At 66.2% G+C, this 112,706-nt stretch carries 108 protein-coding genes, 1 pseudogene and 1 riboswitch (2 of these 110 running past the window's edge); of the genes and pseudogenes, 70 read left to right on the top strand and 39 right to left on the bottom strand.

Annotated features, from left to right (window positions below):
- Nucleotides 1-661: the 5' portion of a hypothetical protein gene (locus ACFU4Z_RS01415; RefSeq protein ID WP_379058682.1), read on the bottom strand. 542 nt of this gene lie to the left of the window's left edge; the window shows 661 of its 1,203 coding nt (coding positions 1-661); it begins with the start codon at nucleotides 659-661; its stop codon lies off the left edge, out of view.
- Nucleotides 662-806: 145 nt separating this feature from the next.
- On the opposite strand from ACFU4Z_RS01415, the gene ACFU4Z_RS01410 reads away from it, so the two are divergent.
- Entirely contained in the window at nucleotides 807-2,126 is a 1,320-nt protein-coding gene (locus ACFU4Z_RS01410; protein ID WP_379058680.1) for an FHA domain-containing protein, read from the top strand.
- Nucleotides 2,127-2,177: 51 nt separating this feature from the next.
- On the opposite strand, the gene ACFU4Z_RS01405 is transcribed toward ACFU4Z_RS01410, so the two are convergent.
- Complete coding sequence (locus ACFU4Z_RS01405; protein ID WP_379058678.1) at nucleotides 2,178-3,575, bottom strand: metallopeptidase; 1,398 nt, start codon at nucleotides 3,573-3,575, stop codon at nucleotides 2,178-2,180.
- 154 nt (nucleotides 3,576-3,729) lie between these two features.
- Here ACFU4Z_RS01405 and ACFU4Z_RS01400 point away from each other — a divergent pair, with 154 nt between their 5' ends.
- The 5 genes from ACFU4Z_RS01400 to glmM all read left to right on the top strand — a co-directional run bounded on the left by ACFU4Z_RS01400 (nucleotide 3,730) and on the right by glmM (nucleotide 10,714).
- Nucleotides 3,730-6,201 carry an FHA domain-containing protein gene (locus ACFU4Z_RS01400; RefSeq protein ID WP_379058675.1) on the top strand — a complete coding sequence of 824 codons (2,472 nt, stop codon included), beginning with the start codon at nucleotides 3,730-3,732 and terminating at the stop codon, nucleotides 6,199-6,201.
- A gap of 64 nt (nucleotides 6,202-6,265) precedes the next feature.
- Nucleotides 6,266-8,017, top strand: coding sequence for a hypothetical protein (locus ACFU4Z_RS01395; protein WP_379058672.1), 1,752 nt, complete (start codon nucleotides 6,266-6,268; stop codon nucleotides 8,015-8,017).
- Between the two features lie 144 nt (nucleotides 8,018-8,161).
- The gene (gene rplM, locus ACFU4Z_RS01390; RefSeq protein WP_366529262.1) at nucleotides 8,162-8,605 is read left to right on the top strand and encodes a 50S ribosomal protein L13; all 444 of its coding nucleotides are present in this window, start codon (nucleotides 8,162-8,164) and stop codon (nucleotides 8,603-8,605) included.
- Complete coding sequence (gene rpsI, locus ACFU4Z_RS01385; protein ID WP_379058668.1) at nucleotides 8,602-9,117, top strand: 30S ribosomal protein S9; 516 nt, start codon at nucleotides 8,602-8,604, stop codon at nucleotides 9,115-9,117. The genes rplM and rpsI overlap by 4 nt, the downstream gene beginning before the upstream one ends.
- A gap of 220 nt (nucleotides 9,118-9,337) precedes the next feature.
- Nucleotides 9,338-10,714: a phosphoglucosamine mutase gene (gene glmM, locus ACFU4Z_RS01380; RefSeq protein ID WP_379058665.1), complete on the top strand. Its 1,377-nt coding sequence runs from the start codon at nucleotides 9,338-9,340 to the stop codon at nucleotides 10,712-10,714.
- 90 nt (nucleotides 10,715-10,804) lie between these two features.
- On the opposite strand, the gene ACFU4Z_RS01375 is transcribed toward glmM, so the two are convergent.
- Nucleotides 10,805-12,463, bottom strand: coding sequence for an ABC-F family ATP-binding cassette domain-containing protein (locus ACFU4Z_RS01375; protein WP_379059291.1), 1,659 nt, complete (start codon nucleotides 12,461-12,463; stop codon nucleotides 10,805-10,807).
- Between the two features lie 156 nt (nucleotides 12,464-12,619).
- Here ACFU4Z_RS01375 and ACFU4Z_RS01370 point away from each other — a divergent pair, with 156 nt between their 5' ends.
- The 5 genes from ACFU4Z_RS01370 to ACFU4Z_RS01350 all read left to right on the top strand — a co-directional run bounded on the left by ACFU4Z_RS01370 (nucleotide 12,620) and on the right by ACFU4Z_RS01350 (nucleotide 16,014).
- Nucleotides 12,620-12,811, top strand: coding sequence for a PspC domain-containing protein (locus ACFU4Z_RS01370; protein ID WP_379058662.1), 192 nt, complete (start codon nucleotides 12,620-12,622; stop codon nucleotides 12,809-12,811).
- Between the two features lie 120 nt (nucleotides 12,812-12,931).
- Nucleotides 12,932-13,240 carry a DUF6802 family protein gene (locus ACFU4Z_RS01365; protein WP_379058659.1) on the top strand — a complete coding sequence of 103 codons (309 nt, stop codon included), beginning with the start codon at nucleotides 12,932-12,934 and terminating at the stop codon, nucleotides 13,238-13,240.
- A 227-nt stretch (nucleotides 13,241-13,467) separates the two neighbouring features.
- Nucleotides 13,468-13,806: a hypothetical protein gene (locus tag ACFU4Z_RS01360; RefSeq protein WP_379058657.1), complete on the top strand. Its 339-nt coding sequence runs from the start codon at nucleotides 13,468-13,470 to the stop codon at nucleotides 13,804-13,806.
- Nucleotides 13,807-13,843: 37 nt separating this feature from the next.
- Nucleotides 13,844-15,613: a hypothetical protein gene (locus ACFU4Z_RS01355; protein WP_379058655.1), complete on the top strand. Its 1,770-nt coding sequence runs from the start codon at nucleotides 13,844-13,846 to the stop codon at nucleotides 15,611-15,613.
- A 47-nt stretch (nucleotides 15,614-15,660) separates the two neighbouring features.
- Nucleotides 15,661-16,014 carry a hypothetical protein gene (locus ACFU4Z_RS01350; RefSeq protein WP_379058652.1) on the top strand — a complete coding sequence of 118 codons (354 nt, stop codon included), beginning with the start codon at nucleotides 15,661-15,663 and terminating at the stop codon, nucleotides 16,012-16,014.
- Here the strand turns inward: ACFU4Z_RS01350 and ACFU4Z_RS01345 are convergent.
- Nucleotides 15,987-16,847 (bottom strand): dienelactone hydrolase family protein, encoded by an 861-nt coding sequence (locus tag ACFU4Z_RS01345; RefSeq protein ID WP_379058649.1) that lies wholly within the window; start codon nucleotides 16,845-16,847, stop codon nucleotides 15,987-15,989. The two genes, ACFU4Z_RS01350 and ACFU4Z_RS01345, sit on opposite strands and share 28 nt — an antisense overlap.
- A gap of 36 nt (nucleotides 16,848-16,883) precedes the next feature.
- Here ACFU4Z_RS01345 and glmS point away from each other — a divergent pair, with 36 nt between their 5' ends.
- Nucleotides 16,884-18,767, top strand: coding sequence for a glutamine--fructose-6-phosphate transaminase (isomerizing) (glmS, locus tag ACFU4Z_RS01340; protein WP_379058647.1), 1,884 nt, complete (start codon nucleotides 16,884-16,886; stop codon nucleotides 18,765-18,767).
- 74 nt (nucleotides 18,768-18,841) lie between these two features.
- On the opposite strand, the gene ACFU4Z_RS01335 is transcribed toward glmS, so the two are convergent.
- Complete coding sequence (locus ACFU4Z_RS01335; protein ID WP_379058644.1) at nucleotides 18,842-20,041, bottom strand: MFS transporter; 1,200 nt, start codon at nucleotides 20,039-20,041, stop codon at nucleotides 18,842-18,844.
- A gap of 137 nt (nucleotides 20,042-20,178) precedes the next feature.
- Here ACFU4Z_RS01335 and ACFU4Z_RS01330 point away from each other — a divergent pair, with 137 nt between their 5' ends.
- Nucleotides 20,179-20,670: a MarR family winged helix-turn-helix transcriptional regulator gene (locus ACFU4Z_RS01330; protein ID WP_379058641.1), complete on the top strand. Its 492-nt coding sequence runs from the start codon at nucleotides 20,179-20,181 to the stop codon at nucleotides 20,668-20,670.
- Nucleotides 20,671-20,837: 167 nt separating this feature from the next.
- Here ACFU4Z_RS01330 and ACFU4Z_RS01325 read toward each other — a convergent pair whose 3' ends face one another.
- Nucleotides 20,838-21,368: a cupredoxin family copper-binding protein gene (locus ACFU4Z_RS01325; protein ID WP_379058638.1), complete on the bottom strand. Its 531-nt coding sequence runs from the start codon at nucleotides 21,366-21,368 to the stop codon at nucleotides 20,838-20,840.
- Here ACFU4Z_RS01325 and ACFU4Z_RS01320 point away from each other — a divergent pair.
- From ACFU4Z_RS01320 to tsaD, 7 genes are all read left to right on the top strand, one after another.
- A complete protein-coding gene (locus tag ACFU4Z_RS01320) occupies nucleotides 21,367-22,854 on the top strand; it encodes an NAD(P)H-hydrate dehydratase (RefSeq protein WP_379058635.1) in 1,488 nt (495 codons plus the stop codon). The two genes, ACFU4Z_RS01325 and ACFU4Z_RS01320, sit on opposite strands and share 2 nt — an antisense overlap.
- Before the next feature lie 333 nt (nucleotides 22,855-23,187).
- Nucleotides 23,188-24,357, top strand: coding sequence for an alanine racemase (alr, locus tag ACFU4Z_RS01315; RefSeq protein ID WP_379059290.1), 1,170 nt, complete (start codon nucleotides 23,188-23,190; stop codon nucleotides 24,355-24,357).
- On the top strand, nucleotides 24,354-25,454 hold the full coding sequence (locus ACFU4Z_RS01310) for an alpha/beta fold hydrolase (RefSeq protein WP_379058633.1): 1,101 nt from the start codon (nucleotides 24,354-24,356) through the stop codon (nucleotides 25,452-25,454). Before alr ends, ACFU4Z_RS01310 begins: the two co-directional genes overlap by 4 nt.
- Nucleotides 25,447-25,899 (top strand): tRNA (adenosine(37)-N6)-threonylcarbamoyltransferase complex ATPase subunit type 1 TsaE, encoded by a 453-nt coding sequence (tsaE, locus tag ACFU4Z_RS01305; protein WP_379058631.1) that lies wholly within the window; start codon nucleotides 25,447-25,449, stop codon nucleotides 25,897-25,899. Before ACFU4Z_RS01310 ends, tsaE begins: the two co-directional genes overlap by 8 nt.
- A 77-nt stretch (nucleotides 25,900-25,976) precedes the next feature.
- Nucleotides 25,977-26,693 (top strand): tRNA (adenosine(37)-N6)-threonylcarbamoyltransferase complex dimerization subunit type 1 TsaB, encoded by a 717-nt coding sequence (gene tsaB / locus ACFU4Z_RS01300; RefSeq protein ID WP_379058628.1) that lies wholly within the window; start codon nucleotides 25,977-25,979, stop codon nucleotides 26,691-26,693.
- A gap of 5 nt (nucleotides 26,694-26,698) precedes the next feature.
- Nucleotides 26,699-27,208 (top strand): ribosomal protein S18-alanine N-acetyltransferase, encoded by a 510-nt coding sequence (gene rimI, locus ACFU4Z_RS01295; protein WP_379059289.1) that lies wholly within the window; start codon nucleotides 26,699-26,701, stop codon nucleotides 27,206-27,208.
- Nucleotides 27,205-28,248, top strand: a complete 1,044-nt coding sequence (tsaD, locus tag ACFU4Z_RS01290) for a tRNA (adenosine(37)-N6)-threonylcarbamoyltransferase complex transferase subunit TsaD (protein WP_379058625.1) — start codon at nucleotides 27,205-27,207, stop codon at nucleotides 28,246-28,248. The genes rimI and tsaD overlap by 4 nt, the downstream gene beginning before the upstream one ends.
- 18 nt (nucleotides 28,249-28,266) lie before the next feature.
- Here tsaD and ACFU4Z_RS01285 read toward each other — a convergent pair whose 3' ends face one another.
- Nucleotides 28,267-29,835: an Hsp70 family protein gene (locus ACFU4Z_RS01285; RefSeq protein WP_379058622.1), complete on the bottom strand. Its 1,569-nt coding sequence runs from the start codon at nucleotides 29,833-29,835 to the stop codon at nucleotides 28,267-28,269.
- Between the two features lie 671 nt (nucleotides 29,836-30,506).
- Between ACFU4Z_RS01285 and groES the strand changes: the two genes are divergently transcribed.
- Complete coding sequence (gene groES, locus ACFU4Z_RS01280) at nucleotides 30,507-30,806, top strand: co-chaperone GroES (protein WP_014981824.1); 300 nt, start codon at nucleotides 30,507-30,509, stop codon at nucleotides 30,804-30,806.
- A gap of 134 nt (nucleotides 30,807-30,940) precedes the next feature.
- A complete protein-coding gene (gene groL / locus ACFU4Z_RS01275) occupies nucleotides 30,941-32,554 on the top strand; it encodes a chaperonin GroEL (protein WP_379058619.1) in 1,614 nt (537 codons plus the stop codon).
- 190 nt (nucleotides 32,555-32,744) lie between these two features.
- Here the strand turns inward: groL and ACFU4Z_RS01270 are convergent, their stop codons facing one another.
- The 3 genes from ACFU4Z_RS01270 to ACFU4Z_RS01260 form a co-directional block, all read right to left on the bottom strand.
- Entirely contained in the window at nucleotides 32,745-32,996 is a 252-nt protein-coding gene (locus tag ACFU4Z_RS01270; RefSeq protein WP_379058616.1) for a hypothetical protein, read from the bottom strand.
- A 1-nt stretch (nucleotide 32,997) separates the two neighbouring features.
- Nucleotides 32,998-33,573 carry a sigma-70 family RNA polymerase sigma factor gene (locus ACFU4Z_RS01265; protein WP_379058613.1) on the bottom strand — a complete coding sequence of 192 codons (576 nt, stop codon included), beginning with the start codon at nucleotides 33,571-33,573 and terminating at the stop codon, nucleotides 32,998-33,000.
- Nucleotides 33,574-33,965: 392 nt separating this feature from the next.
- Nucleotides 33,966-34,259 carry a WhiB family transcriptional regulator gene (locus ACFU4Z_RS01260; RefSeq protein WP_040704593.1) on the bottom strand — a complete coding sequence of 98 codons (294 nt, stop codon included), beginning with the start codon at nucleotides 34,257-34,259 and terminating at the stop codon, nucleotides 33,966-33,968.
- Here ACFU4Z_RS01260 and ACFU4Z_RS01255 point away from each other — a divergent pair.
- The 4 genes from ACFU4Z_RS01255 to ACFU4Z_RS01240 all read left to right on the top strand — a co-directional run bounded on the left by ACFU4Z_RS01255 (nucleotide 34,252) and on the right by ACFU4Z_RS01240 (nucleotide 37,660).
- Nucleotides 34,252-34,416: a hypothetical protein gene (locus ACFU4Z_RS01255; RefSeq protein WP_379058610.1), complete on the top strand. Its 165-nt coding sequence runs from the start codon at nucleotides 34,252-34,254 to the stop codon at nucleotides 34,414-34,416. The two genes, ACFU4Z_RS01260 and ACFU4Z_RS01255, sit on opposite strands and share 8 nt — an antisense overlap.
- Before the next feature lie 468 nt (nucleotides 34,417-34,884).
- Nucleotides 34,885-35,748 carry a hypothetical protein gene (locus ACFU4Z_RS01250; protein WP_379058607.1) on the top strand — a complete coding sequence of 288 codons (864 nt, stop codon included), beginning with the start codon at nucleotides 34,885-34,887 and terminating at the stop codon, nucleotides 35,746-35,748.
- Nucleotides 35,749-35,883: 135 nt separating this feature from the next.
- Entirely contained in the window at nucleotides 35,884-36,462 is a 579-nt protein-coding gene (locus ACFU4Z_RS01245) for a sigma-70 family RNA polymerase sigma factor (RefSeq protein ID WP_328409422.1), read from the top strand.
- Nucleotides 36,455-37,660, top strand: a complete 1,206-nt coding sequence (locus tag ACFU4Z_RS01240; protein ID WP_379058603.1) for an anti-sigma-D factor RsdA — start codon at nucleotides 36,455-36,457, stop codon at nucleotides 37,658-37,660. Before ACFU4Z_RS01245 ends, ACFU4Z_RS01240 begins: the two co-directional genes overlap by 8 nt.
- Before the next feature lie 139 nt (nucleotides 37,661-37,799).
- Here ACFU4Z_RS01240 and ACFU4Z_RS01235 read toward each other — a convergent pair whose 3' ends face one another.
- Complete coding sequence (locus ACFU4Z_RS01235; protein WP_011207424.1) at nucleotides 37,800-38,213, bottom strand: DUF5319 domain-containing protein; 414 nt, start codon at nucleotides 38,211-38,213, stop codon at nucleotides 37,800-37,802.
- Between the two features lie 281 nt (nucleotides 38,214-38,494).
- Here ACFU4Z_RS01235 and guaB point away from each other — a divergent pair, with 281 nt between their 5' ends.
- Nucleotides 38,495-40,039: an IMP dehydrogenase gene (guaB, locus tag ACFU4Z_RS01230; protein ID WP_328409426.1), complete on the top strand. Its 1,545-nt coding sequence runs from the start codon at nucleotides 38,495-38,497 to the stop codon at nucleotides 40,037-40,039.
- Nucleotides 40,040-40,391: 352 nt separating this feature from the next.
- Entirely contained in the window at nucleotides 40,392-41,549 is a 1,158-nt protein-coding gene (locus ACFU4Z_RS01225) for a GuaB3 family IMP dehydrogenase-related protein (RefSeq protein WP_379058598.1), read from the top strand.
- Between the two features lie 119 nt (nucleotides 41,550-41,668).
- Here the strand turns inward: ACFU4Z_RS01225 and ACFU4Z_RS01220 are convergent, their stop codons facing one another.
- Complete coding sequence (locus ACFU4Z_RS01220) at nucleotides 41,669-42,469, bottom strand: alpha/beta fold hydrolase (protein WP_379058595.1); 801 nt, start codon at nucleotides 42,467-42,469, stop codon at nucleotides 41,669-41,671.
- Between the two features lie 66 nt (nucleotides 42,470-42,535).
- On the opposite strand from ACFU4Z_RS01220, the gene guaA reads away from it, so the two are divergent.
- Nucleotides 42,536-44,116, top strand: a complete 1,581-nt coding sequence (gene guaA, locus ACFU4Z_RS01215; RefSeq protein ID WP_379058592.1) for a glutamine-hydrolyzing GMP synthase — start codon at nucleotides 42,536-42,538, stop codon at nucleotides 44,114-44,116.
- A 134-nt stretch (nucleotides 44,117-44,250) separates the two neighbouring features.
- Here guaA and ACFU4Z_RS01210 read toward each other — a convergent pair whose 3' ends face one another.
- From ACFU4Z_RS01210 to ACFU4Z_RS01190, 5 genes are all read right to left on the bottom strand, one after another.
- Nucleotides 44,251-44,421, bottom strand: a complete 171-nt coding sequence (locus tag ACFU4Z_RS01210) for a hypothetical protein (protein WP_379058589.1) — start codon at nucleotides 44,419-44,421, stop codon at nucleotides 44,251-44,253.
- A 77-nt stretch (nucleotides 44,422-44,498) separates the two neighbouring features.
- Complete coding sequence (locus tag ACFU4Z_RS01205) at nucleotides 44,499-44,717, bottom strand: hypothetical protein (protein WP_379058587.1); 219 nt, start codon at nucleotides 44,715-44,717, stop codon at nucleotides 44,499-44,501.
- Complete coding sequence (locus ACFU4Z_RS01200) at nucleotides 44,710-46,353, bottom strand: PspC domain-containing protein (RefSeq protein WP_379058585.1); 1,644 nt, start codon at nucleotides 46,351-46,353, stop codon at nucleotides 44,710-44,712. The genes ACFU4Z_RS01205 and ACFU4Z_RS01200 overlap by 8 nt, the downstream gene beginning before the upstream one ends.
- Nucleotides 46,354-46,565: 212 nt before the next feature.
- Entirely contained in the window at nucleotides 46,566-50,591 is a 4,026-nt protein-coding gene (locus tag ACFU4Z_RS01195; protein ID WP_379058583.1) for a hypothetical protein, read from the bottom strand.
- Between the two features lie 125 nt (nucleotides 50,592-50,716).
- On the bottom strand, nucleotides 50,717-51,361 hold the full coding sequence (locus ACFU4Z_RS01190; protein ID WP_379058581.1) for an MspA family porin: 645 nt from the start codon (nucleotides 51,359-51,361) through the stop codon (nucleotides 50,717-50,719).
- Nucleotides 51,362-52,257: 896 nt separating this feature from the next.
- Here ACFU4Z_RS01190 and ACFU4Z_RS01185 point away from each other — a divergent pair.
- Nucleotides 52,258-53,562, top strand: coding sequence for a PspC domain-containing protein (locus ACFU4Z_RS01185; protein ID WP_379058578.1), 1,305 nt, complete (start codon nucleotides 52,258-52,260; stop codon nucleotides 53,560-53,562).
- Between the two features lie 156 nt (nucleotides 53,563-53,718).
- Nucleotides 53,719-54,354, top strand: a complete 636-nt coding sequence (locus ACFU4Z_RS01180) for a response regulator (RefSeq protein ID WP_379059288.1) — start codon at nucleotides 53,719-53,721, stop codon at nucleotides 54,352-54,354.
- Between the two features lie 6 nt (nucleotides 54,355-54,360).
- Here the strand turns inward: ACFU4Z_RS01180 and ACFU4Z_RS01175 are convergent, their stop codons facing one another.
- Nucleotides 54,361-55,482: a serine/threonine-protein kinase gene (locus tag ACFU4Z_RS01175; protein ID WP_379058575.1), complete on the bottom strand. Its 1,122-nt coding sequence runs from the start codon at nucleotides 55,480-55,482 to the stop codon at nucleotides 54,361-54,363.
- Nucleotides 55,483-55,770: 288 nt separating this feature from the next.
- On the opposite strand from ACFU4Z_RS01175, the gene ACFU4Z_RS01170 reads away from it, so the two are divergent.
- Together ACFU4Z_RS01170 and ACFU4Z_RS01165 are read left to right on the top strand one after the other, a co-directional pair.
- Nucleotides 55,771-56,559 carry a hypothetical protein gene (locus ACFU4Z_RS01170; RefSeq protein WP_379058572.1) on the top strand — a complete coding sequence of 263 codons (789 nt, stop codon included), beginning with the start codon at nucleotides 55,771-55,773 and terminating at the stop codon, nucleotides 56,557-56,559.
- Nucleotides 56,560-56,825: 266 nt separating this feature from the next.
- Nucleotides 56,826-58,415: a DNA polymerase Y family protein gene (locus ACFU4Z_RS01165; RefSeq protein ID WP_379059286.1), complete on the top strand. Its 1,590-nt coding sequence runs from the start codon at nucleotides 56,826-56,828 to the stop codon at nucleotides 58,413-58,415.
- On the opposite strand, the gene ACFU4Z_RS01160 is transcribed toward ACFU4Z_RS01165, so the two are convergent.
- Nucleotides 58,406-59,113, bottom strand: coding sequence for a class I SAM-dependent DNA methyltransferase (locus ACFU4Z_RS01160; protein WP_379058569.1), 708 nt, complete (start codon nucleotides 59,111-59,113; stop codon nucleotides 58,406-58,408). The two genes, ACFU4Z_RS01165 and ACFU4Z_RS01160, sit on opposite strands and share 10 nt — an antisense overlap.
- Nucleotides 59,114-59,324: 211 nt before the next feature.
- On the opposite strand from ACFU4Z_RS01160, the gene ACFU4Z_RS01155 reads away from it, so the two are divergent.
- From ACFU4Z_RS01155 to ACFU4Z_RS01140, 4 genes are read left to right on the top strand one after another with little or no spacing between them, the layout of a single operon-like run.
- On the top strand, nucleotides 59,325-60,083 hold the full coding sequence (locus ACFU4Z_RS01155) for an alpha/beta fold hydrolase (protein WP_379058567.1): 759 nt from the start codon (nucleotides 59,325-59,327) through the stop codon (nucleotides 60,081-60,083).
- 19 nt (nucleotides 60,084-60,102) lie between these two features.
- Entirely contained in the window at nucleotides 60,103-60,372 is a 270-nt protein-coding gene (locus ACFU4Z_RS01150) for a hypothetical protein (protein WP_379058564.1), read from the top strand.
- A gap of 24 nt (nucleotides 60,373-60,396) precedes the next feature.
- Complete coding sequence (locus tag ACFU4Z_RS01145) at nucleotides 60,397-61,515, top strand: sucrase ferredoxin (RefSeq protein ID WP_379058562.1); 1,119 nt, start codon at nucleotides 60,397-60,399, stop codon at nucleotides 61,513-61,515.
- Between the two features lie 36 nt (nucleotides 61,516-61,551).
- Nucleotides 61,552-61,710 carry a hypothetical protein gene (locus tag ACFU4Z_RS01140; protein WP_379058560.1) on the top strand — a complete coding sequence of 53 codons (159 nt, stop codon included), beginning with the start codon at nucleotides 61,552-61,554 and terminating at the stop codon, nucleotides 61,708-61,710.
- Between the two features lie 40 nt (nucleotides 61,711-61,750).
- Here ACFU4Z_RS01140 and ACFU4Z_RS01135 read toward each other — a convergent pair whose 3' ends face one another.
- Entirely contained in the window at nucleotides 61,751-62,734 is a 984-nt protein-coding gene (locus ACFU4Z_RS01135) for an SDR family NAD(P)-dependent oxidoreductase (protein ID WP_379058557.1), read from the bottom strand.
- A 135-nt stretch (nucleotides 62,735-62,869) separates the two neighbouring features.
- On the opposite strand from ACFU4Z_RS01135, the gene ACFU4Z_RS01130 reads away from it, so the two are divergent.
- Together ACFU4Z_RS01130 and ACFU4Z_RS01125 are read left to right on the top strand one after the other, a co-directional pair.
- Nucleotides 62,870-63,325, top strand: coding sequence for a hypothetical protein (locus ACFU4Z_RS01130; protein WP_379058555.1), 456 nt, complete (start codon nucleotides 62,870-62,872; stop codon nucleotides 63,323-63,325).
- 93 nt (nucleotides 63,326-63,418) lie between these two features.
- Nucleotides 63,419-66,772, top strand: a complete 3,354-nt coding sequence (locus tag ACFU4Z_RS01125; protein ID WP_379058552.1) for an error-prone DNA polymerase — start codon at nucleotides 63,419-63,421, stop codon at nucleotides 66,770-66,772.
- Nucleotides 66,773-66,775: 3 nt separating this feature from the next.
- Here ACFU4Z_RS01125 and ACFU4Z_RS01120 read toward each other — a convergent pair whose 3' ends face one another.
- Nucleotides 66,776-67,177, bottom strand: coding sequence for an ester cyclase (locus tag ACFU4Z_RS01120; RefSeq protein WP_379058549.1), 402 nt, complete (start codon nucleotides 67,175-67,177; stop codon nucleotides 66,776-66,778).
- A gap of 75 nt (nucleotides 67,178-67,252) precedes the next feature.
- On the opposite strand from ACFU4Z_RS01120, the gene ACFU4Z_RS01115 reads away from it, so the two are divergent.
- From ACFU4Z_RS01115 to ACFU4Z_RS01105, 3 genes are read left to right on the top strand one after another with little or no spacing between them, the layout of a single operon-like run.
- Nucleotides 67,253-67,867: a TetR/AcrR family transcriptional regulator gene (locus tag ACFU4Z_RS01115; protein ID WP_379058546.1), complete on the top strand. Its 615-nt coding sequence runs from the start codon at nucleotides 67,253-67,255 to the stop codon at nucleotides 67,865-67,867.
- 52 nt (nucleotides 67,868-67,919) lie between these two features.
- Complete coding sequence (locus ACFU4Z_RS01110; RefSeq protein ID WP_379058543.1) at nucleotides 67,920-68,969, top strand: DUF4349 domain-containing protein; 1,050 nt, start codon at nucleotides 67,920-67,922, stop codon at nucleotides 68,967-68,969.
- Complete coding sequence (locus tag ACFU4Z_RS01105) at nucleotides 68,926-69,156, top strand: DUF167 domain-containing protein (protein ID WP_379058541.1); 231 nt, start codon at nucleotides 68,926-68,928, stop codon at nucleotides 69,154-69,156. Before ACFU4Z_RS01110 ends, ACFU4Z_RS01105 begins: the two co-directional genes overlap by 44 nt.
- 32 nt (nucleotides 69,157-69,188) lie before the next feature.
- On the opposite strand, the gene ACFU4Z_RS01100 is transcribed toward ACFU4Z_RS01105, so the two are convergent.
- Both ACFU4Z_RS01100 and ACFU4Z_RS01095 read right to left on the bottom strand, forming a co-directional pair.
- Nucleotides 69,189-69,653, bottom strand: coding sequence for a tRNA (cytidine(34)-2'-O)-methyltransferase (locus ACFU4Z_RS01100; protein WP_379058539.1), 465 nt, complete (start codon nucleotides 69,651-69,653; stop codon nucleotides 69,189-69,191).
- 85 nt (nucleotides 69,654-69,738) lie between these two features.
- A complete protein-coding gene (locus ACFU4Z_RS01095) occupies nucleotides 69,739-70,284 on the bottom strand; it encodes a carboxymuconolactone decarboxylase family protein (RefSeq protein ID WP_379058537.1) in 546 nt (181 codons plus the stop codon).
- 299 nt (nucleotides 70,285-70,583) lie between these two features.
- Here ACFU4Z_RS01095 and ACFU4Z_RS01090 point away from each other — a divergent pair, with 299 nt between their 5' ends.
- Nucleotides 70,584-70,829: a DUF3017 domain-containing protein gene (locus tag ACFU4Z_RS01090; RefSeq protein ID WP_379059285.1), complete on the top strand. Its 246-nt coding sequence runs from the start codon at nucleotides 70,584-70,586 to the stop codon at nucleotides 70,827-70,829.
- 120 nt (nucleotides 70,830-70,949) lie between these two features.
- On the opposite strand, the gene ACFU4Z_RS01085 is transcribed toward ACFU4Z_RS01090, so the two are convergent.
- Entirely contained in the window at nucleotides 70,950-71,597 is a 648-nt protein-coding gene (locus tag ACFU4Z_RS01085) for a nitroreductase family protein (protein ID WP_379058534.1), read from the bottom strand.
- A gap of 69 nt (nucleotides 71,598-71,666) precedes the next feature.
- Between ACFU4Z_RS01085 and ACFU4Z_RS01080 the strand changes: the two genes are divergently transcribed.
- Both ACFU4Z_RS01080 and ACFU4Z_RS01075 read left to right on the top strand, forming a co-directional pair.
- Nucleotides 71,667-72,044, top strand: a complete 378-nt coding sequence (locus ACFU4Z_RS01080; protein WP_379058532.1) for a winged helix-turn-helix transcriptional regulator — start codon at nucleotides 71,667-71,669, stop codon at nucleotides 72,042-72,044.
- Nucleotides 72,045-72,220: 176 nt separating this feature from the next.
- A complete protein-coding gene (locus tag ACFU4Z_RS01075; protein ID WP_379058529.1) occupies nucleotides 72,221-72,553 on the top strand; it encodes a hypothetical protein in 333 nt (110 codons plus the stop codon).
- Nucleotides 72,554-72,557: 4 nt separating this feature from the next.
- On the opposite strand, the gene ACFU4Z_RS01070 is transcribed toward ACFU4Z_RS01075, so the two are convergent.
- Complete coding sequence (locus tag ACFU4Z_RS01070; RefSeq protein ID WP_379058525.1) at nucleotides 72,558-73,508, bottom strand: oxygenase MpaB family protein; 951 nt, start codon at nucleotides 73,506-73,508, stop codon at nucleotides 72,558-72,560.
- 157 nt (nucleotides 73,509-73,665) lie between these two features.
- Between ACFU4Z_RS01070 and ACFU4Z_RS01065 the strand changes: the two genes are divergently transcribed.
- A complete protein-coding gene (locus ACFU4Z_RS01065; protein ID WP_379058522.1) occupies nucleotides 73,666-74,319 on the top strand; it encodes a TetR/AcrR family transcriptional regulator in 654 nt (217 codons plus the stop codon).
- 45 nt (nucleotides 74,320-74,364) lie between these two features.
- Here the strand turns inward: ACFU4Z_RS01065 and ACFU4Z_RS01060 are convergent, their stop codons facing one another.
- The 3 genes from ACFU4Z_RS01060 to ACFU4Z_RS01050 all read right to left on the bottom strand — a co-directional run bounded on the left by ACFU4Z_RS01060 (nucleotide 74,365) and on the right by ACFU4Z_RS01050 (nucleotide 77,862).
- Nucleotides 74,365-75,450 carry a homoserine O-acetyltransferase gene (locus ACFU4Z_RS01060; protein ID WP_379059283.1) on the bottom strand — a complete coding sequence of 362 codons (1,086 nt, stop codon included), beginning with the start codon at nucleotides 75,448-75,450 and terminating at the stop codon, nucleotides 74,365-74,367.
- 74 nt (nucleotides 75,451-75,524) lie between these two features.
- Nucleotides 75,525-76,874 (bottom strand): bifunctional o-acetylhomoserine/o-acetylserine sulfhydrylase, encoded by a 1,350-nt coding sequence (locus ACFU4Z_RS01055; protein ID WP_379058520.1) that lies wholly within the window; start codon nucleotides 76,872-76,874, stop codon nucleotides 75,525-75,527.
- 86 nt (nucleotides 76,875-76,960) lie between these two features.
- Nucleotides 76,961-77,071, bottom strand: a riboswitch (SAM riboswitch).
- 53 nt (nucleotides 77,072-77,124) lie between these two features.
- Nucleotides 77,125-77,862: a TetR family transcriptional regulator gene (locus tag ACFU4Z_RS01050; RefSeq protein ID WP_379058518.1), complete on the bottom strand. Its 738-nt coding sequence runs from the start codon at nucleotides 77,860-77,862 to the stop codon at nucleotides 77,125-77,127.
- Between the two features lie 134 nt (nucleotides 77,863-77,996).
- Here ACFU4Z_RS01050 and ACFU4Z_RS01045 point away from each other — a divergent pair, with 134 nt between their 5' ends.
- A complete protein-coding gene (locus tag ACFU4Z_RS01045) occupies nucleotides 77,997-79,490 on the top strand; it encodes an MFS transporter (RefSeq protein WP_379058516.1) in 1,494 nt (497 codons plus the stop codon).
- 362 nt (nucleotides 79,491-79,852) lie between these two features.
- Nucleotides 79,853-81,070 (top strand): NADP-dependent isocitrate dehydrogenase, encoded by a 1,218-nt coding sequence (locus ACFU4Z_RS01040; RefSeq protein ID WP_379058513.1) that lies wholly within the window; start codon nucleotides 79,853-79,855, stop codon nucleotides 81,068-81,070.
- Nucleotides 81,071-81,215: 145 nt separating this feature from the next.
- Here the strand turns inward: ACFU4Z_RS01040 and ACFU4Z_RS01035 are convergent, their stop codons facing one another.
- Entirely contained in the window at nucleotides 81,216-82,109 is an 894-nt protein-coding gene (locus ACFU4Z_RS01035) for an NAD(P)-dependent oxidoreductase (RefSeq protein ID WP_379058510.1), read from the bottom strand.
- Nucleotides 82,110-82,232: 123 nt separating this feature from the next.
- On the opposite strand from ACFU4Z_RS01035, the gene ACFU4Z_RS01030 reads away from it, so the two are divergent.
- From ACFU4Z_RS01030 to ACFU4Z_RS01020, 3 genes are all read left to right on the top strand, one after another.
- Nucleotides 82,233-83,234 carry a helix-turn-helix domain-containing protein gene (locus ACFU4Z_RS01030; protein ID WP_379058507.1) on the top strand — a complete coding sequence of 334 codons (1,002 nt, stop codon included), beginning with the start codon at nucleotides 82,233-82,235 and terminating at the stop codon, nucleotides 83,232-83,234.
- A 203-nt stretch (nucleotides 83,235-83,437) separates the two neighbouring features.
- Nucleotides 83,438-84,580, top strand: coding sequence for an MFS transporter (locus ACFU4Z_RS01025; protein WP_379059281.1), 1,143 nt, complete (start codon nucleotides 83,438-83,440; stop codon nucleotides 84,578-84,580).
- A 216-nt stretch (nucleotides 84,581-84,796) separates the two neighbouring features.
- Nucleotides 84,797-86,728: a primary-amine oxidase gene (locus ACFU4Z_RS01020; protein ID WP_379059279.1), complete on the top strand. Its 1,932-nt coding sequence runs from the start codon at nucleotides 84,797-84,799 to the stop codon at nucleotides 86,726-86,728.
- Between the two features lie 16 nt (nucleotides 86,729-86,744).
- Here ACFU4Z_RS01020 and ACFU4Z_RS01015 read toward each other — a convergent pair whose 3' ends face one another.
- From ACFU4Z_RS01015 to ACFU4Z_RS01005, 3 genes are all read right to left on the bottom strand, one after another.
- Entirely contained in the window at nucleotides 86,745-87,536 is a 792-nt protein-coding gene (locus tag ACFU4Z_RS01015; RefSeq protein WP_379058504.1) for a LysR family transcriptional regulator, read from the bottom strand.
- A 138-nt stretch (nucleotides 87,537-87,674) separates the two neighbouring features.
- Nucleotides 87,675-88,829 (bottom strand): epoxide hydrolase family protein, encoded by a 1,155-nt coding sequence (locus ACFU4Z_RS01010; protein WP_379058502.1) that lies wholly within the window; start codon nucleotides 88,827-88,829, stop codon nucleotides 87,675-87,677.
- Nucleotides 88,830-88,928: 99 nt separating this feature from the next.
- A complete protein-coding gene (locus ACFU4Z_RS01005; RefSeq protein WP_379058500.1) occupies nucleotides 88,929-89,516 on the bottom strand; it encodes a TetR/AcrR family transcriptional regulator in 588 nt (195 codons plus the stop codon).
- Between the two features lie 171 nt (nucleotides 89,517-89,687).
- On the opposite strand from ACFU4Z_RS01005, the gene ACFU4Z_RS01000 reads away from it, so the two are divergent.
- The 7 genes from ACFU4Z_RS01000 (at nucleotide 89,688) to ACFU4Z_RS00970 (ending at nucleotide 96,457) form a co-directional block, all read left to right on the top strand.
- Nucleotides 89,688-90,248 carry a TIGR03086 family metal-binding protein gene (locus tag ACFU4Z_RS01000; RefSeq protein WP_379058498.1) on the top strand — a complete coding sequence of 187 codons (561 nt, stop codon included), beginning with the start codon at nucleotides 89,688-89,690 and terminating at the stop codon, nucleotides 90,246-90,248.
- Between the two features lie 84 nt (nucleotides 90,249-90,332).
- Nucleotides 90,333-90,986, top strand: a complete 654-nt coding sequence (locus tag ACFU4Z_RS00995; RefSeq protein WP_379058496.1) for a TetR/AcrR family transcriptional regulator — start codon at nucleotides 90,333-90,335, stop codon at nucleotides 90,984-90,986.
- A gap of 494 nt (nucleotides 90,987-91,480) precedes the next feature.
- A complete protein-coding gene (locus tag ACFU4Z_RS00990; RefSeq protein ID WP_379058493.1) occupies nucleotides 91,481-92,686 on the top strand; it encodes a lipid-transfer protein in 1,206 nt (401 codons plus the stop codon).
- A gap of 68 nt (nucleotides 92,687-92,754) precedes the next feature.
- Nucleotides 92,755-93,192, top strand: a complete 438-nt coding sequence (locus ACFU4Z_RS00985) for an SRPBCC family protein (RefSeq protein ID WP_379058490.1) — start codon at nucleotides 92,755-92,757, stop codon at nucleotides 93,190-93,192.
- A gap of 31 nt (nucleotides 93,193-93,223) precedes the next feature.
- Nucleotides 93,224-94,102, top strand: coding sequence for a MaoC/PaaZ C-terminal domain-containing protein (locus ACFU4Z_RS00980; protein WP_379058488.1), 879 nt, complete (start codon nucleotides 93,224-93,226; stop codon nucleotides 94,100-94,102).
- A gap of 132 nt (nucleotides 94,103-94,234) precedes the next feature.
- Nucleotides 94,235-95,104, top strand: coding sequence for an SDR family oxidoreductase (locus tag ACFU4Z_RS00975; protein WP_379058485.1), 870 nt, complete (start codon nucleotides 94,235-94,237; stop codon nucleotides 95,102-95,104).
- Nucleotides 95,105-95,194: 90 nt separating this feature from the next.
- A complete protein-coding gene (locus ACFU4Z_RS00970; RefSeq protein WP_379058483.1) occupies nucleotides 95,195-96,457 on the top strand; it encodes an acyl-CoA dehydrogenase family protein in 1,263 nt (420 codons plus the stop codon).
- Between the two features lie 245 nt (nucleotides 96,458-96,702).
- On the opposite strand, the gene ACFU4Z_RS00965 is transcribed toward ACFU4Z_RS00970, so the two are convergent.
- On the bottom strand, nucleotides 96,703-97,572 hold the full coding sequence (locus ACFU4Z_RS00965; RefSeq protein ID WP_379058480.1) for an alpha/beta fold hydrolase: 870 nt from the start codon (nucleotides 97,570-97,572) through the stop codon (nucleotides 96,703-96,705).
- A gap of 68 nt (nucleotides 97,573-97,640) precedes the next feature.
- On the opposite strand from ACFU4Z_RS00965, the gene ACFU4Z_RS00960 reads away from it, so the two are divergent.
- Nucleotides 97,641-98,495, top strand: a complete 855-nt coding sequence (locus ACFU4Z_RS00960) for an exodeoxyribonuclease III (protein ID WP_379058477.1) — start codon at nucleotides 97,641-97,643, stop codon at nucleotides 98,493-98,495.
- Here the strand turns inward: ACFU4Z_RS00960 and ACFU4Z_RS00955 are convergent.
- Genes ACFU4Z_RS00955 through ACFU4Z_RS00945 form a run of 3 tightly spaced genes read right to left on the bottom strand, consistent with a single transcriptional unit; the run spans nucleotide 98,440 to nucleotide 100,035 of the window.
- On the bottom strand, nucleotides 98,440-99,273 hold the full coding sequence (locus ACFU4Z_RS00955; RefSeq protein ID WP_379058474.1) for a helix-turn-helix domain-containing protein: 834 nt from the start codon (nucleotides 99,271-99,273) through the stop codon (nucleotides 98,440-98,442). The genes ACFU4Z_RS00960 and ACFU4Z_RS00955 overlap by 56 nt on opposite strands.
- Nucleotides 99,270-99,779, bottom strand: coding sequence for a DUF6879 family protein (locus tag ACFU4Z_RS00950; RefSeq protein ID WP_379058471.1), 510 nt, complete (start codon nucleotides 99,777-99,779; stop codon nucleotides 99,270-99,272). Before ACFU4Z_RS00950 ends, ACFU4Z_RS00955 begins: the two co-directional genes overlap by 4 nt.
- Nucleotides 99,760-100,035 carry a hypothetical protein gene (locus ACFU4Z_RS00945; RefSeq protein WP_379058468.1) on the bottom strand — a complete coding sequence of 92 codons (276 nt, stop codon included), beginning with the start codon at nucleotides 100,033-100,035 and terminating at the stop codon, nucleotides 99,760-99,762. Before ACFU4Z_RS00945 ends, ACFU4Z_RS00950 begins: the two co-directional genes overlap by 20 nt.
- 1,286 nt (nucleotides 100,036-101,321) lie before the next feature.
- Between ACFU4Z_RS00945 and ACFU4Z_RS00940 the strand changes: the two genes are divergently transcribed.
- From ACFU4Z_RS00940 to ACFU4Z_RS00905, 8 genes are all read left to right on the top strand, one after another.
- Entirely contained in the window at nucleotides 101,322-101,636 is a 315-nt protein-coding gene (locus ACFU4Z_RS00940) for a hypothetical protein (protein WP_379058466.1), read from the top strand.
- Nucleotides 101,633-101,854, top strand: coding sequence for a hypothetical protein (locus ACFU4Z_RS00935; protein WP_379058464.1), 222 nt, complete (start codon nucleotides 101,633-101,635; stop codon nucleotides 101,852-101,854). Before ACFU4Z_RS00940 ends, ACFU4Z_RS00935 begins: the two co-directional genes overlap by 4 nt.
- Nucleotides 101,855-101,947: 93 nt before the next feature.
- Nucleotides 101,948-102,472 (top strand): hypothetical protein, encoded by a 525-nt coding sequence (locus tag ACFU4Z_RS00930; protein WP_379058462.1) that lies wholly within the window; start codon nucleotides 101,948-101,950, stop codon nucleotides 102,470-102,472.
- Between the two features lie 72 nt (nucleotides 102,473-102,544).
- Nucleotides 102,545-103,735, top strand: coding sequence for a hypothetical protein (locus tag ACFU4Z_RS00925; RefSeq protein WP_379058460.1), 1,191 nt, complete (start codon nucleotides 102,545-102,547; stop codon nucleotides 103,733-103,735).
- 2,315 nt (nucleotides 103,736-106,050) lie between these two features.
- Nucleotides 106,051-106,329, top strand: coding sequence for a hypothetical protein (locus tag ACFU4Z_RS00920; protein WP_379058457.1), 279 nt, complete (start codon nucleotides 106,051-106,053; stop codon nucleotides 106,327-106,329).
- Between the two features lie 23 nt (nucleotides 106,330-106,352).
- A complete protein-coding gene (locus ACFU4Z_RS00915; protein ID WP_379058454.1) occupies nucleotides 106,353-107,162 on the top strand; it encodes a hypothetical protein in 810 nt (269 codons plus the stop codon).
- A gap of 375 nt (nucleotides 107,163-107,537) precedes the next feature.
- Nucleotides 107,538-107,777, top strand: coding sequence for a hypothetical protein (locus tag ACFU4Z_RS00910; RefSeq protein ID WP_379058452.1), 240 nt, complete (start codon nucleotides 107,538-107,540; stop codon nucleotides 107,775-107,777).
- 117 nt (nucleotides 107,778-107,894) lie between these two features.
- Nucleotides 107,895-108,694, top strand: a protein-coding gene (locus tag ACFU4Z_RS00905; RefSeq protein WP_379058449.1) for an IS5 family transposase whose coding sequence is annotated in 2 segments (ribosomal slippage) — nucleotides 107,895-108,225 and nucleotides 108,225-108,694 — 801 coding nt in all. Because the reading frame shifts where the segments join, the coding sequence is not laid out codon by codon here.
- A gap of 223 nt (nucleotides 108,695-108,917) precedes the next feature.
- Here the strand turns inward: ACFU4Z_RS00905 and ACFU4Z_RS00900 are convergent.
- Together ACFU4Z_RS00900 and ACFU4Z_RS00895 are read right to left on the bottom strand one after the other, a co-directional pair.
- On the bottom strand, nucleotides 108,918-109,121 hold the full coding sequence (locus ACFU4Z_RS00900) for a hypothetical protein (RefSeq protein WP_379058446.1): 204 nt from the start codon (nucleotides 109,119-109,121) through the stop codon (nucleotides 108,918-108,920).
- Nucleotides 109,122-109,140: 19 nt separating this feature from the next.
- Nucleotides 109,141-110,730 carry a recombinase family protein gene (locus tag ACFU4Z_RS00895; RefSeq protein WP_379058443.1) on the bottom strand — a complete coding sequence of 530 codons (1,590 nt, stop codon included), beginning with the start codon at nucleotides 110,728-110,730 and terminating at the stop codon, nucleotides 109,141-109,143.
- Between the two features lie 100 nt (nucleotides 110,731-110,830).
- Here ACFU4Z_RS00895 and ACFU4Z_RS00890 point away from each other — a divergent pair.
- The 3 genes and pseudogenes from ACFU4Z_RS00890 to ACFU4Z_RS00880 all read left to right on the top strand — a co-directional run.
- Nucleotides 110,831-110,959 (top strand): annotated as a pseudogene (locus ACFU4Z_RS00890) (exodeoxyribonuclease III); the annotation flags it as partial.
- Nucleotides 110,960-111,017: 58 nt separating this feature from the next.
- Nucleotides 111,018-111,530, top strand: coding sequence for a ribonuclease domain-containing protein (locus ACFU4Z_RS00885; protein WP_379058440.1), 513 nt, complete (start codon nucleotides 111,018-111,020; stop codon nucleotides 111,528-111,530).
- The gene (locus ACFU4Z_RS00880) at nucleotides 111,530-112,036 is read left to right on the top strand and encodes a barstar family protein (protein WP_379058438.1); all 507 of its coding nucleotides are present in this window, start codon (nucleotides 111,530-111,532) and stop codon (nucleotides 112,034-112,036) included. Before ACFU4Z_RS00885 ends, ACFU4Z_RS00880 begins: the two co-directional genes overlap by 1 nt.
- Nucleotides 112,037-112,100: 64 nt before the next feature.
- Here ACFU4Z_RS00880 and ACFU4Z_RS00875 read toward each other — a convergent pair whose 3' ends face one another.
- Nucleotides 112,101-112,706, bottom strand: the 3' portion of a protein-coding gene (locus tag ACFU4Z_RS00875; RefSeq protein ID WP_379058435.1) for a TetR/AcrR family transcriptional regulator. Its footprint extends 24 nt past the window's final position; 606 of the gene's 630 nt are visible here — the last part of the coding sequence; the start codon falls outside the window, past its right edge; it ends in the stop codon at nucleotides 112,101-112,103.

The raw sequence follows: 112,706 nt of genomic DNA, 5'->3' as shown, positions 1-112,706 counted from the left end.
AGCTCAACAGGTCGGGGCCGTCGGCCTTCGGGCGCTGGACGAAAAGCGAGATGACGAATTCCTTGTAGGCCATGAAGGTGCCGATGGTGGGAATTCCCGGGCGCCAATGGTTATAGGAGTCGGGGAATTTCGTCGACTCGAGCCGTCGGTTGTCGGGGGAGACCGCGAGATCGGTGTCCTCCAGCTCCCTGGCGGCGAGCTTCGCGGCGGCCTCGTCGGGGAAGCGGAGCACGACATTGGTGACGGCGGTGGCCTCCCGCGACGGCCGCTTCTCACCGGGCGGATCCGGCCGGTCCGCGCCGATGGCGGCGTAGCCGACGATCATCTTGCGGTTCTCCAGGATCGGTTTGGACACGTTGGCCAGGAAGTCGATGGCATCCTCGGCGGTGGCGATGAGAGTGCTGCCGCGCCCGTAGTTGAGCACCGGGTCGACCCGCACGGTCGGGACTACGAACTCCGACATCCGCATGCCCTCGAGCACCGCCCCGTTGCTGCCCGCGTCCTGCGGGTACTTGTGGCGGTCGACCTGGTAGGTGCCGACCTCCAGCTTGCGGACGTCCGGTTCGCCGGCGGTCGGTGTCCCCGGCACGCTGCATCCGGTCACGACACCCGCCAGCCCGATGCAGGCCGCGGCAAGCGCAATGCGCGAAATCCGAACCATGACAGGCCCCTCATTCCTCCCGTTTGTACCTGTGAAGTTACCGGAGTCGCGCGCAGAAGGTTCAATAGATCCTGCGGCTCGTATTGCCATACTCTGGTGTCGTGACGACGAACCCGCACTCCACAGCTGTCGGGGGCCGATACCGTTGAAGGATCGGCAGGTTGAGGTCGTCGCCGGAGTTCACGCGGTCGCCAGGGTCGAGGGCGCGGTGGTGGTCGTCGCCCATCGCGGGCCGGGCAAGCCGACTCCGCAATCGCCTGCCGTGCTTGCCATGGAGTCCCTTGCCGAGCTCATTCGTGCGGCCGCCGAGCAACAGCCCGCCGGGCCGGGCGCGCTGGTGGCGCGGCAGGCCACCCGCTGGTTGATGAAGCACGCCGAACAGATCAGCCCGGGAGAGCCGATCGATTTCGGTGTGCTCTGCGCGGCCGAGACCGGAGGGGTGGCGATTTTCCTGCACGGTTCGGTCACCGCGGTGCTCGCCGGGGACGGCACAGTCGAGCGATATCGAGGCAGCGACGCGGCCTTCACCGTCGATCGCGTCGCGAGCGTCCCGGCACGGGCGGTCGCGCTGTTCGTCGACGATGCCAAGGGGCGCGTCCCCGAGTTGCCCGCCGAGCGAGGGATCGGCTGGCTGGTGGAGGGCATCGCACAGGCGGGCGGAGCCATCGTCTGGTCGGATCCGGTGCGCGGCAGGTCCGGTGGGGTCGGACCGGCCGCAGGCCATCGGCGCATCCCGCCGCCGACCGCGCGCATCGATGCGGAGCCCGCGCCTGCCTCCGAACCGGATGCGGACCCATATCCGACCGGAACGCAGGCGTCGACGGCGATGCTCGATGCCGCCCAGGATCAGCGCGGCGACGCCTTCCCGGATCAGCACGACATCGACCCGCACTACGCGCCGACTCAGGCAGGCGGCACCAACCCGGCGCCGCTACCCGATCCGGACCTGCAGCGCAGGCTGGAGGCCACCGCCAAGGCCACCGTCCTCACCGTGAAAGTGCTCGGATTCAAGTGTGCGCGTGCTCATCCCAGCGATCCGCGCTCGGCGTTCTGCACCGTGTGCGGGATGCCGGTCGACCAGACCCAGCAATTGATCGAGGTGGTTCGTCCGCCGCTCGGCATGCTGATCCTCGACGACGGCATGACCTACATGCTGGCCGCGGACGCCGTGCTCGGGCGTGACCCCGAGCATTCCGAACAGGCACAGCGCGGCCTGATTCCGCTCGAGGTAAAGGACTTCTCCGGCGGCATGTCCCGCGCGCACGCCGAGATCATGCTGGTGAATTGGGATGTGTCCGTGGTGGATCGGGGTTCCACCAACGGCACCCGCACCCGCCTGCCCGGCTACCGCGACTGGGTGCGGCTGCCGCCGAATCAGCCATTGGTGCTGGTGCCGGGCACCGAGATCCTGATCGGCAACCGCGTCCTGCGATTCGAACCCGCCGCCCCGCCGCCCTTCGGCTAGTCCACTGCGCGTCGACCGGTCGCCTGAGCGGTCAGCGGCTCGGCCCTGTGGTCACGAATATCGCGACATACAGGTCTTTTCGCCGTTGATGACGCCCGCGCGGAACGCGTCGACACGGGAGAACCCACTTCGCACGGTCTGGCCCTGGACGTCGCTTGCCGCCAGTCCGTCTGTCAGCAGTCCTGATACTGCTTCGTCGAGATCGCCTGCGGCGAGAGTGATATCGCCCTGTGAGATCGGACGCCCCGCTTGGGCGAGTTTCCCGGTGACCACCCCGGACAGGCAGGCCGCACGCAATCCGGTCTTGGCGCCGACCAGTTGCTGACCGTTGCTCTGCTGCACGGCAAGGGTGTATCGGGAGATGAAGACGACGTAGCCGTTGTAGTCGCCGGTCACCTTCAATGGCAACGGATTGTCGATGTCGGCGTTGGAGGTGCCGCGCTGCGCGAGTTCGGGGATATCCGTCGCGATGGTGTTCTCGGCGGGACAGTAGGAGACGGGTTCGGTGGTGACGCCGTCGCGGCAGTCGATCTTCGCGCCGGAGTAGTTGTAGGTCGGTCTCTGCTCGATCGGCAGGATCGCGGCGAGCGCCTTGCTCAGCTCGATCAGGTTGTCCTTGGTGATCGGGTATTCGCCGCGGCCCTGGTCGCCGGTGAAACTCTGCGGCAGATTGCCGCGCCGCTGCGCGATCTCGTTGATGTCGATGGCCTTGCAGGCCTTGGGCCCGTCGGTGAAACCGACCTGCACCGCGGTGACCCGTTCGAATGCCGAGCCGTGCACGCTCTCCGGATCGTCGGGGTCGGCATCGCGGATCGCGACCGTCGCGGCGAGCACCGAGTTGAGGCCATCGGAGGTGTTGATGGTGAAATGCGCGGCGCCGCCTTCGGCCACATGCCGCATGAACGCGCCTGCGAAGCAGTCGGCCTGCTGTTCCTTGACGATCACCGGATCCTTGGGCGCGACGATTTTCGCCATGCTCTGGATCGCATGCCCGTATTCGTGGGCGAGCACCATGACCACCGACATCTTGCCGAAGGTTTCCTCCATCGTCGGCAGCAGCACCGAACGGTCCCAGCCGATGGAGTTGTCCAGTCGGCAGTACGCGGCGTTCACGAGGTGATAAGTGGTTTCCTTACAGAACTCGGGAGCCTGACTCTTCTGCGCTTTCGCGCTCCAGGAGATGAGCTTGTCGACCGGCTTGAACTCGCCCTGGAATTCTCTGCCGAATTCGCCGCGCCAATAGGTCTGAATATCGTCGACGGCGTTGAGCGCGAGGGTGTCGGTCGCGCTGCCGTCGCCGTTGGTCGCCGCGAGGTCGGTATCGGGGACGCCATCGCGCGGTCCGCTCGGTCCGCTGGTGGTCGGCAGCCCCGCCACTTTGAATGGATCGTCGTAGACCGAGACCGCCCTGCCCTGCACCGAGCGGGTGCAGCCGACCAAGAGCGTCACCGCGCACAGTACGGCCGTAAAGAGCGCGGTCGCTTGGAGTTTCGGCAAGGCTCCCCCTGGTCGGCCGGAAAGACGTTCACATCGGTCGCCGGATCGGGGTTATGGCGCATCGGGGGCACCGCCGATGTCCGGGTGATGGAATAGTATCCGCTGCATGTCTTCACCGGGGGCGCAGACCATCACCGTGCGCCATGATGGAACCGAACGGGTTTTCGATTCGAGCAAACCGATCACGATGGGCCGCGCGCCGGAAGTGACGCTGTTCGTCGACAGCCCGCTCGTCTCACGAGTGCACGCGACGCTGACCTGGCAGGGGAGTGCCTGGGTGCTGAACGACAACGGCAGCACAAACGGCGTTTTCGTGGATGCGCGCAGGCTCGGCCAGCCCGTTCCGATCGATCGGCCGACTCAGGTTCGGCTCGGTGATGCCATCAGCGGCCCACTGCTGCATCTGCTTCCCGCTGTCCCGTCGCCCCGGCAAGCCCGCACCCACTCGGCGGCGCCGGGCCACCACCAGCAACACCATCGGCAACCGCCCCCGTCGGGGCAAGTGCCGCCGTCCGGGCAGTTGCCGCAGAACGTGCCGTCACAGCAGCTCAATATCAATATGACGACCAGGGCCGACACCTCGTCACTGCCGCCGCTGCGGGCCAGACCGTCCACCTCGCAGATCGCCCGCGGCGACCGCCTGCCGCCCGGCGGCCTCGACATCGGCCGCACCACCGACAACCAGATCGTCGTCAACGATCCACTGGCCTCGCGCAAGCATGCCCGCCTCGTCGCAGCCAAGGAAGGGCTGACGATCGAGGACCTCGGTTCGGCGAACGGCACCTTCGTCAACGGCCGCCGCGAGCAGCGCACGGTGCTGCGCGAGCGCGACATTATCACCATCGGCAATATCGACTTCGTCGTCCAGCAGGGCACTTTGGTGCATCGGCAGAAGCCGGTCGCCGAGCAGGGCCTGCACGTGCACGGCGTCGGGTTCACCGTCGAGGGCAACAAGCAGCTGCTCGTCGATGTCAATATGCAGGCCGGACGCGGCACGCTGACCGCGCTGATCGGCCCCTCCGGCGCGGGTAAGTCGACGCTGTCCAAGCTGATCGCGGGCACCACCAACCCCTCCGGCGGTGTAGTCACCTTCGAAGGGCGCAACCTGCACGCCGAGTACGAGGCGTTGCGTTCCCGCATCGGCATGGTGCCGCAGGACGACGTGCTGCATCGGCAGCTCACCGTGCGTCAGGCGCTCGGCTACGCCGCGGAACTGCGCCTGCCGCCCGACAACAGCAAGGCCGATCGCCAGCAGGTGATCGACGGTGTGCTGAAAGAACTTTCGCTCACCGAGCACGCCGACACCAGGGTCGACCGGCTTTCCGGCGGTCAGCGCAAGCGTGCCTCGGTGGCGCTGGAACTGCTGACCGGTCCGTCGCTGCTGATCCTGGACGAGCCGACCTCGGGTCTCGACCCGGCTCTCGATCGCCAGGTGATGGTGATGCTGCGCGAGCTGGCCGACGCCGGTCGCGTTGTCATCGTGGTGACCCACTCGGTGGCCTGCCTCGACATGTGCGATCAGGTGCTGCTGCTGGCGCCGGGCGGCAAGACGGCCTTCTGCGGCCACCCGGCCGGGGTCGGCGGCGCGCTCGGCACCAGTGACTGGGCGGAGATCTTCGCCAAGGTCGCTGCGAACCCGGACCAGGCGTTCGCCGCCTACCGCTCCAGACAGGCGGCCGTGCCCCCGCCACCGCCGCCCGCGCAGACCGGGCATGTGGGCAGCCCACCACAATCCAGTGGTGGCAAACAGTTCTCCACCTTGGCGCGACGGCAGGTGCGCCTGATCTTCGCCGATCGCGGATATCTGGCGTTCCTGGTGATCCTGCCCTTCATTCTCGGTGTGCTGTCGCTGGTGGTGCCCGGCCAGAACGGCTTCCAGCGCGGCGCGCTCGCCGCGTTGCCGGACGGCACCTTCGCCCCGACCGGCGGCAGCGAGACCCAGCAGCTGCTGGTGGTGCTCATCCTCGGCGCCTGCTTCATGGGTTCCACGCTCACCGTGCGCGACCTGGTCGGCGAGCGCACCATCTTCTTCCGCGAGCGCGCGGTCGGACTGAAGCCCTCCGCGTACCTGATGGCGAAGATCGCCGTTTTCAGCGCCACGGCGTTCCTGCAGTCGGCTGTGCTCGTCGGCATCACCCTCGCCGGTAAGAAGGCGCCCGCCGAGGGTTCGGTGATCTCCAACGGCAGCGCCGAGCTGTACATCGATATCTCGTTGACGGCGGTCTGCTGTGTGGTCTTCGGCCTGCTGCTCTCCAGCCTGGCCAGGTCGAACGAGCAGGTGATGCCGATGCTCGTGGTGATGATCATGGCTCAGCTCGTGATGGCGGGCGGCCTGATCCCGGTCACCGGCCGCGTCGTGCTCGAGCAGCTGTCGTGGCTTTTCCCGGCCCGCTGGGGGTATGCCGCTGGGGCGTCGACGGTGAATGTTCGCGAGGTCTTCCTCAACGCGCAACCGGACACGCTCTGGCAGCACAAGTCCGACATCTGGGGATTGGACGTCGCGATGCTTGTGGCGATCACGTTGGTCCTGGCGATCTTCACCTGGCGCAGGCTGCGGCTGAAGAAGTCGGCGGCGTGAATCCCGCCGGTACCCGAGTCGGCGCCGACGCGCCGAGCGTGTCGGACGCGCACCAGGCACACTTATGCCTGTGACGGTGCGAGTAGGGGCGGTACATCTCGGTTGGGATGTGGTGTCCGTGGCTGCGGGCGGCGGTGGCACGCCGATCCGCCCGGTGCAGGTGGAAGGTACGTATACGCCGCCCGCGTATCTGCTGGCGGATGCGTCGGGGCGGTTGCACACCGCCGGGGTGGAGCGGCAGCGACCAGATCTAGGGATGGCCATCGCCGACGTGCGCGACATCCTCGGTCATCCGCAGATCGTGATCGCGGGCGCGACCTGGCCCGCGGAACTGGTGATGCGGGCGCGCATGTACAACCCGCTCGCGGCCGTCGGTAAATACCTGCGCGGTAAGCCCGACGTGGTGGCCCTGCCCTTCCCGGACGGCTGGCCAGACGAGAAGGTCGAGGTGTTCGCCGAGCTGGTCGAACAGCTCGACGTCACCGTCGAGCCGCTGCCGGAGAGTGTCGCGCTGTCGGGGTACGTGCGTGCGCTCGGGCTGGTCCGCGCGCCCGACGAGCGCAACCCGCTCGGTATCGGCGCCACCGGCGTGTACTCCGACGGCAGGACCATGCTGGTTGTCGCGGTGCACGGCGATGACGAGCAGCCGACCGAATCGGTCGACGTGATGGTCAACGCGGAATCGATGCGTGACGCCCGCTCCGCCGACAACGTGGTGATCGAGGTGATGGCAGCGGCCCGCTCCATCGGCGCGGACACCTCGACGGTGCTGCTGTCGGGGAATGTGTGCTTCAACGACGCGCTGCGGCTGGCCTTCCAGAATCATCTCGGGCACCGATTGCAGGTGGCCGATCATCCGATGCACGCGCTGGTGCTCGGCGCCGCGCACCTGCTGGCTACCGACAACGAAAACGGGGAGCCGGAATCGGCGGGCAGGCACGCGGAACCAGGCCCACAACGGCAGGCCGCGCCACAGCTATCGGGGCCACCTCCGGTGCAATCCGCGCAGTATCAGGCCGAAGCGGCTCAGCAGCAGGCTGTTGCGCCGCAACATCAGGCGGAGGCGCCGCAGCGGCAACCCGAACCGGCGCAGCGTCAGGACGAGGCGATGCATGGCCGTCCCGACCAGTCGCAGCCAGGACGGGACGCGGTCGTGCAGTACGGAGCCGGGTACCCGACCGCCGGGTCGCGGGATCCGAGCGAAGACGTGACCACCCGGGTCCCGTTCGAGGAGGTTCCCCGCGGACTGCCGCCGGGGCTGGCCGAGCTGGGCAGTCGTTTCACCAGACCGCCCGGCCAGCAGCCCGAGGAACAGCGGCCGCAGGGCGCGCCGCCGTCACCAACGCCGCCGCCCAACGCGGGACCCGGCGCCCAGGTGCCGCCGCTGGGTCCGCGTCACCCGTACGTGTCACCGCAGACCGGCCCGGAGCAGGTCCAGCCCGGGCAGTGGCAGCAGCCGCCGCCCGAATTGGACGATGACGGCAAACCGCGCAAGGGCAAGCGATGGAACAAGCTCAAAGACAACCTGTTCGGCGCGAACGTGGTGCTCGGCGCGCTGGCGCTGGCTGTCGTGGCCATGTCGTCCGACGGTGAGCAGGCCGGTCCGGCGGTGCTCGCATCGGCTCCCTGCACGTCTACCCCGCAGATCACCAACGAGCACCGGCAGGGCATCGCCTCGGCGCGTGGACTGGAGAGCGGCGGCGCGGCGGTGGACGCCGACGAACCGGACTGCGCACAACCGAGCATCGACACCCTGCGTTTCGTGGTGCCCGGCCAGCCGGGCATCAGCGACCCCGGTCCGCCCATCACGATCTGACCGGTTTCGGTTCGCGCTACCCCGGCTGGTATCGTGGCCCGTTGGCGTGTGGAATGTTCGTCGAGGTCCGGGTCTCCACCGGCCGCCGGAATCGCCTCGACCGCACGCTTGGCCGGCAACACCGACTACAGACAGGGAAGCACTGTGCCTACGTACAGCCCCAAGGCTGGTGACGTGACCCGCAAGTGGTACGTCATCGATGCCACTGACGTAGTGCTCGGCCGTCTTTCGGTCCAGGCAGCGAATCTGCTGCGTGGCAAGACCAAGCCGACCTACGCTCCGAACTTCGACGGTGGCGACTTCGTCATCATCATCAACGCCGAGAAGGTTGCCATCAGCGGCAACAAGAAGGCGGACAAGCTGATCCACCACCACTCCGGGCACCCGGGCGGCCTCAAGTCGCGCACTGTCGGTCAGGTGTTGGACACCCGCCCCGACCGTCTCGTGGAGAAGGCCATCAAGGGCATGATCCCGAAGAACAAGCTCGGTAACGCCATCGCGAGCAAGCTGAAGGTCTACGCGGGCCCGACGCATCCGCATGCCGCTCAGCAGCCCATTCCGTTCGAGATCAAGCAGGTGGCCCAGTGACCGCGCCCGAGGAATACACCGAAGAATTCGCCGAGGAGACCGTTGCCGAAGACGGCAACGTCGAGGTCGTCGACGAGGAATACGGCTACGAGGCCGAGCCCGCCACCTTCGCCCCGATCGTGATCGACCGTCCGGTGCAGACCGTCGGCCGTCGCAAGGAGGCCGTGGTTCGCGTGCGTCTGGTGCCGGGTTCCGGCAACTTCGTGCTCAACGGCCGCACCATCGAGGATTACTTCCCGAACAAGGTGCACCAGCAGCTGGTCAAGTCGCCGCTGGTGACCGTCGAGCGGTCGGAGTCCTTCGATATCTTCGCTCGCCTCGTCGGTGGTGGCCCCTCGGGTCAGGCCGGTGCACTGCGTCTGGCGATCGCCCGCGCGCTGATCGAGGTCACCCCGGACGATCGTCCCGCCCTCAAGCGGGCCGGCTTCCTCACGCGTGACCCGCGTGCCGTCGAGCGCAAGAAGTACGGTCTGAAGAAGGCCCGTAAGGCGCCTCAGTACTCGAAGCGCTGATTTCGGTCACGTCGGCCGCCGTCTTCCGCCATCCTGGTTGTGTCGGAGACGGTACGGTCGGCGCGGCACCTGTGCGAGAGCAGGCTTCCAGCACGGCTGGGCGCCTGCTCTCGTGCTGTATCAACAACTTGCGGCGTTTGCGGGGCCCGGCGCGGTGACACAGGCTGCCGAATCCGGGGCCCGTCGCGTACGCCGCGGAGCAACCGCTGAGGGGCGAGGCATGGGACGTTTGTTCGGCACCGACGGAGTCCGCGGGCTCGCCAACGAGTCGTTGAGTCCGGAACTGGCACTGCAGATTTCCGGTGCGGCCGCGCAGATCCTGAGTCGCGGCAAGAAGCGCGCGCTCGCAGTGGTCGGCCGTGATCCGCGCGCCAGCGGCGAGATGCTGGAGGCCGCGGTGACCGCGGGCCTGACCGCCGCGGGCGTGAATGTGCTTGCGGTAGGTGTGCTTCCGACACCCGCCGTCGCCTATCTCACCGGCCTATACGACGCGTGCCTCGGCGTGATGATCTCCGCCTCGCACAATCCCATGCCGGACAATGGAATCAAGATCTTCGCCGCGGGCGGGCACAAGCTCGACGACGCGATCGAGGACCGGATCGAAGCGCTGATCGCCGAGGCGGCGCCGGTGCGCCCGACCGGCGCCGCTATCGGACGGGTGATCAACGCGTCCGGCGCGCGTGATCATGGTCTGGTCATTCCCGATCAATACAGCGTGGCGGGCACCCACGAACGCTACGTCGAGCATCTGGTCGAGGCGACCGGGCAGGATCTGTCCGGGCTGACCGTCGTGGTGGACTGCGCCCACGGTGCGGCCTCCGAAGTGGGTCCGGCCGCCTACCGCGAGGCGGGGGCGACGGTGATCGCCATCAACGCCGAACCCGACGGCCTGAACATCAATGACGGTTGTGGATCGACGCACCTGGACCAGGTCAGCCGTGCGGTGCGTGAGCACGGCGCGGATCTCGGCATCGCGCATGACGGCGACGCGGATCGCACCCTGGCCGTCGATGCCGACGGCGCGGTCGTGGACGGCGACGCCATCCTGGCGATCCTGGCCCTTGCCATGCACGAGGCGGGTGAGCTGGTCGAGGACACTCTCGTCGCCACCGTCATGAGCAACCTCGGTCTGCACATCGCCATGCGCGAGGCCGGAATCACCCTGCGCACCACCGCGGTAGGGGACCGCTACGTCTTGGAAGAATTGCGCCGTGGCGGGTTCAACCTCGGCGGCGAACAGTCCGGCCACGTGGTCTTCCCCGACTTCGGCACCACCGGCGACGGAATCCTGACCGGGCTGAAACTGATGGCGCGGATGGCGCGGACCCGCCGCACTCTCGCCGACCTGGCGTCGGTGATCCACACGGTGCCGCAGGTTCTGATCAACGTCCCGGTCGCCGACAAGTCGCTCGTCGCCAACGCGGCCGAGGTCCGCGAGGCGGTGCTGGAGGCCGAGCGGGTGCTCGGCGACTCCGGGCGAGTCCTGTTGCGTCCCAGCGGCACCGAATCACTTGTCCGGGTGATGGTCGAGGCCACCGATCCGGTCCGAGCGCAGCAGCTCGCCGACGATCTCGCGAAGCGAGTAGCCTCCGTCTGATATCGGCCTGCGTCGTACTCGGAGGTCCGCATCATCGGCGCATCGATTCCTCGCGCACCGGGGCGGTCGGCAAGCCGTAACCGCTGCCGGTCAGTCCTCGGTGAGTCGACCGTTGTCCATGCGCCAGCGGCGGGTGGAGTGGACCGAGTCCAGCATGCGGCGGTCGTGGGTGACGAGCAGCATGGTGCCGGTGAAGGATTCGACGGCCTGCTCCAGTTGTTCGATAGCGGGCAGGTCGAGGTGGTTGGTCGGCTCGTCGAGGACCAGCAGGTTGACGCCGCGGGCTTGCAGCAGCGCCAGTGCGGCGCGCGTGCGTTCGCCAGGGGAGAGGGTTTCGCAGGCACGCGTCACGTGCGCGCCGCGCAGGCCGAACTTGGCGAGCAGGGTGCGGACCTCCGCGTCCGGCCAATCGGGCATCTCGATACCGAAAGTCTCTGCCAGCGGGGTGTTTCCGCGGAACAGGCCGCGAGCCTGGTCGACCTCACCGATCTCGACACCGGACCCGAGTGCGGCAGTTCCGTTATCCGGCTGGAGCTTTCCCAGTAGCAGCGCGAGCAGCGTCGACTTGCCGGATCCATTCGCGCCGGTCAACACGATGCGATCGGCCCAATCCACCTGCGTGGTAATCGGACCCAGTGTGAAATCGCCGCGCGTGAGGGTCGCGTTCGACAGGGTGGCGACCACCGATCCGCTGCGGGGCGCCGCGGCGATCTCCATCCGCAGCTCCCATTCCTTGCGTGGCTCTTCCACCACGTCCAGTCGCTCGATGCGGCGCTGGGTTTGGCGGGCCTTGGCGGCCTGCTTCTCGGTGGATTCGGCGCGCATCTTGCGGCCCGCTTTGTCGGAGTCGACCTTCTTCGGGTCGCGCGTCTTGCGGCGGGCGTTGCGGACGCCGTGCTCGAGCCAGTTGCGCTGCATCTGTGCCCTGGCCTCGAGACCGGACTTGGTGTCCGCGTAGTCGTCGTAGGCCTCGCGGGCGTGCTGGCGGGCGATCTCGCGCTCCATCAGATACGACTCGTAGCTGCCGTCGTAGTCACCGACCTGCTGCTGCGCGAGATCGAGCTCGATGATCCGATTCACCGTGCGCGCCAAGAACTCCCGGTCGTGGCTGATCACCATGAGCGGTTCGCGCACGCCGGTCACGAACTGCTCCAGTCGCGCTAGTCCGTCCAGGTCCAAGTCGTTGGTCGGTTCGTCGAGCAGCAGAATGTCGAAGCGGGACAACAACACCGAGGCGAGTCCGGCCCGCGCCGCCTGGCCGCCGGAGAGTCCGGTCATGGGGGTGTCGAGGCCGCTCGCGAGGCTGTCGGCAAGGCCGAGGTCGGCAGCGACTTCCTCGGCGCGCTGATCGAGGTCGGCGCCGCCGAGCGCAAGCCAGCGCTCCAAGGCGGGCGTGTAGTCGTCCGCACCGCCGTCGGCAAGACGCTCGGCGGCGGAATCCATCGCGCGTTGCGCCGCGGTGACTCCGGTACGGCGGCCGAGGAATTCGAGCACGGTCTCGCCGGGGACGCGTTCGGGTTCCTGCGCCAGGTATCCAATGGTGGCATCGGGCGGGCTCAGCGTGATGCTGCCGGTGGCGCTGGTTCGGTCGGCCAGCATGCGCAGCAGCGTCGACTTGCCTGCGCCGTTCACCCCGACCAAACCGATCACGTCGCCGGGTGCCAGGGTGAGATCCAGGTCTTCGAACAGGGTGCGTTCGCCGTGGCCCGCGGACAGTCCGCGCGCATGCAGAGTGGTGCTCACCTGCATAGTCTGCCGTGCCCGCTTTTCCGGTCGGATCGGGGTTGGACCCTGAGGGCGGGCCGGGGAGAAATCAGGGTCGGGATCGGTCATGGGACCGATGTGCCCACGAGCGATTCCGCGCAGAGTGGAGAGCACCGAGATCGACACAGGAGAGAGAAGACCATGACCGCACCCGCTCGCCGCCTCACCCGCTCCACCACCGACAGCTGGATCGCCGGCGTCTGCGGTGGCATCGCCGAATACTTCGGCTGGAACGCCAATGTCGTCCGGCTCCTTTTCGTGCTGTCCTGTCTGCTTCCCGGTCCGCAGTTCATCGTCTATCTGGTGCTGTGGCTGATCATCCCCAAGAAGTGACAATCCTCAACAAGTAAGGCCGGGAGGCTGCGTCGGGGACTCGCGGATGACAGGATGGAGCGACACCCGCCATTCGGGTGAAATGCCGCACTGTCACGCGAGTCCCGATGAGGAGGAGTCATGGTCACCTCGGGCGAATTCCCGGGCCTGGATCTACCGGGCGTCGACGCATCCTCCTCGCTGGAAGGTCTTGGCCCGGTAGAGCTGCACCACCCCACCCAGGACATCGACGGCGACGGCGCTCTCGACACCGTCACCACCTCCGGCCCCGAAGCGATGCAGGTCTGGTCGGACTATGACCACGATGGCGTCGCCGATCAGGTCACCGTCGTCGAGAAAGACGGCGATTACGCGGCATGGGAGTTCCACCACAACCCGGATGGGACCTCGGGGTGGGTGCGCACCGATCACGGGAAGATCGGTAAGTAGAGCCGGAGCTGTGCGTCCTCTCGGGGTCAGAGCAGATCCGCGCGGGGATGGCTGGTTGTCGCCGATCGCGCTGCCCAGTAGATTTTCCTGCACGCGACCTCGTCTGAGGCGGGGGCGGATCGGATGGAACCGAACGTGGGCCAGACGCGTCGAAGGAAGTATGGCGGTACTGGCGACCAGCGGTGAATCCGGCGGCGCGGTGCACGCGAAGGAAAGGGAGGGTGCAGATGAGCAGCACGCCGAGCCGGGCATCCATGCTCGGTGTCAGCACTGGTGAGTTGGGGAAACTAGCCAGCGATATTCGGACATCGGCAGACGTGGTGCAGACCCAATCGAAACGCGTGACCGACCACATGTTCGGCGTGGGTAACGACGAAGCCGGCCGAAACTATTCGCAGGAGGGGATTGCCGTTCATGGGGGTTTCGAGAAGATCGGTAATTGGCTCGAGAACTGGTCAGAGGCGTCGACCGCAATTGCCGATTCGGTCGGAGCTGCGGTGGTCGTCTACTCGACCACGGTCGAAGAGCATGCGAAACAGATCGCCGCAGCGGACGACAAGAAATAGCACTCCGACGAACTCGGAATTGTGAGGGGCCGGCACCGTGGCATACGAATATGCTGGTAAGAAGATCGATGACATCCTGGACTATGGTGTGCACGGTCTGGAGTACTGGCGAAAATTTCTTCCGCTCTACGAACAAGCGTTCAATAGTGGGCCGGGCCAGTTCGGTGATCTGAACAAGCTGCAGGCGAAGTACGACGAGCAGCGCCGTATGGATCTGCCCAAGCTGGAAACCGCGGCCTGGGAATTGACCATGGCATTGAACGAGGCGGACGGACAGCGTAGCGCCCAGCAAGGCCAACTCACCAGCATGGCCGCCATGTGGCAGGGCGAAGCGGCCACCGCGGCGACAACCATGATGGGTGACCAGCTGAAGCTTGCGCTCGACGATATCAACAAGGCGCGAGTTGCGGCCGTCGCCATCGCGGCGATGGTGGAACCGTTGCGAAAGTCTGTCTACACGAAGGCCGACATTACGCTCGGGCTGCTCGAAAATGGGGCAAACGGGGTGCGTGAGATCAAGATCCGCGGTAGGACCCCCGAAGATATCGAGTTGATGATCGATGTCCGCAGCGCTACCGAATGGATCAGTGATGATCAGATTCGAAAGCTGGATAGGGTTTTCGAAGACCTTGACGTACGAAGCGGAAATCTAAACGATCAAAACTATATAAGCGCCGGAATCGGACAGAAGGCGTGGCAGGCTTGTGATAACTGGATCAAGGATGTATTCAAGAAAGATGTAGAGGACAAGCTTGTCCGCTATAACGCGGCCTGCGAGACGACCGACAAGCTGTTCAAGGATCAGTATCAGATTGCCGTGAAGGCAATGAATCAAGTCGCCGAAGTTGCTTATCCGAGGCCTGCTGCTGCGCCTTCGGACACGCCGAGTACCCCAGGCACGCCTGGTACGCCCGGTACGCCGGGTACCCCTGGTACGCCGGGTACCCCTGGTACGCCGGGTACCCCTGGTACGCCGGGTACCCCTGGTACGCCGGGTACCCCTGGTACGCCGGGCACCCCCGGTACGCCGGGCACCCCCGGTACGCCGGGCACTCCGACAACCCCCGCCAGCACCAATCCGACTTCTACGAATCCGACGTCGACCAACTCGCTACAGGGTCTCGCGTCCCTCAGCCAGGTCGCGAGCACGCTGTCGCCGATCGCGACACAGCTCGCGAGCGCGGCGAGTCAAGGACTGACCTCGCTGAGCGGCACCATCAAAGAAGGTCTCGACCAGGCGCTGCAGCAGATCGAGAAGACGATCGATCCGACCAAGGCCGAGGATAAGGACGGGGACGGGAAGCCCGACGAGAAGCCCGACGACAAGAAGGACGGCAAACCAGCGGCCGAATTCGACCTGGCAGGCAAACACCTGAAGTTCGAGATGGGTCCGGACGGTCAATTGAAAGCGGTCGTGACCGACGCGGACGGGAAGCCCCACGAGTACAGCGTGAAGCTGGACGAGAAAGGGAACCCGGTCATCTCCAGCGGGGAGCCCGAGGGAGAAGACGGGAAACCGGCGTCACCGCCGGGGGACAACCCCGGCGGTCCTCCCGGTGACTCTGGCAGCCAGGGGCCGGGCAGTTCTCCTGGCAACTCGGGCGACCCCGGCGCTCCTGCAGGCCCCGCGGCCCCAGGAGGTAGTACGCCGCCGGAGAACCCGAATCAGCCCGGTGTTCCGACCGGTGCGCCGCCACCGCGGCGGGAAGAAGACGGTGAGCACCGCCCGTCCCCTATGTCCGCGCCCGAAGGACAGCAACCGCCCTTCGACAGCGGTGCCGAATTGGCGGAGGCCGGGCCACTGTGACGCCGGCCGAGTGCGCTGAAAATCCGTGACTACCAAGGAGAGCCGGGATGGTTGACTACGTCGCCGAAGTCGAGCGCATTGCCGAGGAGAGTCTTCGACGGATGTCGGTACTTCGGGAAGAACTCGAGGAGATCAAGCAGGAGACGGCTCGACGAGACCAAGAATTCTCGGCGAATCTGGCCACCGAGATGAGTCAATTCTGGCAGGAATACGCCGAGACCGAAGAGGCCGCTCGCGCCGAGGCCGAAGAGAAGGAACGTCTCGAGGCCGAAGCTCGCGAGCAGCGGGAGGCGATCGCGCGGTCGATCGCCGCTCGCAAAGCGCACGAACTCGTCACCCCCGTGGACGAGGATGACGATCCGGAGGGCGAGTACTACCGCCGCAAGAGCTGGCTGATCTGACCCACGGAGAGTTTCGGCTTCTTCTCCTCGTCCCTGGGGGCGTCGGGGTCGATGACCGTGGTGTGCGGGATGACCGCCTCGGGGTCGGCGAAGGGGGCGTAGGTCTTGTCGCCGAGGAGTTTGTGGAGCAGGTAGCCGGTGAGCAGGGCGCGGGTGGTGCGGTCGGTTTTCGATTCGTGCCTGCCCGCGCCGAGGGCGGCAAGGGCGCGGCGGCCTTCGATGATGCCGTTGTGGGAGGCGCCGTCGAGCTGGCGCAGGACAACGGGGCCGGCCCAGGCGGCGGCGAGCGGTATGGCGTTGGAACTGACGGAGTCGATGTCGGTGGAGCCCGCCAGGATCAGGGCGGGGGTGTCGATGTCCGGGGCCAGAGTCTCGGCGGTGGGTGCGGTGGGCGCCGGATAGAGCGCGGCGACCGCGGCGACCTTGCGCTGCGCGGCGGCGATGACCGCGGCGCCAGCGCCCATGGCATGACCGGCGAGGGCGAGGCGGTCGGGGTGCACGCTGATCGTGCCGTCACCGAGCCGGACACGAGTGCAGATATCCAGCGTGGTGAGCAGGTCGGCGGCCAGGCCCAGATGTGACGGAATCGGCCCGCGCTCGGTATCGGGGGCCGCCGCCACGAAACCCCAGGACGCGAGGTGCTCGAGTAGCCCGCGATAGTTCGAAGCGCTGGTCAGCCAGCTGTGGCCGAACGCGACAGCGGGCAGGCTCAGCCCCGATTCAGGCGTGTACACCACCCCGGGCTGGCCTGCGATGGCCAGATTGCCGCGCAGCACCCGATGCGGGCCTTTGCTGGTCAGGGTGCTCAGAAGTGATTTCACAGACGCCGACACGACGAGAACGTTATCCGATAAGTACTCTGGTGAGCCATGTGCGGAATCGTGGGGTACGTCGGGTACCGGGATGCCCTCGGCATTGTCGTTGACGCGTTGCGCCGCATGGAATATCGCGGATACGACTCGGCCGGGGTCGCGATCCTCGGTGGGTCGGGCGCGATCGCGGTGGAACGCAAGGCGGGTCGCCTGGCGAATCTCGAGGCGGAACTGGCCGAGAACGGCGTGGCGCGCTTCGCGGGCGCCACCGGTATGGGCCACACCCGCTGGGCCACCCACGGCGCGCCGACCGATCGCAACGCGCACCCGCATCGTGACGACAGCGGCAAGGTCGCCGTGGTGCACAACGGCATCATCGAGAACTTCGCGCCGCTGCGTCGCGAGCTCGAGGAGGCAGGCGTCGAGCTGCGCAGCGACACCGACACCGAGGTCGCCGTGCACCTGGTCGCCCGCGCGTATGCCGCGGGCCCGACCGCCGGTGATTTCGTGGCGAGCGCGCTCGCGGTGCTGCGCCGGCTGGAGGGCGCGTTCACGCTGGTCTTCACCCACGCCGACCACCCGGACCGGATTGTCGCCGCGCGGCGCTCCACCCCGCTGGTGGTGGGTGTCGGCACGGGCGAGATGTTCATCGCCTCCGACGTCACCGCGTTCATCGAGCACACTCGCGAAGCCGTCGAATTGGGTCAGGACCAGGCCGTGGTGATCACCGCCGACGGCTACCAGGTCACCGACTTCGACGGCAACGACGCGAACGAGCGCACCCGGCCGTTCACCATCGACTGGGATCTGGCCGCCGCGGAAAAGGGCGGCCACGACTACTTCATGCTCAAGGAGATCGAGGAGCAGCCCAGCGCTGTCGCGGACACCTTGATCGGGCATTTCACGCTCGACGAGACCGGTTCCGGCCGGATCGTGCTCGATGAGCAGCGCCTCGCGGATCAGGAACTGCGCGACTTCGACAAGGTCTTCGTCGTCGCCTGCGGCAGCTCCTACCATGCCGGCCTGCTGGCCAAGTATGCGATCGAGCACTGGACCCGGCTGCCCGTCGAAGTGGAGCTGGCCAGCGAATTCCGTTACCGCGACCCGGTTTTGGACCGGTCGACGCTGGTAGTGGCGATCTCGCAATCGGGGGAGACCGCCGACACGCTGGAGGCGGTGCGGCACGCGAAGGAGCAGAAGGCGCGGGTGCTCGCGATCTGCAACACCAACGGCGCGCAGATCCCCCGCGAGTCCGACGCGGTGCTCTACACCAGGACCGGCCCGGAGATCGGCGTCGCGTCCACGAAGGCGTTCCTGGCCCAGGTGGCCGCGAACTACCTGGTCGGGCTGGCCTTGGCGCAGGCGCGCGGCACCAAGTATCCGGATGAGGTTGCCCGCGAGTTCGCCGAGCTCGAGGCGATGCCGAGGCTGGTCGAGCGGGTGTTGGAGACGGGGCCGCAGGTCCGGGCGCTGGCCAGGCAGCTCGCGCACGTCCCGACGGTGCTTTTCCTCGGCCGCCACGTCGGCTACCCGGTGGCGCTGGAGGGTGCCCTCAAACTGAAGGAATTGGCCTACATGCACGCCGAGGGCTTCGCCGCGGGCGAGCTCAAGCACGGCCCCATCGCTTTGATCGAGGACGGGCTGCCGGTGATCGTGGTGATGCCGTCCCCGAAGGGGCGCGCCGTGCTGCATTCCAAGCTGCTCAGCAATATTCGCGAGATCCAGGCCCGCGGCGCGCGCACCATCGTGATCGCGGAGGAGGGCGACGACACGGTGCGCCCGTTCGCCGACGATCTCATCGAGATCCCCTCGGCGCCAACGCTGTTCCAGCCGCTGCTCTCGACCGTCCCGCTGCAGATCTTCGCCGCCGAGATCGCCCAGGCCCGCGGCTACGACGTCGACAAGCCCCGCAACCTGGCCAAGTCCGTCACCGTCGAATAGGCGAGCGCCGCAGATCTTTCTCGCAGATGAATCCGGCGGCGATCGGGGATCGCCGCCGGAGCCGGGGAGGTGGGTCAGGGGTGTCCTGCGGGCACCAGTGCCTCGGCCGACGTGGTGGGTTCCCGCCGGGTGGCGGCGCGTTCCATGCTGCGTGACAGCACGGCGAGTGCGAGTGCGCTCAGAGCGAGGATGACGCCGACCCAGTTGGGAGCGGTGTAGCCGAAGCCTGCCGCGATGACCAGGCCGCCGAGCCAGGCGGCGAGTGCGTTGCCGAGGTTGAAGGCGCCGATATTGACTGCGGAGGCCAGGGTCGGTGCGCCTGCGGCTTGGTCGAGGACGCGTTTCTGGAGCGGCGGCACGGTCGCGAAGCCGAGGGCGCCGATCAGCACCACGGTGACGGCGGCGGCGGGCTTGCTCTGGGCGGTGAGGGCGAAGAGGGCGAGCACGGCCGCGAGGGAGCCGAGTGCGACATACAGCATCGGCATCAGGTGGCGGTCGGCGTAGCGGCCGCCGATCAGGTTGCCCGCGAACATGCCGATGCCGAAGAGCACGAGCAACCAGGTGACGGAGGAATCCGCGTAGCCGGTCACCTCGGTCATCATCGGGGCGAGGTAGGTGATCGCGGCGAAGACGCCGCCGAAGCCGAGCACCGTCATCGCCATCGCGAGCAGGACCTGCGGATTGCGGAACACGGCGAGCTCGTTGCGCAGCCGGGCGTCTTGTGGCGCCGGCTGCTCGGGGACCAGCGCGGCGACGCCGATCAGGCCGATCAGCCCGACCAGTGCGACCACGAGGAAGGTGAGCCGCCACCCGAAGTGCTGGCCGAGCAGGGTGCCCAGCGGTACGCCGATGACGGTGGCGACGGTGAGTCCGGTGAACATGGTGGCGATCGCGCCTGCCTTGCGGTCCGGGTTCACCAGGCTTCCCGCGACGACCGCGCCGATGCCGAAGAAGGCGCCGTGTGCGAGCGAGGCGACGATTCGGCCGGTCATCATCAGGCCGAAGGTCGGTGCGGCGGCCGACAATATGTTGCCCGCGACCAGCAGCAGCAACATGCCGAGCAGCATGCGCTTGCGGGAGACGCGGGTGCCGAGCCCGGTCATCAGTGGTGCGCCGACCACGACGCCGAGGGCGTACCCGGTCACCAGCAGGCCCGCGGTCGGGATCGACACGGCGTAGGTGTCGGCGATGTCGGGGAGCAGCCCGACGATGACGAATTCGGTGGTGCCGATTCCGAATGCCCCGAGGGTCAGAGCCAGGAGTGCGAGTGGCATGGGTGCAGCCTCCACTTGTTGTTGCGCCGGAGCTTTACAGGCGTCAACAATAGTTGCAGACGCGCGTTAATTGCAAGCGCGGGCTATTGCGGAACTCGTCTATTCTGGAACCGCGACCACGACGCAGGAGGAACACCATGACCGCGGATGCCGCTCTGACCGGCCTGGCAGATGGCTGGTACGCACTGTCGCTGCTGCATGATCGGATCGAGGCGCATATCGAGCGTGCGCTGCAAACCGGTCATCAGCTGAGCGTGCGCGAGTTCTCTCTGCTGGTCGTGCTCAGCCGTCAGCACGAAGGGCCCGGTGGCCATCTGCGCATGAACCAAGTCGCCGACGCCGTCGTGCTCAGCCAGAGCGCGACCACCCGACTGGTGTCCCGGCTCGAAGACCGAGGCCTGCTCACCCGGTATCTGTGCGCTGACGACCGCCGCGGCATCTATACCGATGTCACCCCACCGGGCTTGGAACTACTCGAGCAGGCGCGCCCCACCCACGACGCGGCGCTGTCGACCGCATTGGGTCAAGCCGCCGCCGACCCGGAGCTCGCGCCACTGGTCGCCGCTGTGGAGGCTATGAACACCGCGTCGACAGCGGGCCGGACAGTCGAGGTGTCCGGGCCGGTGTGAGCAGCAGCTCGCTCGACGAGCTGCGCGCCGAGTTCCGAGCCGGGGCCGGTTGGCCGGGCCACAGGCATATCCGGTGGACTCTTCCTCGCATCGCTCGGCTCAGTCGGGGCAGTCGGCATACACCGCCCCGCTTACTCCAAAAGCGTCCGCTGCGAGCGGGTCTCGCGCTATTCGACGGTGACGCTGCCGCGCATCTGCGGGTGCAATGAGCAGAGATAGCGGTAGTTGCCCGGCGCGGTGAAGGTGTAGCTCCACTCGCCCTTGTCGAAGATGGGGCTGTTCAGGCCCATCGCCCGGTCGCCGATGCCCTGCACGTTGTGCGGCACGCTGTCGCTGAATTTCCAGGTCACGGTGTCGCCGACCTTGACGGTGACCTCGGTGGGGGAAAACTTCATGTTGTCGGCATCGACGGTCGCCGCGGCGGACTTCTTTTCGCCGGGTGCGGTACTCGACGCGGCGGGCCCGGCCGGCCTCGTCGTGGCCGGGGCGGCGGATTTCGGCTCGTCCGAGCCGCAGCCGGACAGCAACATCGTCGCGGCCAGGCCGAGCCCGGCTACGACCTGAGTGGACCTCGCACGGCTGACCATCGGCATGACGGCCAAGCGTAGTCTGCTGACGGTGCGGGCTTGCGCGGTGCCTGTGCGGCCGAGCCTGATCAGCAGCAGTGCCCGAGCAACGCAGTGGAGGCGAGCATCCATGTCCACCCAGCGGGGATTCTTCACCGCCGACGAAGTGCGGGCGGCCGAAGCCGAACTGTTCACCCGAGTCCCCGACGGCGTACCGATGCAACGCGCCGCGTACGGCCTGGCGACCGTTGTCGCGGGCGAGTTGCGGGCGCGGACCGGGGGGATCGCCGGGCGGTCGGTGACGCTGCTGGTCGGCTCCGGTGACAACGGCGGCGACGCGCTGTGGGCGGGCTCGATGCTGCGCCGTCGCGGTGTTGCCGTCACGGCTGTGTTGCTGAATCCCGAACGGGCACATGCCCAAGGGCTGGCTGCGCTTCGGAAGGCAGGCGGTCGGGTCCGCGACGCCGGTGGTGCGAGAACATCGACGTCGAGTCTGCGCGGCGAGGTCGGCGCGCCGGATCTGGTGATCGATGGCATTGTCGGGATCTCCGGCCGTGGTTCGCTGCGTCCGAACGCCGCGCAACTCGTTGCCGCGCTCGACGCGCCGATTGTCGCCGCGGATCTGCCCAGCGGTGTCGACCCGGACACCGGTGCCGTCACCGGCCCCGCGGTCCGCGCGGATGTCACCGTCGCCTTCGGCGCCTACAAGCCGGTCCATGCGCTCGCCGCGCCGTACTGCGGGCGAATCGAACTGGTGCCCATCGGTTTACGGCTGCCCGAGCCGAACCTCGCGGCGCTGGATCCGGCGGCGGTCGGCGCGCTATGGCCGGTACCGGGACCGCTCGACGACAAGTACACGCAGGGCGTCACGGGCGTCTGCGCGGGCAGCGGCACGTATCCGGGTGCGGCCGTGCTGTGCACCGGCGCGGCCATCGCCGCGACTTCGGGCATGGTCCGCTACGCCGGAACCGGCTCGGCCGATGTCCTCGCGCATTTCCCGGAAGTGGTTGCCGCCCAGAGCATCGCGGACACGGGTCGAGTCCAGTCCTGGGTATTCGGCCCGGGCGCGGGCACCGACGCGGACGCACACAAACGACTCGCCGAAGTACTCGCGACCGACCTTCCCGTCGTCGTCGACGCCGACGGTCTCACCCTGCTCGCCGCCGATCCCGATCTGCTCGGCGGACGCTCCGCACTGACCGTATTGACCCCGCACGCAGGCGAATTCGCGCGTCTGACCGGACACGAGGTGGGGCGGGACCGGGTCGCCGCGGTCCGCGCGCTGGCCGATTCCTGGCAGGTCACCGTGCTGCTGAAAGGCCGCGCTACCCTCGTCGCCGCCCCTGAGGCACCAGTGCTCGTCAACGAGGCAGGCGGCTCATGGGCCGCCACAGCGGGCGCGGGCGACGTCCTCTCCGGCATCATCGGCGCCCTCCTGGCCGCGGGCCGGGACCCGGCCTGGTCCGCCGCGGCCGCCGCCCGCGCACACGCCCTGGCCGCCAACCTGGCTGCCCACGAAAACCACCTCGCCGGAGCTCCCACCTCGGCAACCCCGCTCCTACAGCACGTTCGACCGGCCATCCGCACCCTCCGCGCCTTCGCCCTCGGCGAATACTGACTGCTGCGGGAAACTCGCGGCCGCAGCAAGTTCGGCCGCTGCGCCGCACACTCGGTGCGCTGTGCTCGTTGTCCCCCGAGGCCCGGCAGCGCAGCCGCGTCGACGCCGGACTCCGACTGCTCACAGCGACGCCCCAGTCCGCCAGTGGCCGATGATCTGGTGATCAGGTGGCTTCCCGCCACGCTGATCAGGAACTTCGATCGCGCGGGGTCACTCAGGTGCTGTGTGGGTGACCGAGGTGACACCTGCTTTGGTGAGAACGTGGGTAATCCTCAGCTGGTACGCCGAGAACTCGGCCAGGTGTTCGACCGCGGGCCCGCAATGGCACGATCGATGCACACCACGACGGCAGATGACGCGGAGAGGCGGACAAGCGTGAATGCGCAAGTGGAGGCGGTTGTCGACCTGAGTGCCATTGCGCACAACGTGCGGATCCTGCGCGAGCATGCCGGTGATGCCGCGGTGATGGCTGTGGTCAAGGCCGACGGCTACAACCACGGCGCGGTCGAGGTCGGGCGGGCCGCGCTGGAAGCGGGTGCGGCCGAACTCGGTGTCACGACGATCGATGAGGCCCTTCAACTCCGTGCGGCGGGCATCACCGCGCCGATTCTGTGCTGGCTCAACAACTCCGACGCCGACTTCGCCACCGCCGTCGCCACCGATATCGAACTCGGTGTCTCCTCGCTCGCGCATTTGCGGGCAGTCGAGGCCGCGGCGCGCGCCACCGGTCGGACGGCAACAGCGACGGTGAAGGTCGACACCGGTCTCAACCGCAACGGCGTCTCGGCGCTGGAATACCCGCAGGTGCTCGCGGCGCTGCGCGGGCTTGTCGACGAGCAGGTGGTGCGCTTGCGGGCGATCTTCTCCCACCTCGCGCACGCCGACGAGCCACATCATCCGATGATCGATGTGCAGCGCGACCGCTTCCTGGAAGCGATCGCGACCGCCAAAGAACACGGCTTGGAACCGGAACTGGTGCATCTGGCGAACTCGGCCGCCACGCTGACCCGCCCCGACCTGGTTTTCGACATGGTGCGCCCCGGTATCGCGGTGTACGGCCTATCGCCGGTTCCGGAGATCTCCGATTTCGGGTTGCGCCCCGCGATGACATTCCAGGCCAGGGTCGCCCTGGTGAAACAGGTCGCCGCGGGCGAGGGCGTCTCCTACGGGCACGAGTGGGTCGCACCGCGGGACACCACCGTCGCGCTCATCCCGGCCGGCTATGCCGACGGTGTGTTCCGCAACCTCGGCGGCCGGTTCGCGGTCGCGCTCGGCGGCGCGCAGTACCCCAATGTCGGGCGGGTGTGCATGGACCAGATCGTCGTCGACCTGGGTGACAACGCGGCGGGTGTCGCGGAGGGCGACACCGCTGTCCTGTTCGGAGCGGGACAGGACGAACCACGCGCACAGGACTGGGCGGACGCGCTCGGCACCATCCATTACGAGATCGTGTGCTCCCCGCGCGGTCGCGTGGTCCGGCGACACGTCGGCGGCCTCAGATGAGACAGCAGAAGCCGGCGGGCCGTCGCATCACGATCCTGCGTGGCGGGCTGGCGACCGCGGGCGTCGTCGGCGCCCTCGCCGGTACGCACGCGTTGCGCAGAATGGGTGCCAGAGTGCTCTGGCCCGCGCGCCGCGACGAATACCGCGACGAGAACTTCGCGCTGTTCGACGACGACCGCTCCGGCGCGGTGCTCACCGAGGACGGTGTGCGGCTGGCCACCCGCGAATGCGGTCCCGTAGCCGCTCCGGTCACCGTGATCTTCGTGCACGGCTTCTGCAACACCATGGAGTCTTTCCACTTCCAGCGTCGCGATCTGGAAAAGCGCTGGGGCGCAAGGGCTCGGCTGGTGTTCTTCGATCTGCGCGGGCACGGCGGCTCCGGCACCCCGACCACCGAGAGCTGCACCGTCGCCCAGCTCGGCCGCGATCTGGCCGCGGTCATCGAGGCCCGTGTGCCGACCGGTCCCGTCATAGTGGTCGGCCATTCGCTCGGCGGAATGGCGGTGCTCGCCGCGGCCGCGCAGTTCCCGGAGCTGTTCGCGGCGCGGGTGATCGGCATCGGGCTGCTGTCCACCGCCGCGGCGGAGGTCACCTCCGCCGGGATCGCCCAACTTCTGCGCAACCCGGCCGTCGACGGTTTCCGGCTCGTCGTGCACACCGCGCCCGCACTGGTTCAGGCGGGCCGCGCCACCGCACGGCATGTGATCGCCCCGATCCTGCACGTCAGCTCGTATCACGGGCCGGTGAGCTCGACGCTGTCGCGGTTCACCACGATGATGATCGATCGGACCGCGGTCGAGACGATCGTGAAATTCCTGAAAGCGATCGAACTGCACGACGAGTCGGCGGCCTTGCCCACGCTGGCGCACCTACCGGTGCTGGTGCTTGGCGGCACCCACGATCTGGTGATCCCGTTCCGCAATTCCCGTGCGTTGGCCGCGGCGCTGCCCAACAGTGAACTCGTCCGGCTGGACGACGCCGCGCACATGGCGCACCTGCAATACCCGGATATCGTCAACGCCGCACTCGACCGGCTGCTCGTGCGCGCCGGTGCTATCGAACACACCGCAACCGAATCGGAGGTCCTCGGTGGCTGAACGGCAACAGCGCGTCCTGCCCACCGTCGCCGACACCGAGGCATTCGGCCGTGAACTCGCGGCCCAACTCGGCGCAGGCGATCTGGTGGTGCTGGACGGTCCGCTCGGCGCGGGCAAGACGGCGCTGACCCGTGGCATCGCGGCCGGACTCGGCGTCCAGGGCCGAGTCAGTTCACCGACCTTCATCATCGCGAGGCAACACCGCGCCGGGCAGCGCGAAGGCGCCGCGCCGGTGCCGCTCGTGCATGTGGACGCCTATCGACTCGGCGGCGACCTGGACGAGCTCGACGCCCTTGACCTCGACACAGATCTGCATCAGGCGGTCGTCGTGGTGGAGTGGGGCAGTGGTGTCGTGGAACACTTGGCCGAGCATCACCTGTATGTGTTGCTGTCGCGCGAACCGGATTCCGAGGTGCGCACGGCGATCTGGGAATGGGTGCACTGATACATGGCCGCGGCCGAGGTTGCTCTCGAGTAGCTCCGCACCGGCCGCACCTACCAACCGGTATCGTTAGGTCAATCATGCTTGTACTAGCCGTCGACACCGCGACACCTGCCGTTACAGCGGGATTGGTGGAACTGGAGCAGGTCGCCGCTAGCGACTTGTCGCAGGTCGCTCGAAACAACACTGCCGCTGGGGTGCGCACCCTCGCCTCCCGTGTGCGGGTCGATCCCCGCGCGCACGCCGAGGTGCTCACGCCGCAGATCCTCGAATGTCTCACCGAGGCAGGCCGTTCCAGGACCGATCTTGCCGCCGTGGTGGTCGGCATCGGTCCTGGCCCGTTCACCGGACTACGGGTCGGGATGGCAACAGCCGCCGCATTCGGCGACGCGCTGGGGCTGCCGGTGTACGGGGTGTGCAGCCTCGACGCGATCGCCGCCGACGCCGCGGCCGACCTGACACCGGGCAGCGAGCTACTCGTCGTCACCGACGCGCGCCGCCGCGAGGTGTATTGGGCGCGCTACCGCGACGGCGTGCGCGTCGCAGGACCCGATGTGAGCAAGCCGGGCGACCTGGATGCGGCGCACGCCACAGTGATTGCCGGATCGGCCTCCCATGTCGACTTCTTCGATCTGCCCGTGCTGCCCGTGGAGACCCCGTCCCCGGCTGGGCTGGTGCAGGCGGCCGCCGCCGAGCTGCTCGCGCATGCCGTGCCGGAACCGTTGGTCCCGCTGTATCTACGCAGGCCGGACGCGGTCGAACGCAGCTACCGCACGCTCGACCGGACGGGAGCGTGACGATGGTGTCGATCCGAATCGAACCGATGGACGGCGACGACATCGAGCGTTGCGTCGAGCTCGAACAACTGCTGTTCCCCGAAGACGACCCGTGGCAGGCGGTGTCGTTCCGATCCGAACTGGCCGCACCGCACAACCGGTACATCGTCGCCCGCGACGACGACGGGCGAATGGTCGGCTACGCGGGCGTCGCACTGCTCGGTGATGAGGAACACCCCGAAGCCGAGGTGCACACCATCGGCGTCGACCCGCACTGCCATCGCGCGGGTATCGGCACCGTGCTGCTCGAGGCGTTGCTCGCCGAGGCGGGCAAGCGCGGCGGACCGGTGTTTCTCGAAGTGCGCACCGACAACGCCCCTGCGATCGCGATGTACGCCAAGCACGGCTTCCACATCATCGGACTGCGCAAGAACTACTACCACCCGAGCGGCGCCGACGCCTACACCATGCGCAGGCCCGCGCTGACCGGCGCGGGTGCGGCCTGGGACATGGCTCGCGGGGAGGTGCTGTCGTGATCGTCATGGGCGTCGAAAGCTCTTGCGACGAAACCGGAGTCGGCATCGTGCGCTGGCACGAGGACGGCACCTGTGAGCTGCTCGCCGACGAGGTCGCCTCCAGTGTCGAGCAGCATGCCCGATTCGGCGGCGTCGTCCCCGAGATCGCCTCGCGTGCGCATCTGGAGGCCATCGTGCCCGCCATGCGCAGGGCGCTCGCCGCCGCGGGCATCGTGAAGCCCGACGCGCTGGCGGTGACCATCGGGCCGGGGCTCGCCGGTGCCCTGCTGGTCGGCGCGGCCGCCGCGAAAGCCTATGCGGCAGCGTGGGATGTGCCGTTCTACGCGTTGAACCACCTCGGCGGACATGTCGCGGTCGACACCCTGGAACACGGATCGATGCCGCCGTGTGTCGCGCTGTTGGTGTCGGGCGGGCACACCCATCTGTTGCACGTCACCGATTTGGCCGAGCCGATCGTCGAGCTGGGCAGCACCATCGACGATGCGGCAGGCGAGGCGTTCGACAAGGTCGCCCGGCTGCTCGGGCTCGGTTTCCCCGGCGGCCCCGCGCTCGACGCGGCGGCGGCCAGCGGTGATCCGAAGGCGATCGCGTTCCCGCGCGGTATGACGGGTCCGCGCGATGCGCGCTATGACTTCTCCTTCTCCGGTGTGAAGACTGCCGTCGCCCGCTATGTGGAGGCGGCCCAGCGCAATGGTTTCACCGCGGCCGAACTGCCGATTCCCGATATCGCGGCGTCCTTCCAGGAGTCGGTCGCCGATGTGCTCACCATGAAGGCGGTGCGTGCGGCCCAGGATGTCGGTGTCGACACGCTGGTCCTCGGCGGCGGCGCGACCGCCAACTCCCGAATCCGTTCGCTCGCCGAGGAGCGTTGCGCGGCGGCAGGGTTGACGCTTCGGGTGCCGAAACCCCGGCTGTGCACCGATAACGGCGTGATGATCGCGGCGCTCGGCGCCCATGTGATCGCCGGCGGCGCGAAGCCGTCACCACTGACGGTCGCGACGGATCCCGGCCTGCCGGTGTCGGTCAGCCAGGTCGGCTGACTTCCGCGGCGGGTCCGGCTAGCGCGCCGGAACCAATTGCTGCGATGAGTTACCGCCGGCGGAACCGGAATTCGCGCGCGGCAGCAGCGGAACCCGCGATTTCGCCGGCGCCTGGGCCGGTGCGGTAGGCGACGGAGTGGGCGCGGTAGTCGGCGCCGTGGTCTCTTCTTCCAGCTGGTTATGTTCGGCCGGGTTCGAGGAGGACCCTGCCTGCGGGGCGAGCGGGTTGGCGAACAACGGGCCGAGCAGTTCCGGGAACGGGATCGGCGGCAGGTTCGGATCGGGACGCAGCGTGGGCTGCGTCGGCGTGGTGCTCGCGGGTGTCGGTGTGGCGCTCGCTCGTGTGGTCGGCTGGCCGCGGTCCTGGGTGATGGACGGGATGTTGCTGCCGCTCGGCCGGTTCGTGTTCTCCCGATTCTGGCCGGTCGGTGTCGGCGGAGCCGGAGCCTGCGCCGATGTCGACGGCATCTGGGTGCTGCTCGTGGTGCCCGCGGGGGAGACCTCGTCGCCGGAGGTCGGCGTGAAGGTCTTCACGCCGTAGCCGATGACCAGTCCGACCACCACGATGGCCCCGGCCAGGGTGCCGACCACTTTGGTGAAGGTGCCGACCGGCGCGTCGGAGGCGAGCGCGCCGACCGGGAACACCGCAGGCTGCGCCGCGTCGGCGACCAACGCGGCGCCCTTGGCGATCACCGCCTCCGGTTCGGGGACCGTGTGCACGGGAACATCGAGTTCGTCGCGGAGCGTGGACACCACGGCGGGGATATTGGCCCCGCCGCCGATCACCGTGACCGCCTGTGGGAACTGGGGCGCCCGCGCGAAGACCGCCGCGGCGTGGACGCCGATCTCGCGCAGCAGGTCAGCGATCAGCTCCTCGAAATCGGCTCGTGTCAGCTTGAGTGGCTGCCCGGCGACATGGTCGATGGTCACGGCGGGCGCGATGGACAGATGTTCCTTGGCGGCGCGGCCGCGATTGGTCAGCATGCCGCGGTTCGGGCGGGTGCCGCGCCGCGCGTAGTGCAGGTCGACCAGATGGTGGTAGATGAGTTCGTCGATGGCGTTGCCGCTGATGGCGGTGGTGCGCTCGCTGCGGAGCACGGTGCCGTCGGCCTGGTCGGCGACGGTGACGGTGAGACCGGACGCGCCGAGGTCGATGACGGCGACGGTGTCGTAGCGGTCCAGCAGGCCGGTGTGGCGCAGGTAGGTCAGCGCTGCCGTGCTCTCCGGGATCAGCCGCAGGTCGCGCTGCTTGCCGGTCGCCGAGCGGATCAGCTGGGCCTGCTCCTTGCTGCGGTAGGCCACAGCGACACTGGTCGGCGGCCGGCTGGAGGCCGATTCCAGCCCGATCGAGTGCGCGCCGGCGAACCGTGCGCCCACAGGGTGCACCACGTCGCGTGGCAGCTGCGTGGTCGGTAGCTGGGTCGTCATGAGCTCGATCGAGGACGCCACCAGATCGCCGAGATCGGAGTGGGCCGCGTCGGCGGAGACGACGCGGTAGTCGAAATTCTGTGCGCCGTTGGACGCCGTCGCCACCAGCGCCGAGCAAACGACCTCGTTCCCGGCGGAGATGCCGAGTGATGTTCGCATGTCACCTCCCTTCGAGCGGATGGTCATGTCTTGCCGACCATCTCGAATGGACTACCGAACTTCTCGCGTGGCTGGCGAGCGATTCGGACTCGGGATCCGGCCGACCCGTTGTCCGGATGGGTCGCGGGGACCGGCCATAGATCACGTGTGGTCTTGCCCTCTGGTGAAGCTGGTTCTCTGAAACGCTTGTACTGTGACGGCTGGGACTACCGGATACCGCTCGGCTTCCCCTGTGACGCTGGTTGTTTCATAGCTCTCCGTGCGCCCCCGACGACGCCGGTTCGTGATGAACGCAGCGCGCGAAGAACAACCGTCGTCCATTGTGTCACAATCCGTTACCCGAACGTTACAGATTTGCTGATCTCTTGGGAAGTCTTCAGGCCCTTCGGCATGGCGTGGCTCCAGCCGCCGATCCGACGCGCCGTCAGAATTGGCACCGCCCAACCTTGAGCGCTGGCACTCTCATGTATAGAGTGCTAGTCGGCACTGTAAGTAGTGCTTAGTGCCAGTTCGACCACTGAGCGGTGTCCCGGCACCCGCGACGACGGGGCTATGCGCAGGGGTCGACATCGCTAGCGGCTGCTTACAGGTCGCGCGAAACAACACGACACCGATGGTCCGGGACAACAGTTCCGGACGACCGTATATCCCCTGAAAGTGGAGGGCTCAACGTGGCGAGCGTGAACATCAAGCCGCTCGAGGACAAGATCCTCGTCCAGGCCAACGAGGCCGAGACGACGACGGCCTCCGGCCTGGTCATCCCCGACACGGCGAAGGAGAAGCCGCAGGAGGGCACCGTCATCGCCGTCGGCGAGGGGCGCGTCACCGATAAGGGTGACCGTATCCCGGTCGACGTCAAGGAGGGCGACACCGTCATCTACAGCAAGTACGGCGGCACCGAAATCAAGTACCAGGGCGAGGAATACCTCATCCTGTCGGCGCGCGACGTGCTGGCCGTCGTCACCAAGTGACCGAGCTCCGCGCGGTCGGCTGACCGTGCTGCCCGGCCATTGCCGGGATCGAGTCGTCACGACACTGCCCCGGTTCCCCTGAGCGGGGCCGGGGCAGTGTCGTTTCAGCACTGGAACCCTAAGGAATAGGACTTATGGCAAAGCAGATCGAGTTCGACGAGAAGGCTCGCCGGGCTCTGGAACGCGGTGTCGACAAGCTCGCCGACGCCGTGAAGGTCACCCTCGGGCCGCGTGGCCGCCACGTTGTGCTCGCGAAGGCCTTCGGTGGCCCCACCGTGACCAACGACGGTGTGACCATCGCGCGCGAGATCGACCTCGAGGACCCCTTCGAGAACATGGGCGCGCAGCTGGTCAAGAGCGTCGCTACCAAGACCAACGACGTCGCCGGCGACGGCACCACCACCGCGACCGTGCTCGCGCAGGCGCTGGTGCGCGCTGGTCTGAAGAACATCGCCGCGGGCGCGAACCCGATCGCGGTGGGCTCGGGCATCGGCAAGGCCGCCGACGCGGTCTCCGAAGCGCTGCTCGCGCTGGCCACCCCGGTCTCCGGTGAGCAGGCCATCGCTCAAGTCGCGACCGTGTCCTCGCGCGACGAGGAGATCGGCGCCATGGTCGGCAAGGCGCTGACCACCGTCGGCAAGGACGGCGTCGTCACCGTCGAGGAGTCCTCGACGCTGCAGACCGAACTCGTCGTCACCGAGGGCGTCCAGTTCGACAAGGGCTACCTCTCGCCCTACTTCGTCACCGATACCGACAGCCAGCAGGCCGTGCTCGAGGACGCCTACATCCTGCTGAACCGGGAGAAGATCAGCTCGCTGCCCGATCTGCTTCCGCTGCTGGAAAAGATCGCCGAGTCCGGCAAGCCGGTGCTGATCATCGCCGAGGACGTCGATGGCGAGGCGCTGTCGACTCTGGTCGTGAACTCGATCCGCAAGACCATCAAGGCCGTTGCCGTGAAGGCGCCGTTCTTCGGCGATCGCCGCAAGGCGTTCCTCGACGACCTCGCCGTTGTCGCCGCGGGCACCGTGGTGAACCCGGATCTCGGCATCACGCTGCGTGAGTCCGGCCTCGAGGTGCTCGGCAAGGCGCGTCGCGTCGTCGTCACCAAGGACGACACCACGATCATCGACGGTGCGGGCACCGCCGAGGACATCGCGGCCCGCAGCGCGCAGCTGCGTCGCGAGATCGAGGCCACCGACTCCGACTGGGACCGCGAGAAGCTCGAAGAGCGGCTGGCGAAGTTGTCCGGCGGTGTCGCGGTGATCAAGGTCGGCGCGGCCACCGAGACCGCGCTCAAGGAGCGCAAGTACCGGGTCGAGGACGCTGTCAGCGCCGCGAAGGCCGCCGTCGACGAGGGCATCGTCCCCGGTGGCGGTACCGCGCTCGTGCTCGCGAGCGCCAAGCTCGTCGAGCTGCGCGATTCGCTCTCCGGCGACGAGGCGGTCGGTGTCGAGGTGGTGCGCACCGCACTGTCGGCGCCGCTGTTCTGGATCGCCACCAACGCGGGCGTCGACGGCTCTGTCGTGGTCAGCAAGGTCGTGGATGGGAAGGAAGGCTTCAACGCCGCCACCCTCACCTACGGCGACCTGCTCACCGACGGTGTCGTCGACCCGGTCAAGGTGACCCGCTCCGCCGTCGTGAACGCGGCGTCGGTGGCCAGGATGATCCTCACCACCGAGAGCGCCGTGGTGGACAAGCCTGCCGAAGAGGCCCACGACCACGGTCATGGACACGGCCACAGCCACTGAGTTCGGTTCGACATGCGAAGGCCCCCCGGAACATTCCGGGGGGCCTTCGTCTGTGAACTTTATGAACAGAACAATGGATTTCGTACGTTGAGTTCAGGGAAATTCCTGGGTTGCTTCCGAAATCGACTATGCACCGAACGTTGGTTCGCGCGTCTTCTTCCCGATGTGCTGCGGCGGCGGGGAATGAACGCTAAGAGGCGACGGGCGGTTGCTCGGCCGCGATGGCCGTGAGCAATCGCCCACGCAGGGCAGCGGGCGGCTGCACCGCTGTCACCGCCGCGAGGGCGGCGAGGACGTCTCTCGTCTCTTGCGCTTCGGCGAGGAATTCCGCGCGTAGGGCGGGGTCCTCGCTATCGAGCAGGTCTTGTACCGCGTGATGGTCTTCGTCGTCGATCGATGCGAGCGCGACGGCGTGCGCGAGATCGATCTGGACTTCGTTCATCTCACGTCACCCCCAAACTTTTTTTCAGTCGTGTCAGTCCGTCCCGAATACGGGACTTAACGGTTGGTAACCCTACGCCGAGATAGGTTGCCACCTCTGCGTAGGTTCGCCCGCCGTAGTAGGCGAGCGAGATGGCCTCTCGCTGGGTCGGCGTCAATGTGGCGAGACCCGCGAGGACGGCCTGTTGTTCGAGCCTTCGCTCGACTTCTTCGGTGACCTCATCGAATTCGTTGCCGAGAACCCGTATCCCGTAGGCGACTTCGCGCTGGGTATGGGCTTGTTCGGCGCGAACCCGGTCGACAGCTCGCCGGTGGGCAAGCGTCATCAGCCACGTCACCGCCGACCCTTTCGCCGAGTCGAAACTCGCCGCAGTCCGCCAGATCTGGAGGAAGACCTCTTGGGTGGTCTCCTCCGCATATCCGGGATCATGCAGAACGCGGAGCACTAGGCCGAAGACGCGCGCACACGTTCGGTCGTAGAGCTCGGCGAAAGCTTCCTGGTCGGACTGGCCGCAGCGTTCGAGAAGGGCGGCTAGCTCGATACTTTCGGCTGCGCGTACCGACACCGCAGAATCCACACGAGGTGGGATGGCTTCTCTTCGGAACGAGTCGCCCTCTGCGGCCGTCGGCCGCGTTGTCACAACGCTCCATTCTGTGTCATCGGTCACTACCGTAGCGCGCCGCTATGACCACCCTTCCGGTGGGGTGGCGGCAATCTGCGTGTGGTCCAGCGACTTCGACACACCGGGCGTTTCCTTGGAGGACACGCCGTGGCACGCACGACAAGTGCCGCGAAACGCCGAACCGAAAGCCGGCTGGCTCCTGGCCGTTGCTGCGGCAGGCATATCGGTGGCAACCGCTACCGCCTGCGCGCCGACACGATCGAAGGTGTTGTATCGGCCGCTTGTTCGCTAGGGATTCGGCGCGCCGCGCCGTGCGGATGGGATCGGATTCCGCATGGCGAACTCGGCTATACCGCCATGCGGCGGCGATTGCGGCGCGCGTGCATCTCGCGTTCCGTTTCCGACATTCCACCCCAGATGCCGTATGGCTCGCTGACTTTCAAGGCGTGGCTGCGGCATTGCATCAGTACCGGGCAGCTCCGGCAGATTTCCTTGGCGCGCATCTCCCGTGCGGTGCGGGCACGGCCGCGTTCGCCGTCGGGATGGAAGAACACCGCGGAATCCTGCCCGCGGCAAGACCCTCTCATCTGCCAGTCCCAGACATCGGCGTTCGGTCCGGGAAGGTGGGTCGGCATGGGCATGGTGAACTCCTCGTGGTGCGAGCTCGTCAGCGTTGTCGAGCAGTTGTTCTGCAAACAGTTGTGGCCACGGCGCTGGGTCGGCGGCGTGCCTATCGGCTCGCCCTTCGTGGTCGCTGCAATTTCGCGCGGCGCCGACCGTGGCGATGAGTTACGTTAGGTCCAGCCGCGAAATTCCGTCAATAGTTCGACGCAGTAGTTTTCCAAATGTTGGGCTGCGAAATTTAACCTCTACGGTGTTTACTTTTTGCATTGCTTCCGGTGATACTGGTCGGTTGATCGACGGCTCGCATCGAACCATCTGGCTCGATTCGCGAGTGTATCCGCAGGTGGGCGTGGTTTCGGCGGCTGGCTCCCCATGTCTGGGGAGACATGCCTGCCGTGGGGGTCGTCACAGTGCCGATCGGGGCCGATGGGACGTCGGATCGGAGATGGCGGAATCGGGGCGCTGAGGTTAATTGCGCGAAACGCATGTGAATTCCTATCGCACGTGCCCGTTGATTGCTCGTACGAGATTTACCTGATGGAAACATGATGGCGGCATTCGAAATGCTGGATGGTTGCCGGGACGTCTCGCCGGTGTCTCTGGTCGCCCTGGCGTGCACGCGGCGCACGATAGAGTTCGGCCGTGTCCGCACCATCTATCCCTATATATAGCGAGTCGACACCGCTCGCCGCCGCCGCTTTCGGCGACCGTCGCGCCCTCGGCGCTGCCGAGTTGCCGCCGCCGCGCAGCGCCCTCGATTCATGGCATCGGGCGGTGATTCTCGGCGGTGGGGGCCACTATGCCGCAGCCCGAGCCGAACTTCGGTCACTGCGCTCGCGCACTACCGACCCGGTGCTGCTTTCGCTCGCCGCGAGCACCGAGGGTTCGCTATTGCGCCAGCTCGGCTGGCATGCCCGTGCCGCGGTCGCCGACGGTCGGGCCGCGGCGCTCATCCTCCCCGCTCGCGCCGAGCGCGGGAGTGAGGTCGGCCCGGACCACGCCGACGCCGTCTGCGATGCGCTGACCGGTCTCGCCGCCGACGCGCTCGGCACCGGCAGGCTCACGCTGGCCACCCGGTTGCTGTGGCGCAGCCGCGATGCCCTCGACCCTGAACAGCTGCGCTGGCGGCCCTGGGTGCGCTGGCATTGGGTTTCGGCGGAGACGGCTCTTGCCTCGGGCCGCCCCGATCCCGCGCGCACCCATGCCGCGGCCGCGGTGGAGTTGGCCGAGCGTGGCCCCTCGATCCGGCACCGGGTCAAATCCAGGCTGCTGGTCGCGGCGGCGGCCGCCGCCGCGGGCGACACCGAGCGCGCGCGTGTCCTCGCCGAGGCGGTCGCCGCCGAGTGCCGTGAGTACGGGCTGCTTCCGCTGCGCTGGGCGTGCGCCATGCTGCGTGCGGGCGTCTCCGTCGACGGCGCCGCAGCCGCTGCCGGCGCCGAAGCCGCCGATTGTGCCGCGGCTATTGCTCGGCGTGGCGGGCGGTTTCGGCCCGATGGTGCTGCCTAGGTCTGCCACTGGAGGCGACCCGTGTTGCCCGGTTCCCGGCATTGTGTAGCTATTGTTAGATCCGTTCCGCCCCACCGGCGGAAGCACTGGTCATCCCCGACCGTGCCACTTGTAACGCCAGGAATTTCTCTGACGATGACGAACATGGGCGAAGAGTTGGACCTCGCCGTCACTGCGGCTGCGCAGGGCGACAGATCCGCTTTAGCTCAGGTACTTGAAATGGTCCGCCCGCTGGTGGTGCGCTACTGCCGCGCGCGGATCGGCGCCGCGGAGCGAGGACAACTTTCTGCGGATGACGTTGCGCAGGAGGTATGTCTGGCTGTGATGACCGCCTTGCCCCGGTATCAAGACCAGGGCAGGCCCTTCATGGCCTTCGTATACGGAATCGCTTCGCACAAGGTCGCCGATGCTCATCGGAACGCCGCCCGTAACAAGGCGGAGGCCATGGCCGAAGTACCAGATGTCATATCCACCGACCATGGTCCGGAACAACGAGCTCTCGAATCAGAGACGAGCAGGCAGATGAACAGTCTGCTCGCGACTCTTCCTGAGAAACATCGGGAGATCCTGATCCTGCGATTGGTCATGGGTTTGTCAGCGGAAGAAACCGCAGTCGCCGTGGGCAGTACGGCGGGTGCGATACGGGTGGCCCAGCACAGGGCGCTCGCAAAACTGAAGTCACAAGTGGCGAGGGCAGGTGAAATGTATGGCTAGGGATGGCGAGCGCGGTCGGGGCGACTGGAAGGCGCGGCTTGGATCGCGAAATAGCGGTCCCTACGCCGAGAGCGTCGGTGACAGCGGTCCGGTGGACATTGCGGCGGTACGCCGCGACGATGCACTGATCGATGCCATCGCCAGCGATGGTCCGGTACGGACCGACAGCGCGGAGGAGTATCAGCTCGCGACGCTGTTGGCCGATTGGCGGGCCGAGCTGATCTCGGAGCCGATGCCGGGGGAACCGAGCCTCGATGAAATCGTGGCCGCGGTCAACCAGGAGATCGGTGCTCGACAAGTCCGCATCGGCGCACAGACCGGCGGACGACTACGGCTACTTCGCCCGATCGCGGGGACGGCTGCCGCACTGGCACTTGTCATCGGCGGTATGACGGCGTTCTCCTACAACGCGGAGCCCGGTGATCCGCTGTGGCGGGTCAAGGAGGTCGTGTTCAGTGAACAGGCCCAGACCACCGTGGTTCAGCGTGCCGACGACTACCTGACCGAGGCGCAGGCGCTGCTCGATTCGAACCCCGAAATGGCGAAGACCAAGCTCGAGGGCGCTCGGCAGAACGTGACTCAGGTCAACGACACCGGCAAGCAGAATGAGCTGGCGGCTCGCTGGGAATCGGTCCTCGCCGAGCTGCGCAAGAAGGCGCCGGAAATCGCGAACTCGATCACGGCGACGCCGACGCGGCCCGCCGATCCGAAGCCGAGCGCCGACACCTCAGGCACGAAGCCGACGACCGGCAACCCGCAGCAGACCATTCTGCAATCGCCGGATGCTTCGGGGACGAAGCCGCCGACGAGCGCGGACCTCACTGCTCCTGGTCTACCGTCGACGACTGTGCCGCCGGTGATTCCGCCGGTCACGGCCGAGCCGACAACGCCCCCGACGCAGAATCCGCCCACCACGCAGAATCCGCCGCCGACGCAGAATCTGCCGCCGACACAGAATCCGCCTCCGACACAGGATCAAACGGCCCCTGCCCTGCCGACCACGGTGGTGATCGTGCCGCCCGCTGATACGGGTCAGCCGACGGGGCCCGTGACGCCTCCGTCGGCTGGCAACTCCGGATCTATCGTGGTTCCCACCGGAACTGGTGGGTCCACCGGTACCGGTGGGTCCACCGGAACGGGTGGATCTACCGGAACAGGCGGGTTCGGTGGAACGGGTGGAGCAGCCCCGGCTACCTAGCCTCCAGAACAACCGATAAAAGACACCAACCGATCGCCGACCGGCGGTCGGCTTTTTGTCTGTGTTGTTGCTGACAGCACGTCTGTGCGAGTCCCGTGCTGTGCGCCCGGCTGGTCCGACCCCGTTGCGAGCGAGAGAGTCAGCTGTCGAACCCGTCGAATCCGTCGCCGTGGAAAGCCTCGTTCATCGAGGCATCCGCGTAACCCCTGCAATAGTCCCAGGTGACATACGCTTCCGGCGTCGGATCGTAGGCGGGCTCGTGGGGGCGCACGGTGCCGTCGACCAGCAGCTGAAGCAGGTTGGCGCGCAACATGTCCCAGTCGTGGTAGTGATCCTGCCTGCAGTCTTCGCAGCTGACGACGAGTCCACGGATGCCACGATGCGCCAGTAGTGCCTCATACACTGCGAGGTCGGCGAGATCCTCCTCGACCGCGAGGCGCTCGTGGGGATCCAGCGGTTCGCCGGGCTCGATGGCATCGAGCGCGGCGGACGGGTCGGAGGGGTCTCCGGCAAACGGATCCGGCGGCAAGCCAGGTGGTAGATGGTCACGCACACCCCCACGGTACGCAGAACAGTGGGGTCTTCGCCAGCTATGCGCACCGCAAGTTTCGTCGGCGCGCTCAGTTGCTCGGGTGCGCGTCGCGAGTTGACCAGAGCCGCAGCCGTCCTCGCGCACCGCGATCGTGGGCGAGTTTGCGGGACAGATACCATGGGTGAAAGGCGCCGGCCAGTACCCGACCATTGGCGGAGCCGTCACCGTCCATCCCATCAGTTCTGCGCGACGCCGGCCGACCGGTGTCGGTCGCTTTCGACGTCCAGGAGGGGTCGATCCGAATGAGTAATCCCGTACCGGGCGAACGTATCGGAGTCCGCCCCCATACGGGTGGTGACGATCCGAACAAGATCGCCATGCTCGGCCTCACGTTCGACGATGTGCTGCTGCTGCCGGCCGCTTCGGACCTCATCCCCAGCTCGGTGGAGACCTCCAGCCAGCTGACCCGCGAGATCCGGCTGCGCACCCCGCTGGTGAGTTCCGCGATGGACACCGTGACCGAAGCCAGGATGGCCATCTCCATGGCGCGTGCCGGCGGCATGGGTGTGCTGCACCGTAACTTGGCGGCCGCGGACCAGGCCGCGCAGGTGGAAACCGTGAAGCGGTCCGAGGCGGGCATGGTGACCGATCCGGTGACCTGTCGCCCGACCGACACCCTCGCCGAGGTCGACGCGATGTGCGCGCGCTTCCGTATTTCCGGCCTGCCCGTCGTGGATGAGACCGGCGAGCTTGTGGGCATCATCACCAACCGCGACATGCGCTTCGAGGTCGACCAGAACCGCCGCGTCGCCGATGTGATGACCAGAGCGCCGTTGATCACCGCGCAGGAGGGCGTCACCGCGGAGGCCGCGCTCGGTCTGCTACGCAGGCACAAGATCGAGAAGCTGCCGATCGTCGACGGCGGCGGCCGGTTGCGCGGACTCATCACGGTCAAGGACTTCGTCAAGACCGATCAGTACCCGAACGCCACCAAGGACCGCGACGGCCGCCTGCTGGTCGGCGCCGCGATCGGTGTCGGCGACGACGCGTGGTCGCGTGCGATGACGCTGGCCGACGCCGGGGTGGACGTGCTGATCGTCGACACCGCGCACGGACATCAGGCGCAGGTGCTGCAGATGGTCACCAAGGTCAAGGCCGAGGTGGGAGATCGCATCCAGATCGTCGGCGGCAATGTCGCGACACGGGCAGGCGCCGCCGCGCTCGTCGAGGCGGGTGCGGACGCGGTGAAGGTCGGCGTCGGCCCCGGCTCCATCTGTACGACCCGTGTCGTCGCCGGTGTCGGCGCGCCGCAGATCACCGCCATCCTCGAGGCCGTCGCCGCCTGCAAGCCGCACGGCGTGCCGGTGATCGCCGACGGCGGCATCCAGTTCTCCGGTGACATCGCCAAGGCGATCGCGGCGGGCGCGTCCACCGTGATGCTCGGCTCGGTGCTGGCAGGCACGGCCGAATCGCCCGGTGAGCTGATCCTGGTGGGCGGCAAGCAGTTCAAGAGCTACCGCGGCATGGGTTCGCTCGGCGCCATGCAGGGGCGTGGGCAGGCGAAGTCCTTCTCGAAGGACCGCTACTTCCAGGACGACGTGCTGGCCGAGGACAAGCTGGTGCCCGAGGGTATCGAGGGCAGGGTGCCGTTCCGCGGCCCGGTCAACCAGGTGATCCATCAGCTCGTCGGCGGCCTGCGCGCCGCGATGGGCTACACCGGGTCGCAGTCGATCGCGCATCTGCAGGAAGCCCAGTTCGTGCAGATCACCGCGGCCGGCCTCAAAGAGAGCCACCCGCACGACATCACGATGACTGTCGAGGCCCCTAACTACACCGGTCGCGGCTAGTCGGCTCGACGGTGATGTACTGGACCGCTCGGTCCGTGCATGATGGACCTGGTGCGCATGCCGTTCCGGTGTGGAGGGCCAACAGTCGAGCGTGGGTCGGGCTGCGGACCGCTTCCCGACCTACCACTAACAACTAATCAACAACAGTCGCGAGATCACCACCGACGCTCCATCGGCACGATGATGTCTTTCGAGCGCAGCGAGATCGAGCACTAGAGTTCGCGGCCCGTCTCGCTTCCGAGTCGTCGAAGCGCACGCGCCGCAGGCGCGAGTCTCGACGGCTCGGAAGCGAGACCAAGGGGGCCGCGAACACGCCGCGCCGCAGGCGCGGCAAATCAGACAAGGAGACACAGTGCGCGACATGGTCGAGATCGGCATGGGCCGGACCGCTCGGCGTACCTACGAGCTGGATGATGTCGATATCGTCCCGTCGCGGCGGACTCGTTCGTCGAAGCAGGTATCGCTGTCCTGGCAGCTGGACGCCTACCGGTTCGAGATCCCCTTCCTCGCGCACCCCACCGACGCGCTGGTCTCGCCGGAGTTCGCCATCGAGCTCGGCCGCCTCGGCGGGCTCGGTGTCATCAACGGCGAGGGCTTGTGGGCCAGGCACGCCGATGTCGCCGCGAAGATCGATCAGCTGGTCGAGCTAGTCGGCAAGGGCGGCTACGAGCGGGCCGTCGCGTTGCTTCAAGAACTGCACGCCGCGCCGATGCAGCCGGATCTGCTGGCCGCCGCGGTGGCGCAGGTGCGTGCCGCGGGCGTCACGGTCGCGGTGCGGGTGAGCCCGCAGAATGCCCGCGCTCTGACTCCGGCGCTGGTGCAGGCCGGCATCGACCTGCTCGTCGTGCACGGCACCATTATTTCCGCCGAGCACGTCGGCGACGGTGAGCCGCTGAATCTCAAGACCTTCATCTCCGAGCTCGATGTGCCGGTGGTCGCGGGTGGCGTGAGCGATCACCGCACCGCGCTGCACCTGATGCGCACCGGCGCGGCCGGTGTGATCGTCGGCTACGGCTCTTTCCCCGGTGCGACGACTACCGGTGAGGTGCTCGGCATCGGGGTGCCGATGGCTACCGCGATCGCCGACGCCGCCGCCGCGCGCCGCGACTACCTGGACGAGACCGGTGGCCGCTACGTGCACGTCATCGCCGACGGTGACGTCGCGACTTCCGGTCAGCTGGCCAAGGCGATCGCCTGCGGCGCGGACGCCGCCATGCTCGGTGTGCCGCTGTCCGTCGCCGCCGAGGCTCCGGGCCGCGGCTGGTACTGGCCTTCGGCGGCCGCGCATCCTTCGGTGCCGCGCGGTGCGCTGTTGCCGGTCGACGAGAGCTGGGTCGACAGCGCGGATGGCGACGTGGTCCGGCCGAGCCTGGAGCGAGTGCTGTTCGGGCCCTCCGACGACCCGTTCGGTTCGCTGAATCTCGTTGGCGGACTCCGTCGCTCGATGGCCAAGGCCGGTTACTCCGACCTCAAGGAATTCCAGAAGGTCGGGCTCAGCGTTCGCGCTTGATCGGGTCGGCCCACGCCCGGCTGCGCGCGGACGTTTCGCCGGTGCGGAGCATTCGCGCAGGGAAGCGATTGATGCTCAACTCTCGGTGAACCGTTGTGTGCCGCGAACTCGCGTCGCGCTCAACGAACTCGCGTCGGAACCGTGCGGTCCCGCAGGAACTGCTGGATCGCATGGTTCACCGGTTCCGGGTGGGTCATGGTGACGGCCAGTCGCGCGCCCGCGATTTCGACGTAGGTCGATCGGGTCAGCCCATGGGCGAGTTGTTGGGCGCGGTCGCGGGCGATGCCGCTGTCGGTGGCGTGAATCACCAAGGCGGGGCTGGTGATTTCGGGCAGTCGGTCCAGCACGGAATCCCGGCCGAGCAAGCAGCCCGCAGCGACCTCGATGCCGCGGCGGTCGCGCACCAGCCAGCGTTTGGTCCAGATCGATCGGTACCATTCGTCGTCGCCGATCAACCAGTGCGCCAGCTGGTCGACCGCGTCCTGCCTGGAGCTGTCGTCGTACCATTCGTCCAGAAATTTCTGGGTCGCCGTCGACTGTTCGGGAGTCGGTCCGTGTGCTTCGGTGCTGATGAGAATCAGCGCCGACACTCGCTCGGGTGCGATGAGCGCGGTGCGCAAAGCGGTGAAGCCCCCTTGCGCGGTCCCGCCGACCACGGCGCATTCAGCGCCGAGGTGATCCAGCACCGTCAGCGCGTCGCGCGCCGCGGTCCAATAGGTGAAGGGCAGTCCCTGGTCCCTGGTGCGCCCGTGGCCGCGCGCATCCCAGGACACAATGCGGAATTCCGGTGCCAGCGCGGCCATTTGCGACGCGAACATCGTTCGGTCCATGAAGAATTCGTGTGCGAGTAGCACTACCGGACCGTGCCCGCCGCTGTCCTCATAGTGGATGTCGGCGTCGATCGCGCGGGCGAATGGCACGAGCTTGAGGATAACCAGCGGTGCGGGGGTGCGCGGGACGATTTGCGCCCTCATTAAACTGTGACGGTGGCAGATACTCAGAGACCCGTCCTTGTCGTCGACTTCGGCGCGCAGTACGCCCAGCTGATCGCCCGGCGGGTCCGCGAAGCGAGTGTTTTCTCCGAGGTGATCCCGCACACCACCACGGTGGAGGAGATCGCCGAGAAGCAGCCGCTCGCGGTGATCCTGTCCGGTGGTCCGTCCAGCGTGTACGCCGACGGCGCGCCACAGCTGGACGCCAGGCTGTTCGATCTCGGCATCCCGGTTTTCGGCATCTGCTACGGCTTCCAGGCTATGGCGCAGGCGCTCGGAGGCACGGTCGCGCACACCGGCACCCGCGAATACGGCCGCACCGAACTCAATATCGACGGCGGCCTGCTGCACGGCGGCCTGCCAACCATTCAGCCGGTGTGGATGAGCCACGGCGATGCGGTCACCGACGCGCCGGAGGGCTTCGAGGTCACCGGCACCAGTGCGGGCGCCCCCGTCGCCGCGTTCGAGGATCGGGCCCGCAAGCTGGCGGGCGTGCAGTATCACCCGGAGGTGCTGCACTCGCCGCACGGTCAGCAGGTACTCAGCCGGTTCCTGCACGAGCTGGCCGGTATTCCGGCGACGTGGACCCCGGCCAATATCGCCGACTCGCTGGTCGCCTCGGTGCGCGAGCAGGTCGGTGACGGCCACGCGATCTGTGGTCTGTCCGGCGGCGTGGACAGCGCGGTCGCGGCCGCGCTGGTGCAGCGTGCCATCGGTGATCGGCTGACCTGTGTGTTCGTCGACCATGGCCTGTTGCGGGCCGGGGAGCGCGAGCAGGTGCAGCAGGACTTCGTCGCCGCGACCGGCGCCAAGCTGGTGACCGTGGACGCGGTAAACAAATTCCTCGGCGAGCTGAAGGGCGTCACCGACCCCGAGGAGAAGCGCAAGATCATCGGCCGTGAGTTCATCCGGTCGTTCGAGGACGCGGTGTCGGAGGTGGTGATCGCCGAGGGCGGCGCGGTGTCGGACGGCTCGGGTCCCTCGGTCGAGTTCCTGGTGCAAGGCACGCTGTACCCGGATGTCGTCGAGTCCGGTGGTGGTACGGGTACCGCGAACATCAAGAGCCACCACAATGTCGGTGGCCTGCCGGACGATCTGGAGTTCGAACTCGTCGAGCCGCTGCGGCTGCTGTTCAAGGACGAGGTGCGCGCGGTCGGTCGTGAGCTCGGGCTGCCGGAGGAAATCGTTGCGCGCCAGCCGTTCCCGGGTCCGGGTCTGGCCATCCGCATCGTCGGCGAGGTCACCGAGGACCGGCTCGACACCTTGCGTCAGGCCGATGCCATTGCCCGCGAAGAACTTACGGCCGCGAGCCTGGATCGGCAGATCTGGCAGTGCCCCGTCGTGCTGCTCGCGGATGTGCGCTCGGTCGGCGTGCAGGGTGACGGCCGCACCTACGGTCACCCGATCGTGCTGCGCCCGGTCTCCAGCGAAGACGCCATGACCGCGGACTGGACGCGGCTGCCCTACGAGGTGCTCGAGCGGATCTCCACCCGCATCACCAACGAGGTCGCTGAGGTGAACCGCGTGGTCCTCGACGTGACGAGCAAGCCGCCGGGCACCATCGAGTGGGAGTGACACGGGCCTGATCGTGTTCGGCTCCCACGGGATTCGTGGCCGATCGGGCGCGGTGGCCGCGCGGGTCGAGGCGAGCGGTGCGCTCCGCGTCGAAGGCGACGCGCCCCGCTCGACCGCCCGGTTCGGTCGCCTGGTCACTCCAGCGCGGTGGATCCCGTCGGCCTGCCGAGGATGAACTGGCCGAGCAGCATGCCACCGCCGAGATAGGACCTGGTCGGCGTCAGCGGGATGATCCGTCCCACCGGGGTTCCCGGCTCGGTCGATTCGTCGTCGGTGTCGGGTCTGTCGAACGGGTCTGCGGTCATCGCGTTCTCCTCGGTCGTCCAACAAGAATGGCCCGTCTCGCGGACGGGCCATTGTCGTTGGTCATGTTCGGTTGTCGTCAGCGGTGTCTGCGTGGTGAGACCACCAGCAGGATGCCGATGACGATGGCGGCGATCACCACGATCCAGCCGAGTGGGAGCACGCCGGTCGCGGGCATCGAGGCCGGGCCGACGAAGGCCCAGACGCTGACCGCGAGTGCGAGCAGGCCGACGATCAGCAGCGAGGCGGACGGTCCGCGGCGGTCGGTCGAGTTGTCGGTCTCGGATTTGTCAGCCATGACGCACCTCCGCATTGCCTGCCCGGACGTTGACCTTCAGATCGAGCACCGGTGCGCCGGGAGTGTTCGGGCCGGTAATCCCGGTGGGGCAGTTGACCTCCCCCATATTGACGGTGCATTCGGTGCGCACTGTCATGCCCGCGGGCAGCAGCACCTTGGCCTCGCCCATCTTGACCGCGAGATCTACGCTGCGGCTCTCGGTCAGATTCAGCGACCGCAGGTCCAGCGTGCCGGTTCCCATGGTCACCGCGTATGTCTCATTCAGTTCGGTGATCGAGGCAGGCACCCAGGTGCGCTCACCCATGGTGGCGTTGTCGAACTCGATCGGCCCGATCATCGAAGCCAGCAGGACGAATCCGGCCAACGGGGCGGTGACCACCAGCAGGCCGTAGCCGCGCCGCAGGAACGCGCCGAGCACCATGCCGAGACCGATCACCGCCAGCGCCACCGCCGCGATTCGCCCGGGAGTCATCCAGTCGACGCCCGAGGCTGCCGCCGCGCCTGCTCCCGCCGCGGCGAGGATGGCGAGGCCGAGCACCACTGGTGTCAGCCGGGAGCGTGGACGTTGCGGGGGCGGCGCGACGATGGTGCGGGTAGGGGCCGGTTCGGGCAGATCCCAGGCGAGCGGGGCGACGCCGAGCGGATCCCAGGAGGGCGGAGTCCGCTCGCCGAAGGCGGCGTGGGTCGGTGTGCTCGTGGTCCTCATCGGAAGCTGAGCGGCCGGGGGCTTCGGAGGTTCTGCGCCGGAAGAAGTTTTGTCGGACAGTGCCGTGTCGGCGCTCGTGTCGAGCAGGACGGTGTCGGTGTCGTTCTTGTCGAGCTGCGCTGCGTCGGTGGTGTTCTTGTCCAATAGGACAGTCTCGGCATCGTCCTTGTTGAACAGGACGGTCTCGGCATCGCCATCGTCGAGCAGCACCGCGTCGGGAGCTACGCGCTGGGACTGAGCCCCTGCGCTGTGTTGAATCGGAGTCGTCGTCGCCTCGTCCTGCTGGACCGGTGTCGTCTCGTGCTGAGTCGGTGTGTCCGGGACGTAGGCGTCCGGCAGCTTGGTGTACGGCGTGTACACGCTGGTCGACGGGACATCGGGGGAGTAGAAGTCAGCGGTGTTCGTCCGCAGCGGGGATCCCGAGGGGAACACCGTGCCCGGATAGCCGGTCGCGGCGATGCCACCGTCGGCGACGAAACCGCCGAACGCGCTGGTGCCGGGCGGCGGTGTCGGCTGCCGCATATGCAGCATCCACCAGCCCGCCAGCATCAGTGCCATGCTGATCAGCCCCGAGCCAGCCAGCCCGACGCCGACCGGGCCCATGGTGCTCACCGCGATGGCCAGCGCCACGATCAACACGATGGTCTTGGTCTGGGACTGCGAGCTCTGCCCCTTGCCGAACAGCGACTCCGCCGCCGACGCCTGATCCCCGTCTTCACTCAGCAGCAGCCAGGCCAAGAGATACAGCACGATCCCGGCGCCACCGAAGATCGTCGACACCACGAGCGCGACCCGCACCAGCACCGGATCGACGTTGTAGCGCCGCCCGAAACCGGCCGCGACGCCCGCGATCGGACCTTGCCGCGGCAAGCGGACGGGCCGCGTGTGCCACATCTGCTGGAGTTGATCGCCGAAGCTCGTTTTCGTCATGTTTCCCATAGTGGGCCTGACCAGCACTTCGGCACATCGGGGGTAACCCTGAAAAATTCACTGATCCTTTTGGACCGCCCGGTCTGTACTCAACGCCCGATCAGATCCCCGAACACCGTGCTCACGGCACGTGGACACGTTCAGCCGTATGGCCGGGCCGTGCGCCAGCTCCGGTAGACCAGGGGCACTATTCGTGTCCGGGGCGCGGTCGGTCACGTGCAGGGCGGGCGGTACGGGAGTTGGGGGAGGTAGCGCTGCCAGAGTTCGGGAGTCATCGCTGTGCCTGCGACCGTACAGATGCGATCGATGGCGTGCGGTAGGTCCAAATCCCAGAGGCGTCGCGCCCCGTCCTTGCTCGCGGCGGCGAGGAAACTGCCATGGGGATGGAATCGCACCACCCAGGGGCTGACGCCTGGGGGTGCGACGGAACTGCCGATCGGGCGGGGGTGCGTGCGGTCGGAGAAATCCCACAGCCGAACCGAACCGTCGGTGCCCGAGGTGGCCAGGGTCCGTCCATCGCGACTGAAGTCCATCGAGACGATGGATAGGTTATGTGCGGAGACTCGGTCGCCGAGCTGTGCGGGCGCTGCGGGGTTCGAGATGTCCCAGACTTGAAAGGCTTCGTTGCCCCAGGTGACGACTGTCCGACCATCGGGGTGCACAAGCAGGGAAGTGATCAGTGACGCCGGTCGTTGCGGAGATTCACCGAGCCGAACCGGCCGGGCCGGATTCGACATGTCCCACAAGGTCATTCGGGTACCCGTGATCGTGGGCGAGGAAGGTGGTTCGGCATAGATCGCTTCGGCGACGGCGAGGAGGGTGCCGGTCGGGTTGAAGCAGGCGATAATGATTGCGTTGGGAGCCACGGATACCGGAGTTCCCAGTGGAACCGGGCGAGTGCGGTCGCTGACATCCACGATCTGAAAGGTGCGGGCTTCTGCGTCGGGGAGTGTCACCAGCAGATTCCAGTCACGATCGAACGACCTCGGACCCCAGTTGGGCGACAGCGCTCTCCAGTCGGACAGTGGGCGAATGTGCCGGAGGTCGGATAGATCGATCACCTTGGCCGTGCCGACGGTTTCATCGTGCACCAGCAGGGTTTTCCCATCGTTGCTCACACTTTGGATGAAGGATCCCGGAGACATCCTGAACTCCGCGACTCGCACCGGATCGCCCGGGTTCCGAGAGTCCCACACAACGAACCTGCCGTCGCTCGAATCGGTCACCATTCGTTCGCCCGCGGCGTCGAACTGCGGGCTCCGGCCCCAACCGGTGTGTCCGGTGAGCTCCGCTGGAGCCAGCGACCACAATCGCACGATCCCCTCGGCGCTCCCGATGGCGAGGGTCTTTCCGTCAGCGCTGAACTCGGTTCCGACCGTCGCGCCGGTGCAGCGGGTCGGGACCTTTGCGTTGCTGAGACAGCGAACCGGGATTGCTGCCAACGAGTCTCCCAGCGGCGTCGGCCTGGCCGCATCGGTAATGTTCCACAGCTGTGCACCCCCCTCTCCGCCGATGGCGAGCGTGCGCCCGTCCGGACTGAAGGCGAGGCCGGGTTCACCCGGCGAACGCGATTTGTTGTCCAGCAACGGCGCCCCGATCGGGAGGGGATGCGTCGGATCTCCGAGGGCCCACAGCTGCGTTGCGGCAACGCGATTGAGCGGCCCATTCGTGTGTATTCCGGTAAGCGCCAGGATGGTGTCGTCGGGACTGAATCGCATGAGTTCGATGCCGAATGGCACCTCGAACACAGTGCCGGTGCGGGTGGCGACGTCTTCCGCGATGCTCCACAGCTCTACGGTCGAGGTGCTGCGTTCCCAGTCGCTGGTTGCCACCGCAAGAAGTCGGCCATTCTGGCTGAACGTGAACGATGCGAGATTTCGATCCAGTGGCGCAGGCACCACCTGCCGCGGCCTTGGTGCACCCCGATCGGCGATATCCCACAGGGTGACGCGCGTGTTATCCGGCGATCCGACCGCGACCGTCCGTCCGCTCGGTGCGAAAGCAACCCAGTAGCCGCTTTTGACGACCTCCGTGGGCGGAGATCCGAAGAGTCGAGGATGCCCGGGGTCATGGACGTCCCACAGTTGTGGCGCAGCCGCCGTCGCGGTGGTCGCCAGCACGTTTCCGTCGGGGCTGAATGCCATGGAATATGCGCCGTACCGGGATTCGAGCAACTGTCCTAATGCCTTGGGGCGCTGCGGATCGCTGACATCCCACAGTCGGATCGTGTTGTCGTGGCTTGCGGATGCCAGAACCTTGCCGTCCCGTCGATAGGCGATGGCGCGGATGCCTTCGTCGTGCGCGGCGATCGGCGTTGCGAGAGGGGTATTTTGAGTGCCGAGCACCCGAGCCCGTATTTCTGGATCGCCAGGCCTGAGTTGGTCGGCGACCAGATACAGCTGGGCGGAAAGGGTCGGATCAATAGTCCGCAGCCGATCTGCCTCTGCCAGTACGGATCCGAAGTCCTTATCGTTGCGCTGCTGCTCGGTGAGTTTGGTCTGCGTGTAGGCGACGACGCCGAGCACCAGCAACGCGACGCCCAGCATGGCGAGGACGATTCGGGTCCGCGAGGACCGTCTTCTCGAATGGGTGCGCGCCGCGCGGGAGGCATGGAGAAATGCGCGGGCCGAGCCACCGACTATCGGTGGATCGACGTGGTCGAGAGATGCCTCCAGCCGGGTTCCGCGATAGAGCAGCGACGGGTCCTGCCCAGTCGAATCCCATTCCACAGCCTCGGATTCCAACCGTTGCCGGACCAGGTAGCCGACGCGGTCCTCATCGATCCAGCTACGTAGTCGCGGCCAGGCGTCCAGCACGATCTCGTGGGTCAGGTGCACCGAGCCGGAGTCCATCGTGATCAGTCGAGTGCGGGCAAGCAATTCCAATGCCGCCGTGGCGGACACCGGGTCGGCGGTGCGTTGGAGCAGGTCCGGGCGCGCGGCGATACGGCGGGTGTCGCGCGAATCATGGGCTACGGCAACGAGTCCGAGCAGCACATCCTTCGCGGCAGTCTGCTGGGGATCGGACAGTTCGCTCCATGCCTGTTCGGCGGTGGCGGCGACGGAGCCGACCACGCCGCCTGCTTTGCGATAGCCGGCGACGGTGAGTTTGCGTCCCTCACGGTGCTGCCACGTCGCGGCCATGACATGGGAGAGCAGTGGCAGTGCGCCGGGATCGTAGCTCTGCCGGTTCTCGTGGTCGCCGACGCCGCACAGTTCGGTGATGACGAGCTCTTCCAAGCCGGACTCCAATTCCAGTCCAGCGTGTTCGGCGGGTCTGGTCAGGGCTTGGGCGAGTTCGTCTTGGCGCATCGGGCCGAGTAGGTAACTACGGTGCTCGAGTGCGTCCTGGAGTTCCGGAAAGGTGAGGCATTGTGCGTAGAAGTCGGCACGCAATGCGATGACTACCGTGGTGTGGGGCCGAGTCGACCAACGGTGCAGCGTGGTCAGGAACGCTTCGCGCTCGCGTTCGTCGTCGCAGACCGTGAACAGTTCCTCGAACTGGTCTACGACGAGGAGTCCGGGCCTATGGGTTGCCTCCTGGTCGGGTGCCGACTCCCGTTCGGCTATGGGCTGTTCAACCGAGATCCCTTCCATTGGAACAGATTTCGCAAGCGCCGAAAGTGGTTTCGAACCGGGCGTCATGGTGGCGACGGACCAGCCGGTCGCGATAAGCGCCGGCATGAGCCCCGCGGCGACCAGTGAGGATTTGCCCGCGCCGGATGCGCCGATCAGGACGATGATTCCGACCGCGGTATCGGCGGTGCTTCGGATCAGCTCGGTGAGTTCGGTAGTGGGCCTGGATCTTCCGAAAAAGAGCTCTCTATCCTGCCCGCGGTATGCCGCCAGGCCCAGATACGGGCAGGTCGCATCCTGATCGTCGTCCGGTGTCCAGGTGATGGCTGCTTGCCAGAGGCGTTGCCATTCATGGACTTCCAGTCGCGGTCGCTGTGGCTGCACCTTTTTGGCCAGATCGATCAGTGCGAGAACCACCGGAAGCAGGGACTCGAAGCGGGCAGGCACGTTGCGCCCCGCCTTCCAGTCGCTGATCCGCTGTGCGGAAGCTGCCGGTACGTGCCGCGCTCCCTGCGCGGCCCGCATCCGAGATTCGGCAGCGTTAGCGACCCTGCGCAGTGTCGGATTGCCCGCTGCGGCATACAGTTCAGCGAACCGTTGCGCGAATATCACACGCGGTGATCGGATTTCCCCCCGGTCTTCGGCGGCGGTGTCCTCGGTCACCACGTGTGCCCACCAAATTTCCCGGGCAACACAGACATAGGAACAAATCTAACCCGTTCGGCGGGCCGGGACGACGTGAGCGGCGATGCGGTGGTGACCGCATCGCCGCTCGTAACCGGCTGGTATTACAGGAAAATCGGATCGCCGTATATCGCGTCGCGACCGTCGGCCTCGGGCGATTGTGCCTCGATGATCGTGTAGGAGCGGATGGTGAGTGGCCCACCGCAGTTCTGTACGAGCAGGTGGAAGTCGCGGCTGATCAGGTAGCCGGTGCTGTCCGACGGCAGCACCTTCGTGCCGACCTCGAACTTCTCGATCTTTCCCGGTGTGATCGACAGGTCGATGCCCGCGCCGGCGTGCAGACTCGGGCCGAGGTCCGCGCTCGCACTCGGTGTCGTGGAATCGCCACTTGCGTTGACGCCCAGGTGGAATCCGGCGTCGATGCCGACGCCGGCGCCAAGGGTGACGGTCGCGGTGATGTCGACCGCGCAGGCGAGGAGATAGCCCGCCTTCAGTGTGCCCGTTCCCGGTGCGTCGACGTGGCCGTAGAAGGTGTCGTCCAGGAACACTTCTCGGTTGGTCGGCATGCCGTTGAGTGGTGCGATCGGACGGAACGCCTCGTCGGTGTGCCCGACGGTGAACGCGAATCCATTGGGCCCGGTGACTGTCTTCTCGTGTGGCGCCATGCCGCCCGCATGGGCGAACGGTGCGGATGCCAGGGTGACCCCGAGCATGGTGACTGCGGTGGCGAGTACCGGCTTGATGTTCATTGTTTCTCCCCGTGTGTTCTTGCTCCCCCTATGGAGCGAGTGCCGCATCCGTCTCGTGATGTCGTCGCTCGGGTCGCTGTTCCGGCTTGGAAGAAACGTAGGGCCGCAGCACTCGCCGATCGACGGCCCTCCTGGACCGGACACCGAGAAAGCGCAGGTAGATGCGGTTGACAGCAGTTATCCGGACCGGCCGAGCGCGCGCTGACCAGAGTTCGGACTATCGTCCGCTCAGGTCTGAGTTCGGCGTCCGAGGTCCTGCTGAAATCCAGGTCAGCGAGGATGTCCTGTCCGGACCGGACGAGAACTGCGGCGTATAGGGCGTGCTTGAAGTGTTTCGGGGCGTGATCGCCGCATTCATGGCGGTGTGCCGGGCCCGGTCGTGCGAAGCTCAGCCGCCGCGGCCGGATCAGGAACGGCGTGGACTTGCGATGAGCTCGATTCGCTGGGCAAGAGCGGTGCGGTCGATCGGCTGGGTCGTGTCGACTTCGACGGTGGGTGTGATGCCGAGTGGCTCGGCTTGCTCGGCCCACATCTGCCAGTCGTCGACCAGACGCTGCTGGTCCTGATACAGGGCTGGACGGCGTCAGCGGGCCCTTGCTACCTCGGCTGGGACGTCGCATCACACTTCGACAGCACGGTCGGCCACTGTCTGTTCGATGCCTGCCTCGGCGAATGGCAAGTCGCGCGGTTTGAACCACCACGAGCGATGACAACGGTTGCCGGTGTCACGACCAGCGAAGATCAGGGTGTTTCCTGATGGTCGGGTGTCGGTGGGGCGTGCCAGTATCGAAAGCATGTACCCGTCTGTGCCCGCGTTCGATGCTGCCCGGGGATATGACCCTGCCCGGGGGTTCGACCCTGGTCGGGGATTCGGGGTGCCCGGTGGATCGGGGTCGATGCCGGTGTTCGATCCCGGGCAACCCCCGTATCCGCGGCTGGTGCGGCGCTCGGGTGGGCGGATTGTCGGTGGGGTAGCGGGCGGTATCGCCGATCACTTCGAGGTCGACGTATTCAAGGTGCGGATGGCGTTTGTGCTGCTGTCCGCGCTGGCCGGGGCGGGCATCGTCGGCTACGGGTTGTTGTGGATCTTCACCCCCGGCGGTGCGGACGCGGATCGGCCTTCCGGCGCGGAGCGCCGGCAGGGGATCGGGCTCGCGCTGCTCGGGATCGGGCTGGCGGTCGCGGTGTCGTGGCTGCTGAGCGGAACCGCGGCGAAGGTGATCATGCCGGTCGTGGTGGTTGCGGTCGGTGCGGCGCTGGTGTGGCGCGAATACGACACCGATGGTCCGCGGTCGCTGCTCGGGCTGCCCGCGCGTCCGTCGGTGGTGACGTGGTCGCGCATCGTCGCGGGGGTCACGCTGATCGTGCTCGGACTCGGTGTGGTGGTGCTGGCCAGGATCGATCTGAGTTCCCTCGGGTCCGCGCTGATCGCGGTGGCGGTCACACTGGTTGGAGCCGGTCTGCTGACGGTGCCGCTGTGGCTGCGCATGATGCGGGCGCTGAATGCCGAACGCGCCGCCCGTATCCGCAATGAGGAACGCGAGGAGATCGCGTCGCACCTGCACGATTCGGTGTTGCAGACCCTGGCCCTCATCCAGCGGCAGGCCGACGACCCGCAGGAGGTGGCCCGGCTGGCCCGCGGCCAGGAACGTGAACTGCGGAAGTGGCTTTTCGAGGATTCCGGCCCCGCGCAGTCGAGTCTGGCTGCGGCCTTGCGCACGATCGCGGGTGAAGTAGAGGACCAGCACGGGGTAAAGGTCACCCCGGTAACCGTCGGGGATGTCTCGATGGATCCCGGCGACACCGGCGCGGGCCTACCCAAGGAACATTTCACCGCCCTGCTCGGTGCGAGCCGGGAGGCCTTGGTGAACGCGGCCAAGCACGCCGGAGTCCCGGATATCGACCTGTTCGCCGAGACCGAGCCGCACCAGGTGAGCGTCTTCGTGCGCGACCGCGGCGCCGGCTTCGATATCGCGGCCATCCCGCAGGATCGGCAGGGTCTGGCGAAATCCATCCGCGGCCGGATCGAACGACGCGGCGGGCAGGTCGAGATTCTGTCGAACCCCGGCCGGGGCACCGAGGTGCGGATCATCATGCCGCGCACTGATTCCGGTGGTCACGACGATCAGGATGACGCCCCCGCGCCGACCGCTGCCGAAACGGCGGACCGGGTTCGGCAGCCGGTGCACCCCGGAAAGTGACGCAGTCCGCACGGTCGGTGTGGCGGTTGTCGCGATGGATCAGGAAGCCCGAGGGTCTGGGTGAGTCTTGTGGTACCGATTGAGTGCGGGTCGCCCGAGGGCGGTCGGCAGTCAGGGTGGGCGATCCACCGACAGACAGAGGAGAAGTGGGTGACCGTGCGGGTCTTTCTCGTCGATGATCACGCCGTATTTCGTTCGGGTGTCCGGGCGGAGCTGAGCCGCGAGCCCGATATGGAGGTCGTCGGAGAGGCCGGTGGGGTGGCCGAGGCGGTTACCGGGATCAATACCGCCAAGCCCGATGTCGTGCTGCTCGATGTGCACATGCCCGAGGGCGGCGGGGTCGCGGTGCTTTCCGGGATCGAGGCCGGGCCGGTGTGTTTGGCGCTGAGCGTGTCCGACGCCGCCGAGGATGTGATCGCGGTGATCAGGGCGGGCGCGCGCGGCTATGTGACCAAGACGATCTCGGGATCCGAACTCGCCGACGGCATCCGCCGGGTTGCCGGTGGCGACGCGGTGTTCAGCCCGCGGCTGGCCGGGTTCGTCCTCGACTCGTTCACCGGCAAGTCACCGGTGCCGGAGCCGCCGCTGGATCCGGAACTGGATTCGCTGACGCCGCGCGAACTGGAGGTGTTGCGCCTGCTCGCGCGCGGCTACACCTACCGCGAAATCGCGGAAACCCTGTTCATTTCGGTGAAAACCGTGGAGACACACGCCTCCAACGTGCTCCGCAAAACCCAGCAGTCCAACCGCAATGCGCTGACCCGCTGGGCGCACCGCCGTCGCATCGACTGAATGCGCTCACATCACCGCGATGAGAATGGCGATGATGATGATCAAGCCGATCAGCAGGCCGACGGCGATCGCCAGTGGCGCGGCGCTCGGCTGCGGCGGCTTGGCCCGCTGCGGCGCCGATGCCTGCACCCCCACTGTTTGGGTGCGATGCGGTCGCGGCAACGGCGTGGAGTGCGGACTGCGCAGTCCCGACGCGGAATTCCGCGCCGCCCACGCCGGAATCGTGCCGTCCTCGGTGCGCACCGGAGCGCCGAGAATATAGGGCCCGGTCCCGGGACCGAAGGCGGCGGTGAGGATTTCGTCTCTTGCCTGGGCCATCGTCGGCCGCCGCTGCGGTGCGGGTTCCATCATGTGCAGCAGGACGTTGGTGAGCATGCCGCTGCGGCTGGGCGGAATGATCTGCGCCATCGCCGCGCGCGTGACAAGGACATCGGTATCGTCGTCGAGACCGAACGGCGGCTGCCCCTCGATCGCGGTGTAGAGGGTGGCGCCGAGGGAGAAGACATCGCTCGCCTCGGTCGGCTGTGCGCCGCGCGCCACCTCGGGAGGTAGGTAGGCGGGGGTGCCGGTGATCACGCCGTCCGGGTCGTCGGAGCTTTCGCCCGCGCCGCGCGAGATGCCGAAGTCGCTGAGCTTGGCCATGCCGACGACCGGACCGCGGTCGGCGACGAGGATATTGCCCGGCTTGATATCGCGGTGCACGATGCCCGCGGCATGCGCGGCGGCCAATGCGTCGGCGACCTGGGCGCCGATCTGCGCCACCTCGATCGGCGGCAGCGTGTCGACCAGCGCCAATGCCTTCGCGACATTGCGCGAGGGCAGGTGCTCCATCACCAGCCATGGCTCGCCCGCCTCCAGCACCACGTCGTAGACGGCGATGGCGTGCTCATGCGAGAGCTTCGCCGCCACCCGCCCCTCGTGCATGATCTGGCTGCGGATCGCGTTCGCCTCCGCTTCGCCGAGGCCGGCGGTGGAGAGCACCTGCTTGATGGCGACATCCCGGTTCAGCAGCCGGTCGTGCGCGAGCCACACCGCGCCCATGCCGCCACCACCCAGCTTCGACTGCAGGCGGTAACGGCCGGCGACCAGATAGTCCGGGCCGACAATGGGGCGGGGGCGATCGATCATGGGTGCAGGGTATCCGAATTCGGTGGTAGCTGGCCTGATTCGAGTCGAGAGTCCGCCAGCCCCGGACGGTGATTTCAGCGCTCGTCCATACCGGGCTCGCAGTGCGCGTGACAGTACTCGCGGCGTGCTCTTGACGGATCCCGGGGGTGGGTTTCTACTAAGAAAGTATCGAACGTATATTCGATATCGATCGATAGCTGGATCGGTGCTGGCCCTGCTTCCGTGGACGGAAGAGGGCTGCCCCGCATGCTTCGCCGTCGGGTCCATCGTGGGAAGTAGGTGGTAGAGATGGGGGCGGATGCGGAATCCCGAACGGGAGTAGGGCGGGATCGGACGCCGCCGGGCGCGGCGCGGGGCGATGCGCCGACGCTGGATGAGCTGCGCAGGCGAATGGCGGCGATACCCGGTCGTGGTGCGGCTGCGGCCGAGCGGATCCCGCTCGGCTCCGAACTGCGCCGTGAATCGCTTGCGGTTCCGCCTGCTCTTGCGGAGTTATTGCCCGACGGCGGCCTGGCAAGGGGCTCGGTCGTGGCCTACAACGGGACGAGTTCATTGCTGGCGGGCGTGCTGGCCGCGGTGACCGAGGGCGGTGGGCACGCCGCGGTGGTCGGGGTGCCACGGCTCGGTCTGCTCGCCGCGGTCGAGATGGGCGCTCAGCTTCAGCGGTTGGCGGTCGTCGCCGACCCCGGCCCCGATCCTGTGGAGGTGGCCGCGGTGTTGCTCGATGGCCTCGATCTGGTGGTGCTCGGGCTCGGCGGCGTCGCCGTCCCGCCCGCCCGGGCTCGTGTGATCGCCGCCCGCACTCGCAATAAGGGAGCCACTTTGGTGGTCACCAATGGCGGCTGGGCCAATCCGTCGCTTCGTCTGGACACCAGGGTCGCCGGATACGCCGGCCTCGGCGCGGGCCGTGGCAGGCTCCGCTCGGTATGCCTGGAAGTCGATGTCCGTAGCAAGGCGGGACCGCCTCGCCGCGGTCGGATTGCGCTGCGTCCGCGCGCGGGACGAGTGGAATGGGTGTCGCTCGAAACTCTCGCTCCGGCAGTCGAAACGCCGGACACGCGCGGGGCGGCATCGTGAGCGCGTACCTCGGGGGCGTGTCATCCGGGGCGGTAGATCCGGTAAGTGAGGTGACGCCCGATGTGCGTGGTGCGGCACCGTGATCCGAGCGGGCCTGCGGTGTCGCTCGCCGATGCGAGGTCGGATACGCATGGCCGCGGCCCGATGCGTCGGCCTGCGCGCTGCCCGGCGCATCGGGACCGGGGCGTCGGGCCGCTCGGGCGCGGATGGTCGAGTTCGGACGATGCGGCCGATTCATGGGGCGTGGCGCGGTGATTCAGCCTGGCCTGGGGCGGAGCGGTTCGCGGGTGCTGGCGCTGTGGTGCCTGGATTGGCCCGCGGTTGCGGCGGCGGCCGTGGCGCAGGTTCCGGCGACTTGCCCGGTGGCGGTGCTGGCAGCGGGCAAGGTGGTCGCGTGTTCGGCGATCGCGCGGTCCGAAGGGGTGCGGCGCGGGCTGCGGCGGCGCGAGGCGCAGGCGCGGTGCCCGAATCTTCTTATCGTGCAGGCAGATCCGGACCGGGATGCGCGGTTGTTCGAGCCGGTGGTCGCGGCCGTCGATGCGACGGTGCCCGGGGTGGAGGTGTTGCGGCCCGGGCTGCTCGTGCTCAGTGCGCGCGGCGCGGCGCGGTTCTTCGGATCCGAGGAGGTGGCCGCGGAGCGACTGGTCGATGCGGTGGCCGCGGTCGGAGTGGAAGCTCAGGTCGGGATTGCCGACGAACTGTCCACGGCGGTGATCGCGGCGCGGCGCGGCACGATCGTGCCGCCGGGAGACGGTGCGCGATACCTTGCTCCGCTGCCGATAGCCGAGCTCGCGGTCGAGCCGAGCTTGGCCGCGCCGGAGCGCGCCGACCTGGTGGATCTATTGCACCGCTTGGGATTACGGCGAATCGGTAACTTTGCCGCGCTGACCTCGGTCGAGGTCGGATCGCGCTTCGGCGCCGACGCCGTGCTCGCGCACCGCAGCGCGCGCGGCGTGCCCGAGCGCCCGCCGTCGGCCCGCCGTCCGCCGCCGGATCTGACGGTGCAGTACCGCTGCGATCCGCCGATCGATCGGGTCGATGCGGCCGCCTTCGCTGGTCGCATGCTCGCCACCCGACTGCACGCCCTGCTCGCCGCGGCCTCGGTGTCCTGCACCCGGTTGTCGGTATTCGCGGAAACCGAATCAGGCGAACAACTCTCGCGTATCTGGCGATGTGCGGAGCCGCTGACTCCCGAGGGCACCGCCGACCGGGTGCGCTGGCAATTGGACGGCTGGCTCACTCGCCGCGACGGTGCCAGGCCCACCGCGCCGATCACGCTGCTGCGACTGGAACCCGTCGAAGTGGTGGCCTCCGGCGCGCTCCAGCTAGGGCTGTGGGGCGGGGTCGGGGAGGAGGACGAGCGGGCTCGTCGCGCCCTGATCCGAGTGCAGGGCCTGCTCGGCGGCGAGGCGGTGCAGGTCGGTGTGCTCAGCGGCGGTCGCGGCCCCGAGGAACGCATCACCATGGTCGCGCTCGGCGACGAGCCGGTGCCCGCCACCGACCCGGCCCTGCCCTGGCCGGGCCGCATGCCCCAGCCCGCGCCCGCGGTGATCCTGGTGAACCGTCCCGCGGTGCGTCTGGAAGCGGCCGACGGCACCCCGGTCCAGGTCACCGACCGCGGTCTGTTCACCGCGGACCCGGCCCGCCTGCATTGGGGGAGCAGGAACTGGCACTTGGCGGGCTGGGCCGGCCCATGGCCGGTGGACGAGCAGTGGTGGACTCCCGAATCGCTCACCGCCGCGGCCGGCGTCGCGGCCCGCGCGCAGGCTCAACTCGCAGGCGAACCCGCCGACGTCCGCGTCCTGCTCCTCATCTACTACTCCGAAACCTGGCGCGCCGAAGGGCTTTACGACTGACCAGGCCGCGACCAGACCATCGCCATGGTGAACGGGTGGCCGAGCAGGCCCGCCCACTTGGGCTTGGTCTCCAGCCAGGCATCGTCGACAAGCGCCTCCACCATTTCGGTCAGCACCCAGCCTGTCTCCAGCGCCGCGGACATGTGCTCGTTCATCATGTGCAGATTGGTGCTGATCGCTACCGACTCGCCCGAGGGCGTCGTGTAGTGCGTCGGCATCCCGGTCACCATCATGAACTGGGGGTGATAGCTGACCATGACGCAGGAAGCGCCCGGCGCGGCCAGCCGCCATGCCTCTGCGTAGTAGGGCGCGAGTGTCGGCAGGTGCTCGTCGATCAGCGACGAGATCACCAGATCGTAAGCGCCGCTGGGCAATCCGGTATCGCGAACGTCTGCCTGCGCCAGAGTGGTGTGCGCGCCGCGGGTCCCGGCCAGCGCCAACATGCCCGCGCTCACGTCGACGCCGTCGATATTCGTGATCCCGCGACCACGCAGCCAAGCGCCGGTGCGGCCGGTCCCGCAGCCGAGATCGGCGGCTCGCCGGACCCGCGCCCAATCCGGACGGTGCAGCCGTTCCAGCAAAGCGAGATCCATCTCGTCCATCACGGTCTGCTCGTAGGTCGGCGCCCACCCGTCGTATCCGGTGGCGACGTCGACGATGGGGTAGTTACGGCGGTCGAAATCCGCGAAGGACGGCATGCGGCGAAGTATTGCCTGGACCGCGCGGCACTCGCCAGCCGATTTCCACCGGAAGCGCCCACCGATCGCGAGTCCTACCTACCCGGATGACGAAGCTCCGCGCTGCCGCGGAGATGCTCCTGGGACTCGATGTGGCCGGTGGTGCGCCTGGGAGTGATCCCCGCAACAAGTCGGGAATCGGTGCACGGCGACCTCGGTATCCTCGGAAATCGTGGATCTGACCGTGCGCCGGGCTGCGCTCGATGACGTACAGATCGCCTACCGGGATTCGGGGGCGGTCTCGCTCGACGCCGTTCCGGTAGTGCTGGTGCACGGTATGGGCGGGGACGGGCATACCTGGGATCGGTTCGCGCACACGTTGGTGCGGGCGGGCCGCCGGGTGATCATTCCCGACCTGCGCGGGCACGGCCGCAGTTCCCACACCGACTCGTACCTGTTCGATGAATTCGGCGCCGACGTGCTGAAACTGTGTGACCGGCTCGGCCTGAGCGCCGTGGACCTGGTCGGACATTCGCTCGGCGGCTACGCGGTGTCCTGCGTCGCGCAGGAACGGCCGGAATTGGTGCGGCGTCTGGTCATCGAGGAATGTCCGCTGCCGCTGCGCTCCGGCGACGAAGAGATGACGCTGACCCGCCGCTTCCCGACCATCCCCGAACTCTGGCACGCCGCGACCAGTCTGATCCGGCATCCGCGCGCGGTGCTGGCCTTCGACCGTTCCATGACGCGGACCGCGCTGGAGCAATTCCGCAAACCCAACCCGGAATGGTGGGACCGGTTGCGCGACATCACCGCACCGACCCTGGTGCTGCGCGGCGGTCCCGGCGGCATGGTCGACCCGGAGAAACTGGCCATCATGCGCACCGACATCCCGGACTGCGCGGTGACGGCGTTCTCCTGCGGCCACAGCATCCACCGCGACCGCTACCACGAATTCGAGGCCGCCGTCCTCCCGTTCCTCGCCGCGCGCTGAGGAATCCGCACTCTTTCTCGTGGGAGTTAGTCAACAGGAGTTGCTTATTGCCGCCGATGCGGTATCGGCGCTGCCGGGCAAGATCTACAGTAAAGCGATGTCCGCACTCGACCATCCGGTCTTGTTCTTTCCTGACGAGCAGTCGTTGCGTGCTCGGCTCGTGGACGACCGCGCCTCGGTGGACAGGGTATGGCCGAGATTCGGTATCAGGGGACCGGTGCACGTTTCGCTGAACCAGATGCGAGCGCGGCGTATGGAGAAGTTCGCCGACGGCCAGAAGCTGGGCTGAGGTGGCACGGGTCGTGACGCGCCGATGAGCGGATTCGAAGGAACATCGTGTTCGGCGGCGGCCGCCGATATTCCATTGCCGGGCACCGCGACTCGGGTGACCGGCTGGCTGTGTGTCGAGCAGCCGGGCGCGTGGGGTCGCGACGTCATCGGTGACGAGGTGCTCGGTCCGGAGATCACTGCCGAACTGGCGGCCCGCACCAAGGCGGCGCAGGTCCGTCCGACGCTGATCCGGCGACCGGGGCGCAGTGAATTCACTGGTGTCCGAACGGTTTTTATCGCAAGCTCGCGGCCGGAGGGTTCCTGGTGCGAACGCTTCGAGATCACCGATCTGAAGCAGCTGCTCGACCTGGATCTGCACCAGCTCAACGGTCCGCCGCCGGGAATCGGTGTACCCGTTGATGATCCACTCGTCCTCGTGTGCGCCCACGGAAAGCGCGACCAATGCTGTGCGCTGCTCGGCCGCCCGATCGCCGCGAGCTTGGCCGCCGAATACCCCGGCCGCGTGTGGGAGTGCTCGCACACCGGCGGCCACCGCTTCGCCCCCGCCGTGGTCCTGCTGCCCTCCGGCCTGACCTACGGCCGCCTCGATGCCGCAGGCGCGCGGCAGGCGGTCGAAGCCGCCACCCGCGGCGCGGTCTCGATGACCGGCCTCCGCGGCCGCAGCTGCTACAAACCCATCGAACAGGTCGCCGAACTCGCTGTGCGCGAACAGATTTCCGCAGCCACCGACGCCCTCACGGTGCGCCTCGAGCCCACCGCAACTGCCCGCGCCCCGATGGGTGCCTCAGTGGAGGCTGCCCCGGTGGGGGACTCGGTGGAGTCTGCGTCGGCTTCGGTGGCGGTGGGGGTGGCGGTGGCGGAGTCGGCAGCGTCTGCGCTGGTGGAGGGCTCGGCCGGGTCTGCGCCGGCCTCCGCGCAGGCGAGTGCCTCGATGGTGCCCACGACCACCGCCGCGGTGGCGAGTGCCGCGGCCGACCCGACGCTGGCAGGCGCAGCAGTGGTCACCCACCATGATGGCCGTCGCTGGCGTGTCACTGCACACTCGGTAGCTTTCGCCCCACGTCAAGCCAGTTGTGGTGCGGCGCCGAAGCCGGTGACCGCGGTGGTCGCCGACGAAATCCAACTCCTCGCCGACGATTGACATCGAGATCGCCCTCAGGGATTGGCCAACAAGCCGATGACTTTCGGTTCGATAGTCGTGCCCGCGGTGGTCGACCTCGGGGCACGGCAGCTGCACATCGCGGCCAACACCCCGTTCCTGGGCCTGGCGATGTGGGGCAGCGCCCGCGCGCAGGCGCGCAACTATCTTCCGGAACCGCGCCTGGTACTGGGCTGATCGCTGTGCCATCGCCCCCTGCGCGATGGCACAGCAGCGCTCACCAGTGGGTGCCGGGAACCCAGCTGGCGGCGCGGCGCAGGGCGGTGCCGGTGACGCGGCGTGCCGTCGACCGCGGACGTGGCTCGCGTTGGGGGGTCAGGGTTTCCGGTACTTCCTCCGGGGCGGATTCCGTTTGCTCGCCCTTGGCGGCGGGAGAGTCGGGCAGTGCGCGGTAATACCGGTGCAGGATGCGGTCGCGGATTTTGGGGGTGAGCAGGGCGCCGTATTCGGCGAAGGTGCCCAGCGGCACATCGATGCGCTTGGGGCGTTCGGTGAGCGCGCGCACGATGGTGGCCGCCGCCCATTCCGGGGACTCGGACGGACCCTGATCGCCGCTCGGGGTGATCATCGGAGTGCGCACCAGCGGCATGTGAATGGTGGTGAAAGTGACGCCGTCGGCCATGGTTTCGACCGCGGCCACTTCGGTGAACTTGTCCAGCGCCGCCTTGCTCGCGAGATATGCGGCGAAGCGCGGAGTGGCCACCTGAACACCGGCGCTGCTGATATTGACGATGTGGCCGAACTTGCGTTCCCGCATCTGCGGCAGCAGGGCAAGCGTGAGCCGCAATGCGCCGAAGTAGTTGACCGCCATGGTGCGTTCGAAATCGTGCAGCCGGTCGGTGGAGCGGTGGATGGCGCGGCGGATGGAGCGGCCCGCGTTGTTGACCAGCATGTCGATGTGACCGTGTTCGTCGAGGATGGTCTTGACGACCTGGTCGACGGATTCGGAATCGGTGATGTCGCACTGATATCCGTAGGCGATGCCGCCCTCGGCCCTGATTTCTTCGACCACGGTCGCGAGTTCGTCACCACGGCGCGCGAGCAGGAACACGATGGCGTTCTTGTCCGCGACGGCAAGCGCCGCCGCCCGGCCGATGCCGGAGGAAGCGCCGGTGATGAGGATGTGCCGGCCGGTGAGGTCGCGGCGGTTGCGCCTGGTCTGCCCGCGCGGGCCGGTGTCGTCAGCGGATGCTCGGGTCATCGCTGCTCCTTTGCAGGTCGATTTGGCACGAACTTACTCCTAAGTAAGTTTACCTGCCAAGTGGGCCATGTCACGCCGGGGGCCCGCGTTCGAACGCATCTCGAATCCTTCGAACATATGTGCGATACTCTGCGCATGGCGGACGATCGGATGGCGGAAGTATTTGCCGCGGTGCGGCTCGGAAGTGGGAATCCCGAGGCGGCCAGGCGGCTGCTCGGGGAGTTGTGGATCGAGATCGGTGCCAGCGGAGATCCCTTGCACCGCTGCCTGATTGCGCATCATCTCGCCGATCTACAGGACACTGCCGATGGGGCGCTACTGTGGGATCAGCGCGCGCTCGCCGCGGTGTTCGGTCCCGGCGTTGCGCTCGACGAAGGGCTTCGCGGTTTCCTCCCCGCGCTGTATCTCAGCCTGGCCGACAGTCATCGCCGCGTCGGCGATTTCGACACCGCCCGTATGCAATTGGCCATCGCTCGCGGCCATCTCGACATCCTCGCCAACGACGCCTACGGCGCCGTGATCCGGGCCAAGCTCGACAGGGTCGGGGCAGCGCTGACCGCCGCGTCGAAAGAGTCGCTGCCGGCAGGCTGACCTGCGTCGACGGGTGAATCTCCGGGATTGCCGCCCTGTTGCCCCTTCTTAATCTTTCGAATGTATGTTCGATAATTGAGGAGGTGATGTGTCATGGGTTGGAGCAACGGTCCACCGACCTGGGCGGAGCTGGAGCGGGTGCTGTCCGGGCGTCCCGGCCGGACCAACCCGGAGGCGATGTACCCCGGCGACGGCGGCGACAGTCCGGCGTGGTCGCGCAAGCGCGGCGCGTATCGGGCCGAGCCGGTCGAACCCGCCGAAGGGCCGGTGGTGCCGTATGCGGAGTTGCACGCGCATTCGGCCTACAGCTTCCTGGACGGGGCGAGCCAGCCGGAGGAACTGGTGGAGGAGGCGGTCCGGCTCGGGTTGTCGGCGATCGCGCTCACCGACCACGACGGCTTCTACGGAACCGTGCGCTTCGCGGAGGCGGCCAAGGAATGGGGGATGCCCACGGTCTTCGGCGCGGAGCTGTCACTCGGTGCGCAGCCCGCGCAGCGGCAGGCGGCGGCACAGGCCGCGGTCGCGGATTCGGCGCCGCGCACCGGCTCGCCGGACCCCGCCGGTCCGCATCTGCTCGTACTCGCCAGGGGGCAAGAGGGGTATCGGCGACTATCGCGTGAGATCGCGGCCGCCCACATGGCCGCGGGGGAGAAGGGCATTCTCCGCTACGACCTCGATGCGCTCACCGCCGCGGCGGACGGGCACTGGCACATCCTGACCGGCTGCCGCAAAGGCCATGTCCGCCAAGCCCTCGAACGTGACCTCGGCGCGGGCGACACCCGCCTCGCCGAGGCGGAAGCGGCCCTGCGCGAGCTGATGGCCCGGTTCGGCGCCGACCGGGTGAGCGTGGAGCTCACCCACCACGGCATTCCGGAGGACGACGAGCGCAACGCGCATCTCGTCGCGCTGGCCGACCGGCTCGGCCTACCCGTGCTGGCGACCACCGGAGCGCATTTCGCCGGACCCGGCCAGCGTCGCCGCGCCATGGCGCTCGCGGCGATCAGGTCGCGCCGGAGCCTGGACGAGATCGCGGGCTGGCTGGCCCCCACCGGCGGTGCGCACCTGCGTTCCGGTGCGGAGATGGCGCAGCTGTTCGCCGCCTGTCCGCAGGCGGTGGCGAACGCGGTGGCGCTCGCCCGCGAATGCGCCTTCGATCTGAAGTTGATCGCACCGAAGCTGCCGCCGTTCGACGTGCCCGCCGGACACGACGAGAAGTCGTGGCTGCGTGAGCTGACACTCGCGGGCGCTGCCGACAGGTATGGTCCACAAGCGGGAAATCCCCAGGCGTACCAGCAGATCGAGCACGAGCTCGCCGTGATCGACAAGCTGGAGTTCCCCGGTTACTTCCTGGTGGTGCACGATATCGTCACCTTCTGCAAGGACAACGACATCCTGTGCCAGGGTCGTGGCTCGGCGGCCAACTCGGCGGTCTGCTACGCGATCGGCATCACCAATGTCGACCCCGTCGCCAACAATCTGCTGTTCGAACGGTTCCTTTCGCCGGAGCGCGACGGCCCGCCCGATATCGATGTCGACATCGAATCCGATCGCCGTGAAGAGGCGATCCAGCACGTCTACACCAAATACGGTCGCGGCTATGCCGCTCAGGTGGCCAATGTGATCACCTACCGCGGTAAGTCCGCGGTGCGTGATGCCGCACGCGCATTGGGGTTTTCGCCGGGTCAGCAAGATGCGTGGAGCAAACAGGTGAGCCGCTGGACCGGCGTAGGCGGCGAGACCGGCACCGACATTCCCGCGGAGGTGCTCGAGTTGGCCACCGAAATCGAGGGTCTGCCGAGGCATCTCGGCATCCACTCCGGCGGCATGGTGATCTGTGATCGGCCCATCGCCGATGTCTGCCCGGTGGAGTGGGCGCGGATGCCCGGCCGCAGCGTGCTGCAGTGGGACAAGGACGATTGCGCCGCGGTCAATCTGGTGAAGTTCGACCTGCTCGGCCTCGGCATGCTCTCCGCGCTGCACTACATGATCGATATGGTGCGCGAGCACAAGGAGGAGACGGTCGAGCTGCACAAGCTGGACCTGAAGGAGGCCGCCGTGTACGAAATGCTGTCGCGCGCCGACTCGGTGGGCGTCTTCCAGGTGGAGTCACGTGCTCAGATGGCCACGCTGCCCCGGTTGAAACCGCGGAAATTCTACGACCTGGTCGTGGAGGTGGCGCTGATTCGACCGGGTCCGATCCAAGGCGGCTCGGTGCACCCCTACATCCGCCGTCGCAACGGGCTCGAAGAGGTGACCTACGACCATGAGGCCCTGCGGAATTCGCTCGCGCGCACCCTCGGCGTGCCGCTTTTCCAGGAGCAGCTCATGCAGATGGCCGTCGATGTCGCCGGTTTCACCGCCGCCGAGGCCGACCAGCTGCGCCGCGCCATGGGTTCCAAACGCTCGCCGGAGCGCATGGAACGACTCAAGGATCGCCTGTACGAGGGTATGCGCGAGCTGCACGGCATCACCGGCGAGATCGCCGACCGTATCTACGAAAAGCTCTATGCCTTCGCGAATTTCGGCTTTCCGGAAAGTCATTCGCAGAGCTTCGCCTCGATCGTGTTCTATTCGTCGTGGTTCAAACTGCACCATCCCGCGGCCTTCTGCGCCGGTTTGCTGCGCGCCCAGCCGATGGGCTTCTACTCTCCGCAGTCGCTGGTCGCTGATGCTCGCAGGCACGGGGTGCTCGTGCACGGCCCGGACATCAATGCCAGCCGCGCCGAACCGACTCTCGAGCAGCGCGGCACCCAGGTGCGCCTCGGCCTCGCGACAATCCGCCACATCGGCGCGGACCTCGCCGAACGCATCGTCGCGGCCCGCGGGTCGGTGCCGTACACCTCCTTCATCGACCTCACCGGCCGTGTGGAACTCACTGTCGCCCAAGCGGAGTCACTCGCTACCGCGGGCGCGCTCGGCAGCCTCGGCAGCACCCGCCGCGCGGCGCTCTGGGCGGCGGGCGCCGCCGCGGGCGAACGTCCTGACCGCCTGCCCGGCACCGGAGCCGCCACCACCGCCCCCGCCCTGCCCGGCATGAGCGAGCTCGAACTCGCCGCCGCCGACGTCTGGGCCACCGGCGTCTCCCCTGGCAGCTACCCCACCGAATTCCTGCGCCCCCGACTCGACGCCCTCGGTGTCATCCCCGCCTCTGGCCTGCTTGCCGTCCCCGACGGCTCCCGAGTCCTGGTCGGCGGCGCCGTCACACACCGGCAGCGTCCCGCCACCGCCGCGGGCGTCACCTTCCTCAACGTGGAAGACGAAACCGGCATGGTGAACGTCGTCTGCTCGGTGGGCCTGTGGACCCGCTACCGCCGCCTGGCCCAGAGCGCCCCCGCTCTGCTCATTCGCGGCCGTGTCCAGAACGCCGAAGGTGCGGTCAGCGTGGTCGCCGAGCACCTGCAGCGCCTGGACCTGCGTATCGAGGCGAAATCCCGTGACTTCCGTTGATGTTCAGAACATTCCGTTCTGGTTGACCGATTCCGCCGGGATCGGCTGGATGACATCCCAATGTTCGACGAGCTTTCCGCCGTCGAGCCGGAAGATGTCCATGATCGCCAGGCCGCGCTGCCCTGGCTCGCGCACTCCATGCACTTGAGCGGAGACGTAATCACCCTCCGCGACAAGGCGTTTCACCTCGACGCGCAGTGCTGGGAACGTTTCCTTCAGGTGGGTGAGCCGGGTGAGCAGTCCTTCGAGTCCGTCGGCGATTTCCGGGTTGTGCTGGACGTACCGATCGCCGATCAGTGCGGCGGCGGCCTCGAAATCCTTTGTGTTGAAGGCGGCTTCGTAGAAAGCGAGCACGGTTCGCTTGTTCGACTCCACCGTCGGGTCGACGTGCGGGGTACCGGTCATGGGGTGATCCTCACTCGTGTGAACAGCTGTAGCGCTACAACTGTAGCGCTACGTGTGTCTGGGTACAATCCGAGAATGAAGTCCGATTCGACGACCCAGCGCGGTCGCAACCCGCGCGGTCAAGGCGGCCGACTACGAGAGGACATCGTCGCCGCCGCGATAGGACTGCTCGACACACTCGGCGACGACCAGGCGTTGTCGATGCGCGCGGTCGCACGCGAAATCGGCAGTGCCGCAACGTCGGTCTATCTGCACTTCGCCGACCGCGACGCGCTGGTGCTCGCCGCGCTGGAGCAGTACCACGGTGACCTGGTGCGGGCCATCGATGACGCGGAAGCCGCCGCCGACGATCCCGTCGGCAAACTGCGCGCGCGCACCCACGTACTCGGCGCATGGGCCGCCCGGCATCCGGGCCTCTACAAGGTTCTGCACGAAAGCACCCTCAACCAGCGCACGGCGATGCCCTTCACGCAGGAACTGACCGATCGCACCATCGCCGCGATCCAACGATGCATGGATGCCGGTCTGGTGCCCGACGACGACGCGGCGTCGGTCACGCTCGATCTGCGTGCGGCAGTCCACGGTGCGGTATCGATGCGACTCAACCAGCCGGACAAACCGTGGCCGCCGCTCACCGATCAGATCGAAAGATTCCTCGTCAGACTGGTCGGCGTCGCACCGGCGGGATAACCCGGGTGACGAGCTCGGTGACCGAACTCACTGCAGCGGCTAGTCTTCGGTCATGCGCAAGCTTGCTGTCGTGATGACCGGCCTGCTGGGTTTGACGTTGCTCGCCGGGTGCGGTGACGACAACGGCGGCTCCGCCTCGGAGGGGTCGACCATGGCCACCGCCGCCGCTCCCGCACCCGCGATCGCACCGCCAGGGCTGCGCGAACAAGGCCCGGCGACGAAACAGGACAACCGTGGGCAAGGCGGTGAGTCGATCACGCTGCGTAAGGAGGTCGTCACCGGCAGCGTGTCCCTCACCGCGAGCGACCCGATCAGCGCCGCGGGTAAGGTCGCCGATCAGGTGCGGCTGCTCGACGGCCGGATCGATAGCCGCACCGAACAACCGGGCAGCGATGACGTCGATCCGAGCGCCACGCTCACCGTGCGAGTGCCCTCGGACAAGACGGACAAGTTCATCGACGGCCTCGGCGGCCTCGGCCGCGTCACCCAGGTGAGCACCAACCGCGACGACGTCACCATGCACTGGGAAGACCTCGACGCGCGGATCAAGGCGCTCCAGGCCTCGGTCGACCGGCTGCGCGCACTCATCGCGGGCGCAACAAGCACCGCGGATCTCATTGCCGCGGAAAGCGCCTTGTCCAGCCGCCAAGGCGAACTCGACAGCCTCACCGCGCAGAAGCGTCACCTCGACGACCAGGTCGCGCTGTCCACGTTGACCATCGACATCACCACCTCGGACAAGAAGTCCGATGACAATGGGCCGACCAATTTCTGGGATGGCATCGTCTCGGGTTGGCACTCGCTGATGGACTGGCTGAAGGACGCGGTCGTCTTCAGCGGCAAGGCAATTCCGTGGCTCGGCTTCCTCGTGGTGGTCGGCGCGGTGGTCTGGGGCATTGTGCGCATCGTGCGGCGGCCCGGCCGGAAACCCGGTGCCACGGCTGCGGCCGAATCGGCCACGCCGAAGGAATCGGCGGCCGCCGCGGAATCAGTGCCCGAACCGACCGCTACGAGCGCCTCGAAGAGCTCCGATACCAGCGGCGAGACAGGAGCGGCAGGTGTCGACAGTGGTAAGGGCGACGATAAAACCGAACAGCCGTAAAGGCCCGCTCATCGAGACGCTCGACGACGGCACTCTGCAGCTGTACGTTCGCCCCCCCGCCGTCGAGGGCAAGGCGAACAAGGCCGCCATCGAACTCCTCGCCGAGCACTACGGCGTCCCCAAATCCGCTGTCCGCCTGGCTGCCGGTGCGACCTCGCGCTTCAAACGCTTCGAAGTCGACCTCTGAAACTCGTGTGCTCCAGCCTGAGGGCGATGCGTTTATACCCCGCCGGAAAAACCGAGTTGCCGCCAAGCTTCGTACACGGTGACCGCGGCTGCGTTGGACAGGTTCATCGACCGCCGCCCCGGCAGCATGGGGATCCGCAGCTGCGCGGTGATGTGCGAGTCGGCAAGCACCTCCGCGGGCAGTCCGGTCGGCTCGGTGCCGAACAACAGCACATCCCCGTCTCGATAGGCCACCTCGGTGTAGTGCGTCTGGGCCTGCGTAGTGAACGCGAACACCCGCTCGGGCCGCAGCGCCCGCCACGCCGCCGCCAAATTCTCGTGCACGGTCACCGAAGCCAGATCGTGGTAATCCAACCCGGCCCGCCGCAGCTTCGACTCCGAAAGATCGAACCCCAGTGGTTCGACCAAATGCAGCTCACACCCGGTCCCGGCGACCAGCCGGATCGCATTGCCGGTATTCCCCGGGATGGCAGGCTCGTGAAACATCAATCGGAACACCAGGCCAGTCAATCAGGTGCTGTGGGAGCCACCTCGTTTACCTACCGTCGGTGATCGCGGGATCGGCCTTGGTTCGGCGGAAATTTTACTCGGCAGGCCGCTCCGGCAGGGCGCATGCCATGCCGTCCGCCATTCCGGTCGGACGCACGCCGAGCCCCTGGTTGAGGCGGGCCCGTTCGTTCTCCCAGGCGACGGTGGTGGCCAACTCGGCGACCTGTGTTCTTGTCAGCTGTGCCAGCAATGCGGTGCGCAGGTCGTCGAGCTCGATGGCCGGGGTCGCGGTCATGGCTTCGGCGAAGGAGATGACGAGTCTTTCCAGATCGCTGTAGGCGTCGCTGGTTCGGTAGCGCGGTAGGTCGGTGAGTTGCTGCTCGGTGAGGCCGCTCGACCGGGCCACCGCGGAGCCGATGTCGAGGCAGAACTCGCAGTTGACGAGGCCGGCGGTTTTCAGTTCGGCAAGGTCCTTGAGCTTCGGATCCAGTCGATTGCTGAACAGCATGGCCATCTCGTACCCGATCGTGCTCACCAGGACCTGCGGTCGCCGGATGAGCCAGCCGAGTAGATCGGACCGGTTTCGCTTCGCCTGTCGAAACGCGAGCAGGGAGTGTCGAATCCGTGTCAATGACTTCATTGCCCATACCTCCTTGCGTCGGATAACTCACCGTACCTCGAAACTACGCTCTGTAGTAGAGACTTTCCATGCTCCGAAAGCAGTTGCTGTGGTCGGCGTCGCGGCCTCGTTCACGCCGGACGGCTCATCGAGTCGAAGGCGTCGCCGTCGTCGAATGGCTCGGGGTGGGATGACCGCTGTCTGTGACCGGCCGCCTGGTGTCTGCAAGAATCGGTGCCGTGACCGACGTGGACGCCTCTGCCGCCGGACGGCAGTCCGGTAGGAACCGGGGTGCGCAGTTCCTGCGCTCTCACCTGCCGATGGTCATCGTGGCGGTGGTCATCGTGCTCGCGGTGATTTTTGTCGCCTCGGATCGCTGGCGTCGTGGGGCGCTGTTCTTCGGTGGCGCGACGCTGCTGGCCGCCACCTTCCGGCTGTGCCTGCCGACGGCTCGGGTCGGCCTGCTCGCGGTGCGCAGCAAGCCCTTCGATGTCGCGACCTTGAGCATCCTGGGCACCCTGATCGTCTTCATCGCCGCGACGATCAACACCCTCGGCGTCGGCTGAGAGGCAGTGCCGGCGTCGGATCCGTGACTGTGGGCGACGGAGCGAAATTTCGGTGGGCACAAGGTTGTTGGGTTGTCCCCGCCGATGTGGTCGGCGAGGACGGCGCCCGCATCGGCTAGTTCACCGGTCGGCGGGGTAGCGCTCGGCGAACACGGTGTGCTCGCGCGGGCGGCGACCGGGGTGCGGTGGGTTGGCGTCGCTGTAGCCGACGGCCACCATGACCGTGATAGCGAGGTCGGGACGGTCGTCGATGCCGATGGCCTTCTTGACCAGGTCCGGGTCCCAGCCGTTCATCGGCGCCGAGGCCAGGCCGAGGCTGGTGGCGGCGAGCATGACGTAGGTTGCCGCGATCATCGCGTTCTTCACCGCGTTCTCACGGAGCAGCCCGCGCTGGTGCAGTGAGTGGAATTCGGCGCGCGAATCGAACATCGCGGTGAACTCCGCGTCCCATGCGCCGTTGCGGCCCGCCAGTTCGGCGATATCGGTATTGCTCGCCGCCCAGGCCGCGGTCTCGGCGACGAAGACCAGCACCACCGGCGCCTCAAGCGGTTGCGGCTGACCGAAGGCGGCGGTCGAGAGGTCGCGGCGGCCGGACTCGCTGGTCACCACCACGATCGAACGGTCCTGCATATTCCACGCGGTGGGCGCCTCGACCGCCAGATCCAGCAGCTCCTCGAGCAGCTGACTCGGCACCGGGTCCGGGCGGTAGTGGCGCGTGGTGCGGCGGGTGCGAATGGCGTCGGGGACCGAAAGTATCTGTGTTGTCATGATTCTTACTATCGGAGAGTTACTCTCTAATGGGAAGACGGCACTTGAAAGTGCGTTACACTCGAAAACGTGCGTACGATCCATGAGGCCAGTGGGCTGCCTGCCGATGTCTATTCGGCGAAGTGCCCTACCCGGCAGCTACTCGACCAGGTCGCGGGTAAGTGGACGGTGTTGATCGTGGATGCCCTCGCCGACGGGACGATGCGCTACACCGACCTGCACCGCCGCATCGATGGCGTCTCGCAGAAGATGCTCACGCAGACTCTGCGTCAGCTCGAAACGGACGGATTCGTCACGCGCACAGTGCATCCCACCATTCCGCCGCGTGTCGACTACGACCTCACGGAGCTCGGCCACAGCCTGCGCACTCCGATCGCGGCGCTCCGCGAGTGGATCGAGACCAATATCAACAGGGTCGAGGAGGCCAGGCGTCTCGCGGCAGGCTGAGGCCGCCGCTGCGGATGTCGCGACCTGAGCCACGCCTGGTGTCTCCGGTAGTAAACTGAATCCTTCGGCTCGCAATGGTTTTCATGAGCTATAGCTCGGATTCCGGGCGAGTCCGAGGCCGTCGGGGAATCAGACGGTCCGGTCCGATGCAGCGACTCCAGTGCAGGGGAAACGGCATGAGTGATACCGATGGCGGGAGCGGCGGGGCGCATTCGCTGTGGACCGTGGTGGCCTTCGACGACAACGGCAGCGAGGGCGCGCCGCTCGTCGGGACCGCCATGGCGGGCGATCTGGATATGGCGGCGGGGCTGGTCTGCGCATATCTACCTGCCCTGAAACAGGATTCGAAGGGCTACTACCTGGTCGCCACTCGCAGCAGGATGGGCGCGGGCCGGTTGACCGGCTGCCCCGGGCCGCCTGCGTGGATCAGCAAGCCGTTTCGCAATGGCGCGGAATGGGCGACAGGACCGTGGAGCGCGCTGGAGAATGACCGCGCGCCCGAGGGGTAGTGCCCTAGCCTGCTTCGGCCACGACCGCGCGTCCGCTGCGCGCGCCGTAGCGGCTGCGCGCCTGCGCCGGTGTGATCGTCGCGAGCTCGGTGGGCGGTTCTCCCTTCAGGTGCTGTTCCAGGATCTGACCAGCCATCGGAGCGATGAACGGCGCGGAGACGATGAGGCCGTAGGAATTGAACGCGGACGCGCCCCACACAATGATCCTGGCGGCGGGCCGGACCAGCAGATCCACGATGCCCGGTCGATCGAACCTACCGAGCTGGCGCATCCACTTCGGCAGCGTGGCGACCGAAGCCAGCGACAGCAGCCTGCTGCCCGCGAAATAGCTGATGCCCGCACCGTTGCGCGGTGAGGTCCACAGCAGATGGTGCATGCCCGCCTCGGCGCGTTCGGAGGTGCACAGCCGCGGGCGGACCCTGGCGAAGTACGCGCGCACCTCCTCGCGGGAGCGGGGCACGTCTTCCCGCTTGCAGGTCTGCAGTTCCGCCGCGATCGCGCATTCGTGCCAGTAGCGGGTCTCCTCCTCGGGAGACAGCGGGCCGGGTCCGAACATTTCGTAGGCCTTGAGTACCGAGTGCCAGCCGGTGATGTGGATCCACAGCTGAGTCTCCGGGCTGTTGGCGCTGTAGCGGGTCCCGCTGATCGGTTCGATGCCGCTCATCGGGGCGTGCACCTGCATCAGGTGCTCGGCGGCCTGGATGGCCGTGCGGCCGTCGGCGACGGCGGCGATGAGGAAGTACGAGAAGGTGTGGTCGAGGCGCTGGCGCGGGTCGGTGTAGATGCCGCGGGAGTCGGCGACGGCCGCGGTCAGGAACGGGTCGAAGTGTTCGAGGACCACCGCGCGCTGGAAGCCGATCACGGCGGTCGGTGCGGTCCAGATCTTCCAGCTCGGCGAGCCGGGGCCGAAGAACCCGTAGTCATCGCGGCGAAGTGTGGTCGGATCGAAAGCCATCAGCTGCTCCTTTGCGTGCTCGTCCGCTCCGTGGCGGCGAATACAACGCAACCGTAGCAATTGGCCTCAGTCAATACAACGGTCCCGTAGCATTTATTGCGGATTCTATTTCCGGTGCCGGCGGGTGACACTATGGACCGGTGGAGGTGAAACGGCAGTGACTCGATCGCACACTGCGGCCGACCGTCCGCGCAGGCGATACGCACCGCGCCTGCCTCCGGAGCAGCGTCGCGCCCAGCTGCTCGACGCGGCCTTCGCCGTATTGGGCCGGATGGAACTGCACGAGCTGAGCATGGAGGCGGTCGCGCACGCGGCCGGTGTCGGAAAACCGGTGCTCTACACCGTGTTCAAGACCCGCGCCGAGCTGGTGACGGCGCTACTGGAGCGGGAAAACGAGCGCGGCCTCGAACAGGTCGCCGCGACCTTGCCGACCGATCTGATGGGCGCCGATCCGGTTGTCGCGGCCTCGGCGACGGTCGAGGCGTTCGTCGGTGTGGCGCTGGAGAATCCGACACGCTGGCGGTTGATTCTCACCGCGCCGGGCAACGCTCCCGGCGAATACCGTGACGCACTGCAGAATTCGCGTGCGGGCATCTTCGATCAGGCCGAGGCGCTGGTCCGCATGGGCACCGCGCTCGAACCACGGTGGGCGGGTGTGGATTCCGCACTGCTCACCAACTCGCTGCTGACCATCGCCGAAATGCTCGGCCGGTTGGCGGTCAGCGAGCCCGACGCCTATCCCCGAGAGCGGCTGCAGGCCTACGTGCGTTCCATCGTCGGTCTGCTCGCCGGCGCACCTGTCGCCGAATAGGCTCGGGGGCAAAGTATTTCGTACGTCACCGACGGTTGGCGGGTGTCAGTCGACCGGCCTGCGGTGCACTCGGGCCAGCCGCATCGTCTCGGTCAGCAGCTTCGACACCGCGGCCGCCTCGGTGAGGAACCCGTCGTGGCCGTCGCGCGAATGCACGATCTCCAGACCATCGCAGCCGGGCAGCCCATCGGCCAGTTCCTGTTGGGTGCGCAGCGGATAGAGCCGATCGGAATCGACGCCGCCGACCACGCACGGCACCGGCGTCGCGGCGAGCGCGGCCGCGACCCCACCGCGCCCACGTCCGATGTCGTGCCGGTTCATCGCCTCGGTGAGCAAGACGTAGGTGGCCGGATCGAAACGGCTACAGAGCTTGTCGGCCTGATGGTCCAGATAGCTCTGCACCGCATAGCGGCCGCCGCGCCACGGATCCTCATCGCCCTGCGCGTTGTTCTCGAAGCGGTGATCCAGCTCGGACTCGGTCCGATAGGTCAGGTGCGCGATGCGCCGTGCGATGCCCATGCCGGTCGTCGGGACGCGATCGGTGTCGTGATAATCGCCGCCCTGCCAGTCGGGGTCGGCCTTGATCGCGGCGATCTGCGTTGTCTGCGTGCCGATCTGGTCGGCGGTGGCGCGCGCGCCGACGGCGAGCACCAGTGCGGCGCCGACCCGATTCGGGGCGCCGACCATCCACTCCAGCACCCGCATGCCGCCCATCGACCCGCCGACGACCGCGGCCAGCGTTTCGATGCCGAGCAGATCCATCAGTGCCACTTCCGCGCTCACCTGATCGCGGATCGAAATCTCCGGAAACCGTGCGCCCCAAGGCTTTCCGTCCGGAGCCAGCGAGGTGGGCCCGGTGCTTCCCATGCAGCCGCCGAGCACGTTCGTCGCGATGACACACCACTCGTCGGTGTCGATCGGCGCGCCGGGACCGACCATGCCGTCCCACCATCCCGGTAGCGGATGGATGTCGTCCGGGCGTCCGATCACATGTGAGTCGCCGGTCAGCGCGTGCTCGACCAGCACCACGTTGTCCAGCGTGGGGGAGAGCTCACCCCAGCGCTGCACGGCGAGGTGTACGTCCTGGACCACAGCGCCGTTCTCCAGCCGCACGTCCCCGATGGCGACCATGCCGAGCCGCCCGTCCGGCGGTGGCAGGGCCACCGCCGAGGCGGGTCGCACGACACTCGGTTCGGCGCCCACGGTCACGTCGCCGCCGCCGCGAAACCGGCTCGCAGATCGGCGAGGATGTCGTCGATTCCCTCGATGCCCACCGCCAGCCGAACCAGCCCCGGCGTGACGCCGGAGGCCAACTGCTCCTCGGGTGTCAGCTGCGAGTGCGTGGTCGACGCGGGATGGATTACGAGAGAACGCACATCACCGATGTTAGCGACATGGCTGTGCAGGGCTAATGCGTCCACGAACTTCTTGCCCGCATCGACACCACCGCTGAGCTCGAACGCGACAATCGCGCCCGGCCCCTTCGGCGCGAGCTGCTTAGCGCGCTCGTGCCACGGCGAGGACGGCAGGCCCGCGTAGTACACCGTTTCGACGGCGGGCAGGCCGGTCAGGAACTCGGCCACCGCCTGAGCATTGGCGACGTGACGCTCCAGGCGCAGGCTCAGCGTCTCGACGCCCTGGCTGATCAGGAAGGCGTTGAACGGCGACACCGCGGCACCCAGGTCGCGCAGCAGCTGCACGCGCGCCTTCAGCGCGTACGCGGGTGCGCCGAGGTCGGCGAACACCGCACCGTGGTAGCTCGGGTCCGGTGTGGTGAAACCGGGGAACCGCGGCTCGCCCTGCTCGTCGACCACGGTCCAGTCGAACGTGCCGCCGTCGACGATCACGCCCGCGACCGCAGTGCCATGGCCGCCCAGGTACTTGGTCGCCGAGTGCACGACGATGTCGGCGCCGTGCGCGAGCGGCTGGATCAGGTACGGGGTGGCGACCGTGTTGTCCACGATCAGCGGCAGTCCGTTGGCGTGCGCGATCGCGGAGATCCCCGGGATGTCGAAGATGGCGCTGCTCGGGTTGGCGATGGTCTCGCCGTAGAACGCCTTGGTGTTCGGCCGGATGGCCGCACGCCACTGCTCCAGGTCGTCGGGGTCCTCCACGAAGGAGACCTCGATGCCGAGCTTGGGCAGCGAGTAATGGAAGAGGTTGTAGGTGCCGCCGTAGAGGTGCGGACTGGACACGATGTGATCGCCCGCCGAGGCCAGGTTGAGGATCGCGTAGGTCTCCGCGGCCTGTCCCGAGGCCAGCAACAGCGCGGCGACGCCACCCTCCAGGGCGGCGATGCGCTGCTCGACCACGTCCTGGGTCGGGTTCATGATCCTGGTGTAGATGTTGCCCGGCTCGGCGAGGCCGAACAACGCGGCCGCGTGATCGGTGTCACGGAAGGCGTAGGAGGTGGTCTGGTAGATCGGGAGGGCGCGGGCGCCGGTGGTCTCGTCCGGGGCCTGCCCCGCGTGGACCTGCTTGGTCTCGAAGGACCACTGCGTCGGATCGGATGCGATCGGATCGATATCGGCCGCGGACGCGATGGGGTCACTCATGTCTTGCTCCAAAGGGGTTGTTCGCCAGAACTACTTGCTAATGGGATGTGGGCGACGGACAACAACACATTGGGGGTACCTCCTGAAGTGCGCGCTTGCTCTCGACTTTCGAGAGCCCGGTCATCACCCGGAGCACCCCACCGCTGCTGGAGGGTTGCCGTCCAGCAAGCCGGGGCTTCGCGCTGGCACTCATGACCTGACCGGCATCATAGCTGGCGGTCGGTCGACGATCGAAATCGTCGTCGAAAACTCACCGGGTTTCGGTGGCCAGCGGGACGCAGCAGATGCGCACGAACTCGTCGAAGGTGGAGAGGAACGCGGTGCGGCCGGCCAAGGCCGCCGCCGCCGGGTCGCCTTCGTCGAAGATGTCGACCGAACATTCCATCCCGAGCTGCCCGATCAGCTGCCAGGTTCCGACGATCAGCCGCACCTGCAACGCATCGGGCTCGGTGTGGAGTCGTTCGGCGAGCACTTCGGCGATAGCGGCGGTCTTGTTGTCGGCGTGCTCGAGGCTGCGCGCACTGACCGACGGACTGCTGCGCAGGATCCGCTGCATTTGCTGGAACTGCCGGAACGACAGCAGCCTGTCATTTCCATCTATCGCCTGGTCGATGGTCCGCAGGAAAGCCTCACGCAGCGCGCGCAGCTCGTTGCCGGTGACCGGGAGCCCGCGCAGGGTCTCGGCGACGGTGCGGCCGAAGTCCTTGATCGGCCCGAGGATGATGTCCTCTTTGCTGTCGAAATACCGGTTGATCGTGCGGGGCGAGACGTCGGCGGCATTGGCGATCTGCTCGACGGTGGTGGCATCGAAACCATGTGCGTCGCAGAGGTCGAGTCCGACCTCGATGATGCGCAACCGGGTCTGCTGCTTCTTGCGCTCACGCAGGCCGGCAGGCACCGGATTCGCGGTGTGGTCCTGGTTCGGCTCGGCGCCGACAGGGGCGTCCGCTGCGGCACTCGCGCCGGTCGACGTTGATGACTCGAGCATCCTTCCACTGTATCGCAACCGGGACTTTTCGTGTCGTTAGCAGTCAAATGTCTGATTGCGACATTTTTCCCTTGACGACAAATGTCCGACAATGACAGGATGGCAGCACGACTTCGAGTTCCAAGGAGATCAAGGTGACCGAGACTGCGACAGCGGTAGACGTTCCGGAAAAACAAGGCAGTTCGGCGCGCTGGTGGGCCCTGGGGGTGATCGCATTGGCCCAGCTCATGGTGGTGCTGGATGCCACCATCGTGACCATCTCGCTGCCGTTCGCACAACGTGATCTCGACATCAGTGATGGCAACAGGCAATGGATGCTCACCGCCTACACGCTGATCTTCGGCGGTCTGCTGTTGCTCGGCGGCCGGCTCGCCGACTACCTCGGCAGGCGTCGGATCTTCCTCGTCGGTCTCGTGGGATTCGCTGCGGCCTCCGCGCTCGCGGGTCTCGCGCAGAACGGCGCGGAGCTCTTCGCCGGCCGCGCGCTGCAGGGCGCGTTCGCGGCTTTGCTTGCGCCGGCGGCACTTTCGCTGCTCTCGGTGACTTTCACCGAGGCCAAAGAGCGCGCGACCGCGTTCGGTGTCTTCGCCGGAATCTCCGCGGGCGGGGCCGCGCTCGGGCTGATCGCGGGCGGCGCGCTCACCGAGTACGCCTCGTGGCGCTGGTGCCTGCTGGTGAACACCCCGATCGCCATCCTCGCTCTGGTCGGCGCACTGGCCTTTGTGGTGAAGGACATACCGGCCCCGCGGACCGGCGGTTACGACGTGCCCGGCGCCGTCACCGTGACGCTCGGCCTGATCGCGATCGTGTACGGCTTCAGTCGCGCCGCCGACGACGGCTGGCTGGCCGGCAGCACCCTCGGGCTGCTCGTCGCGGGTGTCGCGCTGCTGGTCGCATTCGTCGCGATCGAGCGTCGTTCCTCGAATCCGCTGCTGCCGCTGCATATTCCGGGTGAGATCAACCGCGGCGGCGCTTTCCTCGCCGCGCTGCTCATCCCGATCGCGATGTTCGCGATGTTCCTGTTCCTGAGCTACTACTTCCAGATCACGCTCGGCTACTCGTCGCTGAAGGCCGGCTTCGCGTTCCTGCCGTTCCCCGCGGGCATCGCGATCTCCGCCGGTGTCACCAGTGCGCTGCTGCCGAAGCTCGGCCCGCGGCCGCTGATGGTGGCGGGCTCCGTGCTCGGTGTCCTCGGTCTGCTGTGGCTGGCGCAGTTGAGTTATGGCGACAGCTACGCGGCGAGCGTGCTGCCCGCGCAGGTGCTGATCGCGCTCGGCATGGGCCCGCTGTTCGTCGGCATGCAGACCGTCGCGCTGCATCAGGTCGAGGAAGAGGACTCGGGTGTGGCGAGTGCCTTGCTGAACGCCGCGCAGCAGGTCGGCGGCGCGGTCGGCACCGCCCTGCTGACCACGATCTCGGTGCAGACGGCCAAGTCGTTCGCCGACGGCAATCCGACGCTCGACAACCTGGTCGCCCGTGCCTCGATCCACAGCTACGACGTCGCGTTCTACGTCGGCGCCGGTTTCTTCCTCGCCGCGATCCCGGTGATCGCGCTCATGATCAGGGACAAGCCGGAAACCCTGATCGAGGGCTCCGAGGACGGCGCTCGGGTCCACGTCGGGGTCTGAGATCTTCCTCTCACGGCATCGGAAGTCCGCGTATCGCCTCCGCTCGGCGGCGATACGCGGACTTTCTTTTGCCTTCCGCAGGCCACGCCATGGTGACGGGCGCAACGCCGCGTCGGTCGTCGGCCCGCGAGTGATCGGTGCCACTCCCGGCCTACTCGCCGGTAACCGTTTCGGGGGCGCTCACTCGGGGGGCTGCCCGCGCGGTGAGATCCTCACCAGCAGTACGCTTGTCTTGTTTGCACCACACGTTCCGCGGACAACGCGGGGCATATACGTTGTCTTTGGAACAGCTGGGGTCCGCTCACAAGCGTGTTCGCCTGGCCGTGCAATGAGGGCACCATCCTAGGAGGACACGAAGATCCATGTCCAAGATCAAGGTTGAAGGCACCGTCGTAGAACTCGACGGCGACGAGATGACTCGGATCATTTGGCAGTTCATCAAGGACAAGCTGATCCATCCGTATCTCGACGTGAACCTCGAGTACTACGACCTCGGCATCGAGTGCCGCGACAAGACGGACGACCAGGTCACCGTCGACGCCGCCAACGCCATCAAGAAGCACGGCGTCGGCGTGAAGTGCGCCACCATCACCCCGGATGAGGCGCGCGTCGAGGAATTCGGCCTGAAGAAGATGTGGCGGTCGCCCAACGGCACCATCCGCAACATCCTCGGCGGCACGATCTTCCGCGCCCCGATCATTATTTCGAACGTCCCGCGTCTGGTGCCCGGTTGGACCAAGCCGATCATCATCGGCCGTCACGCCTTCGGCGACCAGTACCGCGCCACCGACTTCAAGGTGTTCGAGGGCGGTACCGTCACCCTCACCTTCACCCCGGACGACGGCAGCGAGCCGATCGTGCACGAGGTCGTGAAAATGCCCGAGGACGGCGGCGTCGTCATGGGCATGTACAACTTCAAGAAGTCCATCGAGGATTTCGCGCGCGCGTCGCTCAACTACGGACTCGCCCAGAACTACCCGGTGTACATGTCCACTAAGAACACCATCCTGAAGGCCTACGACGGCATGTTCAAGGACACCTTCCAGGAGGTCTTCGACGCCGAGTTCAAGACCCAGTTCGACGCGGCGGGGCTTACCTACGAGCACCGGTTGATCGACGACATGGTGGCCTCCTCCATGAAGTGGGAGGGCGGCTACGTCTGGGCCTGCAAGAACTACGACGGCGACGTGCAGTCCGACACGGTCGCGCAGGGCTTCGGCTCGCTCGGCCTGATGACGTCGGTGTTGCTGACCCCGGACGGGCGCACCTGTGAGGCCGAGGCCGCACACGGCACGGTCACCCGGCACTACCGCCAGCACCAGCAGGGCAAGCCGACCTCGACCAACCCGATCGCGTCGATCTTCGCCTGGACCCGTGGTCTCGAGCACCGCGGCAAGCTGGACAACACCCCCGAGGTGATCGGCTTCGCGCAGACCCTCGAGGACGTCGTCATCAAGACCGTCGAAGGCGGGCAGATGACCAAGGACCTGGCCGCGCTCGTCGGCGGCGACCAGGGCTACCTGACCACCGAGGAATTCCTCGGCGCGCTCGACGCCAATCTGGCCCGCGCCCTGCGCTGACCGGACTCTCACCACTCCCGGCGCTGGAACATTCCGGCGCCGGGCGCGAACACACGGGCACCCGCACCACGCCGCGGGCGACTGCATGCAGGTCGCTCGGATCGGCAAGTGGTACGGGTGCCCGAACTGTTTGCTGGTCGAGCCGTCAACTCCGCTCGGAGACTGCGGCGCCGAGTAGACCACTGACGACACGGGTGAAGCTGTCGGCGCCGTTGCCCAGTTCCGCCTGCTCGTCGAACATGCGCTGCAAGGGGTCGAGCAGGTCTGTCGCGACGCCCTGATCGCGGCTGGCGGTGCGGATATTGCGCAGACCGGCCCGATTGCCTGCCAGGTCGGAGAAATTGACCTCGAACTGCCGCGAGTCGATCTCCTCGGCCAGGGTCGGCAGCACGTCGATGATCGAGCGCAGCCACGGCATCAAGAACGCTTCGGTGAACTCGCCCGTGGGCAAGCCCGCGCTGCCGACCATCGCCGCCGCCTGGAAGAAACCGCCGAACAGCCCGTACATCCCGGCCAATACCGCCATGTCGTGCAGTGCGGCGAGGCCGGCGTCCGCGCCGAGGTATTTCGCGGTGCCGAGCTCGGCGATGGTGTCGCCGTGCGCGGCCTGCGCTTCGGGCGAGCCGCTGTACATGACCATGGTGTCCGGCGTGCCGAGTGTCTGTGGCACGCCGAGGATCCCGCCGTCCAGGTAGTGCCCGTCACGCTCGGCGATCCAGGACGCCAGCTCGCGCGCCTCGTCCGGGCGGCCGGTCGCGAGATTGAGGACGGTGCGCCCGCGCAGCGCCTCGGAAGCGGACGCGAGAATCGCAGCGCCCGCGGGAGTGTCGGCCGCCGTGACCACGATCAGCGCACCGGCGGCCACGGCCGCCGCGGGCGTGGCGGCGCGCACGGCTCCGAGTTCGTCCAGATGTGCGGCCTTGCCCGATGACCGGTTCCACACGGTCGTCGGGTGTCCGTTGCGCAAGAAGATCTCCGCGATCGTCGCGCCGATGCGGCCGAGGCCCAACACGGTGACCGATGTCCGATTGTCGTTCACGATTCCTCCGTCGATTCCTGAGTTCGGTTGGTGGGCGCCCGAACTCAGTCTTCGCGCTCCGACGAAAAAACATCAGTGGCAGAGCTGACGACAAGCGAACGATTACTGCCATAGTATCGACCCATGACCGGTCGAACTGTCGCGTTGGCCGTCGCTCCCGGCGCGCTGCATCCGTGGGATCTCTACGAGCTGGGAGTGGTGGCCTCGATCTTCGGCACCCCGCAGCCGGATCTCTCCGACTCCTGGTACGAGCTGAAGGTCTGCGCGGTGACGCCGGAGCAGCACACCCAGCCGATCGGTTTCGGCACCTACCTGCGGGCCGAACACGGTCTCGCCGACCTACTGGCCGCCGACACCGTGATCGTGCCCTCGGTGGCACACGACTTCGTGACCGCCGAACGCGAAATACCGCCCGAACTCGTCGGCGCGCTCGCCGCGGCGCACCGTCGCGGTGCACGCATGGTCGCGCTGTGCGACGGGATCTTCGCCCTAGCCGCCGCGGGCATCCTGGACGGTCGGCGCGCCACCGTGCACTGGGAGCACGCCGAGGTCCTGTCCAGGCGCTATCCCGGCATCGAGGTCAACGAGTCGGTGCTCTACGTCGATGACGGCGACGTGCTCACCAGCGCGGGCATGGCGGCCGCCCTCGATCTGTGTCTGCACCTGGTCCGCCGCGACTTCGGCGCGGTGATCGCCAACCGGTTGGCGCGGCGGATGGTGATCCCGCCGCACCGTTCCGGCGGTCAGGCGCAATTCGTCGAGCTCTCCATTCCGCCGCGGGCCGACGACGGCATCGGACCGGTGCTGCAGTGGGCCATCGCCAATCTCGACCAACCGCTCACCGTGGACACGCTCGCGGCGAGGGCGAACATGAGTCCGCGCACCTTCTTCCGGCATGTGCAGCAGGCGACCGGCGCGACACCGATGCAGTGGCTGCTCGGCCAGCGGCTGTCACACGCCCAATCCCTCTTGGAATCCAGTGATTTCGGCATCGATCGGATCAGCGGCATGTCCGGCCTCGGCACGGCGGCCAACCTGCGCCGTCATTTCGCGAGCGTCATCGGTGTGTCACCCGCCGAGTACCGACGCACCTTCGAACGCCGCGAACCACTGCATTCCGGCTGAGCGCCGGATTGCCCGGTGGCTGCCCGAATGGGGTGCGCGCGGGATGACCTGCGCGATGTCTCGACGCTGAGGTGGGCGAACTCACGTTCTCCCGGGAAGCGGGAGGGGCGGGTGGGCGGTTACATGAATACGTGACCAGTCCCGTAGCCCCGCCGCCCACCGCACCAGTCGAGGCCGAACGGACGGATTGGCACATCCCGGCGATGCTGGCGCTGGCGCTCGGCGGCTTCGGGATCGGGACGACCGAGTTCGTCACCATGGGTTTGCTGCCCGACATCGCGAATGCCGTGAGTGTGTCGGAGCCAACGGCAGGGCACGCGGTATCGGCGTATGCGCTCGGCGTGGTCGTTGGCGCTCCACTGATCGCGGCCCTGTGCGCCCGGGTGCCGCGCAAGCGTCTGCTCGTTGTGCTGATGGTGGCGTTCACCATCGGAAATGCCTTGACCGTCCTCGCGCCGACGTTCGAAACCCTCGTTGTCGCGCGTTTCCTGGCCGGGCTGCCGCATGGCGCCTATTTCGGCGTTGCCTCGCTGGCCGCCGCGACCCTCGCCCCGGTGGGGCAACGGGCCAAGGCTGTTGCTGCGGTTATGCTGGGTTTGAGCGCCGCCAATGTTGTCGGCGTTCCCGGAGCTACCTGGCTGGGCCAGCATCTCGGCTGGCGGGACGCGTTCATCGTGGTCACGGTGATCGGACTGGCGACCGTGGCCGCCCTCCTGCGGTACGTGCCGGAGCTCACCGGCATCAGAACCACCAACCCGATGACCGAACTCGGTGCGCTGCGTCGCCCGCAAGTTCTGCTGACTCTGCTCGTCGGCGCGGTCGGCTTCGGCGGCATGTTCGCCGTCTACACCTACATCACCACCACGCTCACCGACGTCGCCGGTATGCGAGCGGGTCTGGTCCCGCTGGTTCTCATGCTCTTCGGCCTCGGCATGGTGGCGGGCAACGTCATCGGCGGCGTGCTGGCCGACCGTGGCGTCGATTTCGCGATCCTCGCCGCCCTCGGTGCGATGGTCGGCATCCTCGCGGGATTCGTCGCCGCCGCGCACAACCCGTACACCGCCGCCATCGGCGCCTTCCTCATCGGCGCCTCGGGCGCGGCACTCGCCCCTGCCCTCCAGACCCGGCTGATGGACGTCGCCGCCGACGCCCAAACCCTCGCCGCCGCCCTCAACCACGCCGCCCTCAACATCGCCAATGCCGCGGGCGCCTGGCTCGGCGGCCTCGTTATCGCCGCGGGCCTCGGTTACACCGCTCCCGCGACCGTCGGTGCGGGCCTCGCGGTACTCGGCGTCGTACTGTTCACCGTCACGGTCTGGATCTCGCGGCGCACTGTGCACTCCTGACGCTCCGTCGTCCGGGCGAGCCCTGCGGCGGGGTGCGGCAATGCGGTGGGGAAGGCGCTACCGCTCATGGTCTGCTGGTGTGTTGCTGCCGGTCACGGCTGATGCCTGTCGAAGCGCGGTCCGAACAGTGCCGGAAGGGTTGCCCGGCGTCGTAGGGTCGGTGTAGCGAAGTTGCAGCGAGCCCGCACACCGACGACCTTCGACCGGTAGGGAGTAATCGTGGCCGATACGTTCCATCCGCTCGATCCGCTGTCGTCCGACGAGTTCCGTCGAGTTGCCGCCGTGCTGACCCGTGCGCACGGTGTCGGCCCCGGCTGGCGGTACGCCTCGATCGAACTCGCCGAGCCGTCGAAGCCCGAGATCGCAGCATTCGATGCCGACGCGGCGGTGCCCGACCGCAACGCGCACGTGGTGTGTTTCCAGCGGGCCGAGAACAAGACCTACAAGGCGCTCGTCTCGCTGACCACCGACTCCGTGCTGTCCTGGACACACCTGCCCGGCGTGCAGGCGAACTTCACCCTCGACGAATGGGAGGAGGCCGACGAGGCGCTGCGTGGGCATCCGGAGGTGATCGCGGCCTTGGCCGCGCGGGGGATCACCGACATGAGCCTGGTGTTCATGGACACCTGGACCTACGGTGACGCGGTGCTGCCGCCGCAGTATCGAGGTCGCAGGCTCGGCTGGTCCGATACCTGGGTCAGGGCCGCCGAGGGCGCGAACCCCTATGCCGGGCCGGTCAACGGATTCCACTGCATCATCGATATGAACACCATGGAGCTACTCGAGATCGAGGACACCGGCACGGTCGAGACGCCGGAGATCATGGGCGAGTACGTCCCCCGCCACGTCCCGGAGCGGATCCGCGCCGCGAGCACCCGGGAACCGTTGCGCCCCTTGGAGATAACGCAGCCGGACGGGCCTTCCTTCTCGGTGGCGGGAAACAAGGTCGAGTGGCAGAACTGGTCGCTGCGCGTCGGTTTCAACTATCGCGAGGGCATGACACTGCACGCGGTGAAGTACAACGACGGCGGCCGCATCCGATCGATCGCGAACCGGCTCTCCTTCGCCGAGATGATGGTTCCCTACCGTGATCACTGCACCGACCACTACCGCCGAACGGCCTTCGACATCGGTGAGTGGGGCATCGGATTCATGACCACCTCGCTCGAATTGGGCTGCGACTGTCTCGGCGAGATCCGCTATCTCGATGCGGTAGTGCACAACAGCAGCGGGGAACCCGTCACGATCACCAACGCCATCTGCCTCCACGAAGAGGACAACGCGGTCCTCTGGAAACACGTCGACCATCACGCGGGCGCCGAGGTGCGCCGTATGCGCAGGCTGACAGTGTCTTGCCACGTCACCGTCGCGAACTACGAGTACCTCGTCTACTGGCGTTTCTATCAGGACGGCAATATCGAATGCGAGGTCCGTGCCACCGGAATCATGGTTGTCAGTCACTTCCCAGCAGGCGGTGCGCACCCGCACGGCACCGTGGTCGACCAGCGCACCTACGCGCCGTTCCATCAGCATTTCCTGGTCGCCCGCCTGGATCTCGACATCGACGGCACCGAGAACACGGTGTACCGCAGCGAGACCGAGATCGTCCCGATGGGACCGGACAACCCCTACGGACTGTCGTTGCGGCAGAACAACACTCCATTGCGCACCGAAGACGAAGGAAAGCAGGACTTCGACTGGTCGACCCAGCGCGCCTGGAAAGTGGCCAACGACAACACCACCAACGGACTCGGCGCCGCACCCGCCTACAAGCTGGTGCCGGGAGCCGCGATTCCGGCCATGTTCGATCCGCGATCGCCGATCCTCGCACGCTGCAAGGCAATCGAGCACACCCTGTGGGTCACCCCGAATTCCCCCGACGAGCGCTGGCCCGCAGGCGAATTCGTCACACAGAGCAAGGTCGATCACGGGCTGCCCGAATGGACGGCGGCGAACCGGTCCATCGTGAACACCGACGTGGTGCTCTGGTACGTCTTCGGCATCCACCACATCACCCGCCCGGAGGACTGGCCGATCATGCCGGTGGACACGGTGAGTTTCTGGCTCAAACCTGTCGGATTCTTCGACCGCAATCCCGCGCTGGACGTCGCACCGACTCCGCCGAAAGCCTGCCATCAGAGCCCATGACAGCGCTTCGGTCGAGTCAGTGGTGGTCGAGCCTGCCGGATTCACCGACGATGCGCGCCAGCGCGCGGATCTGATCGGTTTCGGACTCGCTGTGCCAGACCAGCGCCCAGCGGAGCAGATGTGCGCCGGTGCTGGGGAGATGGCTGACGCCGGGCCAGTGCCGGGGCAGATGGGCGGGGCCGATACGGACGCCGTCGCCGGAGCCCAGCACGGACGTGGACACGTTGTCACCATTCGACACCGTCGAGATCCGTTGAGTGCAGCGGCCTTTGACCCCGGCCGGTTCGTGGTTGTCGGACATCACCGCGACCGGCGGCTCGGTGAACAGCGTCGGCCCCACCGTGAGATCGGGCTCCTCGACCGGCAGCCGGGCGATGACGACGTCGGTCTCGCCACGGCGTAGCGGGCCGAACGAGTCGGTGCCCGAAATGGACCGGATCTGCAGGACGAATTCGGGGTGTCTGGTGCGGAAGGTCTGCCAGATCGAGCGGTAATCATGGGCATTCCCGCCGACCATGCCGATGCGCAGCATCGTGGAGGCAGTGCCCGCGGCCGACCGGGCCCGGTCCAGAGCCTGTCGCACATCGCGATACGCCGGAAGCAGGTCGGCGCACAGTTGCGTGCCCAGCGGTGTCAGCCGGATACTGCGCGGGTTGGTGCGATCGACGAGAAGCGCGCCGAGACGTCGTTCCTGGCCCTTGATCGACTGACTGATCCGCGCCTGGGACAACTGCAACCGCTGCGCGGTGCGTCCGAAGTGCAACTCCTGGGCCAGCGTCAGGAGAATCTCTATGTCCCGCAGTTCCACGGCATTGCCGCCTTCCGTTGTCGCCCGGTTCGCGCACTCGTGCAACGCCGGGAGTGGGAGATCATTCCGAGCACTTGATGCGTCGCTGCCAGGACCGACCCCTCGAAGGTCATGACGGCGAGCAGTGGCCGGGCGGTGTCAGTGCACCTTCGCGAAGAAGCCGCGAATGTCATCGAGCAGCAAGTCGGGCACCTCGTGGGCCGCCCAATGGCCGCCGATGTCGTACTTGTTCCACTGCACGATGTTGGTGTGGTCGCGTTCGGCGAATTTGCGTGGTGGCGTGAAGTCGTAGCCGAAGGAGGCCAATCCGATCGGTACGGTCGTCGGCGCGTCCGCGTGGCTGTTTTCGAAGGAGAACCGGGCCGAAGGCGCCGAGGTGCTGGTGAACCAGTAGATCGAAATATTGGTCAGCAGCTCGTCCGGCGTCATCGAATCGGTGAGTACCTGCCCGCTCCAGGTGGGCTGCCCGCTCCACGCGATCAGGGCGGCGGGCGAATCCGCGCGTGCCCGGCCGATGGCCTGCCGGTGTGCCCGCCATGCGGAGTCGTGGATAGCGTGTTTCAGGAATTGCTGCCCGAAACCCATCAGCTTCAGTTCGAATTCACTGAGCCCGTTCAGCTCGTCCGGTTCCCCTTTGGCGAAGGAGAAAATCTGGTCGACGTGCACGCCGATCACCCTGTCCGGGGCGAGCCTGCCCATTTCCGGTGCGACAATGGCGCCGCCGTCGTTGCCGTGCACGCCGAACCGGTCGTAGCCGAGTCTGGCCATCAGACCGTTGAACACGGCGGCGATCCGCACCGGATGCCAGCCGGCTCGATCCGTCGGCTTGGAGAACGCGAAGCCGGGGTAGGACGGGATGACGACATGGAAAGCATCGGCGGGGTCGCCGCCGTGGGTGCGTGGATCGGTCAACTCGTCGATCAGGCCGAGAAATTCGGTGAAGGAACTGGGCCAGCCATGGACGAGAAGCAGTGGTGTCGCGTCCGGTTCCGGGGAGCGGACGTGCACGAAGTGAATGTTCTGTCCGTCGATCTCGGTGGTGAACTGGGGGAAACTGTTGAGCCGCTGTTCTTGTGCGCGCCAGTCGAACCGATCGCGCCAGTATTCGAGGAGCGGTTGTACGTATGACCGTGGCCCCCGGTATTCCCAGCTGAGCTGGACCGGCAGCTCGAAGTCGGCATTACCGACGAGCTCGTCGAAGGGCGTCTCCGACCGGGTGTTCGCCAGGTGCTGCGCCAGATCATCCAGGTCGGCCTGGGGGATATCGATACGGAACGGTCTGATCTCTGACACTGCCTTAGCCTGCGAGAATGTTCTGTCGGGAACAACACCGAGTTCCCGATCAGTTTGGCTTATCGACTTGTCGCGCACCGAGGCTTCGGAGCCGGTGCGTCACCCCGGGGTCAGCGGGGCTCCGATGCTGAGCAGGCGGTCGACGAGGGTGTCGACGTACTCGTCGCGGAGGGGGCCGGTGCCGAACAAGGCGCGGGTGTACATCGGTGCCAGGATTATGTCGACGACCTCGAGTACCTCGGGTGCGGCTTCGCCGCGGGCAGTGGCACGGTCGAGCATGCGCTGGATCTGGTCGACGCGGTCGGTGAGGAACCGGTCACGGGTTTCCTCGCCTGCCGCGCCGGTATCGATGAGCGCGAGGATCGTGCGCAGCAACGCAAGTCCGTTGGGGCCGCTCACATCTCGGGCCGCATTCGCCGCGTAGGTGCGCAGGTCGCCGTCGAGGGTTCCGGTGTCGGGGATCGCGGACTCGGTGCTGAGTCGATCGACCGCGACCTCCATGGCCAGCGCCTCGAGGTTGCCCCAGCGGCGGTAGATGCTCGTATCGGCCACACTCGCGCGGGCCGCGACCTCGGCAACGGTGAAGTTCCCGTATCCGCGTTCGGCGACGAGTTCGGTGACCGCCTGGTGTACCGCCGCGCGGACGCGGGCGCTGCGACCGCCGGGGCGGCGGGTGCGTTCCTCCATACCGACCACTTTAACGCAGTTAGCACTTGCGTTTAAGTGATCCCGGGCGCTACTCTTCGATTAACGCCGGTTTCAACTGCGTTTAGGAGCTGGGGTGCACAGACCCGGCACCTCCTGGGCGTGATCCCGCGAACCAATCCTCTTGGCTGTCACCATCTTCTGGAGCATCACATGAACGCCATGATCAACCGCATCGACCGCGCCATCGACATGACCGCCGTCGTCGTCGAGGCAATCCCCGCCGACCGCATGACCGCGCCGACCCCGTGCGTCGAGTGGGACGTCCATGACCTGCTCAACCACCTGGTGGGCGGCATGAATATCTTCGCCGCGCAACTGGAGGGCCTGGACCCCGGCCGCGACCACCACGGCGACTGGCTCGGCGCGGATCCGCACGGGGCGTATATCGCCGCGGCCGCAGGCGACAGCGCGGCGTGGCATCGCCCCGACGCGCTCGAACAGACCGTGCGCCTCGGATTCGGTCTCGTGCCCGGTCCTATGGCCGCGGTGATCCACCTGACCGAAGTACTCGTGCACGGCATCGACCTCGCTGTCGCCACCGACCAGGAGCGGCTGCTCGACCAGCAATTATGTGGCGAGATGCTCGCGATCATGCGCGACATGGGTATCGGCAACTTCCGCACACCCGGCATGTTCGGGCCCGAGCGGCCGACATCGGGCGATGCCCCCGCTCATCGGGAGCTGTTCGCCTACCTCGGCCGGACCTGGTAGGCGGCTGCCTCACCGTGGTGGATGGCGGGCGGGCCCGGCCATACGTGAACATACAGAACTGTATGTAAGTGTAGAATCGCCGAAATGACCAGGTCCGCAGCGCCCAAGCAGCAGCGCCGCACGCAGGAGCAGCGTAGCAGCGAGATGCGTACGCGGCTGCTCGACGCCACCATCGACTGCCTGGTCGAGTACGGATACGCCGGGACGACGACACCCCGGGTCGCCGAGCGTGCCGGAGTCACCCGCGGGGCCCAGGTTCATCATTTCGGGTCGAAGACCGATCTGGTCGTGGCCGCCATCAGTCATCTGGCGCAATTGCGCGCCGAGACCGCGATGCGGGAGATGTCCAAGATCGAGAGCGTCGACGATCCGGTCGGCGCGGCCTTGGATTCGCTGTGGGAACTGCACCAGGGGCCGCTGTTCATCGCGACCGCGGAGCTCTGGGTGGCGGGCCGCACCGACCGGGTGCTCGCCTCGGCGATGGAGAAGGTCGAGCCGTTCGTGAACAACGCGGTGCTGATGGCCGTCGCCCGATTCGTGCCGGATGAGATGCGGCGCAAGGAAGCTCGGGACTTCGTCTATACCGCGATGGACGCGCTGCGCGGAATCCTGGTGTCCGACTTCATCGATCCGGATACCGAACGGGCGCATCGGCGTTGGCGGCGGGCCTCGGTGCACCTCCGTGAGATCGCGACGGCCGCACTTGCCGCACGCCGTCCCGTCGAAATATCCGAATAGGCCACGGCCACTGGGTTTTTCCGACCGATCGCCGCGTCTGCGGCACCTGTCTGCTGCAGTGCTGCGGGGGCGGTAGGTGTGCGCCGTCCTGGCGGATGGGCGGCGCCGGCGAACTGATGCACCGGATCCCGCCTTCCGGGCCGGGCGCCGTCGGGGCGATCATGTCCGGTCTCTCGAACTCGATTCCGGTGGTATGGCGGGTCGGCGTCTCGCCCGATGGATCGCCGTGATCGTCGAACATCGGCAGGGATGCCGGGCGGCGCGACGGTGCAGCGCGATGGCGCAACATACGCGATCAGCTGTATGTCTGGACTAATCGGTCTGAACTGCTCAATTGTGACCAATACCGGGCGATAGGGGCCATTGACCTTGCGGCCTTACATACAGCTCTGTATGTTTGTTTCTGTTCGGTCCGGTCGGATCGGTTTCTGTCGGCTGCCGTTGGCGGCCGCGGCCGTGTGCGCTCGGGGCACAGGTACTACGTGAGGAGTTCGATGGCGAACAAGGTCTACGTCGTCGGCGTCGGCATGACGAAGTTCGAGAAGCCTGGCCGGCGCAAGAACGAAGACGGCAGCGATTGGGACTACCCGGATATGGCGCGGGAGTCGGGGACCAAGGCGCTCGCCGATGCCGCAATCGCCTACGACCTCGTGGAGCAGGCCTATGTCGGCTACGTCTACGGCGAATCGACTTCGGGGCAGCGCGCGGTCTATGAACTGGGCATGACCGGCATCCCCGTCGTCAATGTCAACAACAACTGTTCGACCGGCTCGACCGCGCTCTACCTTGCGGCACAGGCGATTCGGGGCGGTCTCGCGGAGTGCACACTGGCGCTCGGCTTCGAGAAGATGCAACCGGGCTCGCTCGGCTCCACCTGGGACGACCGCGAGCAGCCGATGGCCAAGCACATCATGGCGCTCGCCGAGATCTCCGAGGTGCTTTTCCCGGTGGCGCCGTGGATGTTCGGCGCCGCAGGCCGTGAGCACATGAAGCAATACGGCACCACTGCCGAGCATTTCGCGAAGATCGGCTACAAGAACCACAAGCACTCGGTGAACAACCCGTATTCGCAATTCCAGGACGCGTATTCACTCGATGACATCCTCGGCTCGCGAATGATCTACGACCCGCTCACCAAGCTGCAGTGTTCACCGACCTCCGACGGCTCCGGCGCGGTGATCCTGGCGAGCGAGGACTTCGTGAACACCCACGACCTCGCCGCGCAGGCGGTGGAGATCGTCGGCCAGACCATGACCACCGATTTCGCCTCGACCTTCGACGGCACCGCCAAGAACCTGATCGGTTACGACATGAATGTCCGAGCCGCACGCAAGGTTTACGAGCAGGCGGGCCTCGGTGCGGAAGACTTCCAGGTCATCGAGCTGCACGACTGCTTCTCCGCCAACGAACTGCTGCTCTACGAAGCCCTCGGGCTCTGCGGCGAGGGCGAGGCCGGAAAGCTCATCGACGACAACCAGACCACCTACGGCGGCAAATGGGTCGTGAACCCCTCGGGTGGCCTGATCTCCAAGGGACACCCCTTGGGCGCCACGGGATTGGCGCAGTGCTCCGAACTCACCTGGCAGCTGCGCGGCACCGCGGACAAGCGCCAGGTCGGCAACGTCACCGCCGCCCTCCAGCACAACATCGGCCTCGGCGGCGCGGCGGTCGTCACCGCCTACCAGCGGGCCGACCGCTGACCTGATCCCTGGCCGCGGCGAAAGCCAGGTCACACCAAGGCTATTCACCACTCGACGAGGAGCAACTCATGGGCCACATCGAAGCCACCAAGGACGTCAACGCCACCCCCGATGCCCTCTGGGCGGTCGTCTCCGACCCGAACAGCTGGGACAAGTGGTTCACCATCCACGAGCGCTTCATGGAGGAGCCGCCCGCCACCCTGACCGAAGGGGCGAAGCTGGTCGCGAAGATCGTCATGCTCGGCATGGCGAACAAGCTGGAATGGACCGTCGTCTCGGTGCAGCAGCCGAGCAAGCTCACCCTCGGCGGCACCGGCATGGCCGGTGTGAAGACCGAATTCACCTTCGATATCCAGCCCAAGGGCGACGGCGGCAGCACCATCCTGGTCTCCGGCGACTTCGAAGGCGCGCTGATCAAGGGTGCGCTCGGCAAGGCCGTCGAGAAGGACGGTCTGAAGCAGCTGGACAAGTCCCTCGAGCAGCTCGACGCGCTGGCCTCGGTCTGATGCCGGATCGCGTCGAGCGAAGGAGCGTGTGATGACAGCGGAGGCCGCCGCGGCCCGGCTGGTCGATTTCGACGACAGTGGGCTCGAAACCTGGTGTGAGGACGAGCGATTCGAGGTCACGCCGGAGCGGATCGCGGAATACGCCGCCGCGACCAATGACCCGATCGAGGCCCATCTCACGGGCAAGGCGGCCGCGCCGGTCTTCGGCATCGTGCCGGTCTTCGAAGCCATGATGATGCCGGTGATCGATGTGGCGCCGATGGACATCTTCGGCCGAGTCGTGCACGGGGAGCAGGATTTCCACTTCCATCGCGCGATCCTGCCGGGAGACAAGCTGGTCTCGCGGGCCAAGGCGACCGGGTACACCAGCCGCTCGAACGGCACCGCCATCACCATCCTCATCGAATGCCGAACGGAGGAAGGCGAGTTGGTCAATAAGCAGTATCTGACCGCCTTCTTCCGCAATATCGACGCGGGCAAGACGATCGGCGCGCCGGCGCCCGCGCACAAGTTCGACGAGAGCTTGCGGGCGCGGGATCCGGCGGCGGTGGTGCCGCAGCACGTGGATCTCGACCAGACCTACCGCTACGCACCGGCTTCCGGTGATCCGGTGCCGCTGCATCTGGACGAGCAGGTCGCCAAGGATGCCGGATTGCCCGGCATCATCGCGCACGGCCTGTGCACCATGGCTTTCGCCTCGTGGGCGGTGCTCACCGAGGTCGCGGGCTCGGATGTGCACCGGCTGAAGCGATTTGCCGTGCGCTTCGCCAAGATGGTCTTCCCCGGCGACGATCTGGAGACCCGGATCTGGCGGGTCGGCTCCGCGAACGGCGTCACCACCTATGCCTTCGAGACCGTGCGTGGCGATGATGTCGTGCTCAGCGACGGTCTGGCGGAGATCGAGGACTGACCGCCGACGGCCGCCCTGTCGTTTCGGACTGTGTGCCGGACGGCACGGGTCGCCGATATATCAGGCGGTTGGCCGGGAGCACCCGGGGACAAGCAGAACCGAATGGCGGGGGACGAGGACAGGAGGCACCCCATGGGTGCATTGGAAGGACGGGTCGCCGTCATCACCGGCGCGGGTCGCGGCATCGGGCGCGAGCACGCCCTGCTGTTCGCTCGTGAGGGCGCGGCGGTCGTGGTCAACGACCTCGGCGGCAGCAATGCCGGTGAAGGCGCCGATGTCGGGCCGGCGCAGGAAGTCGCGAACGAAATCGTGGCCGCAGGCGGCAAGGCGGTCGCCAACACCGACGATATCGCGACGTGGGACGGCGCGCGCAACCTCATCGAGCAGGCCGTTTCGGAGCTGGGCGGGCTCGACATCGTCATCAACAACGCGGGCATTCTGCGCGACAGCTTCATCGCGGGCCTGGAGGAATCGCAGTGGGACGCTGTCCTCGCGGTGCACCTCAAAGGCCATGCCGCGATGCTGCACCACGCCGCCGCGTACTGGAAGGCGCAGTCCAAGGCGGGCAACCAGCCCAACGCCGCGGTCGTCAACACCGCGTCGGCCTCGGGCGTCACCGTGCCCAACGCCGGTCAGGCCAACTACGGGGCCGCCAAGGCGGGGATCGCGGCACTGACCCTGGTCGCCGCCGACGAGCTGGAACGCTACGGCGTGCGCGTCAACGCGATCGCGCCGATCGCCCGCACCCGGCTCACGCTGGCCACCCCCGGCATGGGCGCGATCCTCGGCGCCGAGGTCGAGGAGGGCGAATTCGATGCCTTCAGCCCGGCCAATATCTCGCCGCTGGTCGCCTACCTCGCTTCGGACAAGTGCCCGGTCACCGGCAAGGTTTTCGCGGTGCAGGGCGGAGCCATCTCCGAGCTGGCAGGCTGGCACGACGTGAAGACGATCGAGACCGAAGGGCCGTGGCTCATCGACGACATTGCCGCCCGGCTGCCTTGATCGCGATCGAAGGAGCGTACCTGCGCCTTCGCTGCGGCCGTGCGGACTGAGGACGGACGCCGTCCGGCTGAACAAGTTAGGAGAACGACGATGTTCGAATGGTCCGAGACCGACGAGATGATCCGCGAGGCGGTGCGTACCTTCATCGACAAGGAGGTCCGCCCGAACCTCGACGCGCTCGACAGCGGTGACATGTCGCCCTACCCGATCATCCGGAAGTTGTTCAGCGACTTCGGGATCGATGCCATGGGCGGTGAGGCGGTCGAGAAGCTGCTCGTCAAGCAGCGGAAGAAGGAAGCGACGATCGCGGCCGGCGAGCCGCTGCCGGAGAAGAAGGAAAAGCCGTCCGGCGCAAGCCCGTTCAGCGGTCAAGAATCGCTGATGGCGGTGCTCATCGGGGAACTCTCCGGCGTCTGCATGGGCATGGTCACCGCGATGGGCGTCAGCATCGGCCTCGGCGCGACGACCATCATGTCGCGGGGCACGCTGGCCCAGAAAGAGCGCTGGCTGCCCGACCTCGTGACCATGAAAAAGGTCGCATCCTGGGCGATTACCGAGCCGGACTCGGGTTCGGACGCCTTCGGCGGCATGAAGACCTACGTGCGGCGCGACGGTGAGGATTACATCCTCAATGGGCAGAAGACCTTCATCACCAACGGTCCCTTCGCCGACGTGATGATCGTCTACGCGAAGCTCGACGAAGGCGACGGCGGCGACAAGCGTGAACGCAAGGTGCTCACGTTCGTGCTGGACAAGGGCATGGAGGGCCTCACGCAGGGCAAGCCGTTCAAGAAGATGGGGCTGCACGCCTCGCCGACCGGAGAACTGTTCTTCGACAACGTCCGGCTGTCCAGGGACCGGCTGCTGGGGGAGACCGAGGAGCACAAGGGCGGCGACGGCCGCGACAGCGCGCGCTCCAGCTTCACCGCCGAACGCATCGGCGTCGGCTTCATGGCGCTCGGCATCATCAACGAATGCCACCGGCTCTGCCTGGACTACGCCAAGAACCGCAAGCTCTGGGGCCAGGAGATCGGCCGCTTCCAGTTGGTTCAGCTCAAGCTGGCCAAGATGGAGATCGCCCGAATGAATGTGCAGAACATGGTGTTCAACACGCTGGAGCGGGGTCGGGCCGGTAAGCCGCCCACGCTCGCCGAGGCCTCGGCCATCAAGCTGTACGCCTCCGAGGCCGCCACCGAGGTGGCCATGGAGGCGGTGCAGCTGTTCGGCGGCAACGGTTATATGACCGAATACCGCGTGGAACAGCTCGCCCGCGACGCGAAGTCGCTGATGATCTACGCGGGCAGCAACGAGATCCAGGTGACCCACATCGCGAAGGGTCTGCTGGCCCAGTAGGCAGGTCGGCCCGGGTGCGTCACAACGGTGCGCGCGCCCGGGTGTGGTTCCGGAACACCTCGACTCTGTCGGACAAGGACGATGATCCCCGAATCCGCGCGTGCTGGCCGAAGCCGACCCGGCGCACGTCGGCTGCCGACCCGGATGCTGCCTTCGCAGCACGTGCACGACGGTCTCGAGCCTCTCCATGATGGCGTCGGCCTTTACCGCAGTGGCATCGAGTTCGGTTTCGATGGTGGCGCGACTCAGACCGCGCGCAGGTGGGTGCGGCTCGCGTAGATGTGTTCGGCGATGAGGGTTGCTATCCGATCGGGGGCCTCCAGCATCGGGACGTGGCCGACGCCGTTGACCAGGATTCGGTCGGCGGAGTCGGGGAGTTCCTTCAGGAAGCGGCGGGCGTAGACGCGGTTGGGTATCACCCGGTCGTATTCGGCCATCAGCAGCCGCACCGGGGTGGTGAGCGTCGAGAGGTCTTCCAGTGCGGGGGCGCGCAGGTTGCCGAAGATGAAGGGCAGCATGGCGTCGCAGTGCAGTATCGCGGCGATCATGGCGGCGATATCGCGGCGGGGTACGGCCGAGGCGTTCTTGCTCAATGCCAGCAGCGCGCATCGTTGTACCAGTATGTTGTGTACCGCGAATCCGCCGAGGCGCTTGCCGATTTCGACGATCGGCACCAGCGACAGGAACTTCAGCCCGGCCCGGAATTGGGTGAGCGACGGTGAGTTCCAGCCGCCTGCAGGTGCGATCGCGGTCAGCGTGCGGGCGCGGCCGCGCCGCGCCAATTCGAAGCCGACCCAGGCGCCGAGTGAGTTGCCCGCGATATGGCACGTGCGCCAGCCGAGTTCGTCGAGCTGATCCTCGATGCGGTCGGCCAGGGTGTAGATGTCGACGGACCAGCCGTCCACGCCCCCACCACCCCAGTGCCCGGCGAACGCGGGCGCGAACACCTCACAGTTCGAAGACAACCGGATCGCCACCTGTTCCCAGCAATGCGGCGACAGCAGGAATCCGTGCAACAGCAGTACCGGATCGCCGGAACCCAGGTGCAGGGCCTTGATCGGCTGGGGATCGGTCGCGGACTTGGCGACAGTGGACGTGGTGGTGTGAGACGTCATCGTCGACACCCCTTCCTGGACGGCGGTGTCCGGGGAAATTCATCTGACCAGCATTGTACGGTCGTGAGGTGCCGACCATCATCTCAACGATCAACGTCAACGGCGTCCGCGCCGCCGCGGGCAAGGGCATGCTCGCCTGGCTCGCGTCCACCGAGGCCGACATCGTCTGCCTGCAGGAGACCCGCGCCACCGACGAGCAGACCAGAGCGGCGCTCGCGCCCGCACTGGCCGACGGCTGGTGGCTCACGCACGCCGAACCGGAGTCCAAAGGCAGGGCGGGCGTCGGCATCCTGTCGAGGCGCGAGCCGAAGGCCGCGCGAATCGGTTTCGGCAGCAACGAGTTCGGAGCCTCCGGTCGTTATGTGGAGGCCGATTTCGATGATGTCACCGCGGCCAGCGTGTACGTGCACTCCGGTGATGCGGGCACACCGCGCCAGGACGAGAAGTATCGCTTCATGGCCGAGCTCGGCGCCTATCTCACCAGCCGTACCGGCGAATTCGTGGTGAGCGGCGACTGGAACATCGCACCGTCGGAACTCGACATCAAGAACTGGAAGGGGAATCTGAAGTCGGCCGGATTCCTGCCGGAAGAGCGCGCCTGGATCCAGGAGTTGCTCGCCGTGGGTTATGCGGATGTCGTGCGCAGACTGCATCCGGGTGTCGAGGGCCCTTACAGCTGGTGGTCCTACCGCGGCCGCGCCTTCGACAACGATTCGGGCTGGCGCATCGACGCGGTTTACGCAAAAGAGGGTATCGCATCCCGAGCCGTATCGGCACGGGTGGAGCGTGCAGCGACGTATGCCGAGCGTTGGTCGGACCACGCCCCGGTCACTGTGACATTTGCGGAGAAGGTACGCGAACCGCTGGTCAGCGTCTTCCATCTATCGCCCGACGTATCAGCGATCGGGCAGCCTCACCGGTGACTGACTGACCAACCAGAACATCGAAGGTCTTGTGATAGACCTTGATCTCTCTCGGCTGAGTGATATTCAGCTCCGCCGTAATTCCTTCTACAAGAACCATTTTGTTGTCGAACATCAGGAAACTGGTTGTAGCAGTCTCGAACGGTGCCATGAACGGAATGATCCCCAGCGTTATGCGTGGCATACCTTGAACGGCCAATAGCCTATCCATTTGACCGATCATGGTCTGATCGTCTCCCACGGTGGTGTACAAGGCCTGTTCAGCGATGACGAAATGAAACAAATGATCTCGCTGATACAACACCTGCTGACGTTCTATTCGCTTGGATACACCCTCATCGAGATCGTTGGGTATCTGCTGGAACTCGATAACCTTGCGTAGAATGCCGGTAGCGTAGTCGGCTGTTTGGAGCAGACCAGGAATGAGAACAGGCTCAAACGACCGGAGTATCTGAGCCTCAGACTCCCATTTGATCGAGGCTTGCTGGCGTCGTTTGGTCCCGGTCCCGAGAATCTTCCGCCATTCGAGGTACGCGGAATCTATGTTCTGCCGGGTAGCGTGAAGGTCTGCCAACTGATCTTCTGCGTTGCAGTCACGGCAATACGCGGAAATGTCTTCAAGTGACGGCTTGATCCTGCCGTACTCGATTTTAGAAACCTTGCTAGTGTCCCAGCCGTTGCGGCGCGCAAGCTCAGCGCCGGACAACCCAGCTGTAAAACGAATCTCCCGAAGCCGTGCCCCGAGAGATTCGCGCTGCTGACCAACAGAACCAGTCACCGTGTGACGTACTCCGAGTACGGGACAGCCAGAGACCAGAACCGTTGTTTCAGTGGATGACAGTAAGCGGCAATGTTCGGATCGGTGGTTACCGCTCCGGACCAACCTCCAGAATCCCCGAACGCAGAGAAGATGACTAGCTCATCGTCGAACAACCAGAAATCATCTGGTGGCACGTCCCCGGCCAGATGCCGGGGCAGATAACGGATGTCTTCCCCCGCTCGGGTGTTCAGTTCGGCAATCGCCAGTGCGAACCGTGTGTAGTCGGTGTGTGGCTCCGTGACAATACGAACTCGTGTGACAGCCACGCCCCGGCCGGTCGTTTCCTGTATCAGGTTCGTCCAGTCCTGGAACCAGACGTAGTCGTCGGGTTCACCCGCGAGGAACCGCCGAAGCGGTTCGTTCTCGTACGGTTCGGCGTACGAGTCGAGTACCTCAAGGTGGAATGCCTCCCGCTTGCAGGTCCGGAGCAGATCGGGGAAACCTTCATCGGGTACTAGCCGCACCGTAGAACGTCCTTTCTAGCTTCGGGACTTCGATAGCCGTTTCGTCGTCGGCTAGGTCGAGCTGACTCAGTGTCTCGTCATCCGTGATCGGTCGACCGGTGAGCCGGAACGTACCCCGGCCGGTGTCGGTCAAGGTCGCGCCGATGAACGTATCCGGCTCCAAGAAGCCGAGCAGTAGGTGAGGCAGCTCAACGGTATCGGTCCGGTCTGTCTTCCATGCTTGGACGACGTACCCGCCAGGGTCGTTCGCCAGCAAGGTAGGGCATCCGTTGTTGGTGCTTCCGCCTTTGCCTAGAAAACGTAACGACATCGCTGTACCTCCCTGTTAAGTCATGCACGAGGTTGCACGTACCTAACCGATTGTGGCTCAGCGATGCTCGCAGTGCAGTGGGAATATTCGATCCGTGCACGATTGAGCATGATCGTGGACCGGTGTCCTTGCAGGTTCTTAGCGTCTGAGCTGGCCCCCGTGACATGTGGCGACAACCGGTCACGGGGTGCCTACCAATGATGCGGCCGAGCCGAGGAGAGCACCTGTGTTGAACAGACGACAGTCACAGCCTGATTGTGTTCTACAGCACCGAAACCCGTTCGCCGGGCCGCCAAGCGCCTACGTGGGCGCAACCAATCTCGAGTTGCTCGGAGCCGTCGTGTGTGGGCTCCGAGGCGAACCGCTGAATCGCTCCGGTGCCGGGGGACTCGACACCCCGGCATCGGACGCACCAACCTCGCTGCAAGCACAAGCAGAGGTCTAACCCGATGGACCACATACCTTTTGGGGACACACCGATGTCACGTTGCATCTTCTATCGGCGGGTATGCGACCTGCCCGCGACCGTCGACCCACCGAGCTTGGGTCGCATCATCATGAAAGCGACACACGTTCAGGCGGTGAGAATGCCCGTGCCGCTCGGGCAGGCTGTCAGATACGAAATGGGCCATCGAGGTGCGGCGGTTGGTCCAATCCTGGCGCTTCCACGGTCGGACCAATGGATGTACCTCATCCGAGCAGACATCACCGAGGACGTGGCGCTGTTCGCGGAGTTGTTTCGGAACAACGTGTCCGTTATCCGTGACGGTAGCGCGATCGCGTTGCCGTCACCGACAGTCCGGTCTAGTGAGGTTCGGTACTGGGTCGAGCCACCACGAGACACGTTCCGTCCGTCCGGGCTTGCCGTGATCGACGCGGTTCGGTCGTGTTTGGGGCCGGGCAAGGTGCGGGAGGTGTCGCATGTCTGAATGTGGATGTGGCCCGTCGATCAACCTGTCCCATTGCGGCGGAAGCGGTTTCAGCTCAGACGGCGCACTGATCAAAGTGATATGCCCCCAGCACTCGAGCCGGAAATGGGTGTCGCTGCTCGATGGCCGCATCGAGATGCACACCGGTGGCGATCCGCTGCAACGGTGCCGATGGACAGATGTCCGGGTGAAAGATGACCGTGAGGTGTTAGGGATCGCATGGCCGGATAGAGCCCACCAACCACCGGCACAGGCTCCCATCGAACCAGACGTGACCGCCGACCCGTCGAACAGCGAACCCCGATGACTGTCAAAGCGATCGGGCTGCTACTGCTCGATGTCAGCGGCCCGCACCTGTTGCGAGACGAACGCGTCATCACCGCGCTGGCCGACCAACACGGCTACACCCTGACACGGCTGGTCACGATCAAGCACGACACGTTCATGCCCACCGTCCTGATCGTCACCACAGCACACAATATGGGTGCCTCAACAGTTATCGCGCCGAGCGTCGACCACATCAAACATGCCCGCGCCATCGCAATAGCGTGCGACCTCATCACCCCGACCCACCGTATCCCCCGCACATCCCTTGACCGTCGAGGAGGCATGTCATGAGCACACCGGACCCCGAATATGACGATGCCCTTGCGGAATTCCGGCGCGCCTCGGATGCGTTCCATGCGGCGGGCGCTCCCGCGACTGGGGAGCTAGCGGACCGGTACAGCGCGGCTGCGGCCCGCCTGCACAAGGTGGCATCTCAACGCTGCAACACCGACGAGCAGACGCCGGTAACCCCTCTGGGAGTTGATCTCCCACGAGAGCGCGGGCAGTGACACCCGCCTCGGTCCGCGCCGCTTGCGTGCTCCGCAACCGCTAGATTCGATGCACCGTGACACCAGACTGCCAACTCGAGGGGAAGGCCCGCAGTGGACGACGAACAGATGACGATGGACCTCGGCGTACCTGTTGAGCAGACCGCTTGGGGGAAATGGGTCGACCCCAACCGACGTAAAGCACAAGCCCAGAAGTTCATGGACCATACAGGTATAAGCCGCTTCCCTTCGGAGCCGTGGCCCGAAGGCTCGGCGGAGGTTAAACGCCTCGACCCTATCGTCGCGGAACTGTTCCCGGATATGGCTACCGCGATGAGCCCTGAGAACACCGACATGGTCGACGCCTTCATATGCTTCATCGGCGAATGTTTTATTAGGTTCGCGGGCGCTGAATGGATCGAATACAAATGGTTTGGCCGCGAGAAGTCGTTTTATGATCACGTTAATCCAGCCCTGCGGTTCGACACGCTAGACGAAGATGAACGAACCGTGTGGGGGTTGATGCGAGGCGTGATCGAATTTCATCCCGGGGATCATGACGGGATGTTCTCGAAAGCGGCCGCAATATTTCGTGAGTATGCGAGCTATCACCAAGAGAAGCTTGACGACGAAGCTTGACCTTCTCCGCGACGGCTCACTACGTGATGCTGTTGATCAATAGATTCCGCACACTGGTTGGTGTGACCAGCGATGGACGACTACGACAACGACCGCAAGGGTTACAAACCCCACCTGCGCGGAACCATATTCGAACACGGAGCAAGCAACTTCTTTCGTGACCGCGAGAACGGCTATAGTCACGGTTCTCGAATATACGAGACATCAGAAGGTCGAATCAAATTCGACCACGTGAAAGAAGTAGACAGCCATCTCTTCTCTATTGAGGATAAATCCGGACGAATCGATGGCGATAAAGACGTAACGCAGCTTATGGCACTGCGGGAGCTTCTTCGGAGCAATGAAAAGCATAAGCATCTGCTGCGTTCCGTCGAAGGTGAGTCGATTTCAAAAGAGTGCCAGGAACTCATCAATGGTTTGAAGCGAGACTTTCCCGATAGGTTCACACACCTTGAAATCTCTCGAGCTGACGCCCGTACAATTTGGGCCTTGGGTCGGGATTTGGTGCGGGGTAAACAGCTCGAACTAGAAGAGCGTGGTAAGCAGCTTGAATTGCCAGGTGTCGGGGAAAAGGCCCGGGAGGAGAAGGCACAGGAGCTACAGAGGCGGCGAGAGACGATCGCGCAGTTGGCGAGAGCGCGGGAGCGTGCCGAGAAGTTTCGGAAGATGCAGCAGTTCCGCCAAGCCGCTGCACGGGGCCGGGCGGAAGCGCCACGGCAAGTACAGGCCGAGCGGGCTCGTCAGCCTGCCGAACCTGTCGTGCTGGCCAAGCCGGCACGCGAAGTATCGGAAGCGGCGAAACGTGCCGAGCGCGCCAGGGTTGAACGCGAGGCCGCCGAACGAGCCGCGCGGGAGTTCCCGGTACCCAGTCAGCTCCTGGGGAGGGCCGTCGACGCTGAGGAACCTGATAAGGCTCGCGCTGAGCGTGACGCGGCCGAGAAGGCTCGCGAGGCACGAGAAGCGGATCGCCCAGCTCCGGAGCAAGCCGACAGGGCACGGGAAGCCGAAGCAGCGGCGCGGGTCCAACAACACCGGGAATTCTTTGCGGCGCAACGCGAACGTGCCGAGCGAGCGGGCATCTTGGATTCGGTACGCGTTGTGCAACTCCAGTGGAATCAGCCCGGGGAAGTGCGGCAGCCGGAACCGGTGGACGCGGCAGCGGCCGACGGGCACCGCAGCCTTGTGGAGGGCCGGGAACGAGCTCGCGTCGAAGAGCGCGACCGTGACGAGCGCCTGCGTGGTATCGAACAGACACGTGAGTGACCGCGTAGGCGGTCCCGAGGGCACTGAGCACCGAAACCGTGTCGCGGAGCGCGAGCGTCTACTTATGTTGGGTCGGGAAGGCCAGTCACAATGACGCACTTGACCTGCCTGGAGATGACGACCCGCCGCTAAGCCTGGGGGGTGGCGGGAGCGTAAGCGTTGCGCAGCCGACTGTAAGCGTCGATACCGGGAGAATATGCAGGAAGTTTATGCACGTTCGCGGAACTAAACGAATGGGCCGTGACCAGCTCAAACACACCTAAGCCGCAGCTTGCGACTAGCTAAGCCGCTGGTCAGGGACCTAAGCGGCCATTGACACGTTACTAACAGCTGATACGATGGAATTGTGTCCATCGGACACAGATGATATGGCGTCAAGCTTGACAATGACCTAAGGGGAAAGAAGGCGATGCAGGTTAGAGAATGGAAGGCTGCCGGTGCCAGTGGGATACCGGCATCGAAAGGTCTACTAACCAGAGGCAGAAATGCGTAGGCCAAACGTCGCCGTTCGATATGACCGCGACAAAGCAACCACCTACTACAAGGTGACTCGCGAAGGCGCTTCAGCGTTCTTGCTGATGAACCATAGCGAACTAACCGAACTTCGTAAGCAAATAAATGATGCCTTGGGGGGCACCAATAATGACCGAAACAAGTCGTAACATCCCGGCCATCATTCGATGGGACCAGGCTTACAACAGAACGTCAACTCAGACGGCGGGGGGTATGCACCTACCCCGAGAAGTGGTGAACGTCATCCGGACCTACATGGATAATCACACGCTCACTGGGTTTGTTAAGCAGGAGACGTTAGCGAAGGCTACGGGCCTAAGCCTGGAGACCGTGAAGCGGCAGATTAGGGTTAACCGCGAGGCGGGTTGGCTCGAGGTTGTCGAGCGAGGACACTCCGGCGGCAGAGCCAACGTCTATCAACTCGCCTACCCCGAAGGGTACCGTGCACGACCCCTAAAGGGTGTCACGGATGACACCCCTTCTACTCCTAGAACTTCTCCTAAGAGAAGTTCATATATAACTACTCCGAATATAGGTGTCGCTGATGACACCATCTACGGAGACGGATCAGATCATGATCCGGAGCCGGGCATTGAACCCGTCTCCGTAAGCACCGACCCCTGGTCGGAGGATTCCTCCGTTACCGCGACCACTACGGAGCCCAATGGTGTCGCGCATGACACCCTTCCGGATGTAGTCGTAGAACGCCTGGAGGCGTTCCCAGAACGGCTTAAGAACGCCAGTACCGTTTACGGATTCCTGGTAGCGGCTGCGGTTGGTTCGGAGGTATCTCCGATTCCTCGAGGATTTTCCGCACACTTGGGGATGTCTCCGGATGAAGCCAGACAGGCTGGCCGGGACTTGGTCGGTGCCATCCAGTTCGAATCGGATCGAATAGTGATCCGAGCGCACGCGTCTTAGATCCTTCAGCATATTAGATCCTTCCGTCCTCCGGGGCTGAAAGCCCCGGCCTATACCGAACTGCCTAAAACCGATTCTGAGCCGCCTACGGGCAACCTAGACGGCATTTTTATGCCCGGAGGCCTGACCTGGCCGTACAAGACCAAGTGTGACCAGTGGAGGCGAGAGAACATCAACGATGCGAAGCGCTGGGATACGGCGCACGGGCATTCGGGTGATCCAGTTCTCGGGTATGCGTGTCTACTGCCGCCGGGTGCGGCAGGGTGTCCGCACCGGTGAATGACATACGTCACAATCTAGGCTCAGGTCTGGAAAAGACACCCTTATACATATGAGGGAGTGAGGGCAACTCAGCCCCGTATCCATCACTTGCGTTCCACGGTTATGTGTCATCCACGTAGGGGTTGCGTCCTGCATGGGTCGAATGGTCATAGGTCTCCTAGGCGCAAAGTTAAGCCCCGGTGTTCTCGCGCCGGGATTTTTCTTTGGCCTGAGAACCTTAGGCCCTAAGGGAGGGGAGATGCAGAGATGCCGCAACGGCTTACATGAAATCAGAGGAGAGCAGGACCGGCGTCCGACCGGTGAGTGTATCCACTGCCACCGCGCCGCACAGTCGCGGTACCGACAGAAGCGCAGAGCCGAGTACCGACGATTGAAAGCGCTTGAATCTGAGGGCTTGATTTAGCCCGACCCACACAGCTCATCACCTTGACCTATTTAGGCCGCCTGCGTGGACGTTAGGCGGCCTTTTTAATGCCCAGGAGAGAGCGTGCCCGGCGTCGATACGGCACCGAATAGTCATAAGACCGCACAGCTTAGAGACATAAGCGACAAGCCGACTGATGAACTCGACTACCTAGAACGGAATGGGAAATAGATAAATGTCATTCAAGAACAACAAAGCGTACTTTGAGCAGTTTAAAGCGGCACTGAACGGTGACGACGATACCGGGAGGGATGACCTAGTTAGCCGTGCTGTGGTGCGCAGAGGCTTGGACGTAACCCTACGGGAGATGCTGGGGGCTAAGAACGAACTCAAAGAAGTGATTGAGAAGGGGCTGAACAGTCCTGAGCCGGAGTCCGAGGATGAAGAGAACCAGCCCCCAGCTATTGCCCTTAACGATTCTGAGACCCTAGCCCGTCGGGCTCTGGGCCAGTAAACAAACACCTAAGGGGAATCCTAATGAGCTATGACGCGCTTTATGTACATACCGAGAATGCCCTGCTAGTTGCCGCTAACGGCGGCGAGCTTTCTAAGGAATGGAAAGTTATTGAGTCTCGATACGACGCTTACGTTTACCGACAGTCTTCGGTTATTGATGATCTTTGTGACGCTGTGCTGAATGGTGCGGATGAATCCACACTGAATCAACTACAGGGCTTGGCTATGGCTAATATGCTGGGAACTGCCGCAGGCATCTCCGGATCTACTGAAGCCGTGGTTAAGCAAGAGGTTCGTAACCGTGTCGCGGGTGCATTGATTCGGGAGTACAACAAGACCGCCGATGACAATCTGAAGCGTGTAGCGGCTAATTTCAATCTGAATTTTCGGCAGTTCCGTTCGCTGACGGAACAGGTGGATGTAGAAGCATCGGCGGAGTCTCTTATCACTGCACCCGATGAGGCTAGAATGGCTTGGCTGAAAGCCCTTGAGGTTGCAGCCGAGCTGGATAAGAACCTGATTGCGCTTCGTGCAGCATTTGACCTGGCAGGCATTCGCCGTACTGACAACAACGACGCAATTCTTGGTTTGGTGTGCACTACGGATGCAACCGGTGCGGCACGTCGTGCCGTGTGGGCTGCATGGGACACCGAAGGTCGTACCGGCCGTTGGGGTGCTCTGCTTGCGGCTGGTATCGACGTGAAGGGTATTGACTCTGTACAGAAGTACAGCGCGTATGCGCGACCCCAGATGATCAACAAGCATGAGCATGACGGTTGGGGTATCCGGCAGACATGGGTAGATGCCGAGGACGGTAGCCCGGCTGAGTAACCAGGCGAAGTCTCAACAGTCGGGACAACTCACGGCTTAGCTCTGGTTCCTGAAGTCGACGACCAACACTAGGCACGTTCAGTGCCAAGAGCTAAGGCGCATAAGCGGATTGGGGTTCATGCCCGGGCCAAACTTCCTAAGCTCACAGGGCCATCTAGAGGACATTCTGAAGCCGGTGCAGCAACTCGTGTGCCGTCACCACCCCAGGGGGATTGCTCCCCCTACCCGCATGCCGGCCGCCCTCAGGGCATCGAGGCATTTATCCCCCCGCCTGAGAGTGGGGGGTGGAGCAACGAATCCCTGGTCACGGCTCCTCGGTGGAATCCGCCCTTGGAGCACGGAATCGACCGTTACCGGTCCGCCATAGTTGAGGTATTGATGCTCGAAGATCACGCCGACCGGCTCGCACAGTTGCGAGCCCTGAAGGCTGAGACCATTGCGAAGTTCAACCAGGCCACTCCTGGTGTAGCCCCACAGTTCGCCAAGGTGATTGCCGACCTGAGCCGGGAGATTGCGGAGCTGGAGGCTCCCGTGCTCCGGGGGCGAACGCCGCTCGAGGAAGCCCGAGAACGGATTGCGGCCAAGCAGCGTGACGCGCTGCACCCTGACTCCTGATGACACGACAAAGCCCCCGGCCGGAGCCGGGGGCTTAGTCCGTAGGTTAGGGCTTAGAGCTCCTAACAGGTTCGGTCAGTTGGCACCGGGTTCTGTTGCAGTGCAGGATGTTTCGATGTGGCAGCACCCTGGATCGTGGATGACGAGTTGTGGGCGGTAATCGAACCGCTACTGCCGGTGAAACCCGCGGGGGCACCGGGACCGCCGCAGATGGACAGCCGACGGGTGCTGCAGGGGATCTTGTTCGTGCTGATCACCGGGATCGGGTGGGAAGACCTACCCCAGGAACTGGGGTTCGGGTCCGGGATGACATGTTGGCGCAGGTTGCGGGACTGGCAGGCCGCCGGGGCGTTCGAACGGATCCACCAGGCCGTGCTCGCCCGCTGCCACGCCGCCAGGATGATCGACTTCGACCGGGTCATGGTCGACGGCTCGCATGTGCGGGCGAAAAAAGGGGCGCCGCAACAGGTCCGAGCCCGGTCGACCGCGCCAAGACCGGTTCCAAGCACCACATCCTGACCTGCGGGAACGGATTCCCGCTCGCGGTGGCGCTGTCGGCGGCCAATGTCAACGACCATCTGCTGTTGCCCACGCTGCTCGACCGGGTCCAACCTCTACGCGGGCGTGCGGGGCGACCCAGGCATCGGATCACCAACCTGATCGCGGACAAGGGATACGACTACCCCAGCGTGTATTCCGAACTGCGGCAACGACGTATCAGCGGCTACATCGCGCGGCGCGGCACCCGTGACAAGGTCACCGCCGGCCGCTGGATCGTCGAGCAATCCTTTGCCCTGCTGCACCAGTACCGGCGGCTGGCCATCCGGTGGGAACGTCGCACCGACATCCACCACGGATTCCTCGACCTCGCCGCAGCACTGATCTGCTGGCGACGACTCAGCAACCGAACCCGATAGGAGCTCTTAGGGCTCAGGCTTGGCGTAGATCTCTGACACCACCTGACCGGAGTACCAACCCGGGTCGTCGGCTGACTTCGTCTCCATGAGCACCAGGCTGTTCCGCCGGATGCGCTCTAGCGCCGGAGCGAACAACGGGTGTCCGTCGCGCACAATGGGCGAACGCTGAACCCGTAGCTCTGTGTCGGTGCCTTCAGCAACCGGGTACAGCGGGTGATGGACTTTAATCATCACGTTTGGTTCCAGCCTGCATGAAATCGATGTTCTTAGCCATCTGCGCGAACGTCTCTCTAGCCCTTTCCGGATCAGAGGTAACCATTGCCTCGAACTCTGCAAGGAACTCCCGGAGGTAGTCCCGAACCTTAGGGTCTTCGTGCGTCTCGGTGATCCCCCGAAGAAATGCTATTGCCGATTCGAGTGTGAACATTGGTCCTCCCCGTCCTTGGTCACTTGTTCTTTCTGGCCTTATCTAGGTTCTCCCAAGCTAACTTATCCCACTCAGGGTGAGGATTTTGGCTTAGCTCGGCTTCCTCCGGTGTGAGTGGACGATTTATCCATTCGGTGCGGCGGTTCTCGTATACATCTTGCGGGACGTTGAACTTGCCCGGCAGGTCTGGCGGGACGTGAAGCCTGTAATTCACTGGCTTCACGCTGTGGATGTACAACCGGATGTCTGCCTTCAGTAGCAGTGCCCGACGCTCCTCCAGATTCATACGCTGGTATGCATCAGCGTATGTTTCGCCGGTTGGCTCATCGATGTATTCGGCCGGTCGGTGCGGAAGTGATTGGAGTAGTTTCCGCTTCTCCACCAGAGCGGCGAGGCGTTCCCGGTAGTCGTCTTGTCCTCCGTCGTAGTCATATAGGCTGAGGTCGAATTCATCTCGAATGTTTGTCATGGCGCGGGTTACCGCTTCTAGTTCGTCGGTATGGTCTTCACCCGGAACGAACCTGCGTTCAGTAACCGGCAGGTATACGAGTTCTTCGAATACTGATTCATCAAGAATCTCTTGCGTGTCCGTTTCGAGGAATGAGTACCCTTCACACCTGGGTTTGCCTGCCTTGGGTACGCACCGATAGTAAGAGTATTTCTTACCGTTGGGATTCGAGTTTACGACTCGATATAGCCGGTTCTCGCAGTTGCCGCAAAAGACGATCCCGAGCAGCGGAGCCGCCCCGTGAGACCGCTCACGCGTACGAGAGCGGGACTTCAGGACTTCTTGAATCTGCGCCCACTCTTCATCCGTGAATATGCCCTTAGGTGTGTACCTGATTGGCATTCCATCCGCACCACGGGCAAGTCGACGTTCCTTGACCGAACGGCCAACCAGCTTGTAACCCTGGGTAGCAGGGGACTTAAGAATCTTCCCGACACTCGATTGATTCCAAACGTCGGAGACCTCAGTTTTACGGCTAACACCTTCTTTGTGGTAGTACCTGGCCGGTGTGGGGAGCCCATCTGCTGTGAGCCTTGCGGCTATTTCCCACTGGGATTTACCGGCTAGCGTCATTTCCCCCATGATTCGCACAGCCTTAGACGAAACAGGGTCAATCTCCAGCGTTTTACCGGCCCGTTGGTGGTCAACGATTCTGTAACCGTACGGAGGTTGGCCACCAGGCCAACGGTCCATCTTCCGCAGTGCGGTGTGTGAGTCTTTGACGCGGGTAGACAACGTGCCCGCTTCTAGTTCTGCAAGTGCGGCGATGATTGCCACCATCGCTTTACCGAACGGTGTGCCGAGGTCGAAACCCTCAGTCGCTGACACCAGGCTCTTGCCGTTGTCCTCACACCATGCAATGAGGTCGGCCAGATCCTTGGATGACCGCACCAGCCGGTCAAGCCTCCACACCACGATTACGTCGAACTCATGCGCACGGTTCTTCAGCCAGTGGCCAAGCTCCGGCCGGTCGAACGGTGAGTACTTGGTGGCGGACACGTCCAGGTCGGTTGCCGCCCCTGCCTCTGTCCATCCGCGAGCCTGAACGGTGCTGCGTCCGTGCTCAAGCTGCCTGGCGGGTGACGTAGATTCGTCAGTCATGACGGATAGCCGCGCTACCAGCAAGGCGCGTAACGGGGTCTGCATCTCGGTTCCTTCCCTGTTCAAGGGCTCTAGGGTTTGTATACCCGATTCGATCCGGTGGCGCATCGACTATCAACTCGCCCGCGGCGACCTGGCGGCCCGCGCTAAGCAAGCCGTTGTGGAGCGCGCCGCCGCCTACGATCAGCGCTGGTCGGACCACGCCCCGGTCACGGTGCAGTACCGATGAGCGACCGAAACATGTGCCCCTGCACTCTTGTCGTCGGTCCGATCGGTAGGTGGTCGCGATGATCGCGGGAAAGCGTGGCGCCTACACGGTGCTCGGTGTCTTTGCCGTCCTGGTCGCGGTCGTCGGACTCATCGCGCTCAATCGCGGCGGCGACGGCGGCTCGGTCCTCGGCTCGGCGACCTCGAGCGCCCGCAGTGCGCCCACGACGCAGGCCAGACCACCTGCCGCGGGCGGCACCACGACACCGCTGCTCGGGGGCACCACCGCACCGGCCGCGTCCCGCGCTCCCGGTGTGCCGGATCGCGCGTTCGCGACTCTGGCGGAGATCGACGCGGGCCGCTGGCCGGACTCCGCGAACGCGCCCGGCACCAAGGGCGGTGATCGATGGATGAATCGTGCGGGCACCCTGGCCGCCAAGGATTCCGCGGGCAAACCGATCACCTACCAGGAATGGGATGTGAATCCCAAGCAACGCAACCGATCCCGGGACGCCGAACGCATCGTCACCGGTAGCGACGGCTCCGCTTGGTTCACCGGCGACCACTACGAGACCTTCACGAGGATGCGCTGATGACCGAGCCGATTCCGTTGTCGCAGTTCCTCGCCCGTCCCGGCAATGCCGAATCCGGTCCCGCCGCCGGTCCGGTCGCCGCCCCCGCACTCGGCGCGCTCGCCATCGACGCCGCGGAGCTGAGCGCACTGCGCTTTCGCGCCCCCTCCGGCTACGTGGTGCGCGAACTTCGCGGACCGAAGATGCACACCACCATGGGCGTTTTCGATGAGTTCGCCGCCGCGTTCCAATTCCCCTATTACTTCGGCGAGAACAAGGATGCCTTCGACGAATGCCTGCGCGACCTGGATGATTTCGTCGGCGAGGCGGCCGGATACGTTGCTGTGGTTCGGAATTCCTCCTCGCTGCTCATCGAGCAGCCCGACGAGCGGGACTGGTTCGCCGAGGCCCTCGACGACTGCGCCGGTTACTGGTCGAGGAGGGACATCGTCTTCCGTGTCGTTCTCCAAGGCGAACAGGTGCTTCCGCAGGCCGTTGTGTTGATCTCCGACATCGCGACGCTCTGACCTGCCCGCGCCGCGGCGCAGGCAGGTCCTGCCCGGTGACTTCGGTGCGGGACTCGCGCGCCGGTCAGGTCAGTCGGCGCGCGAGATCCTCGCCGAGCAGCACGAAGACATCGGTCGTGTGCTCGATGAGTTCGTCGCGAGTCAGCGGCAGATCATTCTGTAGCCAGGCGGTCAGCGTTTGGACGAGCCCGCCGACGAGATAGGTGGCGCGGAAGTCGATCGAGGGGTCCGGCGGGTCGGCGACGCCGTAGAAATCGACGCCCTCCGCGGCCACCAGCCGGGCGAAAACACGCACTGTCTGATTCGTGCGTGCGCGCAGTTCCGGCGTCGCCATGCCCGCGACCAGCGCGACCTTGGCCTTGCGCGGGTCGTCGGTGAGCAGGTGGATACCCGCGGTGATCGCGGCGTGCGCCTTGGCGCGCGTGTCGTCCGGCGCGGCGTGCAATGCCGCGACGATCGCGCCCGCCAATTCCTCGGCGATCCCGTCGACCAGCGCGCTCAGCACCGCGTCACGGCTGTCGAAGCTCTCGTAGTAGTACCGCTCGTTGAGCCCGGCCCGCGCGCATAGTCCGGAGACGGTCAGCTTGGCGAGGCCATCGGTGCCGATGATCTCCAGCGCGGCGTCCAACAGCGCCGCGCGCCGTTGCGCGCGCCGCTCGTCTGCGGAGAT

Source organism: Nocardia sp. NPDC057440 (genome assembly GCF_042802915.1).
Lineage (GTDB): Bacteria > Actinomycetota > Actinomycetes > Mycobacteriales > Mycobacteriaceae > Nocardia.
This window is presented reverse-complemented; position numbering and strand designations above follow the sequence as displayed.

Bases quoted from the DNA above. Each gene is read 5' to 3' on its own strand.
- ACFU4Z_RS00970 (WP_379058483.1), top strand. From the start codon at position 95,195: ATGTTCGAATGGTCCGAGACCGACGAGATGATCCGCGAGGCGGTGCGT.
- ACFU4Z_RS01070 (WP_379058525.1), bottom strand. From the start codon at position 73,508: ATGGCTTTCGATCCGACCACACTTCGCCGCGATGACTACGGGTTCTTC.
- ACFU4Z_RS01175 (WP_379058575.1), bottom strand. From the start codon at position 55,482: ATGATCGATCGCCCCCGCCCCATTGTCGGCCCGGACTATCTGGTCGCC.
- ACFU4Z_RS01260 (WP_040704593.1), bottom strand. From the start codon at position 34,259: ATGCCCATGCCGACCCACCTTCCCGGACCGAACGCCGATGTCTGGGAC.
- ACFU4Z_RS01210 (WP_379058589.1), bottom strand. From the start codon at position 44,421: ATGACCGCAGACCCGTTCGACAGACCCGACACCGACGACGAATCGACC.
- ACFU4Z_RS01025 (WP_379059281.1), top strand. From the start codon at position 83,438: ATGCTGGCGCTGGCGCTCGGCGGCTTCGGGATCGGGACGACCGAGTTC.
- ACFU4Z_RS00920 (WP_379058457.1), top strand. From the start codon at position 106,051: ATGTCATTCAAGAACAACAAAGCGTACTTTGAGCAGTTTAAAGCGGCA.
- ACFU4Z_RS01185 (WP_379058578.1), top strand. From the start codon at position 52,258: ATGCCGGTGTTCGATCCCGGGCAACCCCCGTATCCGCGGCTGGTGCGG.
- ACFU4Z_RS01330 (WP_379058641.1), top strand. From the start codon at position 20,179: ATGACCGCGGATGCCGCTCTGACCGGCCTGGCAGATGGCTGGTACGCA.
- ACFU4Z_RS01320 (WP_379058635.1), top strand. From the start codon at position 21,367: ATGTCCACCCAGCGGGGATTCTTCACCGCCGACGAAGTGCGGGCGGCC.
- tsaB (WP_379058628.1), top strand. From the start codon at position 25,977: ATGCTTGTACTAGCCGTCGACACCGCGACACCTGCCGTTACAGCGGGA.
- ACFU4Z_RS00915 (WP_379058454.1), top strand. From the start codon at position 106,353: ATGAGCTATGACGCGCTTTATGTACATACCGAGAATGCCCTGCTAGTT.
- ACFU4Z_RS00900 (WP_379058446.1), bottom strand. From the start codon at position 109,121: ATGTTCACACTCGAATCGGCAATAGCATTTCTTCGGGGGATCACCGAG.
- ACFU4Z_RS01130 (WP_379058555.1), top strand. From the start codon at position 62,870: ATGGCGGACGATCGGATGGCGGAAGTATTTGCCGCGGTGCGGCTCGGA.
- ACFU4Z_RS00965 (WP_379058480.1), bottom strand. From the start codon at position 97,572: ATGACGTCTCACACCACCACGTCCACTGTCGCCAAGTCCGCGACCGAT.
- ACFU4Z_RS00925 (WP_379058460.1), top strand. From the start codon at position 102,545: ATGGACGACTACGACAACGACCGCAAGGGTTACAAACCCCACCTGCGC.
- glmS (WP_379058647.1), top strand. From the start codon at position 16,884: ATGTGCGGAATCGTGGGGTACGTCGGGTACCGGGATGCCCTCGGCATT.
- ACFU4Z_RS00895 (WP_379058443.1), bottom strand. From the start codon at position 110,730: ATGACTGACGAATCTACGTCACCCGCCAGGCAGCTTGAGCACGGACGC.
- ACFU4Z_RS00975 (WP_379058485.1), top strand. From the start codon at position 94,235: ATGGGTGCATTGGAAGGACGGGTCGCCGTCATCACCGGCGCGGGTCGC.
- ACFU4Z_RS01125 (WP_379058552.1), top strand. From the start codon at position 63,419: ATGGGTTGGAGCAACGGTCCACCGACCTGGGCGGAGCTGGAGCGGGTG.
- ACFU4Z_RS01050 (WP_379058518.1), bottom strand. From the start codon at position 77,862: ATGCTCGAGTCATCAACGTCGACCGGCGCGAGTGCCGCAGCGGACGCC.
- ACFU4Z_RS01285 (WP_379058622.1), bottom strand. From the start codon at position 29,835: ATGCGAACATCACTCGGCATCTCCGCCGGGAACGAGGTCGTTTGCTCG.
- ACFU4Z_RS01075 (WP_379058529.1), top strand. From the start codon at position 72,221: ATGAGTGATACCGATGGCGGGAGCGGCGGGGCGCATTCGCTGTGGACC.
- ACFU4Z_RS01170 (WP_379058572.1), top strand. From the start codon at position 55,771: ATGGGGGCGGATGCGGAATCCCGAACGGGAGTAGGGCGGGATCGGACG.
- ACFU4Z_RS00935 (WP_379058464.1), top strand. From the start codon at position 101,633: ATGAGCACACCGGACCCCGAATATGACGATGCCCTTGCGGAATTCCGG.
- ACFU4Z_RS01160 (WP_379058569.1), bottom strand. From the start codon at position 59,113: ATGCCGTCCTTCGCGGATTTCGACCGCCGTAACTACCCCATCGTCGAC.
- ACFU4Z_RS01360 (WP_379058657.1), top strand. From the start codon at position 13,468: ATGAGCAGCACGCCGAGCCGGGCATCCATGCTCGGTGTCAGCACTGGT.
- ACFU4Z_RS01120 (WP_379058549.1), bottom strand. From the start codon at position 67,177: ATGACCGGTACCCCGCACGTCGACCCGACGGTGGAGTCGAACAAGCGA.
- ACFU4Z_RS01095 (WP_379058537.1), bottom strand. From the start codon at position 70,284: ATGAAGTCATTGACACGGATTCGACACTCCCTGCTCGCGTTTCGACAG.
- ACFU4Z_RS01090 (WP_379059285.1), top strand. From the start codon at position 70,584: ATGGTCATCGTGGCGGTGGTCATCGTGCTCGCGGTGATTTTTGTCGCC.
- ACFU4Z_RS01310 (WP_379058633.1), top strand. From the start codon at position 24,354: ATGAGACAGCAGAAGCCGGCGGGCCGTCGCATCACGATCCTGCGTGGC.
- ACFU4Z_RS01030 (WP_379058507.1), top strand. From the start codon at position 82,233: ATGACCGGTCGAACTGTCGCGTTGGCCGTCGCTCCCGGCGCGCTGCAT.
- ACFU4Z_RS01005 (WP_379058500.1), bottom strand. From the start codon at position 89,516: ATGGAGGAACGCACCCGCCGCCCCGGCGGTCGCAGCGCCCGCGTCCGC.
- ACFU4Z_RS01135 (WP_379058557.1), bottom strand. From the start codon at position 62,734: ATGACCCGAGCATCCGCTGACGACACCGGCCCGCGCGGGCAGACCAGG.
- ACFU4Z_RS01145 (WP_379058562.1), top strand. From the start codon at position 60,397: ATGAGCGGATTCGAAGGAACATCGTGTTCGGCGGCGGCCGCCGATATT.
- ACFU4Z_RS00990 (WP_379058493.1), top strand. From the start codon at position 91,481: ATGGCGAACAAGGTCTACGTCGTCGGCGTCGGCATGACGAAGTTCGAG.
- ACFU4Z_RS01085 (WP_379058534.1), bottom strand. From the start codon at position 71,597: ATGACAACACAGATACTTTCGGTCCCCGACGCCATTCGCACCCGCCGC.
- ACFU4Z_RS01000 (WP_379058498.1), top strand. From the start codon at position 89,688: ATGAACGCCATGATCAACCGCATCGACCGCGCCATCGACATGACCGCC.
- alr (WP_379059290.1), top strand. From the start codon at position 23,188: ATGCACACCACGACGGCAGATGACGCGGAGAGGCGGACAAGCGTGAAT.
- ACFU4Z_RS01205 (WP_379058587.1), bottom strand. From the start codon at position 44,717: ATGGCTGACAAATCCGAGACCGACAACTCGACCGACCGCCGCGGACCG.
- ACFU4Z_RS00980 (WP_379058488.1), top strand. From the start codon at position 93,224: ATGACAGCGGAGGCCGCCGCGGCCCGGCTGGTCGATTTCGACGACAGT.
- ACFU4Z_RS01350 (WP_379058652.1), top strand. From the start codon at position 15,661: ATGGTTGACTACGTCGCCGAAGTCGAGCGCATTGCCGAGGAGAGTCTT.
- groL (WP_379058619.1), top strand. From the start codon at position 30,941: ATGGCAAAGCAGATCGAGTTCGACGAGAAGGCTCGCCGGGCTCTGGAA.
- ACFU4Z_RS01255 (WP_379058610.1), top strand. From the start codon at position 34,252: ATGGGCATGGTGAACTCCTCGTGGTGCGAGCTCGTCAGCGTTGTCGAG.
- ACFU4Z_RS00885 (WP_379058440.1), top strand. From the start codon at position 111,018: ATGATCGCGGGAAAGCGTGGCGCCTACACGGTGCTCGGTGTCTTTGCC.
- ACFU4Z_RS01400 (WP_379058675.1), top strand. From the start codon at position 3,730: ATGTCTTCACCGGGGGCGCAGACCATCACCGTGCGCCATGATGGAACC.
- ACFU4Z_RS01270 (WP_379058616.1), bottom strand. From the start codon at position 32,996: ATGAACGAAGTCCAGATCGATCTCGCGCACGCCGTCGCGCTCGCATCG.
- ACFU4Z_RS01325 (WP_379058638.1), bottom strand. From the start codon at position 21,368: ATGGATGCTCGCCTCCACTGCGTTGCTCGGGCACTGCTGCTGATCAGG.
- ACFU4Z_RS01190 (WP_379058581.1), bottom strand. From the start codon at position 51,361: ATGAACATCAAGCCGGTACTCGCCACCGCAGTCACCATGCTCGGGGTC.
- glmM (WP_379058665.1), top strand. From the start codon at position 9,338: ATGGGACGTTTGTTCGGCACCGACGGAGTCCGCGGGCTCGCCAACGAG.
- ACFU4Z_RS00940 (WP_379058466.1), top strand. From the start codon at position 101,322: ATGACTGTCAAAGCGATCGGGCTGCTACTGCTCGATGTCAGCGGCCCG.
- ACFU4Z_RS00880 (WP_379058438.1), top strand. From the start codon at position 111,530: ATGACCGAGCCGATTCCGTTGTCGCAGTTCCTCGCCCGTCCCGGCAAT.
- ACFU4Z_RS01370 (WP_379058662.1), top strand. From the start codon at position 12,620: ATGACCGCACCCGCTCGCCGCCTCACCCGCTCCACCACCGACAGCTGG.
- ACFU4Z_RS01395 (WP_379058672.1), top strand. From the start codon at position 6,266: ATGCCTGTGACGGTGCGAGTAGGGGCGGTACATCTCGGTTGGGATGTG.
- ACFU4Z_RS01200 (WP_379058585.1), bottom strand. From the start codon at position 46,353: ATGACGAAAACGAGCTTCGGCGATCAACTCCAGCAGATGTGGCACACG.
- ACFU4Z_RS01110 (WP_379058543.1), top strand. From the start codon at position 67,920: ATGCGCAAGCTTGCTGTCGTGATGACCGGCCTGCTGGGTTTGACGTTG.
- ACFU4Z_RS01055 (WP_379058520.1), bottom strand. From the start codon at position 76,874: ATGAGTGACCCCATCGCGTCCGCGGCCGATATCGATCCGATCGCATCC.
- ACFU4Z_RS01140 (WP_379058560.1), top strand. From the start codon at position 61,552: ATGACTTTCGGTTCGATAGTCGTGCCCGCGGTGGTCGACCTCGGGGCA.
- ACFU4Z_RS00985 (WP_379058490.1), top strand. From the start codon at position 92,755: ATGGGCCACATCGAAGCCACCAAGGACGTCAACGCCACCCCCGATGCC.
- ACFU4Z_RS01335 (WP_379058644.1), bottom strand. From the start codon at position 20,041: ATGCCACTCGCACTCCTGGCTCTGACCCTCGGGGCATTCGGAATCGGC.
- ACFU4Z_RS00995 (WP_379058496.1), top strand. From the start codon at position 90,333: ATGACCAGGTCCGCAGCGCCCAAGCAGCAGCGCCGCACGCAGGAGCAG.
- ACFU4Z_RS01365 (WP_379058659.1), top strand. From the start codon at position 12,932: ATGGTCACCTCGGGCGAATTCCCGGGCCTGGATCTACCGGGCGTCGAC.
- ACFU4Z_RS01115 (WP_379058546.1), top strand. From the start codon at position 67,253: ATGAAGTCCGATTCGACGACCCAGCGCGGTCGCAACCCGCGCGGTCAA.
- ACFU4Z_RS01245 (WP_328409422.1), top strand. From the start codon at position 35,884: ATGACGAACATGGGCGAAGAGTTGGACCTCGCCGTCACTGCGGCTGCG.
- ACFU4Z_RS01060 (WP_379059283.1), bottom strand. From the start codon at position 75,450: ATGGTCGCCATCGGGGACGTGCGGCTGGAGAACGGCGCTGTGGTCCAG.
- guaB (WP_328409426.1), top strand. From the start codon at position 38,495: ATGAGTAATCCCGTACCGGGCGAACGTATCGGAGTCCGCCCCCATACG.
- ACFU4Z_RS01240 (WP_379058603.1), top strand. From the start codon at position 36,455: ATGGCTAGGGATGGCGAGCGCGGTCGGGGCGACTGGAAGGCGCGGCTT.
- ACFU4Z_RS01375 (WP_379059291.1), bottom strand. From the start codon at position 12,463: ATGCAGGTGAGCACCACTCTGCATGCGCGCGGACTGTCCGCGGGCCAC.
- ACFU4Z_RS01040 (WP_379058513.1), top strand. From the start codon at position 79,853: ATGTCCAAGATCAAGGTTGAAGGCACCGTCGTAGAACTCGACGGCGAC.